Here is a 110,951-nt window from a genome sequence, read left to right as displayed (position 1 = left end):
GAACGACCACAGAGCAGACGAGCCGCGGGCCGGCGGCTCCTTGTATCGGATCCGGTTCGACGCCGAGCTTCTGGCCATCGCCGCCGCCTCGCTCTTCGTCGGCGCGGCCGTGGGTCTCGTCAGCGCCTCGTTCAAATTCCTGCTGATCAATGCCGACCGTTTCCGCGACGCCTTCTTCCTCTGGGCGCATGCGCACGCCGTCGTCGGCTTCGCACTGGCGGTCGTCATCTGCGCCGCCGCCGCCGCTTCGGCGGCCTTTCTGGTGCGGCGCTTTTCGCCTTATGCCTCGGGCAGCGGCATTCCCCATGTCGAAAACGTGCTGCATGGCAATGCGCCGCCGTCTCCGCCGGGGCTGATATTGGTGAAATTCTTCGGCGGTCTGCTGGCGATCGGCTCGGGCCTCGCGCTCGGGCGGGAAGGGCCCAGCGTGCAGATGGGCGCTTCCATAGCCAATATTTCCGGCGAATATTTCGGTCTGCGGTGGAAACTGCGCCGCGTCCTGATCGCTTCCGGCGCCGGCGCCGGACTCGCCGCGGCCTTCAATGCGCCCGTGGCGGGCGCGATCTTCGTGCTCGAAGAGCTGGTGCGCGAGTTCGAGCTTCATATCGCCATCGCCGCGCTCGGGGCTTCCGCCACCGCCATCTGGGTATCGCAAGCGATTCTCGGCCCGGCGGCGGAGTTTCACGTCGAGGAGCTGGCCTTCGCCGATCCGCTGACGAGCCCGCTCTACTTCCTTTTCGGGGCCTTCGCGGGCGTCGCCGCGGTGATCTATTGCAGGGCGATTCTCGGGGCCTTGTCCTTCGCCCGGAAGATCGACCGCTTTGCGCCGGGGCTGACTGCGGCGCTGGTCGGCGCCGCCATCGGGGCGATAGGCTGGTTCGCGCCCCAGCTCGTCGGCGGCGGCGACGCGATCACCCAGAAACTCCTGTGGGGGGCGCAGTCTCTTCCCGCTCTCGGTCTGGTTTTCTGCCTGCGTTTCGCTCTCGGCCCGGCGTCCTACGCCACCGGGACTCCGGGGGGCATATTTGCGCCGATGATGGTTCTTGGTGCGCAGCTCGGAATGATCTTCGGCGAGGCGAGCAAATTTGCGTTTTCCGGCCTCTTTATCCAGCCGGTCGCGTTCGCCGTCGTCGGCATGGCGGCTTTCTTCACCGCGGTCGTGCGGGCGCCGCTCACCGGGATCGCGCTCGTCACCGAGATGACCTCGGACGCTACTCTGCTTCTGCCGATGCTGGCTTCCTGCTTCTGCGCCATGATCGCGCCGACTCTCGCCGGCGAGGCGCCGATCTATGATTCGCTGCGCAGCCTCGCCGTGGGCGTTCGGCGACCGGTGTCGGAGCCTGCAATCGATGCGGCGCCTGCGCGGACCGAGCGCTGCGAGACGTGAGCCTTTTAAAAGGCGAAGCTTTCGATTTTCGTCAGCTGGCCATAGGAGGCGAGAGCGCCGATAAAGCCCGGCGCGGGCTCGAACTCATTCAGCATCCAGGCGCCGCCGAGCTCGGCGAGGCGGGTTGAGAGCAGTCGCGCATCGCCGGCCGCAATCGAAACATCGAAAGATTCGAAAGGCAGCGACAGCCCGAGCCCCGCCGCCTTGGCGAGAGCCTCCTTGCGCGTCCACCAGCGAAAAAAAGCGGGCCGCCGCGCCTCCGCCGGCAGAGCGGCGAAGGCCTCGCGCTCGAGCTTCGATGCAAAACCGGAGACGACAGTGTCGACCTCCGCTTCGCGGTCCAGCCGTTCGACGTCCACGCCGAGTTCGGCGTCGCTGGCGAAGGCGGCCACGGCGAGATCGTCCGAGTGGGAAAAGCTGAACCGCGGCCCCGAGCCGGCGACCGAAGGCTTGCCGTGCGGGCCATAGGCCAAGGCGACCTCATGGGCCGGAGTGGAGAGATAGCCTCCGAGAATCGTCCGCAGCGCGGCGCGGCCGACGGCGTAGCGGCGCATGTCGCTCTCTTGCCGAAAGCGCAGGGCGCGCTCGCGCTCCTCGACGCTGAGAACGGCGAGGCTCTGCTCGCGCCAGTCTCCGCGGCTGAGATCGACCGTCCAAAGATGGGCGACGCCGAATGCGAGAGGAATGGCGGGCCTCCTGCTGTGCGGGCGCATGCGCGCGTGCGGCGCAGCATAACGTCTTCGGGGCGCGTGCGTCAAAATGGGGGGCGGTTTGGCTGCGGTTACGGCCGCCCGAGGACGAAGGCGAGCAGCCCGGCGAGATCCTGCGAGGTCTTGTCCGGTTGAAGCCCCAGTTCCTCGGCCGGCAGGTTGAACCGGTTCACCCAATAGGTCGGATATCCGAAGCTCTTGGCTCCATAGGCGTCCCAGCCGCCGAAGGCCGCGAACAGGATTTCGTCTTTCCGGAGATCGAGCCTCTTCACGCCGAGTTCATAGGCGCGCGGCTCGGGCTTGAAGCTGGCGTTGGTCTCGGTGCTGAGCAGCTCGTCGAAGAGATCGGAGAGCCCCGCGGCTTTCGCATTAGCCTGCAGCATTTTCGGGCTGAAATTCGCGATGGTGATGATCCGCACGCCCGCGGCTTTCAGCTTTTGCAAGGCGTCGAGCGCATCGGGCCAGGGTTTTAGGGCGAGATAAGCGTTCATGAGGCGCGTTCGCGTCTCCGGCTGCAGGTCGAGCTTCATGGCTTTGGCCGCATAGACCAGAGCGTCCTCCGTCACCTTGAAGAAATCTTCGTGCCGACCAGTTAGCGAGCGCAGGAAGCAATATTCGAATTGCTTGGAGCGCCACAGCTTGACGAAATCCGCCCCCTTGCCGGGAAAAGCCTTCTCGACCTCGGGCAGGATGGAGTTGGCGTCGAACAGGACGAAATAATCGAAAGCGACGGCTTTGAAGCGGGGGTTTTGCGCCTCCTGGGCCTGGAGCGGCGTCATGGGGGCGACGAGGCCGGCGAGAATCAAAAAAGTCGCAAGGAAAAGGGATCGCATGTTTATTCGCCGTTCTGTTTGCAGCGGGGGAGACGCCGGACCGCAGCCTACAGTCGAGCTCCCGTATGGCAGGATTTTGACCGACTTTCGGCTCGAAGGCGCACAGCCTCTTGACGAAACCGCCCCCGGCCACGTAAACGAAACGGACTTCGCCGCATGGCGATGGGCGGCTAGCTCAGCGGGAGAGCACTCCCTTCACACGGGAGGGGTCACAGGTTCAATCCCTGTGCCGCCCACCATTTAAATTAAAGATTCCGTTTAACGCGCTGCAGATCGCGCAGTTGGCGCGCTGCGTCAGCACGCCGCCCCTGGCTCGAAAGGCGCAATCCTCTCCAGCTCCTCGGCGGCGTCGCGCTCGACCGTTTGCAAATCGTAGCGCGTCTGCAAATTCATCCAGAACTCGGCGCTGGTTCCAAAGAAACGGGCGAGCCTCGCGGCGCTGTCGCCGGTTATCCCGGTTTCTTCGTTGGCGATGCGCTCGATGCGCGTGCGCGGAACGCCGCAGGCCTTGGCCACGCGGCCGGCGGCGAGGCCGAGCGGCTCCAGGAATTCTTCCCGCAGCACCTCGCCGGGATGCATGGGCGGGAGCGTCTCCACGACTTCCATCTTTTTACCCATTGGAGCCCCCTCCCTGGAACGGCTCAGTGGTAATCGACGAACTCTACATTTTCGGCGCCCGCGTCCGACCAGACAAAGCAGATGCGCCAGCGGTCGTTCACGCGGATCGAATATTGCCCGGCCCGATCGCCGGACAAGGCTTCAAGGCGGTTGCCGGGCGGAATGCGCAAGTCATCCAGGCGGGCCGCCGCGTGGACCATCGCCAGCTTGCGACGGGCGACCTTCAGCACATCCGCGGGGAAGCCTTTTGGAAGCCGCCCGTTGAAGAGAGCCTCTGTCGCATCGTCCCTGAATGACCGGATCATTCCCCGCGCGCTCCGCAGGGCTATGTATCACATGGCGATACATCTCCGCAATGACCCTGCATCACGGGGTGATACAGCAAAGCGGTTTTAGGAGCTTTCCCTTCACACGGGAGGCGTCACCGCTTCAATTCCTGCTGAGGTCTCATATTCAGGCGGCCTCTCCCGCCGCGAAACTATCCGCGGCATACTTGCGAGCGTTCTGGAGAAGACCGTGACGACTGTGCATGCCCAGGCAAAGGCGGTCGCCGAAGCCTTCGCTGAGGCGACCGGGCAAGAGCTTGTGACGAAAAGCGATCTGAAAGAGGCCGTGGCCGATCTCAAACTCGACATCCTCCGCGGGCTCGCGGTGGCGCAGCTCGCGCTGGCAGGTCTTATCCTCGCCGCCATCAAATTCATCAGGTAGGGCTCCGGCCACAGCCGAAGATTTTCTTAGCCCGTTTTAATTCCTGATTTCCTCTACTGCCGCCCCCCTTTTCCGATCATCGCCTTCAACTCGGCGACCATGTCCTTGATTGACCGATCCTCCGGCTCCAGTTCGGCGAGGCGTTCGGCATGGGGCAGGGCGCCGGCGTAATTTCCGGCCTCCATTTCATAGGAGGCGAGCGCCGCGAGAATATCGCGGTCGAACGGATGGCCGGCGAGAGCCCGCGAAAGCATCTCGATGGCCTGATCCGCCGCGCCGGTTTCATGAAGCGCTACGCCATAGACATAGACCATGCGGGGGTCTTCCGGGGCGAGGCGCGCCGCCAGCTCCAGGCTCGTCATTGCTTCCCCGAGCCGCTTCTGCCGTATCAGGCTCAAGCCCAAGGCATGAGCCAGCGCGCCCGATCCGGGATTTTGCGCGATGCTTTTGCGCAACGCGACCTCTGCGCCGGCCTCGTCGCCGGCGCCGCGCATGATCTCGGCCAAAGATATTGCGGCGGGCGCGAATGTCGGATCGAGCGCCAGCGCTTTTTCATAGGCGGCGCGCGCCGCATCAGTGTTTCCCCGCGCAAGGGCGAGCGCGCCGAGATTGGCCTGCGTTTCCGGCCGCTCGGCGTTGAAGCGCTGCCCGGCTTCATATTCGGCGAGCGCCTTGTCGAAAGCGGCGTGTTCGGAGTCTGAAAGCCCCGCCTCGGGCGCGCCGGCGAGGGCGCGGGCGGCGTCCATGCGCACGAGTCGCGTTTGATCGGTGAGGAGCGGCGCGAGCGCCTCGCGCCTCGTCGCCGGCTCGGCCTCTGCGAGAACGGCGACGGCGGCCGCGCGCACCATCGGCTCCTTGTCGGACAGCGCGCCACGCGCGGTTTCCAGCGCCGCTGCGGTCGGCGCCTGGCCGAGGCGCTGCAAGGCGCTGGCCCGCGCGATTCCCGATTGGCCGGGGTCGGCGACAATCCCCGCAAGGGCGCCTTGCGCGCCGGGCCCATTGGCGTCGGCGAGGCGAAAGCCTTCCGCGAAGCGCTGCGCGCCCGGCTTTGATCCCGCGCCCCAGGATTTCAGCGCCTCGACCGCCCAGCCTGGGCTTTTGTCGGCATGGCATTGGTTGCAGGCGTTGGGCGTTCCGAGGGAAGCGGTGCGATCGGGGCGCGGAATGCGCATGGAGTGATCATGCCGCGCATCCACGATCATATAGTTGGTCGTGGGCATGTGGCAGCTTGCGCATTGAGCCCCGGCGGAGCCCTGGGTGTGATGGTGATGCGCGGGCGCATCGAAAGTCTTTTCCGCGTGGCACTGTCCGCAGACCGCATTGCCGGAAAGACGCAATTTACCCGAATGCGGGTTGTGACAATCCGAGCATGTGACGCCGGCCTCATGCATGCGGCTCTGCATGAAGGAGCCGAAATTATAGACCTCGTCCCTTTGCTGGCCGTCGGTGTGATAGAGCCCCGAGTCCAGCGTCGACGGGCGGAAGGCGTCGAAAAAGCGCGTAACGGCCAAAGGATCGTCGGAAAACTGCTGGCGTCGGGCATGACAGCCGGCGCATGCCAGCGCCTCCTTGTCGCTCGCCGGCGGCCCGTTCCGCGTCGCAGTCTCGTGGCCTTCCTCGGCGCGCCAGCTCGCGCCCCCGCGCGCGAGGCTGATGGCGAAGCCGTGATTTGGCGCAGACGTCGAAGGGGAGGCGGCCCAGGCGATGTGCTTGGCTGCGGGCCCGTGACAGGCCTCGCAGCCGACGCTGATTTCCGAAAAGGTCGTCGCGAAGGCGCCGGAGCCGGGATCGTAATTCTTACGCAGATTGGTGGAGTGGCACCAGGCGCATTGATAATTCCAGTTCTGGTCGATCCCGGTCCAATGCAGGGGATCGCCGGCGGCGAGCTTTCGGTCGGGATAGAGATCGAACCAGCGCTGGCCGCCTTGCTCGGGCGGACGCGAATCCCAGGCGATTCCGAAGGCCTGCAGCCGCCCGCCGGGAAGCTCGATCAGATATTGCTGGAGCGGATGAACGCCGAAGACATATTTGACCCAGAAATCGGCCGGCTTTCCGTCGGGACCTTCCGTGCGGATGACGAACTTGCCGTCCTTCTTGGAAAACAGCGTTTCGCCGCCGTCCTTTTTGAATGTCGCGCCGTCGAAGCGGCCGAGCGTGGTCGCGTCGGTCGGCTCCTGCATGGCGGCTTTGTGCTGCGACTGCAGCCAAAAGTCGTGCTCGGCCTTGTGACATTGGGCGCAGGCGGCGGAGCCGACGAAGTCTTTCTCCTGCGATTTCGCGACGACGGCGATCAACATGAAAACAGAGGCGATCGCCAATCGGAAAACAATCGACATGAAGAGTCCTTCGCGGCTCCGGAGTCCCGTTACTGTGGCTTCTTCCGCCCGGCCGCACAAGCCTGCGCCTCGCCGCCCGCCTGCCTGACGGGCCTCCCACGACCAAGCGTTTAATTGACAGATATCGCGGGGTCGGCGGAGAATAGCGCCATTACCAGATTCGGAGGCGAGGATGCGCGTATTTGGCCTGGTTATATTGATAGCCTTTAATCTCGGATCGACGGCCGCCTCGGCTCAGCAGATTCATGGGACGCCCGGGGCGCCCGACGCCACCGTCACCCTCGACGGAAAACAGCTGCCCCCGCCGCCCTTCAAATTCGGCGGCAAGATCGGCGAGACGCTCAAAGACTCAAAGCCCTATTGGCCGCCGCGCGTCGTGCCGCCCCAGGGCGCGCCCAATGTCCTGCTGATCATGACCGACGACGCCGGCTATGGCGTCGCGGGCACATTCGGCGGCGTGATCCCGACGCCTTCGCTGGATCGCATCGCCAACAGCGGCCTGCGCTACACCAATTTCAATTCCACTGCGCTGTGCTCGCCGACGCGCGCCGCGCTCATCACCGGGCGCAACCATCATTCCGCCGGCTTCGGCGTCGTCGCCGAGCAGGCCACGGGCTACCCCGGCTATGACTCCATCATCACCCGCGACAAGGCGACGATCGGGCGAATCCTGAAGGACAACGGCTACCATACCTCCTGGTTCGGTAAGGATCACAACACGCCTGAGTTTCAGGCGAGCCAAGCCGGCCCCTTCGACCAATGGCCCACCGGCATGGGCTTCGAATATTTCTACGGCTTCGTTGGCGGCGACACCAATCAGTGGCAGCCCAATCTCTTCCGCAACACAACCCAGATCTATCCCTTCATGGGCAAGCCGGGTTGGAACCTGACCACGGCCATGGCGGACGACGCCATCGACTACATCAAGCGCATGAACGCGCTGACGCCCGATCAGCCCTTCTTCGTCTATTACGTGCCGGGCGGCACGCACGCCCCGCACCATCCGACGCCGGAATGGGTAAAGAAGATCAGCGATATGCATCTCTTCGACAAGGGCTGGAACGCCCTGCGCGAGGAGATCTTCGAGAACCAGAAGAAGCTTGGGGTCATCCCCCAGAACGCCAAGCTCACCGATTGGCCGGACAGACTGCTGAAGCGCTGGGAAGCCCTGAACGAGGACGAGAAGAAACTCTTCCTCAAGCAGGTCGAAGTCTTCGCCGCCTACGCCGCCTATACCGACCATGAGATCGGCCGGGTGATCCAGGCCGTCGAAGATATCGGCAAGCTCGAAAATACGCTGATCATCTATATCGAAGGCGACAACGGCACCAGCGCCGAAGGCACGATGATCGGCACGCCCAATGAAATCGCCATGTTCAACGGCGTCAATCCGCCGGTCGAAGCACAGCTGAAAAATTTCTACGATGTCTGGGGCACCGATCAGACCTATAACCACATGGCGGTGCCGTGGGCCTGGGCGCTGGATACGCCCTTCTCCTGGACCAAGCAGATCGCCTCGCATTTCGGCGGCGTGCGTCAGGGCATGGCGATCTCATGGCCGGCGGTCATCAAGGACAAGGGCGGCGTCCGTAACCAGTTTCATCACATGATCGACATTGCGCCGACCATTCTGGAGGCGACACATATAAGGGCGCCGGAGACCGTGGACGGCGTCAAGCAGGCTCCGATCGAAGGCGTCAGCCTGATGTACACCTTCGACGCCAACAACGCCGACGCGTCCAGCCGGCACAAGACCCAATATTTCGAAATGATGGGCGACCGCGCCATCTACAGCGACGGCTGGATCGCCAGCACCAAAGTCTCCCGCTACCCATGGGAAAATCTGGCCCCGCCAGTGGATCTCATGGCGCTGCCCTGGGAGCTGTACGACCTCCGCAACGACTGGACCCAGACCGAGGACCTCGCCGCGAAGAACCCCAAGAAGCTGAAGGAGCTTCAAAAGCTGTTCACGCAGGAGGCCAAGAAATATCAGGTCTTCCCGCTGGATAATTCGCTCGTCGCCCGCGCCATCACGCCCAAGCCCAGCATCACCGCCGGCCGAAACGAGTTCGCCTGGACCGAGCCGATGACGGGCATTCCCAACGGCGACGCCCCGTCGATCCTGAACGCATCCTACAACTTCAAGGCCGACATAGAAGTTCCCAAGGGCGGCGGCGACGGCATGCTCATCACCCAGGGCGGGCGCTTCGGCGGTTATGGCTTCTACATCCTCAAAGGCAAGCCGGTTTTCCTTTGGAATCTCGTGGATCTGAAGCGCGAGCGCTGGGAGGGCCCGCAGCTTTCGCCTGGACATCACGAGATCGAATTCGATTTCAAATACGACGGTTTGGGCATAGGCACGCTCCAGTTCGGCAGTGTCAGCGGCATCGGGCGCGGAGGGACCGGCGTGCTGAAGATCGACGGCAAGGAAGTCGCGAGCCAGAAGATGGAGCGCTCGATCCCCTTCATCCTGCAATTCGACGAAAGCCTCGACATCGGCTCGGATACGCTGACCGGCGTCAACGACGTCGATTACCAGCCGCCCTTCGCTTTCAACGGCAAAATCAACAAGATCGCGCTGACGATCGATCGCCCCAAGCTGACGCCCGAGGACGAGAAGCGGCTGATGGATGCGGCGAAAGACAAGAAGACCAGCGAGTGACGGCGGGGTTCCAGGCGGACCGGCGGATCCTTTCCTCGCCGGTTCGAAGCCGGTCTGCCGGAACATAAAAACGGCATGGAACATTACCGAGCAAGGCTGGTTATCTCCTGCGGCTGGGATTGCAGGAGAAAGCCGATGCGTAAACATGTCCTGGCGTTCGCCCTCGCGGCCTGCGTGGCGGCGCCGGCCCTGGCCTTTGCGCAGGTGGTCGTGGAGCCGCCGCGCCGCGACAGAACTGATCCAGAAGAAGGCGCATATGGATCGGCGCGTTGCGAGGAGCTGAGAAAAGCCTGCATGCACAAGCATGAGCTCGGCGAAGAAGGCGAGGGCAATTGCCGCTGGTACCGGGAGAATTGCCAGTAGCGGCACGCCCGGACTGCAGACGCGGGGGCGGCGCCCGGCGTTTGCCTCGCCGACCCCGGCAGGGTTCAATCTCCCTTCGCCGCTTCCATTCGGGACCCGGCGCGTTATGCTGACCCCCTTCGATTTCTTCGTCGCAGGGGCGCGAGATGACCGATTCAGGAAAGCAGTCCGACGCAATGACGGTGTCGCGGCCGAATTTCTGGATGACCTTTCTGGCGTTGGCCATTGCGCTCGGGATCGCCTTCGCCTTCTATGACAGGGCCGGCGACAAACATGTCTGGCTTTTCGGTCTCGTATTGCTTTTCTTTTTGCTGATGCCTGCGCGCTTCGTCGAAATCGACGCCGGCGCGCGCGAATTCGTTTTCCGCCGACGCTTCGTTTTCGATGCGCTCTTCGGCCGCTTCGAACGCCGGGAAACGCTTCCTTTCGCTGAAATCGACGGTTTGGCTCCCGATTACGACAGCGAGTCCGGCCACGTTCTGCGGATCGTCCTAAAATCGGGCGAGAGCCGCAGGGTCGAGGGCGTATCGCCCGCGCGCATCGAGGAAATCAAGGGGATCGTCTTCTCCCATCCGCCGCGAGGATGAGTCTCGAGGGGCTGCGGCGCGGCTTTCCGAAACGGGTTTACGCGGCTTTAAGGTTTCGCCCGGACTCGTGATCGAGGCGGCCGGCAAATCCGATGCAGCCCGCCGATATCCGTTACACCTCGAAGGCGCTTCCCGTGAATCCCGTCGCAACCGGCCTTGTCGCCTTACTGTGTTTCATCGGAGCCGCGCTCGCCGGCTTCATAATCGCGCGCCTTCTGCCTCAAAGCGCGATCGCCGGCCGAAACCGCGAGCTGATCGAGGAGGCGAGGGAGATGCTGGTCGCTCTCTCCACCTTGACGCTGGGCCTCATCATCGCCTCGGCCAATTCGAGCTTCGAGAAAAGAGCCAACGAACTCGAGAACAGCGCGGGAAAAATAATGGCGCTCGACGCCATGCTGGCCAAATACGGTCCGCCGGCGAAAGAGAGCCGGGAACTGCTGCGCTACCTCGTCGCCAGAGGCATTGAAAGGATCGATCACGCCGCTGCGGAGGGATTCAAGCCCAACGACGCCCGCAAAGGCATGGGCATAAACCGGCTTCAGGTCTCTCTTCTCGATCTGCATCCCGCAACCGACCGCGAAACCTGGTTGCGTTCTTCCGCGCTTGCCCTTTCCAACGAGCTCGCCTCGTTCCGGTGGCTGAGATATTCGGGCGACGCCGGCGGCGTGCAGTGGCTTTTCGTGGCGACGATGGTGTTCTGGCTTTCGGTCGTATTCCTGAGCTACGGATTTTCCGGCCCGCGAAACCGGGTTGCATCCGCAACCATTGTCGTTCTCGCTTTCGCGATGGCGACCGCGATAGAGATCACGCTGGATCTCGAATCGGAGGGCGAAGGGCTGATACGGATTTCCGATGCGCCGTTGCGCCTCGCTCTCGATCAGATCGGCCCCGTCGAATTTGCGTCCCCGCTCGCAACGCCCGCAGACGCCGCCGCGCCCGCGGCTCAGGCGTCATCCGCGCCTCCCCGGCCTCCGCAAAACCGGCCTGCCGCCAAGGCGTCGTCCCGGCGGTGAATGCGCCGCGCTGCGAACCGATGTCCCCGCCCTGAAACAAAGCCCGGTTTGGCCGTCGCGTAAGGTCTCGCGTCCGGCGCAGAGGCGGTTGCACGAGCGAGGACGGGTCGGTTTTAGCTTTAAAGGCGTCTGCCGCAATTGCAGCTTGTTTAAAATTAGCATGATATAGCTCTGTAATATCGAAATCTATTTGAATAAATATAATAATTATACAATTGTAGAAAACATGAGCCAAAATGACCAATTGACAACCCGAATTGATAGTCTAACGTCTTGAGTAATGTTGTAGCATTTACATTACGCGCAGCATCATACGCACGCGGAGAAGTAATCATGCAAAACATGTCGCGAATTGTTTTTTCATTTGCTTTCAGTTTTATATCTGGGGTCTCGGTCGCGCAGACGCCGGCGTCTTTGCCAAAGCTGACGATCCAGAACCAGAACTTTATCGATCCAAGCGGGAAGCAGGTGCGTTTCTGGGGTGTGGATCTGGTCGAATTCTACCCCGATCACGCCACTGCCGCCGCCTTCGCTAAGAATCTTGCGGCGCGCGGCGTCAATCTGGTGCGCTGGCACAAGATGCTGATGTCTGAAGACAACAACAATTATTTGAATACTCAGGGCGGTAAGACGCCGATCGAATCTCTCGCGACGTATGGTTACGACAGCAATGGATTTCCCCAGGGCACGAGCCGCGCCTATCCATCCGGCGCCGACGCGAGAGCATGGGATCGGTTCGATTTTCTAAACGCCGAACTGCAGCGCAACGGCATTTACCTGATGATGAGCATTGAGTTCGGCAGAACCTTCACGCCCGCCGATCAGGCGATCTACAGCGTCAACTCCTCCGATGACGCCAATTGGCGCAACGCCATTTCTGCGATGAACAATTGGGGCAATTACCTGTTCAACATTGATACCGGCGGCTATGCCGGCACAGGCTCCACCTATGGCAACGGCTATTGGCAAAATACGTTCGACAAATGGAAATTCCTGCCGGCCATCGACGAGCGCAGCGCGCGTCTCTACGAGGAGTTCGTCGGAACGCTGCTGACGCACGTCAACCCCTATTCCGCATTGGCCTACGGCCAGAATACGCAAGTCGCGACGATGGAGGTCGTCAACGAGTCTTCATCCTATTATCTTTTTGCAAACGCACATCATTTCGACGGGCTCGTCAATTCGGACGGCGGGGTCGTCCCGTTCCCGCCCAGCCTCGGCGCCATCATCTATTTCAACAACGAAATCCAGTCGGCATGGTACGCGTTCAGCGGGCAGAGCAGAACCAACTTGTATCAGGCAGTCAACGGATCCAGCACGCGACAGCAGCAGGCTATCGCCTTTCTGACCGGCCTCGATCAGAAATTCATCCAACGAATGAAACAGAAGATCGCTTCGCTCGGTTATGCGATCAATCTGAGCTTTTCCAATCTGTGGCGCAGCGAGGATGACGCCAGGCTCGATCACGACCTGTCGTCGCATAGCGACAACCACACCTATATGGACCCGTTCGTGGTCGAAGGATTCACGCGGTCCGACAGCCAACGCCACAGATATGCTTCCGAAGGCGTTTCGGAAGGGGTGTTGAACGACTTCGTATATGAGGTTTCGTCGCAAAAGGCTTTCGTCGATCGGCCGCAGATGATCGGCGAAGTCAATATGCTCGACTGGTACGACCCTGCCAACACGGCCAATGACACCATGCATCGCAGCATGATGATGGTGGCCACCGCCGCATATGGCAGCCTGCACAATTGGTCGTCTTTCGCCTGGTATTCGGCGACCCAGGGCGGAAACCTCTATATCGACGACAGCAATGTCGTCCTGGGCATGGGCGCGGATGGCTGGGGCGTGAAGGAAGCCGAGGAGTTTCCGCTCACCCGGGACCCCGATTCCGCCTCGGACAATTACAACAATTATCTCGGCTGGTTGTGGCAGGACGGGCAAAAGCTCGATCATATGCGGACCGCCGGCCTGATCTTCCGCAACGGCATGATCGCCCCGTCCACATCGCCGATCACGATCTATGTCGACGCGCCTTACTCGCCCGACGGGACCAACGACGCCGGGCAATGGCCGCCCAAGGCGAAATATCTGCCCAAGCCGGGCTGGGCGGATATCTCCGCCATCCGCAAAGCCTATGGAACCGTGCCCGGGACCCAGGCGAGCGCAAAGTATATGACGACTTTGCCGACCAATCCTCTGGTCTCGGACACCGGGCAGATCATCAAGGATGTCGCGCGCCAGCAACTGACCGTTTCGTCGCCCCAAGCCGAAGCCTTCAGCGGCAATTTCGACAGGAATGCGCCGGCCGGACTCAAGGTCTTGCGCTTCCCGACGACCAATACGAATAAATTCGCCACGGTCATTCTGGCCAGCAACGACGGCGCCCCCTTGGCGAGCTCCCGCAATGTCCTCGTAAGCCGCACTTACATCGACATTGCTACGAAAGCGGATCAGGCAGGGCCCAAAATGACGCTTGCCGGCCTGCAAAAGGCCGGGGCAAATCAGCAATGGCAGGTGCGTTACACCCGGCCCAGGGCGAATTATGCCAACCCTGCCTTCGCGCCGGCGCCGCTGGACAGCACTGGGGCGCCGACATTCACGGGGACAGCGGTGTGGACGGAGGCGGAGCTTCAACTGGTCACGACGAGCGCCGGGGCGGCCGTGCAGGTCTCCTCATCGCCGACCGAATAGTCATCGCTCCATCAAAAAATTGACAAAAAGACGCGACTTGAGCTTAGATGGGTGCAAGGCGATGGAGTTCGCCTTTAACCGCCCTCGGGGCTGATGACTCCTGGTTGATTCTCGCGCCAGGAGTCCGTTTTTGTGCCTCGAAACCAGCGCCCCAAAAACTCAATCGTCTTCGACGCGCCTTCAAAGAAGGCGCGAGAGCGCCGTCGGCGCGGAGGCTTCGCTTCCGATCGCGCCGGCCCTTGCGCGCGTCTCTTCGCCGAGGGCGATCGGCGCTCATCCTTTTCAATAAATAGCGACGTCCGCTGAACAAATAGGGAGAAAACCAACATGGCCGGGATTTGGGCGCAGGTTGCGCTGGTGTTCGGGCTGGCCCTCGTGGCCAGCATCATCGCTCATAGATATCGTCTTTCTTCGGCGCTCGTCGAAATTCTCGTCGGCATGGTCGTGGGGTCGATCCTCGCCGCCTTCGGAGCCTATTCCGCCTTCTCCGTTCAGGATTACTGGGTGAAGACCCTGGCGGGCATAGGCGCGATCATGCTCACCTTCCTCGCCGGCGCCGAGCTCGACCCCGACGTCTTCCGGCTGAAATGGAAGGAATCCGCCGCTATCGGCGTCGCAGCTTTCGTGCTTCCGTCGGTCGGCTGCTGGGCCACGGCGCATTATCTTCTCGGCTGGGAGAACTCGCCCGCGCTGTTGGCGGGCATCGCCCTTGCGGCCACTTCGGTCGCCGTCGTCTATACGGTGATGATGGAGTTCGGCTTCAACCGCGTCGAATATGGAAAAACCATTCTCGCCGCCTGTTTCATCACCGACCTCGGCACGGTGGTGACGCTCGGCCTCGTCTTTGCGCCCTTCACCTGGAAGACACTTCTCTTCGCCGCCGTGCTGGCGGGCGCCTTCGTCGGCCTGCCGAGGATCACGCCTCGCGCCTATGCGATGTTCGGCGGCAAGCCTTCCGAGTTCGAGGCCAAGTTCCTGTTCTTCTGCCTCATGGCGCTGGGCTCGCTGGCGGTCTGGGCCGGAAGCGAAGCGGTTCTGCCCGCCTATCTGGTCGGCATGGCGCTGGCGGGGAGCGTCGGGCGCGACGCTGCGCTGGTCAAGCGCCTGCGCGCGATCACCATGGGCCTGCTGACGCCTTTCTATTTTATCCGCGCGGGATATTTCGTCTCGATCCCGACGGTGATCATGGCGCCTTTCGGGGTCATCGCTTTGGTCGCGGTGGAAATGGCGACCAAGGTGGTCAGCGTCTATCCGGTCGCGCGCGCTTTCAAGGCTCCTCACAAGGACGCCATGTACACGACCCTGCTGATGGCCTCGGGCCTCACCTTCGGCACCATTTCGGCGCTGTTCGGCCTGTCCAACAAGATCATCGACGAAGGCCAATATTCCGCGTTGGTCGCGGCCATCATCGGCACGGCGGTGATTCCGACCCTGATCGCCAACAGATTCTATCTCCCGCGGCATCTGCTGCCCAAGGACGAGACCGAATTGCATACGCCCGTGCATGAGGCCGAGGTGGTGGAAGCGCTGGAAGACACCGAAGTGCGTTCTTAAGTTTTCGACGGCGGCCGCGCGGAAAATTGCCCGCGCGGCCGTGTCGAAAAAACCAGGTCCCTCACCCTGAGACCCGCGCAGCGGGCGTCTCGAAGGGTGGGCCACAACGCCTCTTGGAGAATTACCGGTTCGGATTGAATCGGTGTTAGGAGGCCCGGTAGTGGGTCAGTTCGAATTTCGCCAATGCGCCAAAGGCGGACCTTCCGCGACGCTGCCTTGCCTCTGAGCCAAAGAGGCAGGCCGCGGCCTCATTCATCGGTGGGTGGTTGGATAAGATCCATATAGCTGGTCTCGTTTACGGACGATAGGAAGCCGATCAACTCGTGCACTCTGCTGATGGTCTCCTGCGTGCCGTGCGCAAGGCCCTCGGCGAGGATGGTGCGGATGGGTACTTGTTGGGTCATGTAGGCCCACTGATCGATGCGCGGATTCCTGAGCAAAGCGGACAAAATCTTAACCGCGCGGTCGACATCTCGCGGCACGATCTCCGCGAGCCAGTCCACGACGCTGAAGGCATCGGTGGGCACAAAGCCGGCGTGCAACATCTCGAATAGCTGATTGGCGAGCCAATGATCATCGATGCGATTGCGGAACGTCCATTGGCCGATGGCGCCTAACTCGGCGCGAAAAGGATCGGGATTATCGGAGCGCCGAGCGGCATCAAGACGGCGCTCCCAATAAGCAAAACCACGCGTACGCATCGCGTCAGGCATACTAGGAGCGTCCAACTGCGTACCCAAATACCACATGCAGTGTTGACGGACCGCGGATGAGGCCTGCTCCCAGAAGCTTTCCAGCAAATCGTCAGGAAGACCGCCCCAAAGATACAGGACCATCATGTAATCGGCGAACCGTTCCCGGCGGAATTCTCGGTCAAGCTGATCGCCGGTATCGGCAAGGCGCGCGATCTCTTCGGTGAGGCAAAGACGGAGTTCCGGCACTAGATCGAGGATTGGCTGCTGATCGTGCGCTAGATGTCCGTGCCAAGCCGCGCCGCGCAAAGCTTCATTTTCTTGCGGAAACAGTGAGCCCAGGTGGGCCCTGAGCCAGTCCTCGCCGAAATAAAACAGATAGAACAGGTAGCGGCCCATGACCGCGCGCGGGATACGGCCGGACGCCTTGCGATCCGCCAGCTGACCCACGAAGAAATCGCGGACGTTGGGCGAATTGCTCAACGCATTTCCCGGCTCTGCCCCCAACGGTGACGACCGGTCTTTGCTGAGCCAGAACATCATGAGGATGCACAGCTCGACAGCCAAACCACGCAGCGTCGCTTGGGCCGCGAAGAACGGGTCGCGCCGATATCGTTCCTCAAAGTCCTCGATCTCGGGCTCATTGGGAGCAATCCGAATGAGCTTTTCAACGATCGAACGAACCTGAGTGGCATGCTCGAACGCGATGCCCTCGGCCCCCTGACGCAAGCCGGCGGCCAGTAATTCGGCTGTCTTTACGCTTGCCCAACCCCAATCTCGGTCGTCACCATCGAAAAGCGTTGTTGGATCGATCGGCTCGTCGTGCCGCTCAATGGCAGCCGCAATCAATCTTAGCACGCCACCCCAGCCAAACCTTCGGCGGTTGTTTGCCGCCATCGCGAGGCCTTCTAGCATGTGGCGAACATAGACCGGCTTGAGCCCCACGAATTGCACGGCCTCGGCGGCATAGGCTTCCGGATTGTTAAAGGTAGCAATCAGTAATTCCTGCGCGAGCGCAGTGACGGTTTGGCTTGAACCCTCGACTTGCGGAGTCCAGGTCTGCAGAAATTTTGCGATCTCAGGAATCGGCCGCGACAAAAAATCGGTTCCGTGAAGCGGGCTCTCCAGCTGTGCAAAGAGCTGCTCCTTCCGCGCGTCTGGATCGCCGAGTTCTTGTACGATCCGGTCGAGCGCCTGTTGGCGTTCGACTGGCAAGGCGGCTCGCCATTTCCAGACTAGATCCTGAAACGTAGCAGCACGAAACTTCCTTTCATCGTCAGCAACCGGCACTTTCTTCGTATCCTCTTCAAATCGCGCTTTCCAAGCCTCCAAATACTTATCCGGCAGCGCGTCGATGACGCCAAGCACTTTCGCTTGGTCCTCGGCAGCAAGGGATGGAAACCAAGCCAAGGCGAGCCCCGAGTATTCATCGCGGCACCAACCGGCTTGGATCAACGAATTATTGGTCAAGTATGCTGTAGCCAGATCTGGCGCCCCCGCCGGATTTGATGCCAGAACATGCAGATAAAGGCGGACGAAAATCTTCGGCTCGTAACCGGCCAAGAGTTCGACAGCGCGTCGCGTGCGCACTGCATCTTCTTGGATGAGCATTTCCGCGGATCGCCTCACCGCAGTGATAAGCGCCTCGTAAACGTCGTGCCGCGCCATCTCGTCGTCGCCAATCGGCCGCATCGAGTAATGGCTGGAGTCGATCCTTCCGGTGATTCGGGCGGCTTTGTGCAGGAGATCAGCGAAAAGGCGGAGCGCATCTTCGCCGCCGCATGCCGTGAGCGGGCTGACAAGAGACGGAAGATGATATTCGTACATGTGGTGGGCATAGTGCGTCACCAAATGTCCATTCTGTTCCCAAATCTGCAGCAGGGCGCTAGCGACCTTCAGAGCCGCTTCGCGATGTCCGCCTTGGGCCAATTGATTGATTAGCGCTTCCGGCTTCTGCATCGGCCAGTTCCTCGTGCCAGGGCTAAGCCACGACACCGCGAGGTCAGCCAATGGCGCCGAATCCTCGGGCGGTAATGTCGCCAGGATTTCAAGGCCGTCGTATTGGACGTCAGGGTGTTTGGAAGAACCGACCTTGCGCAGGGCTTCCGCGACCGCCCGCCGTGTTACGGCGTCCGAGGATTTCGCCATGCGCAGGAGGTAATTTCCGGCAGGCCATTGGCGAAAGCGCATTCCGCCACTTGCGCCTTCGTCGGGTCCGGCTAGCGGCTCACCAAACAAGCCCTGCTTCGCGAGATGCGGCAGCCAGTCGCCGGTCTGCAGCTTATCGAAGAAGTGCCGTTGGAGCGACAATGCTCCGGGAATTTCGCTCGCAAACAACTTGGCCGCTTGCTCGCGGTCTGACATCGTGGCCAACTCTTCCACGCGGCGCATGAGGACGACATAGCGGCCTTGGAGGGCGAAAGCGATGCCACGAATAACAGTATCGAACGGCCGTTGATATTTTTCACGGAAATCGTCATCGACTTGTAGCGAACGGTGGAAAGATCGTTGGTGGGCTACACCGAAGTTCTCGGTCAGAGAAGTCCAAAGATTCGCAATGTCGCCATCCGGCGCGCGACCCAGGCGAGATACGATCTGCTGGATTTGCTGCCTGTGGTTCAGACGAGGCTTTAGTTCTCTCGCGGCACGGTCGATTATCGGAGCCTCAAATCCGAGCGCCCGCAATTGCTTGCGCGCTTCAGCAATTTTCTTGACGTCCTCGACAGTCTCCAGCGCCCTCGCTTCCATCGGCACTTCGAGGGCGCGGCGAAGCATGGATTCGAGTTCACGCAGTGCGTGAGCGGCCATCGGCCTCGAAACATTGAGGGCAAAGGCACCTGCGGCCAAGCGGCAAAAATCGACGTAGCGGTTTGCGATCGCGCTGCCGAACAAGCGTTGCAGCAGAGACGCTGTCTGTCCTTGCTCGGGCGAAAGATCAAAAGCGTTGAGGGATTTGTCCATGGAAACCTCATCGACGCGTCGCTCGGGAATGCGAGATTGGAGCCCATCTTATGCTCAACTCAGACTGACATCGCCAGCTCCTATGGGCCGTAACATTCGCAGAAAGCTGCCAAATCCTAGGTTGCGACGTGAAGACGGGAATGGCATGGGCGATGAAGGGCGCTTTTGGGTCAGGAGCAGCCCTTGCCACACGGCCGCTTCGCGCCAGAAGCGGACATAACGGCGACAACTGAAAAATTAGATCTGTCCTACTTTAGGGTTTGAAATTCATCAAAATCGCTTTCTAATGCTCAAGGGGCCATTGCGGTCCGCTTCTCAGAATGCGTATGAGTTATGGAAGGAAAACCGCTGCGTGCGCCTTGCGATCGTCTGTGTAGAATGCGCGAAGCGCTTGGCAGGATGGGTTGCTCCTCTCAACTTTCAACGCGTTGAGGTCCGAGATGATAGTTGCTATGAGGTAACCTGTGTTCAGGGGCATAAATCCACTATTTTACTACAAGAACAAAAGTTTGAGGTTCTTTTTGATATAGGTGCAAACGCGATAATAGATGGTTATTATCGAGACGCAGTGTCGTCATTTACGTCAAGCATGGAGCGATTTTTCGAATTTGCTACACATGTATTTATATTAAGAGATACGAAATCAGAGGAGGTATTTACTGAGTGCTGGAAGCTTGTCTCCTCCCAATCTGAACGCCAACTTGGGTCTTTTATTTTTCAATGGGCTTCCCACTACGGCGAGAAACCGCAGTTGCTTGACCGCGGTTCCACGGAATTTCGTAACGAGGTAATTCACAAAGGTAAAATACCCTTGAAAGAGGAGGCTGAGAAGTATGGACAGTCCGTCTTAGATGTTGTGCGGCCAAAACTTCTTCGTATAAGGAACGATTTTTCTGAGGAAATCATCAATCTGACCCTCGATCATCTTTCCCGCGTTAAGTCTAAGACGAGCGCATCACTTGTGACGACAATGTCAATTCCTACAATCATTAGCATAAACATTGAAGAGCCGAGCTTCCAGCAGAGGTCGCTTGCAGAACACCTTTCCGAACTCCGCGAGCAGAGGAAGAGGTTGGGCGAGGGGAATGCGTGATGGCACGCCGACGGTGGTTGCCGCTTCGAGATGATCGATCCAAGAGTTTCGCGCGTTCCGACAACCGATGCGCGCACATTTTCTGAAATGGGCACGGCATCGGACAGCGAACGACCGCTTCGGGTCACAAGCGGAAATTCAAACTGAACCGCTGCGGGGGGCTTTACCCGCTTTAATATTTCCATTATATTGGAAATATGGAAAAGATACCCGCCATTGCAGCTCTGAGCGCGCTCGCGCATGAGGCCCGGCTCGATATTTTTCGCCTGCTGATGCAGGCGGGGCCGGAAGGGCTGCCCGCCGGCCAGATCGGCGAACGGCTCGAGCTGCCGGCGGCTACGCTGTCGTTCCACCTCAACCAGCTCAAGCACGCCGATCTCGTGACCTTCCGGCGCGAAGGCCGCTCGCTGATCTATTGCGCGGCCTATCCCGTCATGAACGCGCTGCTTGCTTTTCTGACCGAAAACTGTTGCCGGGGCGACGCCGCCGCCTGCGGCGCTGAGCCCTCAAACTGCCAGCCCGAGAAGAGCCATGAAACGCCTGCATGTTCATGTGTCCGTTGACGACCTAGCCGAATCCATCCGCTTCTACAGCACGCTGTTCGACGCCGAACCTGCGGTCGCCAAGCCCGATTACGCCAAATGGATGCTCGACGACCCGCGGGTGAATTTCGCCATTTCCGCGCGCGGCCGGGAGGGAGGACTCGACCATCTCGGCATTCAGGTCGAGACCGCCGACGAACTGACCGAGGTTTATTCGAGGTTGCAGCGCGCCGGCCGGCCCGTCCTGGAGGAGGGCGAAACCGCCTGTTGCTACGCCAAGTCGCAAAAATCCTGGACCAGCGATCCGCAGGGGCTGTTGTGGGAGGCTTTCCTCACCACCGGCGAAAGCGTCGTCTATGGCGACGACTCTGTTCTCGACGCCGCAAGGAGCAACCAAAGCGCCTGCTGCGCGCCGGCGACGCCGCAAGGCGGCTGCTGCACGCCCAAGCCTGAACGCGCCGCAAATGCTTCCTGCTGCGGCCCGAAGGAGCCTGCATGATGTCCGAGCCCGTCTATAACGTCCTGTTTCTCTGCACCGGCAACACCGCTCGTTCGATCCTGGCCGAAGGCATTCTGCGCAAGGACGGAGCCGGCCGCTTCAACGTCTTTTCGGCCGGTAGTCAGCCCAAGGGCGTCGTGAATCCCTATGCGCTCCAGACTCTCGCCGCATTTGGCTATCCGACCGAGGGACTCCGCTCGAAGAGCTGGGACGAGTTTGCGACCCCCGACGCGCCGAAAATGGATTTCGTGTTCACGGTCTGCGACAACGCCGCCGGCGAAGCCTGCCCCTTTTGGCCGGGACAGCCGGTAACCGCCCATTGGGGCATCGAAGACCCCGCCGCGGTCGAAGGTAGCGATATCGAGAAACAGCGCGCCTTCAATCTCGCCTTCCGCTATCTGAAAAACCGCATCTCTTTGCTGCTCGCGGTCCCGTTCGCGCGGCTAGATAAAATGGCGCTTCAGAAGCATTTGCGGGAGATCGGCGGGGCGGAAGGCGCGACGCTCGCGGCAGCAGGCGAACCGAGATGAGCGACGCGGCGACGACCCCTGCTGCCGTGAGGACGAGCGCTCCCGCCATGGGCCTGTTCGAGCGCTATCTCACCCTCTGGGTGGCGCTCTGCATCATTGCCGGCATCCTCCTCGGCCAGACGGCCCCCGGCCTGTTTCGCGCCATCGGCTCGGCCACGGTCGCGGAGGTGAACCTGCCGGTCGCGGTTCTGGTGTGGCTCATGATCATCCCGATGCTGCTCAAGATCGATCTCGGCGCGCTGGGGCAGGTCAAGGAGCATTGGCGCGGCATTGCGGTGACGGTGGGCGTCAACTGGCTGGTGAAGCCTTTCTCCATGGCGCTGCTCGGCTGGCTTTTCGTCGCGCATTTCTTCCGGCCGTTTCTTCCGGCGGATCAGATCGACAGCTATATCGCCGGGCTGATCCTGCTCGCCGCCGCGCCCTGCACGGCGATGGTGTTCGTCTGGTCCAATCTCGTCGAAGGCGAGCCGCATTTCACGCTGTCGCAGGTGGCGCTCAACGACAGCATCATGATCGTCGCTTTCGCCCCGATCGTTGCGCTGCTGCTCGGCCTCTCCTCCATCACCGTGCCATGGAACACGCTGCTGCTTTCGGTCGCGCTCTATATCGTCGCGCCTGTCGTCGCCGCGCAGCTCTGGCGCAAGGCGTTGCTGGGGCGGGGCGGGCAGGACGCGCTGAAGAAGACGCTGGGCGCGCTCGGCCCGCTGTCGCTTGCGGCCCTGCTGCTGACGCTCGTCATTCTCTTTGGCCTGCAGGGCGAACAGATCGTGCGCCAGCCGCTGGTCATCGGGCTGCTCGCGGTTCCGATCCTGATCCAGGTCTATCTGAATGCGGGCCTCGCCTATCTCGCCAACCGCGCCCTGGGAGTATCATGGTGCGTCGCTGGACCTTCCGCGCTGATCGGCGCCAGCAACTTCTTCGAGCTCGCGGTTGCAACCGCCATCGCGCTGTTCGGCTTTCAATCCGGCGCGGCGCTCGCGACGGTCGTCGGCGTGCTGGTCGAAGTGCCGGTCATGCTCTCCGTGGTCCATATCGTCCGCCGCTCGCGCGCATGGTATGAACGCGCCGGAAGCGCATGATGGGAAAGACGCCCTATTCCGACCAGAACGTCGCGCTGACGGGGATCGCCGTCCTGCTGCTCGGGGCCATCCTCTATGTCGTCCTCGGCCTCGCCCCGGACATCCCGTGACCGCAATCGAGAATTTTTCCATGAACGAACTCGAGGCCGCCAAAGCGAGGGCCACCGCCGCCTATAACGCCGCGGCGGATTATTTCGATCATCCCGTCAGCTCCTTTTGGCATCGCTTCGGGCGACGCACGGTCGAGCGCCTCGAACTGCGCCGGGGCGAGACCGTGCTCGATGTGTGCTGCGGGAGCGGCGGCTCGGCTTTGCCTGCCGGCGAGGCCGTTGGACCCGAAGGAAAAGTGATCGCCGTCGATCTCGCCGAGCGGCTGGTCGCTCTCGGCGAGGCCAAGGCCCGGGAAAGGCGCCTCTCCAATATCGAATTCAAGACCGGCGACATGCTGGCCCTCGGTTATCCCGACGCCAGTTTCGACCTCGTGGTCTGCGTGTTCGGGATTTTCTTCGTGCCCGACATGGTCGCGGCCACGCGGGAGCTTTGGCGCATGGTGCGCCCCGGCGGGCGGCTCGCCATCACCACATGGGGACCGGAGCTGTTCGAGCCCGCCAACGGCGCCTTTTGGGAAGCCGTCCGTGCGGAGCGTCCCGACCTCCTGAAAACCTTCAACCCCTGGGAACGCATTTCAACGCCGGAAGGCCTTCGCGACATGCTGAATCAAGCCGGCGTCGGGAATCCGCAGATCGTCGCGGAAGATGGAGAACATCCTTTGAGCAGTCCCGCCGATTGGTGGCTGATCGCCATGGGCAGCGGCTATCGCGGCACGCTGGCGCAACTCGATCCGCCGACGCTGGATCGCGTTCGCGAGCGCAACCTCGCGGGCCTGGGCCAAAGCGAGGCCATCGCCGTCAATGTGGTCTATAGCGTGGCGAGGAAATAGGCCGCCGCGCGCGCCGCCCATTTTCCAATGCAAGCGCGCAAGACTCGAAGCCCAACGCTGCTCAGCCCTTGGTTGGGGCCAGTTTGTAAATCCAATAGCCCTTGTGTTGATAGACCAGCTCGAGACCTTCGAGCTTGAGTGGGTTGGAGGTGGAGAAGGGCAGCAGGCGCGCGAGCAATCGCGTCGAGTCCGCCTTGCGCGGCAAATAATGCAGGCGCACGGCGCCGCCTCTCGGCTCGACCGCATAGCCCCCCTCGATTGCGTTCTCGCGCATCCATTCGCGCGCCTCTTTCATCACCCCATGCATGCCGTCGCCGCCGGGGAAGTCCCGGTAGGCGATCGGCAGGAGATCAGGCCGAGAAGCCGCCGCCTTCCATATATCCGAGAAGTGCACCGCAATGAACGCCTCTCTGCCGCCGGCGATTGCGGCCAAAGCCTCTACGCCTCTTGCTTCGTCCATCAACAGCGCGTCGATGAATTTGTCGAAGGCCGCGCCTTCTCCGATGGAGACGCCCTTACCCCAATAGGCGCGCTGATCCTCGTCGACGGCGGCGGCGCTGATCGCCCAGGGGCGCGGGCTCAGCAATCCGCGCGCGAGCGGATCGTCGAGCGGGGCTCGCCGTCCCGCAAGGGAACGAATGCGGCGGGACATGTCCCACCAGGCCAAAACCACGGCCTCGGCAGGCGCATGTTGGCGGATCGCCTCCAAGACTTTGGCCGTGTCCGCCGAATCCATATCGGTGAAGAAGACCGGCTCCGTCACTGCATTGCGCCAGCCGAGCGGCGTCGGACGCTGATCGGCGCCGCGCGTTACGGCGCCGGTCGCGATCGGGCTCTTCGCCTCCGGCGCGCGGATTTCGATATTCTCCATCGTCATCGTCGTGGAATCGAGGCCCGCTTCGACGAACTCGCCGAGGGAAGCAGAAAGCGCCGGTGTGGTCGTCTGCTCGTAAGGCAAGGGTTGCGGCCGCAGGTCCGACCAACCCGCCCAACCGAGGAGCGCGAAGCCGATTATGATCAGACTGGCGGGCGCAAACATCCCGGTCCGCCACGTTCGCCGAGACGAGCTACCCGGCGCGGGATAAATGATCGCAGGTTTCCTCACGTGATCTTACGCCGATTCCGAGCCGCCAGCAGACCGAGGCCGGCGAGCAGAGCGATAAAGCCGAAGGCCCCCGCAATGGCCCGTTTCTCCGGCGTATTCAGCTCCAGCAGGCCGCCTAGCCTGGTCGATGAGATGCGCTTCAGCTCAGCCCGGATTTCCGCCGCCTCTCTCAGCCGGGCGTCCTCGTCATTTATGCGCGCAGCGCTTTTGACGAGTTGCGACCAGCCGTCGGAATAGGTGTAGCCGCCGGGATTCGCATGGGCGAGCGCCTTATAGTGCTTGATTTTGTGGTGCTCCCACATTTCCGCGAATTCATATTCGACCGCCGAGGGATTGTTGCCCTTCTGCCAGAACAATTGGAAGAAGGCGCCGGGGCCGTCCTTTTCCGGAGCCGGCGGCGCGGGACGGTTGCTGTTCTGGCGGGGCAGCAGCCCATCCTCATATAGCTTCAACAGCACCGAACGAGATCTTTCCGTGATTGCGATGCCCGACATGACCCCCTTATCCATGTTCTCGAGATAGGCGCGCGAGAAGCTGTTCGAATGACAATTGGAGCAGGTGCCGACCCAGGCTTCCTTGCGGTCTTCGAACCAGGGATGGTGCAGATTGTCGGCGATCTTGGGCGTCGGCTCGAATGCCCAGCGCACCTTGCGCACCATGTTGTGGCTGAATTGGCCCTGATACTCCATGTGGCAAAACTGGCAGGTCGGGGCGTTCATGCCGCCCTTTTCCATCGCGTCGGAAAGCCTTGCGTTCCAGTCCCACTTATCGCCGCGGGTCTGGAACACCGTCCCGTGCTTGGAGAGCAGGTAGTTTTCGAATTCGTTGTGATCGACGCCGTTGTGGCATGTGGCGCAGGCCTGCGGCTTGCGCGCCTCGACCGCCGAGAATTCATGCCGCGTATGGCAGCTGTTGCAGGTGTTCTGCGGCGTGTGGCAGAAACTGCAGCCTTCCGCTACCTCCCGCTCGCTCATCGCCGCCCATACGGCGTTCTCCACATTAGCCTTGAACGAGAGCGCATGTGAGGGATGCCCCTTGTCCCATTGCCCTTGCGGCCAGACGGCGGTGTCCCGCTCGGATTCACGCTCCGAAAATTCCTTGAGGTGACACTGGCCACAGGCTGCGGCATCCGGCATTTTGAGCTCGGTTTTGTGCTGGCCATGCTCCTTGTTGACGCTCATATGGCAATCTATGCAGCCGACTTCCTTGAGCGGTTCGTCGGCTTTCAGAACTCCCATCGAGCGCAGATTGGATTCGATCTCGGTCAGCAGCCCCTTTTTATATGAGCGTGGGTCCGAGTCCGACAATTTACGAATCTCGTCGAGATTGCCGTGCACGCTTTTTTGCCAGCTATGAGTCCAGCCGGGCGTCGATTGGGCATGACACTCGACGCACTGAGCGCGCGTAGCGTCCGCTTCCACCGATTGTGGCGGCTGGTAGAAGTCACGCGGATCGAGATATTTGGAAATCGGGATCGGCTCCCAAAACTTCGACAACGATCCCTTGCCTGCGCCCTGGCTTGGATCATTGTAGCGCTTTACCAGCGCGTCATAGAGCTTGTCTGGCGGAGCGCTCTTGTCGAGCCCGAGCGCCTTGTAGGTTTCGTCAGGCGTCTGTGCGGCTACGCGATTTGCCGCGAAGCTCAGCGCCAAGGCGATCAGGACAGCGAATGCCATTCGAGCGAACATGCGCAATGCCGTGCTTTCCAATTTCGGGTTTTCTTTTCGGGAGCCGCCGATCCGGGCGGGCGCTTGACCGTAATCCGGCTTCGACAAGGAGAGATCCTCCAACTTGCGAAAACCGCAGGGTCCAGTGGAGATCGCCAGAGGCAAAAACGGCGGCGGCGTCGCAGATCATGCGGGCGCCGCCGCCGTGTTCGCCATGACAACATCAGGGGCGTCGTTGTCATCGACGAGATGCGTCGGCATCATGACGGGATATTCTAGCTGCGCGTCCTGGACGAAAGACTATCGGAAATACTGCGAAGCCTGATGCATGATCACCAGAAAGAACGCGAGCCCTCCCAAAACGCCGAAGAGCGTCTTGTACACCGCGCGACTGTCGTGCTGAATCATGTTTCGTCTCCTCCCGGTTGTGATGTTGACATTTCTCAGCGCGCCAATGGTATTGTCGCGGAGGAGACATGAAACAGCCAACTTCGAAAAATGGATGGGTCCAATGCTGAGGCCCTGGGACTTCAGTCTCAGCCGAGAAATCGACCCGCGGAGCGAAACGCCCATCTACCTGCAGGTCGTCCATGCTCTCATCCAGGACATCAGGCGCGGCCGTCTGCTTCCGGGCACTATCCTGCCGAGCACGCGCGCGATGGCCGAGGCGCTCGGCGTAAATCGCAAGACGATCGTGCTCGCCTATGACGATCTGATCGCGCAAGGTTGGCTCGAAACGAGCGGTACGCGGGGAACGTTCGTTTCCGATCGTCTCCCGGAGCCAGTATCCTTGAAGGCGCGCGGCGAGGCCGACGCCGGACCGTCCCGTTCGCCGGATTTTTCGTTTCGGGCCGTTCCACCGCCCCAAATCGTATATCGAGAAAGCTCCTGCGTCACATTTGACGACGGCGTTCCAGATCATCGCTTGCTGGTGACAAGCTCCTTGGCCAGCGCCTATCGCACGGCGCTTCAAAGCGCGACGCGCATCGGGGGCATGACCTACGGCGATCCTATGGGGTCGAACGAATTGCGGCAGCTGATCGCGGAGATGCTTTCGACGCATCGTGGAATGGTCACGACGCCGGAAAACATTTGCATCACACGCGGGAGCCAAATGGGGATTTTTCTGGCCAGCAGGGTTTTATTGTCTCCCGGAGACGTCGTGCTGGTCGAGGGTCTGAGCTATGCTCCAGCGCGCGAAGCGTTCAAGGCGGCCGGCGCCGATGTGATCGGGGTAAGAATAGATAAGGACGGTCTCGATGTGGAGGAGGTGGAGCAGCTATGTCTGCGACGCCGGGTGCGCGTGGTTTACGTAACGCCTCATCACCAGTTCCCGACCACGGTTTCGCTCAAGGGAGATCGTCGCTCGCGACTGCTCGATCTTGCCGGCCGGTTCGGTTTTGCGGTTCTGGAGGACGACTACGATCACGAATTCCATTACCAGAGCCAGCCGCTGCTTCCCATGGCGAGTTATGCGCCGCACCGAACGATTTACATCGGCTCGACTTCGAAACTGCTGCTGCCCGGGCTTCGCGTTGGATATCTGGCGGGTCCGAGAGACTTCGTTCGCTCGATCGCCAACGAGGCGGCTGTCGTCGACAGGCAGGGCAACACCGTAACCGAGCTCGCCGTGGCGGATCTGATCAAATCGGGCGAATTACGACGCCACGCCCGCAAGGCTCTACAAATATATCGTACGCGTCGAGAGGCGTTCGCATCATCGCTGCAAAATGCATTTGGCGACGCCATCGAATTCGAGGCGCCCGACGGCGGCTTGGCGTTTTGGGTAAAATTTAGAGATCAGGCCGTTCTCGACGAGATCGAAGAAAAAGGCGCTTCCTGTGGCGTCAAATTCCTCCCCTCCCGGTGCTTTGCAACGCCGCCTCACTGCGACAGGGGATTACGCTTGGGGTTTGGGAGCTTTGGACAGGGCGAGGCTGAAGAGGCAATTCGCAAACTGCGGGCTCTGGCGGATCGCTGATCCGGCGTGGCGAAAAATAGCCGCCAGCTAATTTGGTGGAAAGCCGGGCCGGGTTGGAACGCCTATTCTGCCCGGCAGGCATTCCAGCGCCTTTCGATCCCAGTTCCCGCAAGCTGCGGCGGCGTCATAGCTGCTTTGCAAAAAAGCGAGCAGCGTCTCTTCTGGCGACGTCGCGGCGCGAACGGCATCATAGGGCAGAACGAACTCGCGCAGCTCTTCGCTGTAGAAGGCTGCGTCGGGGCGGATGACGGTCTCGCGGAACCCCGCGGGCTCGGGATAGGCGTAGGAATAAAACGCCGGGAACTCCAGCGGCGCGCCGCCCGGCCAAAAGCCGGCGCTGCTCACTTCATGAGAATAGGCTTCGCGCGCGACCTCGTCGGGGAGATTTGGAACGCCGCCGGGATGGAGCGGCGCACGACGGCCCGAAAACCGCGTCACCGCCAGATCGAAGCTGCCCCAGAAGAAATGGACCGGGCTGCATTTGCCGGTGAAGCCGGTGCGGAACAGTTTCAACACGCGATCAGCCTGCAGCAGGATCCTCCAGAAGCGATGCGCATATTCGGGATCATAGGCGATATGCGTCTTGTCCGCGCTGAAGCGAATTCGCTGCGGAACTTCATTGGGCCACTGGTTGATTCTTACGTCTATCCCGAGCTCCGCCAGTCCCTCGAGCACAGCAAAATAGAACTCCGACACCGATTGAGGCCGCAGCGGATGCTCCGATTGCTGCCCGTCGCTCGTTTCCATGCGCAGCTTGTGATCGATGAAATCGAATGAGATCTCGAAGCTGCGGCAATCGAACGGAATGGGGGAGGTGCCGAGGCCGCGGGAGGTCACATAAAGCGTCACATGCCATGAGTGGTTGAGCCAGGGAGTGAGGGAAAGCCGGATCTTGCCGACGATCTGGGTCCAGAGCTGAAGCGTCGCGCAAGCGTCACGCCATTGCGCGTAAGGAAGATCGGGCCAGATTTCAGCCTCGGTCGCCGAATTCATCGCTCCCTCCTCGCGGCGCGCTTGACGTCGCCCGATGATCCGCCGGGCGCGCTAATGATGTTCGCGGCCTGCTTCGTCCCGTTCCATTCCTTTGTATTTGCTTTCCATCGCGCGGAATTCCTCAGGAGACATCTGCGGCAGCCGACGGATGAAGCCGACGATGTTCCAGATCCGCTCGTCGCTGTGAGTGACGCCGAAGGAGGGCATGCCCGTCATCCGCACGCCATTTCTGACGATCCAGAAGAGTTGCGAATTGGTCCAGGTCCTGGCGGCTTCGGCGAGGAGCGGCGGCTGGGGAAGCATGCCCTTGCTTATGGAGCTGCGTTCCTTTCCCGGCGCGGCGTGGCAGATCACGCACATCTCGTTATATTCGCCGAATCCCTTGCCGATTTCCTCTTCGGTCCATGTTCGTTGGATATCGTCGCCTGCGCGCATCTCGACCGAGTTGCGCATGATCGCGTGGAGGATGTTGTATTCCAGAGGCGTGTCCGGCGACGATGCGGCCACGTTGTAGGCGGCGCCGACAAGGGCCGCGGCTGCGGCGACGATGAAAAGCGCGGCTAAAAATCCGCCCAGAAATCTCATTCGACTGTCCTCTATCGCGGCGGGCGATTCACCTGCGCGCAACGGCTGGTCCTCGGGCGATTCATGAGGCCGTCGACCGGAAATTAGCGCTCTATTGGGAGACATCAATCCGAGGATCTGTTTGCCTGGGCTGAAGCGCTTGCAGCGCTAAAATTGAAAACGCCGCCATAGCGTCGGGCCCTGCAAATGATGATCGGGCGTCGGCGCCTCTTGCCTTTGGCCGGGTGGAAGTTGGTTGAAATTTAGCGCCGGCTGCTGCAGGGTCGGCATCGGAAAGCGATAATCATGAGCCGGCCGCTGCAGGACCGGCATGGGCAGACGGTAACGCTGCGTGACATGCGGCGCCGTCGGGATCGGAATCGAATAACTCGGGTTGCGCAGCGCCGGCGCATTGAAACCATAGCCGCGTTGCGCTTGCGCCCTCGGAGGGTTCGGAATCGATGGCGGCCCGTAGTCGAAGCTCTCGCGGCTCCCGGACCCGTCGAGCGGCCTGACGGAGGTCTGGGCCAAAGCGCCGCTTCCCATCCCAGCAATCAGCATAGTCGCCGCCACGACCGCGCGGGGCGTCGTCAGGGCGGTTTTCATTAAACCATTTCCTCCGGCGCGAGGATATGGTTTGGAGAACGCGGGGCGACGCGGCGCGTTCCTGATTTTCTGGGCGTTTCATTTTCAGCCCGAGGCGGCGAGCCCTATGCGACGCGTCGCCGTCGCGTCACTTCAGCCTCGCCGAATAGTTCGAGGCGTTGAGTTTTCCGGCGCAGGCTTTGCGCGCGTAGGTGATCAGATGTTTGGCGAGTATGCCGACGCTGATGACGTCGGCGATCTGGCCCCGCTTGATGCGCGGCTTGGCGTAGGCCCAGAATATGCGCCGATAATCGGCGATGACCCCCAGCTTCCAGCAGATCTTGAACAACATCATGAAGCCATTGCGGATGTTCTTCGGCGTCACCTGACCCGGTGGGCGGGGGCGTGGGCGCCGGTTGGGAAATACATGCTGGGTCAGAAGCTCGTAGCGCGCGAACAGACGCGCTGGGTCATAGGCGTAGCGCAGGCATTCGCGCCAGCACTCGACAGTTTGCTCATAAGACCGCTTGAAGACCACGTTCGATTCTCTGGTCTCGTCGTCGCAAAGGCGGTTCTCGCCGGCGAGGCGGTCCCATAGCGGCGTTTTGGGGAGGGCCTGCAACAGATTTATGGTGAGCATCGGAATATGCGAGCGGTCGATGAAGTCGATGATGCGCTGCGCGGTGTCGGGACCGTCGGTGTCGAGGCCGACGATGATGCCGGCGACGACCTCCAGTCCATGGGCGTTGAGCCGCTGCACCGCTTCCACGATCGGCATCGCCAGGTTCTGTTCTTTGTCGATAGCGGCGAGCGCATCTTCCTCCGGCGTCTCGACGCCGACGAAGATGGTGGTGAAGCAGGCGAGGCGGAGCTGCTGCAGGAGGTCTTCATATTTGGCGATATTCAGCGTCGCCTCGAAGGCGAAGGAGAGCGGAAAGGAGTTTTTCTCCTGCCATTCGATCAACGGCGGCAACAGCTCGCGCAAAGCGCGGCGATTGGCGATGAGATTGTCGTCGACGAAATAAACCGAAGTCGTGAGGCCGCAGGCGCGCAGCTTGTCGAGTTCGGTCAGGATGCGCTGCGGCGATTTCAATCGCGGCACTCGGCCGTAGAGGCCGGGAATGTCGCAGAACTCGCAGCGATAGGGGCAGCCGCTGGAGAACTGGATCGAGCCGATGAAATAATTGTCGAAGCTCACGAGCTCGTAAGCGGGAATCGGAAATTCATCGAGCGGAGTGCGTTCTCCGGTGACGAAGGCGATCTGTTGTTTCGGCCGTGAGCAATCGCGCGCAAGGCGCTCGAAAAGCTGCTGCGTCGCATCGCCGAGCTCCCCGATATGAAGATAGTCGAAGAGCGGATAATGTTCGGGGCAGGCGGAAACCGAAGGTCCGCCCAGAACTGCGGGCTTGCCGTGTTTATGCGCGCGGCGACGGATGTCGTCGATCCGGCGCCGCTGGACATGCATGCCGGAGACGAAGACGGCGTCGGCCCATTTGAAATCGCTGCGCCGCGCGGGCCTGATGTTTTCGTCGACGAAGCGCACCTCCCAGCCTGCAGGCAGGGCGGCGGCGATGACCAGCAAACCCTGTGGAGGCATGAAGGCGCGCAAGGCGCCGGTGATGTCATAGGCGTATTCGAGAGAGCCGAGCGAAGGTTCATAGCGTGGGAAAACGCAAAGTATGCGCCTCGGCAAGGCGTGGGCTTCGGGCGGCCGCGAAAGAGCGTCGGAGTTCAGGGGGTGGTTGCTCGAGAGTTCCTGGACCGACATGCCGCCCGCTCGCAGTTGAGCGGCTCCGGCCGCTTCGGTTTCATAGCTTGAATGCCGCTCCAGAATGCGGCGCCGGCCTTGGTCCTGACAAGAGAAAAGCCCTCCTTTTTTGTTGAGCGCCACAGTTTTTACGCCGGAGCCGGCTGCAACCAATCAGCCGCACGGGCGTTGGGTTTGGGCAAGAGGCTTCGCCAAGACCCGCAATGTTCGCCTGTTTGCGCGTCCGCGCCCGGGGGCTTGAAAAGGGAGATGAGAATGCCGCCAAGAATCATTTCGGTCCTCGCCGGCGCCGTCCTCGCCGCGAGCGCGACTTCCGCTTTCGCTTTCGAGGCGATGACGCCACAAGCCAGAGCGATGCGCACCCACCCCTCGCCGCGCGCGGCGGTCGTTGGGGTCATTCCACCCAACGCGACCTTCGACATGGAGCGTTGCGTTCGGGGCTGGTGCGAGGCTGCCTACGCCGGGCGCGTAGGCTTTGTTTATACGCCAGTTATCGTCAGCGGCGGCCCGGGCGCCGCGACGGGCTTCGGTCCGTTCGACCTGCTGACGGCGCCGTTCACTGCGGTCGGATCGGCGTTCGGCTCTGCGGCCGAAGCCGCTCCTCCGCCAGAGGGACCGCCGGTGGTCGCGACCTACTGACGCGATCGGCGTAGTCGGGAATCGATTTTTAATTGCGCCCTCGGCGAGCGCCGCCGGGGGCGCTTCAGCTTTGTCGCCGGCGGCGGCGAGTCGCAAGCTCATCATCGGCTCGAGCGCGAATGGAACCGGGTCCTCCCGCGCCCAGATGCCGCAGGCGAATCTGCGTCTTGTCATTGCAACCAAATCGCCAGCCGGACGTTGGCTATTTGCAACGGGCTCCACCACGGCCGACGCGCTATCCGTTGAAGGGAATGCGTGTTTGTTTCCGGCGCGCTTACCGCGGAGCATAATGCGAAGTTCATGTTTGGCAGGAGATTAAAATGTCGTCGAAAATGCTTTCCATCCTCGCCGGGATCGCTTTCGTCGCAAGCGCAACTTCGGCTTTCGCATTCGACGCCCAGGTGACGCGGGCCACGCCTCTGCGCACGCACGCCTCGCCACATGCCGGCGTCATCGAAGTGGTTCCGGCCAATTCGATCATCGACATGCAGCGCTGCGCGCGCGGCTGGTGCGAGGCCTCCTATGACGGGCGCATGGGCTATGTCTATACGCCCGTTCTCATGAACGGCGAGCCTTCGACGCCTGGCCCGACCCCGTTCGAGGTGATCACGGCGCCCGTCACTGTGCCGGTAACCGTGGTAGGCGCGGCGGTCGGCGCCGCAGCCAATGTGATCGCGCCGCCGGCTCACTCCTATTGATATCATCCGAGCGCCTTCCGCCCTCGGGCGGGAGGCGCATCTCACCGCGTCAGCAGCCGGTCGATTTTGCGCAGCTCGGTATGGCGCAGGAGCAGAACGTCGTTGGAAGCCGCGAGCCGCTGCGCAGCCGGCGTATAGTCGCAGGTGGCGACGACCACGCCGCGCTCGGCGTCTACATGCGCTATGGCGGCGACGATCTCCTGCACCGCCCTGTTGCCGACGGGCTTCGAGTATTTCTTGCATTGCACCACAATGCGCCGCCCCCGCTTGTCCGCGATGATGTCGACGCCCTGGTCGCCGCTCGCCTGGGTGACGCGCGCATCCCATTTCATTTCGCGCAGCACTTGCGCGCAATAATGCTCGAACTCTATCGGACTCATATCTTCGTCGAATTTCGCCTGCGTGACCTCTTCATATGACAGCACCGCAAGATGAAGCAGCCCCGCGAAAGAAAGACCCATGCAGGCGAGGCCCGGCGCGCGCGGCCAAAAAAAGCCGGCGGCGACGAGGAAGAACAGGATCCATGCGACGCAGGCCGCAATTGCGCTGCTTGGCTCCGGGCGGCGCGGCATGTCTCCCTTTCGCGTGAAAGCAGGCCGACGGGGATCCGGCCATGCAAGGGCATAATGGTTAGCATTTGGTTGAAAGTGCGGCGGTCAAGGCTGTGGCGCGTCAGATCGAGGGCGGCTCCGGGGTCTCCGGGGCTTCGGCGTCGCCTGCAATCGCACTCAGGCTCGCCTGATATTCGGGGTCCAGTTCGAGCCACATGGCGTTCAAAATCGCAAAGGAACAGGCGAGGCCGAGGCCCAATATCCAGGCGAAATACCACATGTGGTCGTCCTCCTTGGTCTGTCGCGGCACAGCGCCTCAGTAGGCGTGCCCGCCTTTTTCGAGAAAGCGCGCGTCGATCCGGCCCCTGAGCACGCGATAGACCCAGGCCGTGTAGGCGAGCACGATCGGCAGCAGGACCAGCACGGCGATGAGCATGATGAGCAAAGTCGTCCGGCTGGAGGAGGCGTCCCAGACGGTGAGGCTATGGGCCGGCTCCAGAGAAGACGGCATGATGAAGGGAAACATGGCGAAGCCCGCTGTTGCGACGACGCCGGAGACCGACAGCGCGCTGGCCAGAAAGGCGACACGCTCGCGCTGCAGTCGCAGCAGCCTCGCCGCCGCCAGAGGCCCGATGAGGCCGAGGATCGGCGCGGCCAGCATCCACGGCCGGGCGCGGTAGTTCTCCATCCACAAGCCGACGCCGGTCGTCACCGTCTTATGCAAAGGGTTGGACGGTGCATTGGGAGCGATTTCGCTCGTTATGGCGTAGCCGCTCAGGAAGAACCAGGCGCAGACGCCGCCGACGGCGAAAAGCGCGAATGTCGCCAGCGCGGCGTAATAGCCGGCGACTCCGGCGCGGTGGGCGACTTTCTCGCCCGCCTTCATATAGAGGAATGCTGCGCCGTGCATCGCGATCATGGCCAGGCTGAGGAGGCCGCAAAGCAGGGCGAAGGGATTGAGCAATTCAAAGAAGCCGCCCTTGTAGACCGCGCGCATGTCGGGTTCGATGATGAAGGGAACGCCCTGCAGCAGATTTCCGAAGGCGACGCCGAAAATCAATGTCGGGACGAATCCGCCGACGAACAGCGCATAATCCCAGAACGAGCGCCACAGCGGGCGGTCGATCTTGCCCCGGAACTTGAACGCCACCGGCCGCAGGATCAGCGCGACCAGCGTGAGGAACATGGCGACGTAAAAGCCGGAGAAGGACGCGGCGTAGACCGGCGGCCAGGCGGCGAAGGACGCCCCTCCGCCGAGGATGAACCAGACCTGGTTTCCTTCCCATACAGGGCCGACCGAATTGATGAGAATGCGCCGCTCTTCGTCGTTGCGGCCGAGGACGGGGAGCAGCATCGCCGTTCCGAGGTCGAAACCGTCGAAAACCGCAAAGCCGATCAGCAGGACGCCCAGCAGCGCCCACCAGATGACGCGCAGCGTGTCATATTCCAGAGGGACCTGCACCTTTCGGCTCCATTCTCTCGAGACTCGGGTGATGTAGCGTCCTCGGCTCCATCTCGACTCCGCCGGGCGGCGCCAGCCGCGTTGCAAGATCGGGAACGAGCCAGCTCTCGCTCGGCCCCAGGCGGACGTATTTTGCGAGCAGATAGAGATCGACGACGAGCAGCGCGGTGTAGAAAACGACGAAGCCGGCGAGGCTCAGCCATATGTTGGAGGCCGCTATCGGCGACGCCGCGAGAAACGTCGGCAGCACGCCTTCGATGATCCATGGCTGACGGCCATATTCGGCGACGATCCAGCCGAGTTCCGCAGCGATCCAGGGGAGGGGCAGGGACCAGAGCGCGAGGCGCAGCAGTCCCTTGCGCCGATCGAGCCGCCGCCGCGCGGCCACAACGAAGGCGTAAGCGAAAAGCGCGATGAAATAAAAGCCGATGGCGACCATGATGCGGAAGGACCAGAACAGCGCCGGCACATTGGGAATGGTGTCCCACGCCGCGCGGTTTATGTCGTCGGCGTTCGCGCGGGTCGGATCGTCGACGTAGCGGCGCAGCAGCATGGCGTATCCGAGATCGCGCTGGCGCATGGCGATCGTTCTGCGCGCGGCCTGGTTCGCGGGATCGCTCTGCAGAGACAGCATCGCCCGGTAGGCCTCGACGCCGCGGCCGATCCGGAGCTTGGCGTCGTCGACGAGGTCGAAGATGCCGGGAATGGCCTGTGTCAGGGAGCGTGTCGCGATGAGGCCGAGCGCCCAGGGCGCCTCCAGCGCATAGCGCGTCTCATGCTTGTCCTGATCGGGAATTCCGAAGATGGTGAAAGCCGCTGGCGCCGGCTCCGTGCGCCACATGGCCTCGATAGCGGCGAGCTTCGCTTTCTGGTTCTGAGTCGTCACATAGCCGCTTTCGTCGCCCAGAACGACGACCGAAAGGGCCGACGCGAGGCCGAACGAAGCGGCTACCGTGATGGATCTTCTGGCGAGTTCGACATGGCGGCCGCGCAGTAGATAATAGGCGCCGATCGAGAGCACGAACATCGCTCCGGTGACATAGCCCGCGGCGACGGTGTGAACGAATTTCGACTGGGCCACCGGATTGAAGATGACGGCGAGAAAATCCGTGACCTCCATCCGCACCGTGTCGGGATTGAAGCGGCTGCCGACGGGATTCTGCATCCATGCGTTGGCCACCAGTATCCACAGCGCCGAAAAGTTGGAGCCAAGGGCGACGCACCAGGTGACGGCGAGATGTCCGGGCTTGCTGAGGCGGTCCCAGCCGAAAAAGAACAGTCCGATGAAAGTGGCTTCGAGAAAAAAGGCCATCAAGCCTTCTATGGCCAGGGGCGCGCCGAAGACATCGCCGACATATTGGGAATAATAGGACCAGTTCATGCCGAACTGGAACTCCATGGTGATGCCCGTAGCGACGCCCATGGCGAAATTGATGCCGAAGAGAATGCCCCAGAAAACCGTCATGTCGCGCCAGATGCGCCGGCCGGTCATGACATAGACGCTTTCCATTATGCCGAGGAGCACCGAAAGACCCAGCGTCAGCGGCACAAAGAGAAAATGATAAAGCGCGGTGAGGGCGAATTGCAGGCGAGAGAGATCGACGACGCTCATCGTACGCCTCCAAAGAGCCAGCTCGCCGCGGAGGGGATGGCCGGGGAGCCGGAAAAGAAAGCCAGATAGATCGCCGCGAGCGCGCAAGCCTTCGCCATAAGTGCGGCTGCGACCTCCAACTCGAGCGCGTGACCCCGGCGGCTGCCTTTCATCGTGCCACTCCAACGCGCGATTGCCCGGCAGGTTCCGGCTCTCGCCCCGCGCCGGGCGAATCCAGGTTCGGCCCGCGATCGGCGAAAAGCTGGGCGACCCTTTGCAAAGGCGCTGTCGCACTGGTTAAATGCAGTGCAATCTCGCCGCCGCGACTATCCCTCGGACGGGTTCGTTTGAGCGGGAAAGACGCGAAAAAACATAATGATGCAGCGCATTCTCGTGGCGAAGGCCTGGCGCCTTTTGCGGAATGCGCGCGAGATCGAGGGAGGAAGAAAAGTGAAAAGAAATGCTGCAGCGGCTTTGTCCGCCTTTTTGCTGTGCGCCGGCCCGGCTCACGCCGACGTCCAGATGTGGAATGTCACCGAGGTGGGGCCGGACGGCGCGCAGGGCCAATGGATGGTTACTGTCGACGCTTCCGCCAACATCACCGCCCGGACCAATATGCAGTTCGATACCGGGGCGCCGCTGTCCTACACCGTAGAGGGTTCGGTGAAGGACGATGCTTTCCACGCCACATTCAACGACAGGAGCGACGGAAAGAAGAACTGCGTCGCGACCGGCAAGGTGTATCTCAATGACAACAAATCCCATAAGGTGATCGGCGAGGTGCAATGCGCAGACGAAAAATTCTTTTTTCGCGCCGGCTACTGACGCTTGCCGGGCGTCTCGCGCACGCCAGATAAGGGCGCAGGCGTCCAATTTCCAGGGATATCTCGCCCGGCCCGCCAGCCGGGCCTTTTTATGTGCGCCGCGGGGGACGCGCGGCGCGGTTCGCAATTTACATCAGGTTGCCGGCGACCTCGTTGAAGGCAAGCGCCAGTCCGCTGCCGATTGCGCTCATTATGGATATCGCGACAATCGACATCAGCGCAGCGAACAGACCATATTCAATCGCGGCCGCTCCGGAATCCTCATCCGGCAGAAAATGCGGAAGGATCATGGAAACCGTCTCCGGGTTTGGGGACAGCGCGTTCAGGTTACGGCGCGCGACCCTGACGAAAGCTTGCGACGCTCGGATAAAACACAAAGGCCGCGATGGAAATCAGTCTCCGCTTCGATTCTGAGGCGAGGAGGGGAGCGCAGGCGCGACTGACTTGCGTCGCAGCAAGGCGCTCTGGCCGGCTCCATATTGCGCAATGCAGCGGGCGAGTTCGGGGAGGGTGACGTCGAGAAACACGACGCGATCCGCCGAAACGACATGCACTATTCCGGAGAATGGCGCAGGAGAGGACGGGAGGAACACGGTGAAATTGCCGTCGTGGCAGTCCTCGATGACATAGGCGGGGCGCTGAATTCCCTCCGCAAAGACGATCATCGCCGGGCGAAACCCGCCGAACGACTCCGGCCGCGCCGCCTCGGAAAGGAGATTTTTCAGCACGGAGTATCCCGGCAGAAGCTCGAGCGAACGATGTTCGATCCAGGCGAAGAGCCGTTTGAACAATGCGGCGCGAAGCAGCGCGCCGAGCAGGAAAGACAAAAGGATAAGAAGAAGAACCGCAAGAATGCTTCTGTGCTCGGGGGTGTCGGAGATCAGCGCTTTGGGAGCCAAGCGCAGGATCGGCGCGGCGAGCCTGCCGACGGTCGCGATCGACTGGGCGAACACCCCCCAAACCAGCAGCAGCGGGACGATCACGAGCAGTCCGCCCAGGATGGCGTTTTTGAAAAATTCGGCGATTGCCCTCATTGCCGCAGCTCTCCGGAAGTTCCCCCGACTATTACCATTTTGCTCCGAACATCCAATAAAAAAGCCCCGCCGGGCGCGGGGCCGGCGGGGCGGGGAGGCTATTGAAGGGAACGCCTGAGCCATTGCGGGACGCCATTGGTCGCGGCGTAGATCGCAATCGCGACGAGGCTGCCGAACAGGACGCGGACAGCCCAGATCACCCCGATGAGCCTTTGACGCTCGTCGTTGATCGAGTCCATTTTTTCATTGATCACAGCCAGAGCGGCGTCGATCTGCTCATCGCGCTCTATGCGCGCCCTTTCGATCGTTGCTTCTCTCTCGATTCGCGCTTTTTCGATTTCGTCGAGGCGCGCGCCGATGGCGCCGATATCGCGATAGCATTCCGGAGTCGGCATGGCGTCATTCTCCGAATTCGCGCAGCACCTCGGCGTAGAATGCGGCGTCATTGGAGAGACGCCGATTGGCCATGGCGGCAGCCTTGCGGTTTTCGAGCGCGAAGACTTTCAGATCGTCGCCGGCTTTCGCCTTCGGCAGCGGGGCCGGGCGGCCAAAATCATTTGGAGCGGCTGGGAGATGCGGCTTTTGAACGAGCTGCGGAGTCGAACTCGCGCAGGAAGCGAGCAAAGCCGTCGTCGACAAGACAAGGGCGAGGCGCATGAATGGCGCCAGAGTCGCGGGCGGTCGGGAGATAGGAGGCGGGCGGAACATCGAGATTGTCCTTTGCTCTGAGGTCGTCGATTTTGGCTTGCAGGGCGCGCTGCTCCAGCGCATCGGCCGCGGCGCGATCGGTGGCGTCGCGCGCGATCGTGCGGGTGGCGTCCTGTTCGCGGGCGAGTTCCCTGGCTTGTGCGGCCGCCAGCGCGGCGCGCTCGGCGGCGATGCGGGCCTCATAGGCGCTGCTGGCGGAATGGCAGCCCCACGTATAGGCGAGGCCGGCGAGGAGAAGAGCGCGGCCGAGCGTGGAATTGGCGGCGCCCCAGGCGAGTTTGGCGATGGCTTGAAGGATGGCGAAGAGGGGGATGGGCATGGTTCAAATGCTCCCGTTGATTCCGGTTCGCGCGTCGTCCACCCGCGCGGCGGTGACGGCGTGCGCCCCGCTCCAGATGCGCCAGAAGAAGGCGAGAAGCGCCGCGGCGGCGATGAGAAGCGCGAGGGCCTGCCAATGCGCCTGCGCCCAATCCAGCGCATGGGCGCTGCTCTGGGCCGCGCTGGCGGCTGTGTTCACGGCGTCATTGGCCTGAGAGACGACATCCTGCGCCTGGGCGACCACGGCGCCGGCGGCCGAGACCGCGGCGAGCGCTCCGGTCAGGCCGGTCTTGACCTGATCCGCGCCTTTCACCGTGCGCGAGCCGACGCGGCGAAGATCCTTGGCGGCGAGTTTTTCACGCGGCTTGTCGAGAGGTTGCCACCGCGCATAGGCCTTGGCCAGCAGCGCATCATAATGGTTGCGCTTTTCGCCCGGGCCGTTGTAGCCGAGCGCGAAGGCGCGCCAGTCCTTTTTGCGCAAATGCTCGGCGAGGTCGCTCGCTTCGATAAAGCTCGCCATCTGCTCGAGCTGCGCGCCCTCGCTTTCGCAGGCGGCCTGGAACATGGCGACGGCGGATTCATGGCCGGCGGCTTTGAAGTTCTCGCCGAGGATCTGCCCGAGCCCGATCGAGACCGCGCGGAACGCGCATTCTTCGTCGATTTTGCTGGCGGCTTCGAGCCGGGCGTAATTGGCGTCGCTGGTCTTAGGGTAAGGCTTTTGGCCCCAGCGCGGATAGGCGAGGCCGGCGCGGGTCGCGAGCAAGCGCTTGCCCTGCGGCAGCACGCGATAGAACACATGGGGCTCGAACAATATGATCGGACGGCGCCTGGCGTCATAGCCCGAGTTGCGGCTTTCGACCGCCATGACGGCGCGCAGCGCGGCGGTTTCGCAGCTGAGCTTTGCTGCCGCGCGCGCGACGTCTTCGGCCGTGATGCGCCTTGCGGCGCCGGCGAATGGGATCATTTCGATTTCCTTGGGTTGGATCAGGTAAGAGAAATCGCGCCGAGGATCAGTGCGGCGCAGAGGAGAAATCCGGCGAGATGCGAGGCGTAGGATTCGAGCGCCTGCGGCCGGCGGCCAGGTGCGGAGATCATCGAGCCGCACCGACGGGGGCTCGGGCTCATGCTCGGTCGCCCAGGCGAGGATGAGGACGGACGCGAGGAAGGCCGCAGCGCCGAGGCACGACACGGCGGCATTGCGCACTTTACATTACACCAATGTTCCGCTAGTGTTCTCATCGTTATAGTTAAGGCAATGACGAACCTGACAGACAGGATTTTCACCGACGAAACCGCCGCCCGCGCGCATTTTGCGCGCCATTGCGGCACCGTCGATCTGGCTAAGGGTCCTGAAGGCAAAGGCCATCGCTCTGATCTCTGCGTGTGCCGCGCTTGCTGCGAGCATTTCACGGTGACGGTTAGAAGAGTCATGGAGTCGAGCCATGTCCTGCAGCATAAGTGAGCGGCAGGTTTTCACCTTATGGCGTCCGGCAAGAAAGGCATTTCGGCGCATCAGTTCATGCGCAACCTCGGCCCCGGCTCCTACCGCACGACATGGTTCATGGCGTACAAATCGCGAGGCCATGGTCGATCGCGACCCGGAGCCGCTTGACGGCAAGGACAAGACTGTTGAAGTCGACGAAACCTATATCGGCAAACCGAAACTGTCTTCGCCAATGGCAAGGGCTGGGTTGGGAAGCGCGGCGCTGCGACCGGGCAAAAGGCCTTGAGGATGGTTGAGCGCGGCGGACACGCCGTTTCTATCAAAGCCACGCCATTTCTATCAAAGTCGACAATCTCACGATCCCAACGATCAAGAAAACCCTAGGGGCGCATATCGTTCTGGATTCGACGCTGCACACGGGTGAGGTGCAGTTCCAAAAGAAGCCGGGTAAGGCCTTCTCTGCGCATGAACGGGAACCCTGGTGACGGCGAATATGTTCGTGGCAAGATTACAACGAACACCGTTGAGGGCTTCTTCAGCATCTTCAAGCGCGGTATGCGCGGGGCGTATCAACCTTCCCACTTTTCGAACCGCGTTGGCCACGGAGTTGATGACACAGAACGCGCTGAGCGTGCCATTAAAGGAGTTTCAGGTGAGAGGCTTGCCTATCAAAGTTCTAATTCAACTCAAGCGAAACAAGCGCAGGCTATAAGGAGCTTCGCTTTTCGGCTAGGCTTGAGGTGATCGAATCTCTTTAGCCCCTCGCGGGGGCCTTGGCGCGATGCGACGCCCCGATAATAATTTTTGTCGGGGTAGGAGGCATGTGCAAGGCTCGACGAATACCAGCCATCATTCGCTGCTCGATCTCCTCATTGGTGAACACTTCTATATCTTTCATGGTGCTAGCTTGCTCTCGAAGACAGATGACGTCGCTTATGGCGCAAAACTAAAGATTGAACGCGCCAAGCAGCACGTCAACGATCTTAACAGGGAAATGGAGGCTTTCATGGCCCAAAAGCCCTTTCGATTGATTGCGAGACAAGATCCAAAGTCCGCAACACGCACCATCAGCATCAAAACCTATTGCCCCATCCCCGAACAGATTTCCCTTATCCTAGGCGATGCGATCCATAACATGAGATCGGCCTTGGATCTTTTGATTTTCAGTATGATTGGACATTTGGTTACCAACCCAGATGGGCTCTACTTCCCTATTGCCAAGAGCTATGACCGACTTAAAGGAACGCTTGAAAGTAGACAGATAAAGTTGGCCGGAGAAAATGTTGTCGCTGAGATAGAGGCGCTTGAGCCTTATCCTGGGGGATGCGAAGAACTTTGGGAGCTTCAATGGCTTGACGTTAACGACAAGCATAAGATCATCATCCCGGTGGGAATGGTTCCGCATCTTGCAGCCAGCGACATCAATAAGATAGATTCTAGTATCCGAATTTTCGGAACCAAGGAAACATTTATAGTTCCTATTCAGCCGGAAATATTTATAATCCAACTCGGCGGCAACCGAGCTGCCAGACGCGCGATTGTCCCTTTCGCAAAGGAGACAGAGTTCCAACCGACTTTTATTCTCTGCTTCGGCGAGTCCCAACCTTTCCAGTTTCAGCCCATTCTGCCTACCCTCCATCGACTCATCAGAAGGGTCGAGCGAGCAATAGAAAAAATAGTCGGCGCGTACAACCATTGAGGTGGCTTTGCAGGTCTTTTTGTCGGGATCCGACATCTTTTTTGCCTTGGTTTGCAAAGTGCATTATTTGGGCGCCCGGTCTGCGCTAGGTCGATCTGTCTTCGAGTCGCATCGGCGGTAGCTCGCGCTCGTCCTCGATCGCCCATGCGAGGATGAGGATGGACGCGAGGAAAGCCGCAGCGCCGAGACAGGACACGGCTATAGACAAGCGCTCGGTCATAATCGCCTCGCCGGCCCTTCGATGATGATGCGCGGCAGGATCGCCGCCACGGCGAAAACCATGGCGGCGCGAAACATCAATAATTCAGCGACGTGTTCCAGGTCGCGATCCACGAACCGGAAGCCGTTCCGTGACCCGTAACCAGCCCCGCGGAACCGAGAGTTCCGAGCGCGGCGTTGGTGTTTTTGATGAACACGCTGTCGGAGCGCAGCACATAGGCCGCCGACAGATCGACCGAGAAATCCGCACAGTTCCCGACGAAGGTGAAGTCGCTGGTTCCCTGCGTGGAATAGACCTGATTTCCGGCAGGGAAAATATTGCCACCGCCGCTCGAAACCGTGACGTGAACATTCCCGGCCAGGATATAGAGGCCGGCGCCGCTCATGCCGACGACATCATTTCCGGCCATATGAACCTTCGCCGAGGTATAGAACTCGATCACGCTTTTCGCGTTGACATAATTGTTGTTCACCACGATCTGCGGGACATTCCCCATTGTCGATACGAACCGGGCCAGGGCGCGGCCCTGATCCATTTTGTTGTTGTTGAAGTTGATTTTGTCGATGCTGCTGGTGGTGTTGTAGAACAGCGTGCCGTAGCTCGAAGACGGGCAGGTGATGTAGCAGTCGTCGAAGCTGATCTCGCCGAACACCTGCCCGGCGCCGACGTAAATGCCGTAGTCGGCCGTCGCTGGCATGTAGAACCTGCAACGGCGGAAATTCAGCAGCTTTACGGTCGATCCAGTATGGCCCTGGATCACGACCGGGGCCTGATCCAGACCGATCGTAGCGTTCCGGTCGGTCGATAAGTCCTCGACGGTGATGAGGTCGAAATTATTGGTCCCGCCGGCATCGTCGATGAGGAAAGCCTGAGCCGCGAAACGATCATGAGTTTGCACGTCGCGTATAAGCAGCGATCCGTTATAAGCGGCGCCGCTGTTCGGCCCGAGCAGACGGATCATCGTTTTTGGCGAATCGGCCGCGTTGGCCGGGTGATAGGACACGCCGTCGAAAATATTGTCGTCGGTGTACCATGCCGGATCGGTCGAATAGAGCGCGACGCTGTAGCCGCGATAGGATTTGACGTTTTTGACCGTGCAGCCGAGCACGTCGCCGCCGGAGATGTCGTAAGACGCGTAAGTCGCCGACTCTTCGGTGTGCAGCGACACCACGTCGTCGCCGTTGTCTGAATGCACGCCCTCGATCCAGGCGTCGAACGTCGGGCCGTAGACCTTCACCGCATCTGATGCGCCGTTATGATCGAACTCGCGGCCGACGAAGTAGTTCGACGCCGCGATGCAGGTTCCGAATTTGCCCGAGTTGCGGGTGCGGACGTGATCCATGTTGGAGTTGGCGACGCCGAACAGAACAATGGCGTGCAGATCCGCCGAAGCCGCATATGGCCCACTATTGTTGGCGAGATCATAATCGATCGTGCCGCCGTAAATGCCGAGGTCGTGATCGCCGAGCTTGGCCTTGATGGTCCCGGTCGGGGCCGCCGCGGGCATGCGGCGCAGGATCACCACCGGGTTTGCGGGATCGGTCGCGTCGACGACGCGGAAATTGCCGGTGAAAGCGCCGTCCGTCGTGCCTTTCTGGCCGAATACGACAATGAAATCACCGTGCGCCGCGGTGAAGCCGCCGCCGATATTGATGGTGGCGAGCATCGGCGTCGACGACGACCAGGTAATCCCGGTGATCGTGCTCCATGCTCTGGTGTAGCAGGCCGATTGGATGACGTTTTTGTTGGTCCCCGGCGCCTGCCGGATCGTCAGGCGCGGGTCGATATGCAGCCTTGTGTTGGAGCCGAGGACGAGCGGCGCAGAATGGTAGGCGACGCCGGAGCCGAGCAGATAGATATCGCCGCCGGCGTTGACCGCAGCCTGGGCGCGCGCGAGGTTCGTCGCAGCGTCGGAGAGGTTGAGGCTCGGCGCCAGCGTTGTGGTCACTGTCGCGGGAGCGGCGGGAGGGATTGCGGGTGCAGTCATTATCGTCAGTTCCCCGTGTAGTAGTAGACGTCGCCGGCCGTGCCGTTGACATAGATGGAAGAGGCGTTGAGCACCGCGCCGGACCAGGCTTCGCCGGGCAGGAGGCGATAGCCGGCGCCGGTGCCGTCGTCCGTCGTCGTGACGCCTGCGGCGCCGACGAAGCCGTTGCCGGCGTTGCTGATCTTCGCCTTGACGACGACGCCGTTGAGAAGAGCCTGCGAGGGCAGCGCAACGGCGGCCCCGGTCGTCGCGATCTTGATCTGTCCGACGAAGAGAGACGCAGGAGTGGGAGAATATGCGGCGTAGGCGGGCGCATATCCGCCGGGATCTAGGACAGGAGTCGCAACGCCGTTGATGTTGAGCTGATCAGTCATTCGATTTCTCCGTTGGTGGGATGGCTCGCATCAAGCGATTGCAGGGCTCGGCGCGAGATAATGGACGGTCATCCGAAGCTGACCGCCGGTGAAGCTGCCGCCCGCCGCCGTGTAGACGATCGGCGTCGCCGAATAGTACGGATCGGGACCGATGATTCCGGCATTCCCGGAGCCGGCCGCCACGCTGAGCGAGGAGCCGAATTGAGTGGGATTGCCGGTCGTGCCGCAGCTATAGGAAGTCGCGCCGGAAATTGCGGTCACGACATGATTGGAAACGGCGAGCAGGATGCAGTTCGCCGGAATTTGCAGAGACGGCGTGGTGGTCGCGCCGGAGAGCGTGACAAGCTGTTCAAGGCAGTTGGCCGCGACGGCGCCGCCATGCGACCCCTGGGCGAGAAGACCTGGAAGTCCGCACGCGAGGAACCACCCGTTGACGCCATTGCTGCGCAGGCGCAACGCGGCGTAGGGCATGGCGAGCGCAATCGATGCGACCCCGGCTATCGTGTCGCCACCCGCCGCTGCTACGATGATTTGAGTCGAGGAAGAAACTGCGCCGGATTCATCCTGGATGGTGAGTTCGCGTCCCGCTGGATAGCCCGCGGCTGACGGTAGAACGAAATTGCGCGTCGTGCTGATGGAGGTCATCGCCACGATAGCGTCGCTCGCGAGCAATAGAGCATCCGCATCGGCGATCGCGCGTCGGGAGACTGTCTGAGCTTCCGATAGTTTGGCCGCGGCGAAGCCGCCAGCGGTCGCGCCGTCCTGAACGACGATGCGGTTGTTGGTGGTGTCGACGACGCATTCACCCTGCGCGCCGACAAAAGCGGCTACATTCGCGGCGCTGTCGCGCCGCAACTGGACTTTCACGCTCATGGTGGGAGTCTTCCTGATGGGTTAGAGCATGTTCCCAAAAAGTGCGACGCGGTTTTTGGACAAGAACATGCTCGGTCGATGCAGATGTTCCCAAAAAGTGCGACGCGGTTTTTGGACAAGAACATGCTCGGTCGATCACGCCCGGAGCGCGTGCAACCTGTTAAAACTCCAGGGCGTCGCTTATGCGCTGAGACCGCCGAGGTCGGCGGCCACATAACAGGGACTGCCGATCGTTCCCCATTCGTCGCTTTGTGTTGCGGCGGCGCTGACTAAGCCCCAGTCCTGTGCTACGCCCTGCTGGATGTTGAGCACGATCTGGCTGATGCGGCCGTTTCCGTTCGGCTGGCAGACGTAGGTTGAGCAGGTGGAAATGTCCTGCGTTCCCGCGCCGAAGATATTGAAGCTCTGGAACTTCAGGTACACTGTCTTGCCGATGAAATCGGCGGGCAGCGAATATCTCGCTAATGCGCCGTCGAGGCGAGCGAAGGGCGCACCGATGGCATGTGTTGCGGGGGCTGAACCATACATGCCGCGGGGCAGTCCCGAGAGGTCGTATCTGTGCGCCGCCGTGGGCGTCGCATTGGCGAAGGCGATCAATTCGTCGTCGACGAGGCACAGGGTCTGGCCCGCCTCGGCCGTCGCTCGGGTTGCGGTGGTGAGCGTTCCGCCGCTCTCCGAAAGATCGATTGCGAGAGTGTCGCCCGTATCATAGCCGGAAGCGGACGACAGCGCGGCGGTCAGCGAACCCTGGCGCAGCGGGTTCGCAATGCTCGCGATCTTCTGATACGACACGTCGTCCAGTGAGGCCCAAACCGTACAGCCGCCCCAGTTAGGATCGGCTCCGGAACCCGAAGCGCCCAACCAGATTTCTGCGTTGTTGCCTGTGAGGGCGGGCGGTGGTTCGAATATCAAAGGCGCATTCACGGGAGCCGCAGAGACGCCGCGGTTGATCGAGCCGCCACCGGAGGGGCCGATGGGGTTGGAGGCCGGCATGGATACGCCGATCGTGAGCTCCTCAGCCGTGATGGTCAGCATTCCGCTGTCGTCTTCTTCGATATCGACGATGCGCGCCAATTCTCCCGAGAGCCCGAGATTGGCGTCGGTCAGCGCCACAATGTCCATCGGATCGAGAAGACAGAACTCCCACGACAGCGCAAATTTATAGCTTGCGCGGACATAGCAGGTCCTCTGCAGGATGGTTTGCGCCGCGACCGCAGCCGCATTGAGATCGCAGAACTCATGCGCGGTGATGGCGGAGCCGACGCGCAGCCCGAATTGCTCGATCATCGACTGATCGCGCGCTGCGATCGGAGTCGCCTGATATTCGGGTTCGCCCTGAGGCTCCAAAATTCCCGTGGTCGAGGGCGTGAGGCCGGTGCGGTTAAAGGCTTCGAGCCATTGGAAGTTCGGCAGGGTGAATGGATCGAGCCTGGAGGCCTTGATGGGATCTTCGCCACACACATAGACCAAATCGTCTTCGGTCAGAGCGTACACGGGCGAGAGGTTGGGAACATATTCGACGCCGTTGGCGGCCACGGTCTCGTCGCAATATGGAATGAAACGGAGCCTGTCGCCGGACCATACGGCCGCGACGCTGAGGAGCTGGAGCCAGCGCGACAGCACGCTGGATGCGCTTTCGATCTGGTTGAGCAGCGGGCTGAAGCACAGGCCCATGGCTCGGCAATAGCTCTGCACCGAGGAGTCTCCGCCGGGTCCGAACAGGCTCGTCGCATCGACGCTGGAGCCGGGAAAGCCGACGCCATATTGCGGGTTGAGCAGAAAATCGGCGATCACCTGCGCCGGATCGGCGTCCAGCCCATTGGCTCCGGTGCCGAAAAGCGGCCCCTGAACCTCGAAATTCAGCGAGCCTATGCTGGCGCTGGAGCCGAGACCGAAATTGGCGGCGCAGACATAGGCCGCGCCAGGATAGGCCAGCGCCTTGTCGGAATAATTGGCCGAAAGATATCCCCAGGTCGCCTGCGGCGAGGCGCCTTCGAACAGGGTAAGGCCGAGCGCGGCGAGCCCAGAAGACCCGCTCGTGACAGTAAAGCCTCCCGATCCCAATGCGCCGCCATAGGCGCCTCCAGAAACAGAGGACGCCGAACCATATATTGCCTGGCCCTGCCAGACCTGGCCTATCCCGGAGATGGGTCCTTCGCACAAGACCATCATGAGATCGGCGGTATAGGTCCAGCCGCTGAGCTGCCAGCCGACGCCGCCGGCTCCCTTGCCGCCGCCTTTACCGGTCTGCTGCTGTGGCGTGTAGACCGGATGGGCCTGGAAATTTTCATAGAAGATGATGTTCACGGCCAGCTTCGTCATGCCCCACATCAGCGGAATAGGCATGGCGTTGGCCGAAGTCTGAAGTTGCAGCCCGGTATAGGTAGGCCAGATCATCGCACTTTGAGGCGAGGCTTTTTTTGCGGCAAGAAAGCTCATGCGTTTTTCCCGATGATGCTGGCGAAGATCGCTTCGGCGGCGCGCTCGCGCATCTGCGCGTTCCGCATGACTGCTTCCTCCAGCACGATTTTGGCTGGAAAGGAGGCGTGGATGATGGTCAGCGGATCGCTCTGCGCGACGATTCCGCCATGCGAGTAGCAGCGCCCGACGCGGAACAGCATGACGTCGCCGGGCAGCGGGCTGTCGATGCGCCTTGCGTGGGCGAGCAGAGATTGGAGATAACGCTCTTCGCCGCGGTGCAAGTGCCAGTCGTGGGTGTAGGGACGGGGATCGAAGGGCGCGACCAGTTGAAGATCGACGAAGACGCGCACGAGCAGCATGCCGCAATCCACGCCCACGCCTTTTATGTCGGCGCAATTGTGATAGGGCGTGCCGATCCACGACCGCGCCTCCGCGACGATGAGGTTGCGCATTGGGGGCCTCCGCTTCGCTTTCTCGATAGGACGTAGCCCGGCGCGTTGGGCCGGCTCTCACATGGCCATCTGCGGCGGCGGAACGAATGGAAAGCCACGAAAATTCGGGAGATTTGAGAAGCGGGCCTGACAGGTCGCCATAGTGTGGTCGCAGCCCCAGAAGGCGACGAGCGCATCGCCTGCCGCTGGGGCGGTCGGGAGCGGATAAATCAGGGAGACGGAGACGCCGGGAACAACCGATTTGACGGCGCAGCGCCGGCCCGAATTCGCTCCCGAGCTGAACAAGAGCGTTCCCTGCGCGTGAGCCGCCTGCGCGCCGGCGAAATTGATCAGCGCTCTGGTCGAGCCGGAGCCGACGACATCATTCGTCGAGAAGGCCCCTGACGGAATCTTGCAGCCTTGATCGTAAAGCGTGTGTATGCATGTCGGCGCGAAAATATTGCGCGGCATGTTCACGTCGAGCAGCACGAGTTCATTCGCCACAGTGATGCGCGCTCTGGTGCGGCCTACTTCGTCCACTGTCGACAATCGCCCGTGAAACAGCGTCACGCCGTCGACCAGGGTTCCGCCGACGAAATCGGAAAAGAAGACCCGATCCCTCTGGATGACGCAGCCGTCGAAGAAACCTTCCCGGAGCGCTGCGAGTAAAGGCGTCCAGCCGGCGAGATCCTCCGGCCTTGCCGCGATGACGATCTCCTGCCTGTCGACATTGAGGCCCGTGGAGGCGCGGTATTTTAGCCCGGAAACGAGAGGCCCGTTGGCGAGGAAGACCTTGCCGCGGTAGATCACGGGAACGTCGGCGTTGGTGTAGCTGAATACGGCGCCCGTCGCCTGCGTGAATGTGAAGCATTCGGCGAAGGCGATGGCGCAGTCCCGGGTTCCGCGCGCCTCGGCGAGAAAAGCGACCAACGCTGGAGAAGCTTGTTTCATGACGATCCGATCGATGCGAAGCGAGACGGGATAAAGGTGCGGCAAAGCGTACGAATGGATGTTCGAAAGGGATGCGCTACTGGCGCACGCTGCGGAATTTCACGGATTTCGCCGCCCACAGGTTCTGCATGAAATTTTCAAAATCGAGTTCGTCGTCGACGAAGCGACAAACAAAGGCGAAGGTAAAACTCGTCGCTATGCTGGCGCCGACCGGCGGCGGGGTGGCAAATTGCAGCAGGTTTGGAGCATCCAGCGCCCAGCCGGATGGTTGGGGGACGGCGTTGAGGGAAACCTCGGCGACGCCAGTAACGAATCCGACCGGCTCGAGAGCTACTCCAATGCGACGCATGAAGGGAAATCGCATCGTCGAGCCGTCGCCGATGGCGATGAGTTGATCGACGGCGGCGTTGTCGTTGGGGTCGGCATAGAGAAAATTACCAAGGCCGCCGGCGCATTGCAGATAAAGACCCATGATCTCCTGCAGCGAGGTCGCCCCGAGGCCTGGATTTGTCCCGCTGTCCGAGGCAAGACCATCGAGAGAGACCTCGAATTCATAGAGCCCGCCAAAAAGCGCGGCGCGGACCTCGCGGCCGCAATCATGCGGAGCGATCAGGCTCTCGGCGATCGGGTTTCGCGCAGCGAACCCCTGTCCAGCGAGGGTCGGAAAAATCGGAAGAGTCACAGGCATTGGATTCCGTTGTCGTGGGCTGCGCTATAGCGGCGGGCGTCACAGCTTGACGGTGACGAGTTTCACGCTTTTGGAGCGGAACAGCTTGTATGCGAATTGCTCGAGGCTGAGCGTTTCGTCCTTGAAGCGGCACAGCCACAAGGCCGAAGCGTCCATGCTGATGACGGAGCCCGGGGACGGCGCGCTCGCCAGCGTCACGACCGGCTGATATCCGCTGGAGAGGCTCCAGGTGGAAGAGGGCGTCGCCACGCCGTCGATATAGAGCGCGCTCACGCTGGAGACGCCCGCGAGCGGCTCGCTGAAGCCGCCGGTCGTGCGGGTGAGAGCGAAGGCGGTAGTGACGCCGTCGCCGACGCCGATCGCTTGACCCGCGATCTCGGAGAGCCCGGGCGGCGCGAGCCAGAAGGGTTGGGCCTGTCCCTGCTGCGCCGCAAAGAACCCCGAGATTTGCTGCATCTCCTGGGTGCCGTCGCCGCGCAGAAAGTCGTAACTGAGCTCGATCTCATAGATCGGCCATCGCATTTTTGCGCGGCGCGAGGATTTGCCGGATGCGCGGTCATGTCCTTGCGTGGCGAATTTCGGCTTCAGCACGATCGACCAGCCGAGCCCGATAAGCTCAGGGAAGGTCGGAAAAGGGCCGTAGCTCGGCGGCGCCGTCGCGGCAGGCGCGGGCAGTGCGGGGAACTTTCCGTTGAGCCAATGGCCGTTGGGCCAATTGGCGCCGTCGCTCCATATGTCTTGCCGCAAGGGAAAATCTGGCAGCGGCCGCGCATCCCAGCACCAGGCGAACATGAGATCGGTTGCGATCATCGGCAGGTTCGTGGCGGAGGTCTCGTTCCTGCCGTCAACGGTCCAATATTCCCATATGGCCTGCAGGGCGATGAGGGTCAGGGAGTCGTCGACGAGAGGCGCGGTTTTGGCGGCGTTCCAAACCGACCAGAACGGCGTTCCCCCCGAAACGGATCGCGGATTGAAGAATATATTGGGTTGATTGGCGCTGCGGTCGCTGGTGGGAAAGCCGTATTCGAGAAAGCCGATGCTCTTCGATTGCGGAACCCATTGCGTCTGGGGGCCGTGCGGCGCGACTCCCGCGCCGTCCCCGGAGTCATACACCGCCCGGTGCGGGTTGTTCCACCACCAGCGCAATTGCTTGAAGGCGAGCAATTGCTGTCCGGCGTAATAGGGGTTGCGCGCCTGCGCGCGCCTGTCGCCTTGCGGAGAGGTGACCTGCTGCAGGGTTCCGTTGGGGTCGAGCCCGGGAGCTGCGGAATAATCGCCGTACCAGAAATGGTATTTCTCGCCGCCCTCGATATTGGCCTTCAGATAGTCTTTGTCGTGCATGTCGGGCGCGCTCTTCAGGCCTAGGCCGATGGCGCCGGGAGCGCTGACGGGCCAGGTCGTGGGCGCGGGAGCCCGCCAGTTCAAGGCGTCGAGCCCGCCCGCTCCCGTGGTCCAGTCGGAAAGCGGCATGTAGTTGTCTATGGAGACGAAGTCGATGTCCGCCGATGCGTAGAGAGCGTCGAGATGCGGGAAAATTCCTGAGACGCCTGCGTGCTGAACGCCGGTCCATTGCGACCAGTCTGCGCTGTAGGCGACGAGGTTCTGGCGCGCGGCCAGATTCTTGGTCAATCCTGCCGCATCGAAAACGGCGCGGCAATCGCTTGCAAGGGTTATGAGGCCGGCGACAAAAGGATAATCCCATTTTGCGCAGCCGCTCGCGTCGATCGAGCCACCAGGGGTCCAGGCCGGTCCTCTTATCGCCTCCAGCCCACGCAGTTCCGAGCCTATCGCAAAGACGGAGACGCCGCCTGCGATAGCCGCCAGATTAGCGTAATGCAGCACGAAGCGGCGATAGGTGAAGTCCAGGACGCTTCCAGAATAATGGACGGTGAGATCGGCGGTGTCGCGGCTGAACTGCGATATCGCGGCTGAGCCGAGGAAAGACGTCACCGCTGCGGAGGCTGCGCTTGATATGTCGCTCGCGTAAGTGACGAGCCCGCGCCAGGGCTGGCCCGCCGCGTCCATGTTCATCATCAGATAGAGCGAGGCCGCGAGGCCGCGTCGTTTGATCTCCTGAAGGCAGCGCACGACCGATTGATCCGACGGCGTGCCGCCATAGCTCGCATGCACGCCATCAGGGCGGCTGATGGGTATCAGGCCGCTGGTCTGCAGAGTGACGTCGGAAACGCGCCAGGAATCGCTCCCGCCCGCAGCGGGTTGGAACCCGCCGCCAATGAAAGTGGATGACGGATAGACATTGCACTGCGAGGCGTCGAGCGAATTGCCCATCCATTGCACGACCAGCGCCACCGACGTGCAATTGGGCAGGGCAGCCTGCAACTGATCGAGCGCGAACGTAACATCCGTGCGCGATCCGCCGGGGGCATGGTAGCTGTTGATCGGCGTCATTGCGCCGCCGGGCTGCCGCCCGGACCAGGCTACGGTGTCGTAGACGAACTCCCCGGAAGCGGGGATGAGGTTGATTCCGCCGATGTAGGGGAAGCTCATGCGAGGACCAATTCGATCATGCGCGCGGATTCCTTCTCCTCGGAGGAGGAGGGTAGTCTCGCTTCGCGGTGAGGAAGAAACGGATCGACCAGTGGAGAATAAGCGCGTTACGCCGGGTTCAGCCCGCGCAAGCCGAGATGCGCGCCGTCCTGCACATGTTTCGCCATGGCGCGCATGATCTCCTTGCCGTTGCTTTGGAAAAATCTCGCGACGTTCTCAGAGTCGACGGCGTGAATATGGAAATTCACGGGGGCATGGACCTGCAGGTCGGAACCCCTGCCGCTTCCGCCCGCGTTGTCGAGCACATTGCGGAAAGCCTCGCCCTGGCTCGCCGTCATCACGAGTTCGTTCTTGTGCACCATCGCCAGCTGGTCTTCTGGGATGCTCCAGGCGCCGATGTCGAAGCTCGCGACGCTGGCCATTCCGGCGACAGTCGCCTGGGCCGCGGCTGCGGGACCAGCCGCGGCAGGCCCCAGCAGCGGGGCCATGAAGCCGAAAACGCCGGCGAAAGCTTCCGCGGATGAGGCGATGATGCTTTTGAGCACGGCCGCAGCCTTGCTGGCGAGATCGGCGATCGAGCCCGCCGCGACGCTGGCCGAACGCTCCGCAACGCCGGCCTGAGTCGCCGCGGTCATCGTCTGCTCGCCCATCACATGGGTCGCAATGTTGCGCGCGATCGTCATGGCGTATTCGGAGACCCAATCGGCGCCCGACTTGACGAAATACTGCGTGATCTGGAGGGCGATCTGGCGCGCAGCTTCGCGGAAGGTAGTGGTGTGCTGCAGCAGACCCATGATGGACGACGACATGCTCTGGCCGATGCGACTGGAAAGATCCTGCCAGATTTGCGCCTGCTGCTGGGCGGATTCATTGGCGAATTGCTGCAGTTGCCTTTGATGGGTCGCCTCTAGATGGATCACCCGGTTTTGCGCCGCTTCCTTCTGGGCGAGGCTCTGCCCGGAAAGCTCGGCTTCCTTCTGCAAAAGCGCATGTTGAGCCTCATATTCCTCCTGGGTCGCCTTCTTCACCAGCTCGAGCTTTTCTTCCTCGGTGATGTTCTTGAGACTGACTTCGCCGTCGTAGATCGTCTTCTTGAGCGCCAGCGCATCCTGCTGGGCTTGGATTTTGCCCGCAATTTCGGTTTTTGCGAGTTTCAGCGCGTTTGTGAGATCGCCCGAGACGCTATCTGCGGCATTTTTGAAATGACCTGAAAGCGGGTCCGACTTTTGCGCGGCCTCGGCGAGGCCGTCCGCGACGCTTTTGATCTGCGGGGCGAGCACCCCCAACGCGCCCTGCACATTGGCGATTCCTTGTTCGAGTTCGGCGACGTCCGCGCCGAATTTGACCGTTACTTCGTCGATCATGGGAACTCCGCAAATTGAAGCGAAAGGCGCCTTGCTGAACTCGCCTTCTCCAGCCGGCGCGACATATGGGGTTGGGATTTTCGAACAGGGAGGCTGCGCAATGAGCCGTTATGAGATAGCCGTGCTCGTGGGGAGCCTTCGGCGCAATTCCTTCAACCGCAAGCTCGCCGACGGCGTCGCAAGGCTGGCGCCGGCGGAGTTCCTGTTTCGCCAGGCCGCCATCGGCGATCTGCCTCTCTACAATCAGGACGACGACGACAGGCAGGCTGAGGCCGTCAAGCGTCTGAAGCTGGAAATCTCGACGGCCCAGGGGCTTCTTTTTGTGACGCCGGAATATAATCGCTCCGTTTCCGGAGTGCTGAAGAACGCAATAGACCACGCTTCCAGGCCCTATGGTCGAAGCGCTTTCGCAGGCAAGCCGTCTGCGATCATGGGCGTTTCCATCGGCGCGATAGGGACGGCGATAGCTCAGCAGCATCTGCGCGTCATGCTCGCCTATCTCGATGCGCCGACTTTGGGCCAGCCCGAGGTTTTCATCCAGAACAAAGAAGGGCTGTTCGAGGAGAACGGGGAGATCGGACCAGGCAGCCGCGCATTCCTGCAAAAATGGATGGATCGTTACGTCGCCTTCATTCGGAGACATGCCGATCAGGGCTAAATCTTCCCGCCTGGGAAGAGCGCCCGCAGCGTCGCCATAGCGTCTTTCTTTTCGGTTGCCCGATCCTGCGGCCGGTAGGCGCCGAGGCCGACCGCGATAGCGCGAAGCAGCACATGGACCGGGGGAAAGTCGCGCCAATAATCCTGCCGTGCGAAATAGCGCGGGAAGGTGAGCGTCGCCTCCAGTTGGTCGGTCCACGCTTCGCCGCTGCTTTGGCAGTAATGCGTCATCAACCGATCGAAGAATTCAGGGGAGCCGGCGTCTCCCCACGAGCTTCCCCCACATTTTTCTCCCCGGGTTCCGCCGTCTTGAAGAATCCGGTCTGCCGCGTGACTATTCCCAGCGCCCCGATTAATTCCGGAGTCGAAATGGCGAAATCGAGGAAGGCGTCGCGCGTAAGATGTGGATAGGCGCGCGTCAGCGCCGCGTGGACTATATCGAGGATGACATCGAATTCCTCTTCTCCGAGCTTCGCCATCGCGCTCGACCGGCCGCTTTGCAACTCGGCCAACAAGGGCATCAGGCGCATCAGGCCAGGCACGACGATACGCGATTGGCGCATCGCAAGAACGGGAATAAACCATTCCCGCCCGGCAAGGACGACGATCGCTGCGCCGTCGCAATTGATTTTTGGATCGGGGGTCATTTTCTGGAAGATCCTCATGCTGGCCAGACCACGCCGACCTCGGCTTCGCCCGTTTGGGCGATTGCGTGGGGTGAGGATGGCCGGCTTCGTCGATCGTCGGTTTAGACGGCGGTGTTCAGCTCGCCGATGTTGTTCGTCGCGTTGGCGAAGGCCTCGAAATCCATTTCCGGTATGGTGAAGGCCTCGAGCTTCGACGCCATATTGAGCTTCGAGGAAATGCAATTGTAGAGACGCATGGACCATTGCGCGCCCGTCACATTGGGGTTGCACTGATAGAAATCGATCTGGAAGGAAGGGGCGATTCCCATCTGCCGGTTGGCGATCACCGCCTTCGAGCCGCCGGTGGTTTGAGTATAGCTGTAGCTGACGAGAAGCGCCTTGCCGGCGTCGGCGGCGTTGAATGTGTAGACGCCCGAGGCGACGCTGTATTGCCCGACGGCCGGCGAGCTGGCGACCTGAGTGAGCTGCAGTCCGGAAGAGGCGTAGACCACGCCGAGATTCTGATCGAAAGCGGCCGCGTTGGCGACGCTCACGGCATAGGGGGAGGAGGCGGCGACATTAGCCCCCTCATTGTAAGACCACAATTTCTGCCCGGCGCCGGCGCTGGCGCCGAAGAAAATCTGATTTAGGACCGGCCCGTCGATACTGGCGAATTTCGCCTTGCCGGAAATTTTTCCCGCGCCTCGCGCCACCGCGACGGGAAACTGAAATTGTCCCATCAACTGCTTCGTCGAGAAGCTGAAATCGATGGAAACATCCTGCAACGAACCGAACTGAATGGGTCCCGAGGCCGTGGTGCCGATCAGAACGCCGCTGCCGAAGGCGATCGAGCTGTTGGACATGATTCAGAGTTCCCCGATGAGCGCGACGAGACGCGGCTTGAGCTGGCCTACGGCCTCGCGGATGTGGTTGTAGATTTCGGTGGCTCGCGAGACCTGAGAATTGTGGATCGTCTCCACGAACCAGCGTTCGATTTCCTGTTCGATGGCATTCGAGAGCGCGCTCGTCTGCGGCGCCTTTTCTTCAGTCATAGATTTCTTTCCTGCTGGGATGATTGCGCCTAAAGCGCCAGGATCTTCAATGGCGCCCACAGCATTCCGTCGCCGTCGAGATCGCCGGGATCTTTGAGTATCTGGCCGTCGATGCGGCAATGAGAGACAAGTCCGCCGAGCGTCTGGCGATCGCCTTCGCCGGGGCCAGGCTTCAAGGCCGCCTCGATGGCGTCCATGATCGTATTGAGTGAAACGGCTGGCGTCGTGTTGAGGTCGCTCGCGTCGATATAGACGAAGAGATCGAAACAGAGCGTCGTCTTCGGCGGCAAGGCTTCGCTCTGCCAACTCTGTTGTTCGCGATGCTCGGTTACAAAGAGAGCCGGCCGCTGCGACTTCGGCGTGTCGCTCCATAATTTGAGCCGGCGCGAGACGGTCGCGAACCCCGTCTTGCCGTTGACGGGAGCGGCAAAGGCGACCGTCCCCAGTTTCGCCATGAGAGCCGACACGATTGCCTCACGCGGGATGTTCATGATTGCGTCACCTCTTCAAGCGCCTCCGAAAATCCTCGAAGAATATCTTGCTCGAATTCTCCGAGCGACGATCGCAGATAGCTTCGTTCGGGCAGGCGCATGCGCCGAGAGAACTCGGCCACGAATATCGACTTTGGATCGATGGCTTTGCCGAACGCTTCCCTGATGTCGCGACTATGGGCGGAGACGGTCTCTTCGCCGTCGAAGCCATATTCCTGCGCAGCTGCGTATTTGACGTCGCCCGCGGAGAATATCGCGGCGCCAAAATCTCCGATCGGGTTCGTCTGCAACGAGTCGTGCAGCCTTCCGCTGCGAAGGGACAATATCTCGCCAGATAGTTTCGCCTGCGCGCTGGCGAGCACGCTTTGCGCCAGCGCGTCGCGTTTTTGCGACAGCGCTGCGCGGATCGCCTGCGGCATGGCCGAGAAGCGCTGCGAGAGCCGATCGAGGCCATCACATTGGAGGTCGAGCATTTTTCTTGTCCGGCAAGGCGACGAGAGGGATGGATTGGTCCAACCCGGATGAGGTCCGCTTCAGTTGGCTATGATGCGGCGAAAATTGGTCAGAGACTGCGCCACGAAAGCCGGCACGGCTTCGAGCCGGAAAGAAGCGGTTTCCTGGCCGCCGAGACTTTTGCTGACCATGCCGATGCGGTCTTTGTAGCGGTAGCGCTCCGCGACCCATTCCAGAGCGCATTGGCTGAGGTCGGCGGGTATGTAACCGTAGGAGAGGGCGACGCCGGCGCCGGCGTCCGCGGCCGAGAAGCCATAGGTTCCGATCCCGTCGACCGTATATTGTCCGGCGACGGGATTCGACGCCACGCAGATCAGGCCGGCTCCGTTCGCGTAAAAAGCGCCGCTGTCGACAGCGAAAGCGCCATAGGGCGCAAATGCGGAGAGCGTGAACGGCGCGATGGGCGGAATGGTCCGCGTTTCGCCCAGGATCTCGTAGCCGGTCCGATAGGACACCACGACATTCTGCCGGCCCTTATGGAAGCGATAGCCGCCGCGCAGGAAAATCTGCTGCATCGCGCCGGTCGGCTCGTCGTCGGCGGCCTCGAGCACGAACCCGGCCGTCGGCGCGGGGCCGGGCGCCCGCGGCACGGCGAGGCCGCCGATCGTGAGGCCGGCTATCGAACCCACCGGCCAGTTGCGCAATTGCAGAGCGTCGCGCCCATGGCCGTCGTAGCTCTCCACCACATCCCGGGGCAGCACGAATGAGCGATTGATGCTGTTGTATATCGCGCGGCTGATTTGCGATATCAGCGAGGCGAGCAGCGCGTCGTCGTCGCTTGTGGCGACCCCGAGCCATGCCTTCGCCGCCGATAGCTGGACGAGGTCGCCATTCGCCATGGGATCAGTCCTTGCTTTTTTCGCCGGCCGGGCTTGATTCTCTGGCGAGAGCGCGAATGGCGTTGAAAACCCTTTCGCGCTTTTCCGGCGCCAGCGTGGTCAGCCCGCGCAGTTCGTCGTCGCCGAGCGCCTCTGCGAAACTGCGCGCATCTTCGGCAAAGCGGCGTAGCAGTTCGCTACGCGCATTCTGTCCGAGGGCGGCAGGCGAAGACAACGCAAAGCCATGGGCGCGCAGTTCTTCCACCAGTTCCGGAGACACTTCGATTCGGCCGCGGGTGATGGCGAGCGCGATGCCGCCATGAGAAAAGCCGGTGAGGCCCGGCGGGGCTTTCATGGAGATCATGGGAGTCCTGTTGGGAAGGGCGTTGCAGGGCAGGCGTTCCCGCGCTGGTCGCGCAAGGTTCGCAGCCACGACGACAGGCGTCAGCCGTTGGCGATGTTGGTGATGACGGCCATGCTCGGCGGGAAGTAATGCTGCAGCACCTCGTCGGCATAGACGCCATACTCGTAGCGGCGCGTGCGCAGCGGCCATTCGATCTGATAATAGTCCCGCCGCGTTCTGATCTGAAACACATTGCCGACGCCCGAGAGCGGATAGGGAATGCTCCGCGCCGTCATGAGAATCGTGCCGGCGGGCATATTGGGATGCACCCGGATATCCAGCACCTGGCCCCCATTCATCGAGAAGCGATTGAGATAGCTGCGCACCATCACGCCGCCGCCTATGGCGTTCTGCTGGGCGTCGAAGACGAAGCGCTGAGCGGCGCTGGAGCCGCCGGCGAGAATCTTGCGGGAAATATCGAGCGCTTCCTGGCTGTTGACCCAGATCGTGTCGGGAGACATGCGGATCGTGTCCCACATGCTTTTCAGCGCCGCGTCGATCTCCACCACGCCGCCGGCGCCGTCGGCGGTCAGCGGCGTGCCGACGCCTGCCGATCCGGTGGGCTGGGCCGACACATAGGCGCCGGAGCCCGATTTGAGCGCGATGGTCAGCAATCCGTCGAAGACCAGGGCGTTGTTGGACCAGTCTGCAGCGGGAAGAGAAGCGGCGGTCTGGGTTCCGGCCGCATTGGCGGTTATGGCGAGGGAATTGATCGAGGTGATTGCGCCGAGCGCCTCGGCGCCCGCTGCGCCCCAGAACCAGGCGTAGCCGAGAGCCCCGCGCACATTCGCGACCGTCGCGGTGACGGAGCCGGTCGGGCCGGTGACCGATACAGTCGCGCCGGCGGATTTCTGGGCCGCGCCGCCGCCGAAAATGTCGCTGGAGCCATCGACGTTGGTGCGGGTGATCTGCGACTGCACCCCATTGCCGACCGAGCCGTTGACGAAGCCGTCGAAGGACAGCGCGACGCAGATCACCGAAAGAGTTCCGGTGGCGAGCGCGCCCCCGTTGGCGCTCGCTGCGAGCGTAGGCGTCGGGGTGACGCCGAGCGGCATGGAGCCGTTGCCGCCGAGGATCAGCGCCTCCTCGCCGATCATCGCGGCCTGCAGGCCACGCAAGCCGGCCTGGGCGCGCACGTCGTCGAAGCCCAGGCCGGCGTATTCGGCCTCGAAATCTACGCTGGTTTCGAGGCCGATGCCCTTATAGGAGGCAAAGTAATCCGCGGTGCTGATCGCCTGCGCGCCGCCGCGGTTGCCGCCGGAGACGCCGAGGCGCAGGCCGGTGGCGTTGATGGCGGTGATGGCGCGCCAATTCGCCTGTATGCCGCCTTTGCCGGAAACGCGAGGCGTCTCGTTGCGCAGGGGAGTCAGCACCGGCGCGAGAAATTTCGCGCCCGGTTCGAGGTCGTAGGAAGTCAGCCCGGAGGTCGCGCTGGTCGATTGCGTGAAAGTGCTCTTTTCGAGTCCCAGCGCGGAGAGGCGTGGATCGGCGACGGCGGCGCTCTGGGACTTGCGAATGGCGTCCAATACGTCCTGCGTGGTTTGCTGTATGGTCATGAGGTTTTTCCTGGGAGAGATCGGCGCCGTATCAGGCGCGGATGGATGGGAGTTCGCCGGCGCCTGGCGTCGAGAGCTTCTCTCAACGCAGCGGCTGGGGGTCTTTTTGAGCCGCTTTGATGAGCAAGGCCGCGCGTTCTTCGGCAGTGAGCTTGGCCAGAGCGCCGGCGATGTCGTCGAGGCGGGAATCCCCGCCTTTTTCGACCCCTCGCGTGCCGGCGAGCATGGGGGGCGGAGAGGGCTGGCGGCCGATCTCCTCGATCCGCGCGCTCAGCTTTTCGAGGCGGGGCGTGAGCATATCGAGCAGGGCCTTTTGGCTGTAGAGCGGCTCGTCGTCCCGCTCGCCGATCTCGGAAACGACGAATTCCTTGAGCCGCGCTATGGACTCCCTGAGCGCGGCGATTTGTTCCCCGTCCTGCTCCCCCTCGGAGATTTCCTTTTCCAAGAGGGAGAAGATGATTTCGAGCGCGGCGATGGCGCTCGCCGAGTCGTAAGCCTCGGCGCCGAGCGCTTTCCTCAGCGGCGCGAATTTCGCCCGGCGCGAGAGATCATCCTCCATGCGCTCGACCAGCCTCATCATCGGCGCCGCGCCGGCATGAGCGAGAGCTTCGGCTTTCTTTCTGAAAGTCTTGCCGTCGACGGTCATCCAAACCTGCTCGACCTGCGGCGCGAAGTTTCTCTTTTCGGTCACGCCGTCGGCCTTGATCATCGAAAAGGTCGCGGCCGGCAGGCAGGGCATGTCGACGAGCGAAATTTCCACCGGATTCGCGGTGTAGCGCGTGACAGCTGGGTCATGGTCGTCGGGCCAGCGCTTCACATAGCCGCCGCCCTGCGAAAAGCCGGTATAGACACCGGCTTCGACCTTGGCCCATTCGGCGCCGTCTACGACCCGGGCGCAGATTTCGATCTGCTTGGTTTCGTCGTCGAATGTGATCTGCTCGATGCGTCCGGCGGCGATTTTGCCGTGCATCGCACGCAAATTGCCGAGAGACTTGCCCGCGCTCGCCTTTTGGAAGTCGGCCGACCATTTTTCGTAATAGGGTTTCGTGGTCGCATAGTCGCAGATCTCGCCGGCGCGGTCGGGCTTCTCCGCGGTGACGACGCCATAGACGAGACGACGCGCGGCGTCCGCCTTGACAAGGGGAACGAACATATCGAGTGGGGCCATTCTACTGTTTCCTTGCAGGGAGGATTCCGGGCGCTCATGCGCGATCTCGCGCCATTTGTTCAGGGCGCGGGATAGCGTTACGGGGAGAGGGGATTTCCCTCCGTCTTGGATGAAAGTCTTGGCGACGCCGCCGGGCACGAATTTGACGCGCCTGTGCGCGGCGAGATCGCCGGTGAAGTAAGCGTCCCAATAGTCCAGGAAATTTTTGATCTGATCGGGCGTCCAGCTTTCCGGCACGCCGATCAGCGATTTAAGGAATATTGCCTTCGGTGAAATGCGAGAGGGTGAAGGTTTGACGCTTGAGTGCGATGCTCGCGGTCATCACGATCTGTTCGACCGGAGAGAAGCTATAGACGCGGCCCGCTCGCGGATTGCGCGGGGCATCTTCTTACAGGTTACCTTCGTTCAAGATTTTCGCTAGGCGAGAGGTCCCATCACCGAGCGTGGCGCCTTCGATTAGCGGGACACCCCGGCGGCAGACAGCATTTCGCTTATTTCGAGGAGTTCCGCGTCGATTTTCGAGTCTGACAGGACCGAGGCGTCGTCGCCGAGCTTCAGCAGAACGCCTGCGCGATAGGGGGCGGCCTTTCCGGTTTTTCTGAAGACCTCTGCAACCTTGGGGTCTCTTGTATAGTTTAGCCATCCAATCGCATAGATGTTTTTTTCTAAGGAAATTCTACGATTCTGCTGTCTTCCGTACACGACGCATTTTTCAGAATTGCAGCTGTCGATGAAATAGTCGAGCAATCGTCTGACGACGGCTGGATCGGACCATTCGCGGTTAACCTGATCTTCCTGGTAAAAGGGGACTTTAAGAACATAGACTGAGTCGTTGCTCGCTACCAGATTCTTGACGCTTGCAAAGTAGAGGTGGAGGCAAATGCTGTCCCAGTAGCCCTTTCCAGAGTGAATATCGGAAAATGTTTCTGCGAATCCAAGGGGAGAATAGGAGTCTGGAGTAAGCTCCCAATTATCCGGATCGTTCTCGTTGTAATAGCGAGGAGCCGTGTAACTCTGCAGCGCGCGCATCACCACTTCGTCGAAGTCGGAAAGATCTGCCGCGATAGGCATGCGGTTGGTTTCCTCGGTGCGTCCGCTCACCTTGAATGGACGTTGCCATGGCGAGATTGCTTCGAGATCCAGCATGATCTGCTTCGCGCGCTGGATCGACAGCCGTGCCGTTAACGCCTCGCCAAAACCCGAGGCTTGAATGACCATGGCGTCGGGATCTGAAGTGCTCATTTTCTGCTCCTAGGGGGGAAGGAATTCAACAGTGACGTCTACGACGCGACCATCAGCAAGAATATCGCTGACTTTCTGGGCACGTTCCGGAGAGGCGACTTTCCAGACGATCTTCGTTCCCTTCGCCGCATTGATTTGTCTGCGCGCCTGCTCAAGGACATCATCGTAGGAGAATTTCTTATCTATCGGCCATTTGTTGAAATTTTTGGCGTCGATCAGACTATTCGTTGCCGGGTCGTAGCCATCGAAACGCGTGAAACCGGTTTTAACGTCGGGATCTTTGACACTGTAAACCAATCCATCGGGAGCGCCAGTCACCTTCTTTTGATAGGCTGCTTCTTCTGGCGAGAGGCCTTCGTTGAACTCCTTCCACTCGCCCGGACCGCCATCCGAGGCGCCGACTTTGTAGCTAGGCTTTTGCTGCGTTGGGGCTCCGTCGTCATCTTGACGCCTGGAGTTCTTTGGCTCTTCCGGCGGAGTCGCGGGCGTGGATATGGGGGTAGCCGATTTCTTAGGCGGTCGCTTGCGTTTGGGAGGATCCCCGCTCGCTGAACTTCGCCAACCATTGAGAGCGGCGGCTAGCGCCGCGGCTGCTGCGCCCGCCGGGCCGAGTATTGGGATCGCCTGCGCATATTGATCGCCTTTGGCGCGAGGAGCCGTTTTGTCTTCGCCGCTCGCGCTTGCGCCGCTCGCATCACAGGTCCATCTCCCGCATTCATCGCGCGGCTGCTGGGGATTTTAGGCCTTGCCGAAATCATCCGCGTCGGCGCTCGCATCGTCGCGCGCTTCATCACGCTCCAGCGGCGCGAGGCCGAGTTTTTGCCGCGCTTCGTCGCGGGTCAAAATGCCGGAGCCGACATAAGCCACCAGAATGCGCTGCTGCTGCTCGGCGTCGATCTGAGCGTCGGAACCCCATGCGAATTCGATTTCGCTTTCGCCAAAATCCTCGATCAGCACGCGCTCGATCAGGCGCTTGACCCACATCAGCACCGGCCACAGGCCTTCCTCCTCGGCCATCTCCTTTTGGGTTTCGCCGGTGGCGCGATTGACATGGGCGACGAAAGCCTGGGGCGAGACCGAAAAGGCGTAGCAGACGATGCGCGCCAGCCATTCGTCGAACAGATTCTTGAGCTCCGGCTCCTTGGTCTGAATGAATGTCTTGGCGACGCCGCCGGGCACAAATTTGGCCCGCCTGCGGGCGGCGAGATCGCCGGTAAAGTAAGCGTCCCAATAGTCCTGGAAATTTTTGATCTGATCGGGCGTCCAGCTTTCGGGCACGCCGATCAGCGATTCCGGAATATTGCCTTCGGTGAAATGCGAGAGGGTGAAGGTTTGACGCTTGAGCGCGATGCTCGCGGTCATCACGATCTGTTCGACCGGCGAGAAGCCATAGATGCGGCCCGCGCGCGGATTGCGCGGCGCGTAAAAAATGTCGCGCGCGGTGTAATCGACGGCGGGATAGCCTTTCAGGATTTGCTGATAGGCGACGGGATAGACCCATTGGGCGCCGTCGAAATAGGACTGCGGCGTGCGGCCCCAATCGTCGATGACGCGTTTGATCGTGCCGCCGTCGAGCGGATGCAGCGCGACCAGCGCGCCGTTGCGCGCGCGCTGGCGCCACAGCGTCGGCGCATCGATGACGAAGAGATCTTCGAGCAGCATGCGCAGCCAATCGGAGAAGCAATGTTCGCCGTCGGGCCGCTCGAAAAATCTGGTCAGCTCCGCAATACGCGCGGGCCCCGGGCCGCGTGTTCCCGCTCGTGGGCGCAGCGACCAGGCCATGCGCTCGATCTGATCCTTGCGCGTCTCGATGACGAGGCGCAGCAGATCATAGGTTTCGGCGAGCGCGCGCAGATCGGAAAAGCCGATCGGCTCGAAGGCGCGGGCGCCGACGGCGATATTATAGCCCGAGGGAAAATCGAAGCCGCGGCCGGCGACGGCGGGCGGCGCTATGGGAGCGAGCGGCGCGAGCGGTCCGAACCAGCCCGAGTCGCTGGGGGCTCCGGTCGAGGACATGAATTGCGCCTGGCCATAGGCGACGGCAAGATTTTCCGGCGAGAGCGACCATGACGGCCGCCCGGATTGGGTGTCGCGCGTCTCCATGCGTTTCGCCTCAAACCAGGGCGCCGGTCGCGGGGTCGCGCCAGTGCTTGCCGTCATGGACGATGTTCCTGGCCAGGGTCTGATCGTGAAACATCGCGCCGGCCGGCGGATTGCGCGGGCGTTGCGCGCTCGTTCCGGCCCCGCCGGTCGCGACCTTGATCCAGCCGGCGGCTTCGAGGGAGTCGCCGTCGAAATCCGGCGCGACGATCACCATTCCCGGCTGGGCGGAATAAAGCCGTCCATTCACTTTGGTCATTGCGCCGCCTGCGGGCGGCATGAGTTGATGCATCGGCATATGCAGGCCTCGTCATGATTGAAGGGATGTGCAATGGAGCGAAGATGCGCGCGCGGCGTCACAGCCCGGAACATGGCGGTTCGCGGGCTTTGCTCGGTGCTGCAATGGCGGTTTTAGTTGTTCGCGGGCTTCGTCAGACGGCGATAGAAATCGATGATCGCCGTGCCGTCAGGCGCGGAGAGGCATAATTCGGTGACGGCCCAGACCAGCGCGTCGACGCGGTCGGGCGAAAGGCCCGCGGCGCGACGGTCGAAATCAGGCGTCATCAGGCACATCTGATCTTCGAGCTTTGCGAACACGCCGACATGTTTCACCCGGCCTTGCTCATAAAGCGCCGCCACGGGTTCGGCGCGGGCGTATTTGCCCCGGCTGGCCCGCACCGCCTTCACGCGGATATTGGCGTCGATCTGGCGGATGATGGTCTCGACCATGTCGCCGCCGTTGTTCACCTCGGCGACGATCGCGTCGGCGCCGAATTTGCGCGCGGCTTCGACCGCGCGGGTCGCCCAGCCGAGCGGGGTTTCACCCTGGCTGGCGAGATCGGCGAGAATGCAGGGACAGCCGTCTTCGGACAGTCCCGCGACGATGACGCCGCATTCGTCGGCGTTGTCGCCGCTGGTCGCGGGCGGGTCTATCGCGACGACGATGCGCGTCAGTTGCGGCGCTTCTTCGCGCCCGAGATATGCAGCCTCGATCAGCGCGCGGGTCCACAGCGCACCCGGCGTGTCGAGCAGCAGCTCCGCATCGAGCTCCTGCCGTCCGAGCCGTGAGCCCTCATATTTGCGGATGATTTTCTTGACGAAACCCGGCGCGAGATTGGCGATGTTGTCATAGGTCGAGCCGCGCGTCGTCACGGTAAGCGGGTTGGCGAGCAGTTCGCGCATGATCTTCGTCGGTCGCGGCGTGGTGGTGACGACGGCTTGGGGCTGGCGCCCGAGGCGCAGGCCGAGAACGGCCTGATCGAACGCCTCCGGATAACGCCAGGCGGCGAGTTCGTCGCACCAGAGCTTCATATGCTGCTTGCCGCGCAGCCGCTCCGGGGCCTCGGCCGAGAGCAGCAGCGAACGCGCGCCATTGGGCCATTCAAGACAGTTGCGCGCGGCGACGTAGCGCGGACGCTCATGCGGCGGACAGACGGCGAGGAGCCCGGATTCGCCCTCGATCATGGCGTCGCGCATATCGTCCATCGTCGCGCCGATGATATTGACATAGGCGTTGGTTTTGACCCAGCGCCGCACGGCCTCCGCGCCCGTGCGGGTCTTGCCGAAGCCGCGCCCGCCCAGCGGCAGCCAGTAAACCCAATCGCCCGGCGGCAAGAGCTGCTCCGGCCGCGCCCAGAACTCCCACAGATAGGGGAGCGCAACCGCCTCGTCGCCGTCGAGTTCGGCGACGAAGTCTTCGCGCTCGCTCGCCGTCGCGCTAGCGAGAGAGGAGGCGTGGAGCATGGGGCGGAGGGCGTTTCTGTCGTTGCGATGCGGATGGATGGGTCGCGGGCGTCAGGCCCGGCGGCGTCATTTCTTCTTCTCTTCGCCCTTTGTGCGCTCCGCCATGGTATGAAGTTTCTCCAGCAGACGGCGTTTCGCCTCTTCCGGATCGGGGGCGTCGCTTTCCGGGCGGGGAGAATAAAGCCCCAGCAATTTTGCCCTGCGATCCATGATCGCGAGCACGCGGTCGGCCGCGGGCCCTTCGCCGGCCAAGGCTTTATCCATGAGCGCCGCTTGCAGCTCGCGCAGCGTCCTGAGTTCGGCGGCGAGCCGGTCGTCGGTTGGAGACTGGTCGTCAGCGGGTTTAATCACGGAAGCGAAAAGCTCCTGGTGGGGCGGCTGCGCCAGCGCATAAAAAAGCCCGTCGGCCACTTCTGGCGTCCGGGCGCAACTTTTGACGATGTCAAATCTATATCAAAGCAGCCCGCGCCCGTCAAGCGGCTTTTTGTCGGGGAAAAAGTTTTTCTCGAGAAACTTTGCCGCAGGCGTTCCGCAAGGGCGCGAAATTTAACCAGAATCTTTTGTTCGGAAATTTTAGTTCCGCGAAGTTGACGGGCCTCTGCAGGAGCGGCTCAAAGCAGCGCGCTCGCGGAAAAGCTCTGCAGCTCCTTGATTATTTTGGTCGTCCAGCCCCGCGCCGACTCGGGGCGCGCGCCCTCTCAGGCGAAATTCTCCGGGTGGAGGAAGGACTTGCGGGCGCCGGGCGTCAAGAAAAAATTATCAAATCCTGTTTCACAGTCGGGCTGTTGGTCTCGAGGGAAATCATGTCTTTCGATTTGCAGCTCATCGAACCTGCAATCAGCCCGCATGACGAAGCGGTTGCCGCCTTGCAGAGCAAGTCGCTGGTCAATCCGGTTTCGGGGCTCGCGAACGACTATCTCAATTTGTTCAACGAACTGGTGATGATGCTGGAGCAATTGCCCCAGATGCCTGAACTGCTCGACGATCTCCTCGCCTGGCGGCCCATGACCTACCAGGAATATTTCTCGAACTCCAAGCTCTCGGGTCGGCACTCCGCGCTCGAGGCTTATGAACAGCTCGACGCCTCCTTTCGCCGGAGATTTGAGACCTTTATCGCGGAACTGGACGTCATAGCCCTGGCCAGCGTCGCGCAGGTGCGCCGCCAGTTCAGATACGGCGCTCCCCACGACATGAACCTCGTCAATTCGATCTGCCACCGCGCCGGCGAAAAAATGCGGATCATATTGATCCGCGCCTCCCGCCTCGTGAATTATGCGAATCTGGGCGTCTATCAGGAGCCGCAGGAGGCGTGGGACTGACGCCTTTCCGCGGGAACTCCCGTCAAGGTTGGGCCTCGGTGTAGCCGGCGATCGTAACGATGATGCTCAGGCTGGACGGAGCGCTTCCCGAATAGACCCTCGCGGTGGGTGCCACGCCGGGCCCGAAATAATCCAGAACATTCGCTGTCAGAAAATTGGAATAAGGGCTCGACTTGGTTGCAAACACTTCGAACCCGTTCCCTTCCAGGAGGACGACGTCGCTGATGGCGGCGCTGAGCTGGGCGGTCACGCTGGTGACGACGAGCCGCTTTCCCGCGGGCGCCGCGGGGAATGTGACGATGCACTGCGAATTATAGCAGGGCGTATTCGTGCCTTGGGTCGAGATATAGGGAACCTGGGGTGCGGGAAGCGTCGCCCATTCCGGCGTGGCCCGCGCCGTTTGAGCGGCTGCGGGGGACGTCGAGAGCGCCATGAGAGCGAGAGCTATCGAAAGATCTGTCTTCAGCGTGTGCATAGGATTTCCCAATCGGACGACTAAAATAGGGTGAAGTCAGCGTGCTCTCCGATCGGACGGAATCGCCCGATCGGTAAAAATTCGCGCAAGTTTGACGGACGTCACTCGCCGCCGTCGATTCTCTTCCCGATGATGGCGATGGCCCGTTCATAGACCTCAGCGGCGTTCCAGGCCTGGATCGCGGCGAAATTGGGCTCGCCGGGCTGATATCCCGCCCCGGCGCGCCAGCCGTGCGCTTTCAGGAAATTCGCCGTGGCCATCAATGCGTCGCCGGCGTTGTCGAGATTTCCGCCATTGCCGTAATGCAGGATGTTCTTGGGCAGAAACTGGGTCTGGCCGATTTCCCCATGCATGGAGCCGCGGGCGTTGGCCGAGAGCGTCCCACGATCGATGAGCGTCAGCGCGGCGTAGAGTTGATCGGTGAAATATTCGGGCCGGCGGCAGTCGTAGGCGAGGGTCGCGACGGCGGAGAGCGCATGCTGATTGCCATGCGCGGCGCCGAAACCCGTCTCCATGCCCCAGATCGCTATCAGCGGTCCCGGAGGCACTCCGTAGCGCTGCTCGATGGAATTGAACAGCGCGGCATGAGACTGCTTCATGGCGCGCCCGCGGGAAACGATGATCGAGCCGCCGCGCTTGGCCATGAAGGCGTCCAGCGACAGATGAAAGCTCTTCTGGCCGCGGTCGGCGGAAATCGTCGGGGCGTTGTAATGGGTGTTCATCAGGGCCGCTATGCCCGCGCCGCCGACGCCCTGCGCCCGCGCCTCATTGGCGAACTGCTGCTTCCAGGACTCGAAGCCCCCGGGACCATTGCCGCATTGCGCCGCCATGGCCTCTCCGGCGCCGAGTAGCGCGACCAAAGCCGCAGCGGCTATCGAGTTTATTTGCACGGCCCTGGTCATTCAGAACTCCTTCAGCGTCAAAATCCCGATTCGCGGCATCTTCGTCTGGGCGCCCGAGCGCATTTGCGCAAAAGCCGAGCGGGCTCCTGTGGTCAGAATGCGCTTCAAGTTTCTAATCTGACGCGATCTTTACGTTGCGGTCCGAGCTAAAACGCCATCGCGCGCCTTTCGCTGGCGGAATTCCCGCGCGCCAGAGCCGGAATCGGCGCGCGCATGTCAACAAAATGCAGCGTCCGTGTCCAGCCGGAAGGGGCAGATTTTCTGGAGCAAAGGGATTTTTGTGGGGCAGGGCGCCGGGCCGCCGGAGAAGCGAGGCTTGCGCTTCTCCGGGAACGAGGGGGAGGCGGCGTTATCATCCCCTGCGCGCAGCAAAGAAGGCAGCGAGCCGGGCCTTCAGTTCCGGCGTTTTGAGCGCCGCTTCAAAAATTCGGGCTTCTTCGAACATACGGGCGCGCAGTTCCTGGGGATCGCCGCGCATCAGGCGTCTTGCCGCCGCGATCGCCGCCGCCGGCTTGCGCGACAGGCGTTGCGCCGCCTCCATCGCCGTCCGAAGCAACTCGCTTTCCGGCGTCACGGCGTTGACCAGATTGAGGCGCGCGGCTTCTTCGGCCCCGAAGCTTTCGCACAGCAGGAGGTATTGAGCCGCTTTGGCGGGACCGAAGAGGCGCGGCGCGAGCAGGCTGACGCCCGCCTCAGGCGGCAGGCCGAGATCGACGAAGGGCATTTTGAAGCGCGCACCGGGCGCAGCGTAGACGAAATCGCAGTGAAACAGCATCGTCGTTCCGACGCCCACTGCGTCGCCCGCGACGGCGGCAACCATGGGCTTGGCGAAGGCCGCGATCGCCAGCACGAAGCGAAACGCCGGAAACTCTTCCAGCCGGGCCTCGTCGCCCAGAAAATCGGAAAGATCGTTGCCCGCGGTGAAATTGCCGCCCGCGCCGCAAAACAGAACAGCCGAGACGTCGCCGTCCGCCTGCGCCTCGCCCAGGGCGGCGATCGCGGAAAGATACATCTCGCGGTCGAGCGCGTTCTTCTTGGCCGGCCGGTTGAAGGTGATGCGCATTACGGCGCCTTCGCGGGCGACGGCGAGTTTCTCCCCCATTAATTGCTCCGGTCGGACGCTGTGGCCGCATAGCGCGACAATAGGAACGATTTTCGCGGATTGCAGGACAATGTCCAGTCGCTCGGCTGACCTGCTAGCCGAATGGTCCGCTCCTCCGCCCGGCTTTTTCGTCTTCGGAGGGGCAGGGGCGCGGACGCCGGCTCTCGGTCATCTCCAGAGCGCCAGCAGGATGATGATGGGAATCGGCACACCGAGCAGCCACAGCAGAATCGAGCGCATCATATTCGCCTCCCGGGGTGAGTTTGGGCGCCTTAAAGCCTCCAGCTCAGAACACGGCGCAAATGAAGCCCGTCGTCGCGGTGGCGACCGCCGAGCGCCGCCCCGCCGAAAGCCGCGCCCGCGCCGATGAGCATGGCGGCCGCAGAGATGAAGCTGAGCAACACCCCGATCTTGCGCGCCTTCTCCTCCAGCTGCTTCGTCTTGTCGTGATCGCTTTTCAGCTCCTGGGTCGCGGCGTCGACGCGCCGGGCCGCCTCCTGCGCGCCGATTCCTGTTTGCGCGGATATGACATTGACGACGTAGGAGCGGTCGGCCGGGGTCATTTCACCGGTGGCGAAGGCCTTCCGGAATGCGTCTCTGACCGTCTCTCTCGAAGCCGCATCCAAACCGACGGCGGTCTGACCCGATGCGAACCCTCCGGGGCCCTGCGCGGGGGCGGCGCCGCCCCTGTGCGCAGGCGCCTGAATGGCGGCGGTGGAAGCGGTTCCGTCCCCGCGCAACAGGCTGCTCGCCTGATAGTCGGCCGGATTGACCGCCTCGCCGCCGGAGCCGGCCTGCGAGACCAGATCCGCGCCGATTTTCCCGATGTGGTAGAGAGAAGAGGCGGAGGCGAAGGCGAGAATGACCATCGCCGCGCCCCAGGCGGAGAGGCCATGCATGCCGTCGCGCATTTCGGCTTCTTCCGGGTCGGCGACGAGGGAGCGCGCCCGCAGCCGGCCGCTGACATAGCCCCCGAGCGCGAAACTCGAAACGCTGACCCACAACAGCCAAAGCGCAAGCGCGAGATAATGTTGCAGCGGGTTCTCCCCCGAATAGGCGGAGGAGAGCGAGAGTCCGATGCCGGCGCTGAAAAAGGCCATTACGAAAACGACCGCGCAGGACACCGCCGTTCCGGCGGCTATGGCTCCCCAATCAGCGGGCGGCGTCGCCGCCGCGGGCTGGACCTGAGCCTGGGCCGGGATCTCGCGCGCGGCCGCGTCGGTCCTGACCGGACCGGTGGAAGTCTGAACCGCTTCGATCATGGCGTTGTCCTTCCGCTGGCGCGCCTTCCGATCGGACGGAATGGTCCGGCGGACCAAAAAAAGTGCGCCAGGTCAAAGAGTTGGAGCGGAATTTCGGGAAAATGCGCTCTAGCGCAGGCCCAGGAACGACAGAATGGCGAGAACCACCACCACGAGCCCAACCAGATAGATCACCGAGTCCATGAAGGCCTCCCGCGGACGCATGCCCACAGCGCTTTCATGAATAACGGCCGGAAATCTCGCTTGTTCCGTCGCTGGCGACTGATTTTCGGCCATCCGGTCATGCCCACGGCCGACGCCAAAGGGGCGAAGCCGGCGCAGGAAAAGCGGCGCTTACCGGCGCGGACGGCGCGAGGGCGAGCCAAACGCGCGACTATGCCGGCGACGGCGCCCGCTCAGGGCGGCGCCATGAACTCGGGGCCTACGGGAGATGTAACCGTTTCTTCGATTATCCGATCGATTTCCGCCATGGCGCCGGCGTCCAGTCGCCAACCCATCACGCCGTCGATAGGGGCGAGTTGGCCTCGCTTGCGCGCTCCCCAGAGCGCGACGATGTTGTCGCCGCGATCGAGAGCCCAGCGCAGCGCGAGGTGGATGACCTCCTTGCCGTAGGCCTCGCGGGCGAAGCGCGCGAGTCTTTCCACCGCGGCGATATATTGCGGCCGGCGATCGGGCTGGAACTTCGGGTCTCGGTTGCGCAGATCGTCGCCCGAAAACTGCGTGTCCCGGGTTATTTGTCCCGAGAGGAGCCCGCGGCAGATTGCGCCATATGCGAAGGCCGTCAGTCCTTTTCTCTTGGCGTAGGGCAGAATGTCGCGCTCGGCTCCGCGCTCGAAGAGATTGTAGGGCGGCTGAACCGTATGAAGCGGCGCGACGGCGGAAAATTCCTCCATTTGCTCCGGGCTGAAATTGCTCACCCCGACCGCTCTGATTTTGCCGGCGCGATAAAGCTCCGCCATGACGCCCGCGGTTTCGGCGGTAGGCGTTTCAGGGTCGGGCCAATGCACCTGATAAATGTCGATGACGTCGGTCTGCAGGCGTCGCAGCGAATCGTCGATTTCCTTCAAGATTCGTTCTCGCCTCGCGTTGCGGAACGGCCTGCCGTCTTTCCATTCCAGACCCGCCTTGGTCGCGATAACCGCCCGCTCGCGCCTTCCGCCCTGTTTCAGCGCCTTTCCGACGATCTCCTCGGCATGGCCGAAGCCGTAGACGGGCGCCGTGTCTATGAGGTTGACGCCGCGGTCCATCGCTTCGTGAATCGCGCCGATCGCTTCCGCCTCGTCGCTTCCTCCCCACATCCAGCCGCCGATCGACCATGTGCCGAGCCCGATCCGCGAAACCGCAAGCGAGGCTCCGGCAATGTCGACGAATTCCATTTCGGCTTTTGGCATTTCGATCCCTCGTCCCACCCGCGGAGCGGGTTCTCGTGCGGCAGTCCTTCCGACTGTCGCAGACTGTGCGTAGAGAGTTCGCTGCCGGAATATTTCAATCGGGTTGGACGCCCGAAAGACAGGCCCGGCTTTTCGACCCCGCCCAACCTGGAGCGCCTCCTGCCGGTTCATTGCGCATTCATTCGGCAGGTGTTTTTATGCTGGCGGCGAGCAACACGGTCCCGGGTTTCCCAGTCTGGCTCGCGACCGGACCCCAATCAATTCGCCGCGGTCCGCGGCGTGAACTTCGCCATAATTTGGAACCATGGCCAAGCTAAGGCGTTCTTCCTTACAGCCCGGCCCGCGATCGCCGCGCCGGGTTCACTTCGGAGGCAGGGCATGAACAGATTCAAAAAGATACTCACAACCGGCCTCGTTGCGGCGACGCTGGGCTCGACCGTCCTCGCCTCGACGCCGGCTGCAGCCTGGTGCAACGGCTGGGGCTGTGGCGGATGGGGCGGCGGCCCCAGCGCGGGCGCAGTCGCCGCGGGCGTCGTCGGAGGCATGGCGTTGGGCGCGATCGCTGCGGGCGCCGCTTCTTCGGCTTACCCCGGCTACTATGGCTATCCGGCCTACTCCGGTTATCCCGCTTATCCGGTCCGTCCCGCGCGCAGCTGTCGGGCTCGTTCCCCGGTTTATGACGCATGGGGCAACTTCGTCGGCTATCAGCGCGTCTACGTCGCCTGCTGATCAGCAGACAGGTCGATCGTTCCGCTTACCCGCCTGATGCGCTTTCGCTCTTTCGACGATGCGCCGCAGGCGGGAAAGCTTTTTATTGCCGGATAAACGCGGCGATCTCCTCGCCTCTCTCGTTCAGCAGCGCCAGCAGCGAATCTTCGAGCCGGAGGCTGCGAGCCGCTTCGAGGGCCGCAAAATATTTGAACTCCAGGCCGGCGAGTTCCGGCGGGCAGGCCATCCGCGTGGCGGCGAGGTGGCCGAAGCTTACTTTATCGCCTTCGATCCTGGCCTTGCCTGAGGCGCGGTTGCAGCCCACCGTCGTCGAAACCGCGCCGTCGGCGGCGATCTGCAAACGCGTCTTGGTTCGATCGAAATCCGCCGCGCCGCTCAGCCGTTCCAGGCGCCAGTTTCCCGCCAGATCGTGAAGGGTCTCGGCATGCGCGCACGAGAGGGCCAGAAACAGAGCGGCAAGTATCGGCGACACGCGCATCGGCGCTCCTGGTAATTTGGAATATCGATTGTCCACCCTAATTCTCCGATCAGGCAAGGCCTGGGCGCCGGCGCGCTACACCACGGTTGAGGAGCCGGCGTCCTCGCGGTCCGGCCGATCAATAGGTGGCCGAGACCGTGTTGTTTCCGTGGTGTTTGGCGTGATGCTTGCCGCTGTAGCCATAAGCGTTGCTCGGCGTCTTGCTCGCGCCGCGCGACTTCTGGGTGTCGCTGGAGCTGTTCATCTGGCTCTGATTGGGGCTGGCCCCGGTGTTGTCGTTGGCGGCCCCGCTCGAACCGGTGTTTGCGCTTTGGGCCAGCGCCGCGCTGATCAACAGGAAGGCCGCCGCCGCCGCCATCGCCGATGCCGGTAATCTCATTGCCTTGCTCCTTGCTGGGTGGGGCCTCACGCCCGTTTGGAGCAAATTCGCGCCCGGCGCTGCGCAAGCAAGCGCAGCATTGCAAAAGACCGTTGAAATTCCAAAACGACGGGCGGGGGCCCGTCTTTGGGAGGCGGCCCGGGAGCAGGCTGGGCTTCTCCGGCGCAGGACTGGAGAGAAGAGGCCCGGCCTGACCAGCGCCGCAGACGAGACAGTCTTATTAAAGCCGGGCGACCACGGCGAGGCGCTTTATCTCGCCGTTTTGATAGGCGCGCAGAAAGGCGCTGTAATCCCTGAAGGACACGCATCCGTTGGAGTCGCCGTTCGGCCCCAACATATAGGTGTGGGCCAGCAGGCCCGAGCGTCCATAGACCGTCTGCCCGCCGACGGGCGTGAGGCGCAACGCCTGCACGCCGTGGAACAGCGCTTCGCGCAGGGTCAGCTCATAGACGTTCGGCGGGGTCGCGCCATGCATTCTCTCATGCACGAAGCGTGGATCGTCGATCCTCTGGCCGAGGCCCGAATGCGCTTCCAGCCGCTGGCCGCTGGGTAGGTAGACGGTATGAGCCGAGATATCGTAGATGGCGGTATAGCGATCGTAGCGCTGGGCTGTGGGCAACGCTGCGCTACGCGCGATGCTGGTCACGCCGCCGCGCATTTCGCTCTCCGGCGCTGCATAGGCGAGCGAGCGGCCCGGCGCCTGTTGCTGCTGGGGCTGATTCTGCTCGCCGAACCCGCCGAAGATTTTCTCGATGAAAGAGCGGTTGTCCTCCGCCGGGGCAGGGCGGATGGCGGCCGCGGCCTGGCGCATTTGCCGGCCGGCAGAGCGCATCGGCGGCGCAGCGGCGGGGAGACTGGCCGCCTGCGGCAGGCCGTTGGGGCGGCGCGGCGGCTGCGGCGCCTCGGTCTGAACGGCTGGCGCTTCCAGCGCCTGATGTTCTTCGGACCTTTGCGGCGGCAGCGGAAACTCCGGCGCAGCCGGTTCAAGGCGCGCTATTATCGCCGGCGGTTCCTGTATCTCCGGCCTTTCCCGGCTCGAGCTCAGCCTCAGCTCGGATTTACCCGCCGCCCAGGGAGTCGGCAGAGTCTCGGACAGGGCGGCCGTCGTTTTGGTGCGCGCTGCGGCGCGCAGATTGACGAGAATGCCGCCGGACCATCCGGTGGTGGAAGCCGCTGCGGCGGACTCGGTGGCCGCCGCCGTGTCTCTTAACTTTTGAGCGTCGCCTCTTTCGTCCGGCTGAAGGCCCCAGGCGGCGGCGAGAACGCCGAAAGCGACGGCGCCGGCCGCAGGGATCGTGCGGGAAGAAATGTTCAGCGAAATGCGGCGGCTCTGGAACGCTACAAGACCACTAGGCACGCTAAGACCCTTTTTCATTCTCCCAACCCGAAATGATTTTCCCACGCAAGCCTTTCGACTTAGCTAACGAATGCTGAATCTCGCTTCGTCATTTTGAGCTTAATCGAACTGGCGCGCGGGCCACGCCGCAGCTTCCTTCAACCAGAGCATCGGGGCCGCGCTTGGGCTTTATCGCGGCCATTTCGCGAAATTTGTGGCCGAGAAGGGGCAAGGGGGCCGGCGGCCTACTCGAGGGGACGCAGGTTTTCACCGCGAGCGCCGCCGTGTGCAGGCGGGGGGAGTCAGGGGAATTTGGCCTCACGCCTTCGCTTCCGACGGCAGAGCATGCTCGGAGAAGGAGTTGCGCTGCGACTTCGACGACCGGAACTATCCCTCCCCGCGGGCGTTGGGGCGGCAGAGAGTCTCGCCTCGGCGAACACTCTGCCTTCGAAGGAGAACAGCAATGCAAAGACTGCGCGTAGTTCTTTCGAGCGCCACGGCAGCGCTGATTGTCGCGAGCACGATTTACGCCTCCACGCCCGCTGAAGCCCGCTGGAGCGGCGGCTGGGGTCACGCCGGCTGGGGCGGAGGCGGTTGGGGTCGAGGCGGCTGGGGTCACGCCGGTTGGGGCGGCGGCTGGGGCCGAGGCGGCTGGGGCCATGCCGGCTGGGGTCATGCCGGTTGGGGTCGCGGCTGGGGCTATGGCGGCTATGGCCGAGGTTGGGGCTATGGCGGCTACGGTCGCGGCTGGGGCTATGGCGGCTACGGCCGCGGCTATGGCGGCGGCTGGGGCTGGCCGTTTGCAGCCGGACTGCTCGGCGGGACCGTGCTCGGCGCCGCCGCTACCTATCCCTCCTATGACTACGGCTACGCCTATCCCGGTTACGGCGCCTATGGCTACGCCGGCTACCCCACTTATTCGACCGGTTACGGTTACTGCGGCTGCTATTAGAGCATGTTCCCAAAAAGTGCGAAGCGGTTTTTGGAAAAGAACATGCTCCTTCAATAAGTTTTGGAGCGCGTTCGAACGACCCGAAATCGCTTCAAGCGGAGACATAGCCTGGAGCCCGGCCACGCGCCGGGCTCTTCTTATCTTTCATCCAATTTGAGCGTCAGGCATTTGGCTGCGCCGCCCGCTTTGAAGAACTCCGACAGCGGCGTGAGAACCGGCGTAAATCCGGCTTCGTGCAACCGTCTCTGCAAGGCTTGGGTCGCGTCGTTCAGGAACACGGCTCCTCGAGCCTCCACCGCATTGCATGCGAAGAACATCGCATCCTCTTCGCTGACAGGGATGAGCTTTTCCTCTCCCGCGAGAGTCGCAATCTTTTGTTGCGAGTCGTGATCGAAGGCCTGCGGATAATAAAGCAGCCAACCGCCCGGCAGCGGGCAAAAGCAGGTGTCGAGATGATAGAAGCGCGGGTCGACGAGACGCAGCCCTACTGTCGATCGTCCGAGGATATTCTCGATCAGCGCCGGAGCTTCCTTGCTCGTTCGCCAGCCATGGCCGCACCAGATCAGGGGCTGCGCACGGTCGAACAATGCGTCGCCCGCGCCTTCGAACGCGATGTCCTCCGGCCAGGGAGCCTCCTTGAATCCTTCTTTTCGGAACCACTCGCGAAACCACCGTTCCTCGGGCCGGCGTTCCGGCGCGCGGAAGCGGCTGACGATAACCATGCCCGCGAAGGCGAGGCCGGCGTTGGCGGTGAAGACCATGTCCGGCGCGCCGGCCTGCGGGGCAATGAAGCGCAATCTCGCTCTGGCGGAAAGCTGCTCAGCGAGATACTTCCATTGCAATTCGGCCAGCTCCCGCTCGGCTTTGCCGATCTGGCGCTCCATCCAGGGATTGATGACGTAGTCCACGCCGAAGTGGTCCGGCGCGCACATCAGTATGCCCTCCGTGGCCAGAGCGGGAGCGGCGCCCTGCGGCGCCGGCTCGAGCAGGAGCGGAGCTGCGGCGCGTTTCATCGCTTGCGCGGTCATCGATGAGGTTCTCCTTTCAGGCGTAGCGCCGCTCGTTGTTTCGCAACTGCAGAAGGCCGAAAAGATTCTTGGGGTCGGCCAGTTCGGCCACGAGTTCGATAGTTTGTCCGACGCCGGTCTCCCGCGATAGATCCATCAGCAGGCGAAGCACCGAAAAATCCTCTACCGCGAAGCCGACGCCGTCGAACAAAGTGATCTCCCTCTCCGATCGGCGACCGGGCTTTGCGCCGGAGATCGTCTCCCAGATTTCCGTGACCGGGTGATCGGGCGCAAGCTGTTGGATCTCCCCTTCTAGCCGCGTCTGCGGCGCATATTCGACAAAAATATTGGAACGCAGCAGGAGGTCGCGCGAGATTTCGGTCTTTCCCGGACAATCGCCGCCCAAGGCGTTGATATGCGCGCCTGCGCCGATCATGTTGCCTGAGAGCACCGTCGCGCGCTTCTTATCGGCGGTAATCGTTGTGACGATATCTGCGTCGACAGTCGCCTCTTCCGCGCTGCTGCAGCGGATAATGGAAACATCGAAGCGCGCCATGTTGCGCGCGAATTTTTCCGCGGCTCGAGGGTCGATGTCGAAAATGCGCAAATTGTCGACGCCCATGATGACCCGAAAGGCGCATGCCTGAAATTCCGATTGCGCCCCAAGTCCGATGATCGCCATCGTCCGGCTATCCGGGCGCGCAAGACTGCGCGCTGCGAGCGCCGAGGCGGCCCCGGTGCGGAAAGCCGTCGCCAGAGTCATATCGGCGAGAAGAAGCGGATAGCCGGTTTCGACGTCTGCGAGCGCGCCGAAGGCCACGACCGTTTGCAATCCTCGCCGGGTGTTGCCGGGATGCCCGTTTACGAATTTGAACGCATAGGCCGCGTGATCGGAGGCGGGCATGAGTTCTATCACGCCGCTGGGGAAATGGCAGGCGCTGCGCGGCGATTTGTCGAACTCCTCCCAACGCAGAAAGTCGTGGCGCAGATAGTCATGGAGGCGCAGCCAGAAACTCTCCAGGCCTGTCTCGTTCACGATTGCAGCGACGTCGTGCGCGTCCAGAAAGACAGCCATTTCAGCCTTCCTCGCCTGAGAGCTCCGAGGATAGAAAGGCGGGCGATCAAGAAAAATGGCAATCCTTTATCAAATGCGATGTCCTTTTGCGCAATTCGCCATATCATTCGAGCATATCGCAAGAGAAAGCCATGGACGACCTCGATCGCCGACTTATAGCCGAGCTGAGGATCGACGGCCGCGCGCCGCTGTCGAAGCTCGCGCTCTTGCTTGGCGTCTCGCGCGGCACTGTGCAGAACAGGCTCGACCGGCTCTTGGCCTCAGGCGTCATCCTGGGCTTTACGGTTCGGGTAAAGCCGTTCGCCGAAAGCGAAAGGATTCGCGCCATCGCGCTGATCGAGGTTTCGGGCAAGAACACGCGCCGCGTCGCCAAGGCGTTGCGCGGATTGCCGCAGATCGGAGAGCTTTACAGCACCAACGGCGCCTTCGATCTCGTCGCCGAAATAGAGGTGCGGGACCTCGCCGAGTTCGATTCAGTGCTTTCCACGCTGCGCGCGATCGACGGCGTCGCCCGCAGCGAAACTAATTTGCTCCTCGCTCCGGCCTGACGCACTGACTAACGTCCTGGCTTCCAGGGCCAGGGATTCCGGAATGCTGACGCGGAAAGTCGCGCCGCGCCCAGGCGCAGACTCTGCCTTGATCGTCCAGCCGTGGCGGTCGCAAATGGATTTGACCGCGGCGAGGCCGATGCCGTTGCCTGGAAACTCTTTCCCGGGCTGGAGGCGCAGGAAGGGCTCGAAAATCGTCTCGGCGTATCTGGGTTCGAAGCCGATTCCGTTGTCGTTGACCGAAAGCCGGATCTCGCCGTCCTTTTGGCAGGCGCAGATCCTGATGATCGGATTCTCGCCCTCCTTGTGGAATTTAATGGAGTTCGAGAGCATGTTCGACATCATGCGCGTGAACTGCGCCCGGTCGGCGCGCACCTTCAAGCCATCCTGAATCCTGTTTTCGATCCGTGCGCCCGTGGCTTTGATAAGCTCGGAAAAATCTCCTTCCACCTGTTCGATCTCGGCGCCGACATTGATGAATTCAAGCTTGAGTATCGCGGAAATATCCGAGCAATATTCAAGCAGCCCCTCGACCAGGCCTCGCGCCCGCAGCGCCGAATTATGCACGACTTCGCATGCATATTTAGCGGTCGCGGGGTCGTCGTCGGCGACCGCGATCTTGAGAAGATCGGAGAACGAAGCGATCTTTCGCAGGGGCTCTTGCAGATCATGCGCCGCGACATAGGCGAAACGGGAGAGTCGGCTGTTGATTTCTTCGAGCTGGCGGGTGCGAAAGCGCAGCTCGCTTTCGATCTTCTTATATTGCGTTACGTCGAAAACAGTGACCGAGACGTAGTTTTCCGAAACGGTCTGAATCGGAGTGACCCCGACGCGCAGGATAAGGTCGGTTCCCTCCTTCCGGCGACCCCGGAGTTCGCGGTCGTCGCCGATCATGACGCGCATGGGCCGATCCAGGTTCGACCGCACCAACTCGTCGGCCTCGGGCGAGAAGAGGATGTCGATGGGCTTACCGGCGAACTCGCCATGTTCATAGCCGAAGAGGGCCTCGGCGGCGGCATTGGCGTGAACGATCGTTCCTTGTGCGTCGACCAGGAAGCGACTGGCGAAGGAAGTGTCGATAAGCGTGGTGAGCCACGCGTAGTTGTGGAAGGGCATGGCGGAAGCTTTGCTGGTGGACCGCGGCGTCGGATCGCGGCGTTCGCCTGTACGTAAAACCACATAGGGTCGCCCGGCGCCGTTTCCGGCTCGGGCGCAAGCGCAAGAACGCCGATTTTTTTCTAGCTGCATAGAGGCGGCCCGCGCGCAGGGGGCGGGCGTCGTCTCGGGCCGTTGGAAAAGGAACCCGGAGCGCGCGTGTGCGATCCAGAGAAAAAGTTTGTCGGCCTCCATTTCGACTGTTATCTTTTTTCAATGGCGGAGTCCGCGCTGAACACATTGCTCGCAAGCGTCCGCGCCGCCTGCGGAGGGCTGCTAGACGTCGCCTACCCTCCAGCCTGCCTCGTCTGCCGGGAGGCGGTCGGGTCGCAGGGCGGGCTCTGCGCCCGCTGCTGGCGAGAAATGTCTTTTATCGAGCGCCCCTTTTGCGAAAGACTAGGCGCGCCCTTCGAGCGCGAGGAAGGGGCCCGGGAAGGGATGATATCGGCCGAGGCAGCGGCCTATCCTCCGGTCTTTCGACGGGCGCGCGCCGTCGCGCTTTATGGCGGCGCGGCGCAAGTTCTGGTCTCGCGCCTCAAGTTCCATGACCGGCTGGAACTGGCGGAGCCCATGGGCCGGTGGATGGCGCGGGCTGGGGCGGAGCTGCTTGGCGACGCCGCGCTCATATTGCCCATGCCGCTGCATAGGCTGCGACTCGTCGAGCGACGCTACAATCAGGCCGCCGAACTCGCGCGGTTCGTCTCGCGGGAAAGCGGGACCCCGGTCGATGTGGCGGCGCTGGAGCGGGTGAAGCTTACGCAGCCTCAGGTCGGGCTCTCGCGTAGCCAGCGGGCCGCCAATCTCGCGGGCGCCTTTCGCGTCGCCCCTCTGGCGGCCGCGAGGATTTCCGGGCTCAATTTGGTCCTCGTCGACGACGTGCTCACCACGGGAGCCACGGCAAATGCGGCCGCGCGGGCGCTTCTGAAGGCAGGCGCCGCACGGGTCGACCTGCTTGTTTTCGCAAGGACCGTGACAGCGCCATAATTTGTTGTATTAGAGGCTTTTAACCTCGGATTCGACATGGCCCTCATCGTCATCTACACAACCTCTACCTGCCCCTACTGCTTGGCGGCTAAGGCCCTGCTAGAGAAGAAGAAAGTTGCCTTCGAGGAGATTCGAGTGGATGGCGACCGCGCGGGCCGGGCCCGGATGACGGAACTTGCCGGCGGGCGGACCAGCGTGCCCCAGATCTTCATCGACGGGCGGCATATCGGAGGGTGCGACGACCTCTATCAACTGGACAGCGAGGGTGGACTCGATCCGCTGCTTGCCGCTGGAGAGACGAAAAAGTGATCCATTATTCGCTGATTTGCGACAAAGGGCATGAGTTCGACGGCTGGTTCCGGGACAGTGCGGCTTTCGACGCCCAGGAAGCCGCCGGCTCAGTGCATTGTCCTTTTTGCCAGTCGAGCAAGATCGCCAAGGCTCCGATGGCTCCGAACATCCTGCGCGGCGCCGGCGCTCGGCAAGTCCAGAGCGGGGAAGACGAGCGCCAGGCCGAGGCGGCGCGCGAGGTTGCGCTGCTGGATGAACGCGACGCCCAGTTGCGCGGCGCCATTCGCGAACTTCGCGAGAAAATCGTTTCTGCGACGGAGGATGTCGGGGAGCGATTCCCGTCCGAGGTGCGCAAGATTCAGGACGGCGAGGCCAGCGCCCGCGCGATTCGTGGAAAGGCCACCTTCGCCGAGGCCAAGGCTCTGCTGGACGAAGGCATAGAAATCATGGCCCTGCCCGCGAGTTTCAGCGGCGAGGGGAATTGATCGGCCCGGGGCTGAGCCGCACAAGGAGAGCCCGCGCTCACTCCGGCGTGAAAATCAAAGCTACGCCGTTGATGCAATAGCGCAGGCCCGTCGGCGGCGGGCCGTCGTTGAAGACATGTCCGAGATGAGACCCGCACTGGCTGCATTGGACCTCGGTTCGAACCATGCCGTGGCTACGATCCTGAGTAGCCTCCAGCGAGCCGATCAATGGCTCGAAGAAACTCGGCCAGCCGGAGCCGCTTTCAAATTTGCGGGTCGAGACGAAGAGCGGCTGACCGCAGCCGGCGCATGAAAATGTCCCGGCGCGCTTCTCGTAAGTCAGGGCGCAGCTTCCAGGCCGCTCGGTGCCATGGCGGCGCATCACCTCATATTGCTCCGGCGTGAGGCGTTCCCGCCACTCCTGTTCCGTTCGGGTGACGGTAAAGGTCTTGCCTGACAAGCTCATCGCTGGCGCTCCGCAGTCCTGCATAGATCAAGTATCGAGCGAGGCGCTCTTCCTGGCAAGGGGCGTCACTGGGGCCGTCGCCGGTAATTGGCGTCGAGCCGGCGCATGAAGGCGTCGAAGGAGCATGTTGTATCGAAGGCGACCTGCGCCATCGCTGATTTGAAGCCTGCGAAATAGGTGTCGCCTTCGCGGTCGAGCTGGGAAAGCCGCTGCTCCAGCGCCCTGCGGCGTCGTTCCAGCTGTTCGATTTCCATGCGGTCGTCGACCCGTGCGACCCCGGTGTCTCTCTTCATCTTGCGTCTGAGATCCATGATGCGCGTGGATAAGAGATCTGCGCGCATCTCTAGTCCCGGATGAAGTCCCGTTCTTGGCATGTCTGGGCCTTTCTCAAGCTTTCATGCTGATGACTGAGATATTGGCGCGCAGGTCCATGCGATCAACGCCGGCGAACGCCATTTTCCAGCGCCTCGCGAAGCGCTGCGGCGTTGTTACGTTCCGCGTCCTTCGCGGCGAAGAGCAGGGTGAGTTTATCGCCCTGACTGCGCATGGCGCGCAGTTCCGCGAGCGCGACGCTGTCACGAAGCTCGGCGAGATAGCGCCTTCTGAACTCGGTCCATTTTTTCGGATCATGTTTATACCAGCGGCGCAGGCCGTCGCTCGGCGCGACATCCTTGAGCCAGGCGTCGATCGCCGCGTCTTCGCGTTTCAATCCGCGGGGCCAAAGGCGATCGACCAGCACACGCAGGCCGTCGCTCTTGCTCGGCGCCTCATAGGCGCGTTTGATTACGATAGCGGCTTGGCCCATTTCGCGAAGTCTCTTCAGGAGGAATTCGGGTCGTCGATGGCGCTCGCGACTCCCTTTCTCAACAGATAGTTCCGTCCGAATGCGTGAAAAGCGTCACAGGTTCACGGGCGCCCGTTCTTTTCCCAGGCGCGAGCCAGAGTTTCGAGCGTATCGCGAAAGGTTTGGGCGATCTTGCCGGCGGCGCGCTCGCAATCGCGCCCTTTTCGGGTCGGCGGCGCTTCCCGGTTCTTGCCGGCGGCGAAAGCGTCGCGTCTGGCGATCTCCCGAAAGCAGAGCCCCTCGCCGATGATCAGCGTCACGACCCTGGCCGCGCTGGCGCCGACTTCCTGCGCGATAGAGTCTTTGAGCGCCTGCGCCGATCGCGCGGCGTCGATGCGGCCCGCCAGGGCGTGTTGCAGCGAGAAAGAGGAGAAGGGCGCCGGGTTCCTCTGGCCGAAGTCGCGGGCGGTGCGCCGGCCGGAGGCGAGCTCCAGGACCGCGTCGATATAGCGTCCGGCCTCGAAGGCCGCGGGCGATATCCTCTTGCGCCGGGCTTCATATTCCAGAATGTCGATTTTGGCGTTGACCGCGACGCGCCGCCGCCGCCGGGGGTCCACCGGGTCGTCAACCTCGGCGTGAACGATATCGATCTTGCCGGCTGCGCGCAGTCCCTTGCGCGGCAACTCGCAGCCGTCGCTTCCCTGCGGCGCCGAATTGCGGGCGGCGCTCAGCCTTTGCGCTCTGCGGTTCATCTGGATTTTCCGGGTTTGAGTTGATCTGGCTGCTTGCGCGCTCGAGCGTCTCTCACAGGCGACCTCGCCAAGGCGTCGAGCGATCTCTCTCCGCCCGGCCGGGGAATGAGCCGAGCGCGCGGAGCCTTTGAGTTCCTTCAGTCCGTCGCGCCCTCGGGCTTTCCTGAAAATGACGGAACGAACGCCGTCTCGTCTTCGCAGGCGCGCTCCATGCGCAGGGTCAGCTCCCCATGTAGAATCGCAAGGTCAAAGGCGGAAAAGCGCGTGGGCGCGGGACAATTGCTTTCTCTCGCAGACCATTCGCTGAGCGCGCGCTCCGCGCGGTCGACGCGATGGCGTTCGTCATCGATGAGGCGGATGCGCTCTTGGGGATCCAGCGCGATGGATAGGCGCCCGTCGAGGCGGGCGAGAAAGTTCAGGATGGCGGGTTTCATGGCGCTCCCCGAATTGAGGGTGAGGACCAGCTTATGATGTTTTTAAATCGCGTCAAGGTGGAAGAGATATAAAAATCGCTCCAGGGTTGCGGTCGGGATTCGCCGGCCCAGCGTTTTTCGCCGTTCGGCCGTTGGGGGAACGAGAAACAGCAAACAAGCGGGACCGCGCCAATCGGCTTGGCGCGGTTTGGGCGGCGCAAAAATTGGAAGGCTGCAGCTTTTGCGCCGAGCTATCGGCGCATTTAGAGATCCATCATCACTTTGCGGACGCGCCCGATAACCGTGGGAGGCGCATCGAGGTAAATCGCCTCGTGGGCCGGATTGGTGGAATAAGGCTCGAGCCTGTCGGGTCGGCTCATCCAGCGCTTGAAGGTCGCTTCGGCATGGTCGGGCGTGGCGAAGACATAAAAGCGCCGCGGCTGCAATAAAGTGTCGGCGCGATCAACGATGATGACTGATCCTTCGGGCGCGACGAGATTCATCGAATCGCCGACGACCCGAAGCGCGAGATAATCTCCTGGCGGCAGCCCCGGCACGGGTAGATAAGGGTTTTCGCCGCGCTCCACCGCAGTGGGCTCGGAAAAGCCGGTGGCGGCGACCCAGGAGCCCATCGGCGCTTCGGCGACGTCCGCGCCGAAGTCCCTGTCGCCGATGAGCCGAGGGCCGAGGCCGGTAGTGACCCAGTAGGTGCGCAGCCCGAGCGCGTCGCAGATGCGCTGAAGATTGTCGACGCGCGGCCATCGTGTGGAGCTGCGTCGGATCTGGCTGAGAAAAGTGCGCTCGAGCCCCGCGCGGCTGGAGGCCTCGTTCTCGGTAATTTTGAGCTCGGCCAGACGCTCGGAGATGCGATCGAGGATTTTTTCGCGCGATATATCCATGGCGTGATTTTCAAATTTCCTGTGCCGAATAGACAGCGAGATAAAAACATTTGACAAGCGGTTTATAAACATCATAATCGCGCCATGTCAAAGTTTTCCCTTCCGCGCGCGTCCTCCTCCTGCCTCCCTGCGCGGAAACTGCGGCTGGTCTCCTGCGAGGCCAGCCGCCTTTTTCGGTGGGCGAGATCGGGCAAAGCCCGGCCAGCGAAGCTCAAGCGCTACATTGATTTTCAACTCTCGGGACGCCTTGGCGTCCATCAGACATAGCGGGGAAGCCATGCGGCTTGCAGGAGCGCTAAACCTTAGTTTTGACGGTCCGCCCCGGCTATCGCTATTTTCCAGCCGAAGACACGGAGGATTCCTCGCAATAGAAATTCGTGAGGATCAGGGCGATGAGGCCGATCCTAGCGCTGAAATCGCTATCTTCGTGCCGCCGGCCCTCATGGAGCGACTCGCTTGCGCGATCTCCGCTTTCAACCTGGCAATGGAAGCTGGGCCAGATTCGTGACAGAAAGGCCCTTATCCAGCGAAATTTTGCGTAATTTCCGCAGCCGGGGTGCGGGGGGTGCTAAGCCAAACGCCAGGGCGGCGGCCCCTCGGTCGATCACGTGAGCGAAATCGTTCTTATCCTCTTTTCGGGGCGTGGCAGTCGCGATACTAATTTTCTCATGATCCAGTCCGCTGAAGAGCTTAAACGCGCCGCCGCAGAGCTGGCGCTCGATTTCGTCGCCCCAGGCATGAGGCTCGGCCTCGGCACGGGCTCCACCGCCGCGCATTTTGTCGATCTTCTCGGCGCGAAGGTCCGCGCCGGCTTCAAGGTGGTTTGTGTTCCCACCTCAGAGCGCACCCGCTTGCAGGCGCAGAGCCTCGGCATAGCGCTCGCAACGCTCGATGAGTTGCCGCAGCTCGACCTTACGGTCGACGGCGCCGATGAGTTCGACGACTCGTTGCGGTTGATCAAGGGTGGCGGCGGCGCGCTTCTGCGCGAAAAAATCGTCGCGGCGGCCTCCACACGCATGGTGGTCATCGCGGATGAGAGCAAACATGTGGAAACGCTCGGGCGTTTCCCGCTGCCGGTCGAGATCGATCGCTTCGGCGCGCGCGCAACGCAACTGCAGGTGGAAGCGGCGGCGAGGGAACTGGGGCTTTCCGGTCCGGTAGATATGCGGCGTCGCGGCGAAGCGCCTTTTGTCAGCGATGGCGGCCATTTCATTCTGGATTGCGGCTTCGGCGCCCTGCCGGACCCCGAGGCGCTCGCTGCGCGGCTGGTCGCCATCCCGGGGGTGGTGGAGCATGGGCTTTTTCTCGGCATGGCCAGCGCCGTGGTGGTCGCCAGCGCGCATGGCGTACGCACGCTGGGCCAAGCGGGCGGTTAAAATTGAAAAAGCCGGACGATGGAGTTCCTGACTGAGGCTCGTCCATCCTCCCCCAAAGAAAAAAGCCCGGCTGGAGATGCCGGGCTTTTTTACTTCTTTTGCTGTCGATCGCCTCAGTAGGAGGCGATGACCGGCGCGGGCTGGCCAAAATTGAAGTGATAATTGAGGCCGGCGCGGACCGTGTTAAACTGCGGATGGTAGTGGTAGCCGAAGTTGAAGCCATAGCCGCCGGTAGCGTTGCCGCCCGAGAGGTCGGTGTAGAGATATTCGACCTTGGCGGACCAGTTCGGCATGAACATCCATTCGACGCCGCCGCCGGCCGTCCAGCCGGTGGGGTTGTTGGTCCAGGCCTGGGCGTCGACCTGGCCGTAGGCGAAGCCGCCCGTGCCGTAGACCAACAAGGTAGGCGTCACGAGATAGCCGGCGCGACCACGGATGGTGCCGAACCAGGGCAAGCCGATGCGGTTGAGCGCCGTGGCCAGATAGCCGAAGGTGTATGCGCCGCGCGTGCCGCCGCTGATGCTTGTGCCCTGGAAATCGGCTTCGACGCCGACGACAAACGAATTGAACTGGAAGTTATAGCCGCCCTCGATGCCCCCGGAGACGCCTCCCGAGTTGCCGGCCCTGGAACCCCAGCTGCCGCCGAGATTGGCGCCGCCGTACAAGCCAGCCCAGGTGAGAACCGGCGGCGGCGGAACATAGGCGGGAGCCTCTTTGCGCATCGGCAGATCGGCGGCGAGCGCGGCGCCCGCAGAACAGGCAAGCGCCAGCGCAATGAGGGATGCTTGTTTCTTCATAACCAACTCCTTCATGAAACTGCGGACGAAATGCGCAGAATCCATACCCCGATACTACTCCTTGAATTCCAGACTAAAACCCTTTTGCGGACTAGGAGTTGGTTCAGCCTTCGCTTTTGTTCCCAGCTGTTGCAAGACTGTCACATTATTGGGCTCTGGCGCCTAATATATATGCATTTCGTAGGGTGCCATTTTGATTGTCGTTTGCTTGCGCACTCGGCTATTCTGCGCCTTTTGTGCCTTGTCGCGAAAACTCCCGCAGAGTCGCCTTTTCTTTATTGATGCGAGGAGCGCGCGCAGCTAACCCAAACCGAGAACCGCAGATCGCCGCGAAAAGGACGCCGCCATGACCGGATACGACTATGACCTCTTCGTCATCGGGGCGGGATCCGGAGGCGTGCGGGCGGCGAGAATCGCCGCGAGCCATGGCGCGCGGGTCGCCGTAGCGGAGGCGTTCCGGGTTGGCGGCACCTGCGTCATCCGGGGCTGCGTGCCGAAAAAGCTCTATGTGCTGGCCAGCCGCTTCCGCGACGAATTCGAGGACGCGAAAGGTTTCGGCTGGAGCCTCGACGAGCCCTCTTTCGAATGGGGCGAACTCGTCGCAGCCAAGGAGAAGGAGATTACACGGCTCGAGAGGATTTACGCCGAAAATCTCGCCAGGGCAGGCGTTGCGATCATTGGCCAGCGAGCCGTGGTCGACGGACCCCACGCCGTTCGCCTTGCCGACGGGAGGCATATAAGCGCCGGGAAAATTCTGATCGCCACAGGCGGCGCGCCCACGAGCGTCGACATTCCAGGCATGGAGCTGGCGCTCACCTCCAACGAGATTTTCGACCTTCCCGAGTTTCCACGGCGGCTTCTCGTCATTGGCTCGGGCTACATAGCGGTGGAATTCGCCGCCATCTTCGCGCGGCTGGGAGCCAGCGTGGTGATGAGCTTCAGGGCCGATCTCCCGCTTCGCGGCTTCGATCATGATTTGCGCCGTCTGCTCGCCGAGGCCCTTGCACAAAGCGGGGTCGCTATGCTGCCCGGCGTTACGCCCAAAAGCCTGCGCCGTGCGCCCGGCGGCCTCACCGTCGAATTTGCGAACGGCCAATCGGGTGAGTTCGACGCGGCACTCGCGGCGACGGGTCGCGCCCCGGCCACAGCTGGGCTGGGCCTCGTCGCCGCCGGCGTGCGGCTGCAAAAGAATGGCGCGGTCTGCGTCGATTCGTTTTCGAGAACCAGCGTAGAGTCGATTTTCGCGGTCGGAGACGTCACAGACCGCATCAACCTCACGCCCGTCGCCATCCGTGAGGGGCACGCCTTCGCGGATACGCAATTCGGCGGGCGGGAAGTCAAGGTGGACTACGATCTCGTGCCCAGCGCCGTATTCACAACGCCGGAGATAGGGACCGTCGGCTGCTCGGAGGAAGAAGCCCTGCGCCGTTACGGAGAGCTTGCGGTCTATGAGACCTCGTTCCGCCCGATGAAGGCGACGCTGTCCGGGCGCGCGGAAAGGGTTTTCATGAAGCTTCTGGTCGACTGCGCCAGCGAACGGGTCGTGGGCGCGCACATTCTTGGCCCGGAGGCGGGGGAGATGGCGCAGCTCATTGCGATCTCCATGAAGATGCGCGCGAAGAAGAGCGATTTCGACGCGGCCATGGCCTTGCATCCGACAATGGCTGAAGAGCTGGTCACCATGCGTAATCCTTCTCGGCTCGTGAAAGCGCCGGGAGAACAAGGAAAATAATCATTTGCCGCCCTGCGTCCGAGCCCTAATTGAGGATCGCGAGACGCCCGGGGACGCCCGAGAAGGAGGTTGTAGTTTTTTAAACGTCTTACGTAGACGACACAATTACAGCGTCGCCGCCGACCTAGTATCTTCTTCAAACGCAAGGGAGTTGCGGGGGTTGCAGAGAGTGGAGCGCGGCTATGATTTCGCTTAACGAGTGCAAGGATTTCGCGGGTCTAGTCCTGGATGAGCTAATATTGGGCGCGGGTCCGACGGAAGCGCATCGTGCGAAGCTTTCTGCGTATGAGTTGAATTTGAAATGGGGCGCCGAAACCGTGCGCGAACTCATCATCAGCGATATTCGCGTTGCGCGCGACCTCGGCGCTGCGCGGCTCGCGGCGGACTTGCTCGTCGTTCTGCGCATGTTCCTGCATGAGCACCCTGAAGCGCGGCGTTCGATCGAATCTGCCGGCGAAACGCGCAGATCTCGCGCGCCGCGCGTCAATCACAATGCGAGAATGCCGTGCCGCAGGGCCGATCCGGAGCAATCTCTCATCGGGGATCCGCTGCTCTGAGTTAATTCCTGAATCAGCGACATCACGCCAGGGCCGCGCAATAGCGCGGCCTTGGCGCGAAGGCGCCGTTTAAAATTTCTCCTCGACGCTAGTAGGACTCCGACTTGTCCCTGCGGTCTTCGCGACTAACTGGCGCGAGGTGATGACGCTGATGCGTCAACCCAGGGAGAAGGCGCTATGACGTTAACATCGAGAAGAGAGGCCGTGTATCGCGAGAGCGCCGCCTATGGCGGGCTGGTCGACGCGGTAGGCGGGGTCGCCACGATCGTTCTGGCGGTGGTGGGACTCGTGGGCATTCATGCGCCTCTCATGACCGCGATCGCCACGATCGTATTTGGCATTGCGCTGCTCATCCAGGGCGGGACAATGTTGTCCGAATACGCTTCGATTATCTTTCCCGCGGGTGTCCGAGCCATTCCGATCGACCAGTTCGGCGGCAGCAGCCTCACCTCGGTGTTCCTCGTCGGCGCCACCGGGATCGTGCTCGGAGTGCTTGCCTTGCTGGGCATAAACGCCGGGGTGCTTCTGCCTGTCGCGGTCATCGCTTTTGGCACAGCGTTGGTGCTCAGCAGCAACGCGGTGTGGCATCTCTATGTGCTGCGTCGCGCCTCGGTTCGAGCGGATAGCACGATCCAGCAGTCGAGCGTGACGGCGAGTCCCGCGGAAGCGCGCGAAGCGGGCGGAGAATTGCTGGCGAGCGAGATGGCGTCCGGTTCTGCCGGCATTCAGGCGCTCGCAGGTCTTGCCGCAGTGGTGCTTGGAATCATTGCGGTTGCGGGAAGTCCCGCGGATCTCACGCTCAACCTGTGCGCACTCTTGGCGCTCGGCGCGACTCTCATCCTCACCGGCGGTAGCCTCAGCGCCACGGTGATGGGTCTGATGCGTCCGTGGCAGCAGCGTTGATTTCGAAAGGCGCGTAGCTTCCGCTGTCTTAGAGTGTGGCGTCCTCGCCCCGCAAGCGGGACGAGGACGCGGCGGCGATTCGAAAGGGCTCCTTCCCAACCCCGCCGGCGTTTGGCCTCTGGCGGATGACCTTGCCGAAAGAAATCTATGCGCGCGGAACCTCTCCGCGCATGGAGCGATAGATCATTGCGCCGAGGAGCCCGATCGTCAGAATCGCCCCTCCGCGAAGAAGGCGCGTAACAGCGAGCGTGTAACCGCCGGTCGAGGCGTCATATTCGTAACAAAGCAGATTGATCAGCGACTGTTTGCCAGCAATCACTTCCGCCGAAGCGCGCGCCAGGGCTCCGCGCACGCCGATTGGATCGTAGCCGACGCCGGTCAGATAATTCGACACGCGTCCGTCTCTGGTAATGAAAACGACGCCCACCGGGTGGACGAATCTGACCTTTTTTTCATCGAAACTCACCCGAAAGCCGACGCTGTCGGCTAAGGCCCGCAGGGATGCGGCGTCGCTCGTGAGAAACCGCCACCTTTCGGCGCCGGGCGCGGGCCAGCGCATGATGTCCGCATCCTTCGCCTCGCGCGCATCGGATGGGGTTTCCGAAGGATCTATGCTGACGAAAGCCAGGGAATAGTCGCGTCCCGCTTCAAGATCCGAGCGACGGAGCGTTTCGAGGAGATCCGCACGAAGCACGGGGCAAAAACTTTTGCAGCGAAAATAGCCGAGCGCAAGGATGAGCGGCTTTCCTTCGAAGAGGTCCGAAACGCGAAGCGAAACGTCGTTCTGGTCGCGCAACCTCGCTTCCAGTGGAAGTCGTGCGCCCGGCTTTTGCTCGAAAGCGATGGCCGCGGGGGCGCGAGGGGAGTCGGCCGACGCGCTGGACAGGGCCGCGCACATGGCCAGGATGAAAAGCAGCGCTTGCATGTCAGGGCCTCCGGCTTGCTGGAGCGTTTCCTTTTGGCGCGTGGCCCGGCGGCCTTGAGCCAGGCCCGGCCGAGACCCGCAACGCGGCGTAATCAGAGCGCGCGAGGCCTTAAACGGCTCGTTTTCCAGCGGGGCGCGATTCCAGTCGGGGCGTCCGGGAAGCGTGGGTTTGCATGGCGGCGTCAGGTGACCGCGGCGCCCCGGGCGGGCAGGGGAGATAACCTTCGCCGATTTCGACGTCCGGCGCCGGGCCGGAAAAATCGGTCTCCGGCTCCAATTTATATTCGCACTCGGGCGGGTCGCAGGGCGCGGATAGCGCGCCGTCGCAAGCGAAAACGGTCGAGCAATAGGGACAGACGGACTCGTCTTCCGTTCCCATGTCGACGAAGATGTGCGGATGGTCGAAGGGCGGCAGATCGACGACGCACATGAATTTCTTGACGCCGACCTTGATGCGGCGCAGGCCGGGCGTGTTGTGGAAGTGCGGTTTTGCTCTTGGTTCCATGAGCGGCGTCCGGGCCCGCCGAAAGGGGCTTTTCCCCTGTCTCAACGCCGCCGTGGCTTGGCGCGTTCCGGGCGGTCGAGAATCCTTCCGGAGTCCCGACCGGTTAAAGTTGCAGGACGACCCGAGGCAAGCCGGCGCCGGGGGCCAAGCAATTCACTTCGCCGGAGGCGTGCAGGCTACCGAAGTCTCGTTATAGACGAAGCAGATCGACATCGTTCCGGTGCGCATATCGACTCGGAACACTCCGCCTTCGCCGGTGTGACGCGAGGATACGAGCGCATATTCCCCCGGCGCCCCCGCCTTGGCGCCTTCGCCCGGCGGATAGCACAGGGTCACGCCGATGGTCTGGCCTTCCTTGAGGCCATATTGGCAAGCTCCGACCTCTCCCGTGGTCTTATCCAGTCGGAACACGCGGTTGAGATCCGTCTGCGGCGCCGCGAGGAACTCGTAATTCCCCGCGCGCGCCACGTTATTGGGTAGGGCGAGGACGAGGATCAGCGCCAAGGTCGACGGCATTCTCCCGGCGGCGAGGCGAAACGGATTCTGGATTGGCATTGGGCCCGCTCCTTACGAACGAATCAAGCGCGGGCTATTTTATACGCCATTACGGCGAGGGCAGGAGCGTCTGGGGCGATGCGCCGGGGTTGGCCGCGAAGACGCTCGGCACACGTTGATTTGTTTGTGTAATGCATTTTATATGCGTATTTATACGTATTGCTATACGTATTACTACCGATGTTGCGAATTTAGCACGGACGCCTGCAAAAGATATCGTAGCACAGCAAACTGTGACTTGGTATACATCAGCGCTATTGCGCATGGAAAGCTAATGAATAACCTTTGTGCATCGTTCGAAACGCTCCGGTTTGCGGGCGATTATACCTGTTACGAGGGAATTAACATGAAAAAGACGCTGTTAGGAGCAACGGTCGTCGCGCTGGCCCTAGCCGCCGCGCCGGCGCTCGCCGCCGACTTGCCCTTGCGCAAGGAGGCGCCGGCCTACGCCCCGCCACCCCCGGTGCTGACCTGGAACGGTTTCTACGCCGGCGTGAACATCGGCGGGGGGTGGAGCGCCAACAACAACAACAATAATTGGGGTTGGGCCAACAACAATACGGCGAGCGGCGTCGTGGGCGGCGGGCAGGTCGGCTACAACTTTCAGTGGAACTCATTCCTGCTCGGCGTCGAGACCGACTTCCAGGGCACGAGCATCAGCCGCGACAACAACAATGCGGCTCTGTTCCTCTTCGGCTCGGCGTCGCCTTTCGGCAGCCCGTTCATCCCGGGCGCGTCCTTCGGGGCCGGCGCAGGCTTCCTGCCGAGTTCCGAGTCGCTGCCCTGGTTCGGCACGGTGCGCGGCCGTCTCGGCTATCTCGTCACCCCGACCCTGCTGATCTACGGCACAGGCGGTTTCGCTTATGGCGAAGTGAACGCGGGCTGGATCAGCAATACGCGTACCGGTTGGTCCGCGGGCGGCGGCGTCGAATGGATGTTCATGCCAAACTGGTCGGCCAAGATCGAATATCTCTACACCGACCTCAGTTCGGGCGGGACCACCGGCGGCTGGGGCTGGAACTACGGCTACCATATCCACCCGCAGTTCAACACCGTTCGGCTGGGCGTCAACTGGCATTTCAATTTCGGCGGGAACCAACCCGTGCTGGCCAAGTTCTGAGTCGGGTCGAGGGCGGAAAGGGGACAGTCCGTCCGAACCCGAACAGAGGGGAGCCCGGCTTTGCGGCCGGGCTTTCTCTGTGATTTTAAATGCACAACGTTTGGGATTGTAAAGCCGACGCAGGCTTTGTCACGATTTTGTCTAATTTTTTCAACTGTGGCAAATAAGTCACGCGCTGGCCGAAAAGTCCCTAAATCACGAGAAACGGCTTAATAAACCCGCGCTCCGCCTTGCATCGGGGCGGTCCGCGCATATTCTCCCGCTATCGTTCGAAACGCTCCGTTGCGTGCGATGATGAACATATTGAAGGGGGTTATCATGAAGAAGTCGGTCCTGTTGGCGGCCGCGGGCGCTCTGGCGCTTTCCGCCGCCGGCGCTTTCGCTGCGGATTTGCCGTCCCGCAAGGCCGCTCCGGTTTACGTTCCGCCGCCGCCGCCGCCGCCGCTCTGGACGGGTTTCTACGGCGGTCTGAACATTGGCGGCGGTTGGAGCGCCGGTGGCGGCAACAACAGCTATCTGCCCTATTCCGATCCGGGCTACGGCCTCGGCTCGGTGGTCGCGGGCACCCCGAACCTGTTCTTCCTCCCGGGCGGCGGCACGACCGGCCGTAACACCGGCGGCGTGATCGGCGGCGGCCAGGTCGGCTACAACTATCAGTTCGGCCAGTTCCTGGCCGGCGTCGAAGCCGACATCCAGGGCACCAGCATCACCGGCGGCAACCAGGGCAACTACGCGGGCGTCTATAACAGCCCCTACGCTGGCCTGAGGGGCTCCGCTGGCGTCCTCACGCCTCTCGTCACCGGCAACGGCGGCAACGTCGGCCTGCCGTGGTTCGGCACCGTGCGTGGCCGCGTCGGCTACCTCGTCACCCCGACCCTGCTGCTCTACGGCACGGGCGGCTTCGCCTATGGCGGCGTTCAGGTGTTCAACCAGAGCAACACCCGCACCGGCTGGACCGCCGGCGGCGGCGCGGAATGGCTGTTCCTGCCGAACTGGTCGGCCAAGATCGAGTATCTCTACACCGATCTGTCGGCTGGCGGCGTTCAGGGCGGCTGGGGCTGGAACTACGGCTACAACAATCATCCGCAGTTCAACACGGTCCGCCTCGGCGTGAACTACCACTTCAATGCGGCTGCGCCGGCTCCGGTCCTCGCCAAATACTGAGAAAAGCCTCATGGCGGCGTTTCGCCGCCCGGGTTTGACAGGACCCGGCCGCGTCGTGCGGCCGGGTTTTTTGCGCCGGCCGTGTTGGATGCTCCGAGATGCATAGCGGTAGGATCAAGCGCTCGAAGCGCCGTTTTATCCAGGCGGCTCCCCGGATGTCGCGGTCGCCTATGTGGTAAAAATGCAACATAGGTCAAGAAAATGCTCTGTGATTAGCGCTAATTGTTTTTATCTCCTCGCCTTCTTAACCAAATGGTCGCCTTTCCGGAAATAAGTTGGCGCATCGTTCGAGACGCTCCGTTGCGGGCGATGAGTTGAGTTGAAGGGGGTTTGTGATGAAAAAGCTTCTCCTGGCGACAGCGGGAGCTCTGGCGCTCTCCGCCAGCGCCTTCGCTGCGGATCTGCCGTCCCGCAAAGCCGCTCCGGTTTACGTTCCGCCGCCGCCGCCGCCGCCGCTCTGGACCGGCTTCTACGCCGGTCTGAACATCGGCGGAGGCTGGGGCGCCGGCGGTGGCAACAACAGCTATCTGCCTTATTCCGATCCGGGCTACGGCCTCGGCTCGGTGGTCGCGGGCACCCCGAACCTGTTCTTCCTCCCGGGCGGCGGCACGACCGGCCGCAACACCGGCGGCGTGATCGGCGGCGGCCAGGTCGGCTACAACTATCAGTTCGGCCAGTTCCTGGCCGGCGTCGAAGCCGACATCCAGGGCACCAGCATCACCGGCGGCAACCAGGGCAACTACGCGGGCGTCTATAACAGCCCCTACGCTGGCCTGAGGGGCTCCGCTGGCGTCCTCACGCCTCTCGTCACCGGCAACGGCGGCAACATCGGCCTGCCGTGGTTCGGCACCGTGCGTGGCCGCGTCGGCTACCTCGTCACCCCGACCCTGCTGCTCTACGGCACGGGCGGCTTCGCCTATGGCGGCGTTCAGGTGTTCAACCAGAGCAACACCCGCACCGGCTGGACCGCCGGCGGCGGCGCGGAATGGCTGTTCCTGCCGAACTGGTCGGCCAAGATCGAGTATCTCTACACCGATCTGTCGGCTGGCGGCGTTCAGGGCGGCTGGGGCTGGAACTACGGCTACAACCGTCATCCGCAGTTCAACACGGTCCGCCTCGGCGTGAACTACCACTTCAATGTGGGCGCTCCGGCTCCGGTTCTCGCCAAATACTGAGTTGAATCGGCGTCGCTGCGCGCCGCCATCCCGGACGACCAAGCCCGGCTGCTACGTGCGGCCGGGTTTTTTATTCCCTGCAATGGCGCCGACAGGACCGAGCGCTTCATGCTTGCGCGCTCTTTTACGCCAGTGAGCGTCGCCATGGGGTGTCGCCGAGGGAGTTGCAAGTAAAAGCTGGATCATGGTCGCCTGTCACGGCAATCACGTCTTGAATGCATATGTATAAATACCTAAGATAGTTTCTGTACAAGTACTAAGTTGCCTTTATGTTGGCGATGTAATATTATATGTCTACTGATGGCGGATATTTTCTGGACTTTGGAAATAGAGTTGGAAGGGCCTGTCTGGCTCTTCTTGTAGGTTGGATCGGGCGCTCTGGCGCGGTCTGATCGTTTCGAGCGAAATCGGCGTCTTAGAGCATGTTCCCAAAAAGTGCGAAGCGGTTTTTGGAAAAGAACATGCTCCGTCAATGAGATTTGGAGTGCGTTCGACCGCGTTTAAACCGAACGCGCTCTAATGTTTGGTCGGGCGGTAGAGCGGCGCCCCCGGTTTTCCCGCCGTTCGAGCTTCGATCAAGGAAAGCCCGGCTGGGCCCCTGGCCGGGCTTTCTCATGGGTGCGCCGACGCGCAATCGCATCAGATGACCGAACGCGCGCATTTTTCTCAGTATTGGGGAACGCGCCTCGTCTAGATTCCGTCTTGGGGCTTGACGCGAGCCCGTGCCGGCCCATCCTCAGGACGGTGAGCAATCGCGCGAAAACCATATTCGAACAGTTCGTCGCCGAGCGCCTCCGGCGGGCGGAGCCGCTCGATCCGCCATCTGAAAGACTGCTCGCGGATCTTATGGATAAATGTCTCGCCGACGACATTCCCTTCGCCGAGATCGTGGAGGAGGTCGGCGACGTCGAACAGGCTATCGCCGAGGCGCTGAAGGCCGGCAGGCAGGAGATCAGATAAGGGGCTCAGATACCCAGTTTGTGCAGCTCTCGCAGCAGGCGCATGGAGTCGTCCACGAGCTCGCGGCTCTTACGAATGGTTTCGCGGTTTTCCCGTCGCTGCGATGAAATTGTCAGAGCTATCTCGCGCCTCAAAACGCGGGCCGCCTCCAGGCTGTCCTTCAGTTCGGCCCGGGCCTGTCGAATATTTGGATAAAAACCCATCTTCCTGTTCCAGAAGCTCGCGGCGGCGCCCGACAACGGATCGGAGCGGCTCGTTCAACCCAGTGAACGGGTTTGCTTATCAAGCAGATCCGCAAGTTATACGGGTATTCCTCGGCCATGCAAGCTGCGCCCGCCCGAACGCGCATTCATCGGGCGGCGATGTGGGCGAGTTGTGCGGTCGGATCTCGCCACGATTATGTAGCTCAAGGAAGCTACGCCATCGCTATGCCGGCGTTCTTCAAAGGCGCCGAGCGGATGCGCTTGCCCGTGGCGGCGAAATAGGCGTTCAGCACGGCCGGGGCCGCGACGCAGATGGTCGGCTCGCCGACGCCGCCCCAAAAGCCTCCGCTCGGCATGACGATGGTCTCGACCTGCGGCATTTCACGGATGCGCATCGAGGGATAATCGTCGAAATTGCGCTCGACCGCGCGCCCGTCCTTGATGGTTATGCCGCCATAGAACAGCCCCGAGAGGCCATAGACGAAAGAACCCGCGACCTGGCGCTCGATCTGCGCCGGATTGACGGCATAGCCCGGATCTGTCGCCGCGACGATGCGGCGGACCTTGACCGCGCCGTCGTCGCTCAGCGAAATTTCCGCGGCGCCGGCGACATAGCTGCCATAGCCCATGGCGACCGCTATCCCGCGATAGACGCCTTTCGGCGCCGGCCTCTCCCAGCCGATGCGCTCGGCCACGGCGTTCAAGACGGCGAGATGCTTCGGGCTCTTGCCCAGGAATTTGCGGCGGAACGCCACCGGGTCCTCTCCGACCTCATGGGCGAGTTCGTCCATGAAACATTCGAGGTAGATGACGTTTTGGTTGACGTTGACCCCGCGCCACCATCCTGGCGGCGTGGAAGGGTTGCGCATCGAGTGGTCGGCCAGAAAATTCGGGAAATCATAACCCAGCGCCGCGTCGCCGCTCGGCGCGAAGCCCTGGAATACGGCTGGATCGAGGCCGTTTTTCACTATTTCCGGCCGCACCACGGAGAAGATCGATTGGCCCGAGATGCGCAGGCGAAGGCCGGTCAGGTTTTTCTTGTCATCGAAGGAGGCGGTCAGCTTGCACTGGGTCACGGGATGGTATTTGCCGTGCGCCATGTCCTCTTCCCGCGACCATAGAAGCTTGATCGGCGCGCCGGGCATTTGCTTGGCGATCAGCACCGCCTGCTCGACATAATCGGTGAAGCCCCGGCGGCCGAAGCCGCCGCCCAGCATCAGCTTATGGACCTCGCATTTTTCCGCGGGCAGGCCCGAGGCGGACATTACGGCGGTGAACGCCGCCTCGCCGTTCTGGGTTCCGGTCCAGACCTCGCATTTCTCGTCCGTGTAGAGCGCGGTGGCGTTCAGCGGCTCCATAGCCGCATGATTCTGGTGCGGATAGGCGTAGACGGCTTCATAGGTCTTTGCGGCCTTGGCCAGCGCTCCCCGGGCGTCGCCTACGCTATTGCCGACGACGGCGGGCTGCGCGTAGTCCAACCCTTCTTTCAGCCAGGCGGCGACGCTCTCGCTGCTCGATCTGGCGTTGGGGCCTTCATCCCATTCGATCGGCAAGGCGTCGAGGGCGGTTTTGGCGCGCCACCAGCTGTCGGCGATGACGGCGACGGCGGTTTCCCCAACCCTCATGACCTTTTTCACGCCTTTGAAGCCGGCGATCTTGCTCTCGTCGAAGCTCTTGAGCCTGCCCCCGAAAACCGGGCAGTCCTTTATTGCGGCGTGGAGCATTCCCGGCAGCGAAAAATCTATGCCGTAGATCATTTTCCCGGTGGTCTTGTCGGCGGTGTCGAGCCGCTTCAAGCCCTTGCCGGCGATGGTCCATTTGCTCGGGTCCTTGAGGCTTACGCCGCTGGGGACGGGGATTTTCGCGGCGGCGTCCGCAACCTTGCCGTAGGTCGTGGAGCGCCCGGAGGCTTTATGCGCGATGACGCCATTGGAGACCGAGCATTCGTCGGCCGAAACTTTCCATTCCTGCGCGGCGGCCTCGATCAACATGGCCCGGGCGGCGGCGGCGCCCTTGCGCACATAATCCTGGGAGGCGCGAATGCCGCGGCTGCCGCCTGTCATGAACTCGCCCCAGGGGCGTCCCCGCGCCGCGCTTTCGCCGGGGGTCGGATATTCCGTCGTCACTTTCGACCAATCGCAGTCGAGCTCCTCGGCCACGAGCTGAGCGAGGCCGGTGAGCGTGCCTTGTCCCATCTCGGAGCGGACGACGCGCACCGCCACGGTCTCGTCGGGCTTGATGGCCACCCATGCGTTGACCTCGGGCGAGGTTGCGGCGTGCGCCGGGCTGAAAGGCAGACGAAGTCCGAGCGCCAGTCCGCCGCCGGCTGCGGCGGCGCCGATGATGAAAGAGCGCCGGTCGGGCGCAGGAACGAAGGAGCGTCGCTCAGTCATGGCTTTGGCCTTCAAGCTTTAGCGGCGGCGTGGATCGCCGCGCGGACCTGCTGGAACGTGCCGCAGCGGCAGATGTTGGTGATGGCGGCGTCGATGTCCGCGTCGGTCGGTTGCGGCTTTTCTTTCAGTAGCGCAACGACGGCCATGATCATGCCGCTTTGGCAGTAGCCGCATTGCGGGACGTCGTGCTCGATCCAGGCCTTTTGCACCCTGTGCAGCACGCCGCCTTCCGCGAGCCCCTCGATGGTCGCGATCTTTTTGCCCACGGCCTCGGAGAGCGGAACCGAGCAAGAGCGCACGGCTTCGCCGTCGATATGCACGGTGCAGGCGCCGCATTGCGCTATGCCGCAGCCGTATTTGGTTCCCGTCAGCCCGAGATTCTCGCGCAGAACCCACAAAAGCGGGGTGTCGTCTTCGGCCTCGACCTCGCGGGTCTGTCCGTTGACGGAAATGGTGGGCATGGTTTTTCTCCGCGCAGGATTTCTGGCGATTCTAGGCGCTCGAGGCCTCCGCGGCAACTCGCGACGGGCATATTCCTGAGGTGGCGGCGCAAGCTTTTGTTAAGCCGGATGCGGCTTCAGCGGGGCGTGGGATTGCGCGATCCCCGGCTAACAGCGTAGAATCTGCCGGTTGAGAAACCGCGCCGATCCGCGCGATTTCGTCACTGCTCGGCTTGCGTTGGAGACGTTTGCCGGCAAGCAATAATGACCCATTCGGGAGGTGTTTTGATGCTTGGTAAGATAAAGCTATTTTGCGGAACCTGTGCTGCGGCGATGATCGCGGCGTCGGGTCCGACGTTGGCCGAAACCGCGGCCGTAAGCGCGCCGTATTTGTCCGCGCCGCAGGCCGCGGCGCCCAAGTTCTTGAGCCCGCTCTCGAATACCCCCAAGCCTGGCCATTTTAGCACCCATTTGCGCGTCTCGGCGCAGGCAAATGTTCAGCCGGCCTCCGCTTCGGGCCCGCCCTATCCGAACTATCTGATCGAGACGCCGGCCTCGCTCGCCTGCATCTACCGGCTCGTCACCGTGGCCTCGGGTTGCAATCCCAATGTCGTGACCACCGTGACGACGGGCGGCTCGAAAGCGATCGCTCTCGTCGACGCCTTCGATTATCCCCAGGCCGCGAGCGACCTCAATAAATATATCGCTCAGTTCGGCCTTGCGGCGGCAGACTTCACCGTGATCTACGGCACCGGCAACCCCGCCAGCGGCTGCGCGAACGGGTCGAAGCCGGCGACGGACACGACCGGCTGGAGCGTCGAGGCCGCGCTCGATATCCAGATGGCCCATGCGATGGCGCCAAGCGCCAAGATCTACCTCGTCGAGGCCGCTTCCTCCTCTTTCGCAGATCTCAACAACGCCGTGGCCGTGGCGGCGAAATGCGTCCAGGCGGCCGGCGGCGGCGAGATTTCGATGAGCTATGGCGCGTTCGAATTCTCCGGCGAGAACACCTATGACTCGCTCTACACCGCCGCGAACGTGGCCTATTTCGCCTCTTCGGGCGATAGCCCCGGCGTCGAATATCCTTCCGCCTCGCCGAACGTCTTCGGCGTCGGCGGCACTTCGATCATCCGGGACCAGACCACCGGCGCTTTCGAAAGCGAAATCGCCTGGCACGATCCCTACGCTGTCTATGGCGCGAACATGCGCGACGGCACCGGCGGCGGGATCAGCGCCTATGAACCGAGGCCGAGCTATCAGGACGGCATCGCGGCGGTTGTGGGCTCAGGCCGCGGCGTGCCCGATCTCGCCGCCATCGCCGACCCGTATCTTGACGGGGTGTGGATTTACAATACGTCCCTCGTGGGCGGCTGGACCTCTGTCGGCGGCACCAGCGTGGCGAGCCCGCTGGTGGCGGGTATCGTCAATCGCGCCAGTTTCTTCTGGAGCAGCAGCCTCGCAGGCCTGACCAATATCTACAATCTCGCCTCGCAGAACACGCTGAACAAATATGTCACCGACGTCAACAGCGGCATCTGCGGTCCGACGAAGAACTTCAACGGCTTCGGCAGCGGCTACGATCCGGCCTGGATCGAAGCCAAAACCGGCATCTCCTGGGATCCTTGCACCGGCTGGGGCAGCCCCCACGGCAATCACTAAATTGAAAAGCGCCGCCGCCTGACCCCGGCGGCGTTTTTTTCGGAACCATCATGTCGCCGCGGAGTTTACGCTTCGCGGCGCTTTTTTATGGATGCTTTGCGATGAACAAGATTGCCGAAGGAACCGAGAAAGCAGACGACGCCAAGACGCCCGACTTTCGCATTTATGCTCGGGAGATCGGGGCCGAAGACGTCTCTTTCTATTTCATCGAGAGTTCCGCACCCCAGAATGTCGAAGAACGAGCCGCGAGGGAGGGGCCGGCGCCGCGGGGCTTCGAGCTTCGCCCCACCGACGAATCCGTGGCGGAAATCGCGCGCAAGCTGCTGTCCGATCCCGACCCCGGCGCCGAGACCAATCTCGTCGTGATGGTGCATGGCTTCAATAATTCCCGCGATGAAGCGCTCGATTTCTTCGGCGCGGCGCTGAAGGCCGTCGAAGAAGACGACGAGATCATGAAAAGCGGCCGCAAGATCGTTTGCGTCGGCTATCGCTGGCCCTCGGAAAAAATGATCGCGAGCGTCATCGCCAGCAGCTTCGAAGCCATGCCCCTGTTCGTCCGCGGCCTGCTCGTCTTCGCTACGGTCGTCCTGCTAGCGCATATAGCCGGCGCGCTCTTTCTGCTGCCGAATTTCCTGACTGCGTTTGCTCTGGCTTTGATCGGCGTGATCGTGACGCTCATAGCGCTGCGGGCGATCGTCTACTTCCGGGATGTTTACCGCGCGACCAACTATGCGGTTCCTGATCTTGTCGAGATCATTCGCCAGATCGACGCCGAAGCGACCAAACTCGTGGATGGGGAGGACGAAGAGAAGAGAGCCAGGCGCAAGCGCGTCGCTCTCTCCTTCATCGGCCACAGCATGGGCGGCTTCGTCGTCACCAGCGCGATACGCGTGCTTTCGGATGTATTCGACCCCGAAGTCATAACCACCACCCTTTCAGGGGCTCCGCGCGTCGGCGGGGCGGCGACCGGCCGCCGGGAGGCCGAGCCGACGGTATCGGGAAAGATCGGCAATGTTTTCACGCTGATGCGCTTTGTTCTCGCGTCGCCCGACATTCCGGGTGAAACCTTGTTGGCCGACCGCGCCAATTTCCTTTCTTCCTCGCTGCATCGTTTCCGCGAGGCCTATCTGTTCAGCAACGAAGGCGATGAAGTGCTGCGCATGATTTCCACCGCGGCGAATTACTTTTCCTTTCCGACCAAAAAGCGCACTTTCGGATATCGTCTGGGCAATGCCGAAATTTTATCGGAGGAATTCGGCCCGTTGGAACGCGGACCCCTCTTGGACCGCCTGCGTGTCGGAGATGAAACGCTGGCCTGGCTTGCGGGCCAGACGCGGCGCCGGAGCCGCGCCAATATGCGCAGAGGGTTCGATCCCGCCGAGGTCGCCGAAGCCTTCACCTATTTCGACTGCACCGATTATGTCGAGGGGACTCCGCCCAAAGGGCTTCTCACCACGGCGTTGAATTGCAAGGCCGGCGACGCCAGAGCGCGCATTTCATACCTCCAGCACATCTGGCTGCTGTTTCTGTGGTCTCCGCTGGCGCCGCCTTTCCTGCGCGTGGATGTGCATGGGGGCTATTTCAGAGGCGCGCTGACCCAGCAGCTGATCTATCGTCTGGCGTGCCTCGGCTACGACGAGGCCAGCCGCCGCCTGTTTGACGGAAGCGAAATGATGGAGCGTTGCAAGCAGCAGCAGATCAGGGTCCTGCTGTCGAAGCGGATGAAGCGCGCGCGCGAAGAAATGGATACGCCCGAGATCGGGCGCGAACTTCGTCGTAAGCTCGAGAAGCTGGAACTCGAGAAGACGGCGCTCGCGCAGGAAAACGCGAGGCTCCAAAGCATCGTGCTGAAACTGCCGACGCCATCGCCGGCCGTCGAGCTGCGTGAGGGCTCCGTGAATATCGGAGGCGTCGAGATTCCCCGGCGTAAAGACTGAAAGCAGTCCCGCAGGCGCAGCTCAAACGACTGCGGCTCCCGCAAGAACGATCGCGCGGCGGCCGCATATCCTCGTCGCTCGCCGCTTTTACCGAAGTTTCGGTTAACGCGGGTTGCGCCGCAGTCCACGATGCGCGACAATTACTACAGGGGGCGTGGCCTGCCTTTTTCTTCGCGCGGCGGAGAAGAGCGTAGGCGGACGCAAAGGCAACCGCTCTAATGCTCGCCCGATCAGCATCTCGCATTGCGCAGCGGCCTTCGCCCGGCGATCCGAACGAGGAAAACGGCGCATGAGAAGGCTTTCCCTGCTTATCGCGGGCGTGGCCGGTCTTGGGCTGCTCGTGGGCGTGGTGGTCTTGAGCGGCTTGCGCAGTTCTGCGGAAAGCGCGGAGGCCGATCGTTGGCGCGACCATACGCAAACGGTGTTGCTCGAGGCGCACAAGCTTCTCTCGCTTCTGCAGGACGCCGAGAGCAGTCAGCGGGGCTTTCTGCTCACTGAAAAACCCGAATTCCTGAAGCCTTTCGAGTCCGGCCGAAAGTCGATGGACGAGAGCCTGGCCCGGCTCGCCGAGCTTTCTACGGGAGACGATCTCGAACAATCGGGCGTCGCAGAATTGAACCGGCTCGCGGCGCAAAAAATGTCGGAGATGCAGATTACCGTCGCGTCGATGCGCAGCGGCCGCCGCGCCGATGCGATCGCCCGGGTCGAATCCGGCATAGGCAGGTCGCTGATGGACCAGCTGCGCGAAACGGTCCTGGCGTTCGACGCCGAGCAGACTCGTCGGCTGGACAGCCGCCGCGCTACGGCTGCGGAGGCCTCATGGCGGGAGACCTTGCACTTCTACGCGCTTTCCGCCTTGGGCCTGCTCGCGCTCATCGGCGCCGGCGCCGGCGCGATAGCTGCGGCCCGGACGGAGGCCCGGGCGGCGCTCGAAAAGGAGGCGATGCACAGGCAGGCTCTCACGCGGCTCGCCCATGCGCAACGCCTCGAAGCGCTGGGTCAGCTCGCTGGCGGGGTGGCGCATGATTTCAACAATGTGCTGCAAGTCGTGCAGAGTTCGGCCCGGCTGATCGAGCGGGCGCCCGACGACGCCGCCAAAGCCCGTCATCTTGCGGCCACCATGTCGGAGGCGGCTGGAAGGGGGGCCAACATCACCCGGCGGCTGCTTTCTTTCGCGCGGCGCACGGAATTGCGCAGCGAGGCGGTCGACGCCGGCGCGCTTTTCTCCGCCCTGGGGGAGATACTCGCGCATACGATCGGCCCGGGCGTGGATGTCAGGATGGAGGTCAATGCGCCTTTGCCCCGCCTTCTCGCGGACAGGCAGCAGCTCGAAACAGTGTTGATAAATCTTGCGACCAATGCGCGCGACGCGATGGAAGGACAGGGAACGCTCACCATCTTCGCCATGCGCGAGACGGTCGAGGAGGACGATGAATTCTTTCGGGGCTGGCTGCAGGCGGGCGCCTATGTTCGAATTTCGGTTTCGGACACCGGCAGGGGAATGAATCCCGAGGTGTTGGCCAGAGCCTGCGAGCCCTTCTTCACCACCAAGCCGGAAGGCGAGGGCACGGGCCTCGGCCTCGCCATCGCCCGGGGCTTTGCCGCCCAATCCGGCGGAGCGCTGAAGATAGACACGATGGATGGCGCGGGAGCGACGGTTCATCTGTGGTTGCCATGCGCGCGAAGCCTGCGCGAGGGACCGGCCCCCGCGCCCGGCGGGCTCGCGCAGGCGACGGAGAGATGAGCCGGCGATGGAGGCGCAGACCTGTCGGATTTTCAAAGAACCGCAGCGACGGAACGATGCGGTTCGGGGCGTGGCCTCCTGCGCTTTAAAAATGAGCGCCTTAGGTTCCCTTCATACATTGCTGAAATTAAAGAAAATCGTGCTTGCATTGCAGTCTCACCAAGCCCATGATCCGCCGATTTTCCGCCCGGGATGGAGCGTCGGTGGCGATGCAGGCCGAGCCGGATAGTTTCATACGCGGTTTGTTGAACGCGCTCCCTGAGCACGCCGCCATCATAGACGATGCGGGCGTGATCGTGTGCGTCAATGAAGCGTGGCGCGAATTCGCACGCCGCAACGGGGCCGCCGGCCTTGCCGGCGAAGGCTCCGCTTATCTCGAGGTTTGTCGCAAGGCCAGTCTCAATGGCGATCGTTACGCCAGGCAGGCCCTCGATGGGCTGGAGAGCGTGCTGGCCGGCGCGACCGAGGCCTTCACCATGGCCTATCCCTGCCACAGCCCCGGAGAGGAGCGTTGGTTTACGCTTCATGCGACGCGGATAAACGCTGTTCCGGGTGGCGCGCTGCTCCGCCACGCGAATGTGACCCATCGCAAGCTCGCAGAAGACAAGTTGCGCGAGAGGGAGGCGCGGCAAGCTTTTCTTCTCGAGCTCACCGATGCTCTGCGCGGTCTCGATGAGCCCCAGGAAATCACTCAGACAGCGTGTGAAATGCTTGCGCGCCACATCGACGCCGACCGCGCGGCCTATGTCCAGATCTCGGGCGAGGAATTCATTTTCAGGGAGAGCCACGCCCGAGGCAGCGCCCAGATGCAGGGCCGCGGCCCGGTCGCCATATTCGGCCGCACGATGATCGAGGCGTGCCGCCGCGGGGAAATGGTATGGAGCGACGACTGCGACCTCGACCCGCGTTTTTCTGAGCCCGAACGCGAGGCCTTCAGACATTTCGGCGCGCGAGCCTTCATCGGCGCCACGCTGATCCGTAACGGCGAGTGGGTTGGAGCCTTCGGGGTCGACAGCGTCGCGCCGCGCAGATGGAGCGAGTCGGAGCGCGAACTCGTGGGCGAGGCCGCTGCGCGCATCTGGGCCGCCGCCGAACGCGCCAGGGCGGAACGGGCGCAGCGAGAGTCCGAAGAAAAATACCGCGCCCTGTTCGAGTCCATCGATGAAGGGTACTGCATTCTCGAAGCGATCGTCGGCGAGGCCGATCGCGTGCAGGATTTCCGTTTCCTGGAGGCCAACCCGGCCTATCTCCGCATCGTCGACGTTGCGGGCGTCTCCATCGTCGGACGGCGCGGCCGGGAGCTTTTCTCCATCGAGGATGAATGGCTCTGCGCCGTGGGCGAGGCCGCGCTTCGGCGCGAGCGGGTGCATCACGAGGGCGAGTCGAAGGCTCTGAACCGATGGCTCGATGCTTTTTTCATGCCCTTCGGCGCGCCCGGCTCCTCGCTCTGCGCCGTGCGCGTGTCGGATACGACCGAACGCCGCCGCGCCGAGCAGAAGCAGCGGGAATACGCCGAGATGTTGCTCGAAGCCGATCGCCGCAAGGACGAGTTTCTCGCGACGCTCGCTCATGAGCTGCGCAATCCGCTGGCCCCGATCCGCAACGCCGTCTATCTGCAGGAGAGATATCTCGCGGAAGGGAGCGGCGCTGCGCGCCTGCCGGGGCTCTTGGAGATTATGCGCCGGCAGACCGATCATCTGGTGCGGCTCGTCGACGATCTTCTGGAGATTTCGCGCATCAACCGCGGCGTCATCGAATTGCACAAGGAGCCTGTCGAACTCGCGGCTGTGTTGCGGCAGGCGGCGGAGACGAGCGCGCCTGCGATGGAGGCCGGGGGCCATGAGTTCGTTCTCGATCTGCCGGATGAACCCATCTGTTTTCTGGCCGATCCCGTTCGTCTCACGCAGGTGTTCGCCAATCTGATCGACAACGCCGCCAAATACACGCCCCCCGGGGGCGCCATTGCGCTCCGCGCCCGGCGTGAGGACGGCCAGGCGATCGTGAGCGTGAAGGACGACGGCGTCGGCATCAGCGCGGAGATGCTGCCCCGGGTGTTCGATCTTTTCGCCCGTGGGGACGGACCTAGGCATCGGACGCAGGGAGGGCTAGGCATCGGGCTCTCGCTTGTGCGCAGCCTCGCCGAGCAGCACGGCGGCGCGGTCGAGGCGCGGAGCGCCGGCGAGGGCGCCGGCGCCGAGTTCATCGTGAGGCTGCCCCTGATGCAGGCTTCGTCCGAGGCCCTTAAAGAGCCGCGCCCGGCGACCCCTGCACCTTTGGCCTCGCTGCGGGTCGTGGTCGCGGACGACAATCGCGACGCGGCCGACTCGCTCGGGCTCATGCTGAAGGAGTTCGGCGCGGTGGCGCGGGTCGTATATGACGGGCGCGCCGCGCTCGAGGCGGTGAAGGAGCTTTCGCCGGATCTGGTGATCCTGGATCTCGGTATGAAGGACATGGACGGCATTGAAACCGCGCGACGCATCCGGGCCTTGCCGCAAGGCAAGAAAGCGATGATCGCGGCCCTCACCGGCTGGGGCCAGGCCGAGCAGCGCCAGCGCACGCACGAGGCGGGATTCGACCGCCATCTCGTCAAACCGGCGGCGATCGACGACCTCGGTCAGCTCCTGCGCGAAGCCGCGGAGTGATGGGAAATCCGCTCGAATGTAGCGGCATTTCGTATTCGTTCGCCGCAAAAATCGATGCCGATCGGTGATTTTTGCGGCGGTCGCTGGTGCGGATCGCGAAGCGATCTCGCGGAAGCCGTAGGAGGGACCTGGCGTGGCGGACTATTCCGCTTTGCTTGGAATCCGGCCTGGCTCGGGCTACTTCATAGCCGATGGACGACCAAATGCTTACGGACGAGTCTCGAATTCTGCTTCAGGCGGAAGGCTGGGCGCGGGAGGGTCGCGGGGCGGCGCTGGCGACGGTGGTCGAAACCTTCGGCTCGGCGCCGAGACCCCTCGGCTCCCATCTCGTCGTCGACGAAAGCGGCGCATTCTTCGGCTCCGTTTCGGGGGGCTGTGTCGAAGCCGACGTGGTGATTGCGGCGCTGGACGCCATCGAGAGCGGCGCGCCGCGTCTCCTCAAATTCGGCGTCGCCGACGAGACTGCCTGGCGCGCCGGATTGCCCTGCGGCGGAGTCATCAGCGTCCATATCGAAAAGCTCGGGCCCGCCCATGCCGATCTCTTAGCTGCGATGCGGGAGGAGCACGGCTCGCGCCGCGCTTGTCTCCTCGCCACGGCGCTCGACGGCGGCGCGCCCACTTTTCTGCGGCGAGACTCCGGCGGGCCGCCGGCTCTTCTCGAAAGCCTGGCTCGGGGGGGGAGCGGTATTGTCGAGATCGAGGGCGAGCGGATTTTCGCCTATGTGCATCGTCCGCCTACGCGGCTCGTCATCGTCGGCGCGGTGCATGTGGGGCAGGCGCTCGCGCCCATGGGCCGTCTGGCCGGATTCGATGTGGCGATAATCGATCCGCGCGCGGCCTTCGCCGCGCCTGAGCGCTTCCCGGGCATGACGTTGATCGCGAGCTGGCCGGAGGAGGCGTTGCCCATGCTGGGGCTGGACCGTTTCACTGCAGTGGCGGCGCTCAGCCACAATCCCCGCATCGACGACGCCGCGCTGCGTGTCGCGCTCGCTTCGGAATGTTTCTATGTCGGAGCGCTCGGCTCTGTCGCCAGTCACGCCCGACGGATGGAGCGTCTCGCGGCGCAAGGCGTCGACGCGCGAGCGCTGGGGCGCCTGCATGCGCCGATCGGGCTCGACATCGGCGCGCTGAGCCCGGCCGAGATCGCCGTCGCCATCATGGCGGAAATCGTAATGGCTCAGCAGCGCAAGCCGCTGCGCGCAGAAGCCCAAACGCGGGGGTGAGTTGAGCGTCGCCGGGATAGTGCTGGCCGCGGGACGCGGCGCCCGTTTCGGCGGAGCCGACGGCAAGCTCGTCGCGCCATTCAGGGGCGAGGCGCTGGTGCGCCACGCGGCGCGGACTCTGCTCGGCTCGCGGGCGCGCCCAATTGTCGTGGTCACC

The 110,951-nt window shown here is 62.3% G+C and carries 113 protein-coding genes, 1 tRNA gene, 1 pseudogene and 1 riboswitch (2 of these 116 running past the window's edge); of the genes and pseudogenes, 44 read left to right on the top strand and 71 right to left on the bottom strand.

Annotation, left to right across the window (positions count from 1 at the left end; genetic code table 11):
• Nucleotides 1-1,387, top strand: partial view of a ClC family H(+)/Cl(-) exchange transporter gene (locus tag H2LOC_RS09310; protein ID WP_136496153.1) — the 3' portion only. 2 nt of this gene lie to the left of the window's left edge; the window shows 1,387 of its 1,389 coding nt (coding positions 3-1,389); its start codon straddles the left edge of the window (only 1 of its three bases is visible, at nt 1); it ends in the stop codon at nt 1,385-1,387.
• 5 nt (nt 1,388-1,392) lie between these two features.
• On the opposite strand, the gene H2LOC_RS09305 is transcribed toward H2LOC_RS09310, so the two are convergent.
• Together H2LOC_RS09305 and H2LOC_RS09300 are read right to left on the bottom strand one after the other, a co-directional pair.
• Entirely contained in the window at nt 1,393-2,100 is a 708-nt protein-coding gene (locus H2LOC_RS09305; RefSeq protein ID WP_136496152.1) for a 4'-phosphopantetheinyl transferase family protein, read from the bottom strand.
• 68 nt (nt 2,101-2,168) lie between these two features.
• A complete protein-coding gene (locus H2LOC_RS09300; protein ID WP_136496151.1) occupies nt 2,169-2,930 on the bottom strand; it encodes a haloacid dehalogenase type II in 762 nt (253 codons plus the stop codon).
• A gap of 164 nt (nt 2,931-3,094) precedes the next feature.
• Here H2LOC_RS09300 and H2LOC_RS09295 point away from each other — a divergent pair.
• Nucleotides 3,095-3,169 (top strand) — tRNA-Val (locus H2LOC_RS09295).
• A gap of 55 nt (nt 3,170-3,224) precedes the next feature.
• Here H2LOC_RS09295 and H2LOC_RS09290 read toward each other — a convergent pair.
• Both H2LOC_RS09290 and H2LOC_RS09285 read right to left on the bottom strand, forming a co-directional pair.
• A complete protein-coding gene (locus tag H2LOC_RS09290; RefSeq protein WP_136496150.1) occupies nt 3,225-3,548 on the bottom strand; it encodes a HigA family addiction module antitoxin in 324 nt (107 codons plus the stop codon).
• A 23-nt stretch (nt 3,549-3,571) separates the two neighbouring features.
• Nucleotides 3,572-3,853, bottom strand: coding sequence for a type II toxin-antitoxin system RelE/ParE family toxin (locus tag H2LOC_RS09285; protein ID WP_136496149.1), 282 nt, complete (start codon nt 3,851-3,853; stop codon nt 3,572-3,574).
• Between the two features lie 211 nt (nt 3,854-4,064).
• Here H2LOC_RS09285 and H2LOC_RS09280 point away from each other — a divergent pair, with 211 nt between their 5' ends.
• Nucleotides 4,065-4,256 carry a hypothetical protein gene (locus H2LOC_RS09280; protein ID WP_246207093.1) on the top strand — a complete coding sequence of 64 codons (192 nt, stop codon included), beginning with the start codon at nt 4,065-4,067 and terminating at the stop codon, nt 4,254-4,256.
• Nucleotides 4,257-4,309: 53 nt separating this feature from the next.
• On the opposite strand, the gene H2LOC_RS09275 is transcribed toward H2LOC_RS09280, so the two are convergent.
• Complete coding sequence (locus tag H2LOC_RS09275; RefSeq protein WP_136496147.1) at nt 4,310-6,592, bottom strand: tetratricopeptide repeat protein; 2,283 nt, start codon at nt 6,590-6,592, stop codon at nt 4,310-4,312.
• A gap of 172 nt (nt 6,593-6,764) precedes the next feature.
• On the opposite strand from H2LOC_RS09275, the gene H2LOC_RS09270 reads away from it, so the two are divergent.
• The 6 genes from H2LOC_RS09270 (at nt 6,765) to H2LOC_RS09245 (ending at nt 15,468) form a co-directional block, all read left to right on the top strand.
• Nucleotides 6,765-9,254, top strand: coding sequence for an arylsulfatase (locus tag H2LOC_RS09270; RefSeq protein ID WP_136496146.1), 2,490 nt, complete (start codon nt 6,765-6,767; stop codon nt 9,252-9,254).
• Between the two features lie 135 nt (nt 9,255-9,389).
• A complete protein-coding gene (locus H2LOC_RS09265; RefSeq protein WP_136496145.1) occupies nt 9,390-9,617 on the top strand; it encodes a hypothetical protein in 228 nt (75 codons plus the stop codon).
• Between the two features lie 146 nt (nt 9,618-9,763).
• A complete protein-coding gene (locus H2LOC_RS09260) occupies nt 9,764-10,204 on the top strand; it encodes a hypothetical protein (RefSeq protein WP_136496144.1) in 441 nt (146 codons plus the stop codon).
• Between the two features lie 92 nt (nt 10,205-10,296).
• The gene (locus H2LOC_RS09255; protein ID WP_136496143.1) at nt 10,297-11,217 is read left to right on the top strand and encodes a bestrophin-like domain; all 921 of its coding nucleotides are present in this window, start codon (nt 10,297-10,299) and stop codon (nt 11,215-11,217) included.
• A gap of 414 nt (nt 11,218-11,631) precedes the next feature.
• Nucleotides 11,632-13,914 carry a hypothetical protein gene (locus H2LOC_RS09250; protein WP_136496142.1) on the top strand — a complete coding sequence of 761 codons (2,283 nt, stop codon included), beginning with the start codon at nt 11,632-11,634 and terminating at the stop codon, nt 13,912-13,914.
• A gap of 48 nt (nt 13,915-13,962) precedes the next feature.
• Nucleotides 13,963-14,024, top strand: a riboswitch (Fluoride riboswitch).
• A gap of 217 nt (nt 14,025-14,241) precedes the next feature.
• Nucleotides 14,242-15,468 carry a cation:proton antiporter gene (locus tag H2LOC_RS09245; RefSeq protein WP_136496141.1) on the top strand — a complete coding sequence of 409 codons (1,227 nt, stop codon included), beginning with the start codon at nt 14,242-14,244 and terminating at the stop codon, nt 15,466-15,468.
• Nucleotides 15,469-15,716: 248 nt separating this feature from the next.
• On the opposite strand, the gene H2LOC_RS09240 is transcribed toward H2LOC_RS09245, so the two are convergent.
• Nucleotides 15,717-19,121: a hypothetical protein gene (locus H2LOC_RS09240; RefSeq protein ID WP_136496140.1), complete on the bottom strand. Its 3,405-nt coding sequence runs from the start codon at nt 19,119-19,121 to the stop codon at nt 15,717-15,719.
• Nucleotides 19,122-19,473: 352 nt separating this feature from the next.
• Between H2LOC_RS09240 and H2LOC_RS09235 the strand changes: the two genes are divergently transcribed.
• The 6 genes from H2LOC_RS09235 (at nt 19,474) to H2LOC_RS09210 (ending at nt 23,804) form a co-directional block, all read left to right on the top strand.
• Nucleotides 19,474-20,214 carry a hypothetical protein gene (locus H2LOC_RS09235; RefSeq protein WP_202620556.1) on the top strand — a complete coding sequence of 247 codons (741 nt, stop codon included), beginning with the start codon at nt 19,474-19,476 and terminating at the stop codon, nt 20,212-20,214.
• A 197-nt stretch (nt 20,215-20,411) separates the two neighbouring features.
• Nucleotides 20,412-20,777, top strand: a complete 366-nt coding sequence (locus H2LOC_RS09230) for an ArsR/SmtB family transcription factor (RefSeq protein ID WP_136496139.1) — start codon at nt 20,412-20,414, stop codon at nt 20,775-20,777.
• Entirely contained in the window at nt 20,746-21,255 is a 510-nt protein-coding gene (locus tag H2LOC_RS09225) for an ArsI/CadI family heavy metal resistance metalloenzyme (protein ID WP_136496138.1), read from the top strand. Before H2LOC_RS09230 ends, H2LOC_RS09225 begins: the two co-directional genes overlap by 32 nt.
• Nucleotides 21,255-21,785 carry an arsenate reductase ArsC gene (locus H2LOC_RS09220; RefSeq protein WP_136497049.1) on the top strand — a complete coding sequence of 177 codons (531 nt, stop codon included), beginning with the start codon at nt 21,255-21,257 and terminating at the stop codon, nt 21,783-21,785. Before H2LOC_RS09225 ends, H2LOC_RS09220 begins: the two co-directional genes overlap by 1 nt.
• Before the next feature lie 47 nt (nt 21,786-21,832).
• Nucleotides 21,833-22,864 carry an ACR3 family arsenite efflux transporter gene (gene arsB / locus H2LOC_RS09215; RefSeq protein WP_136497048.1) on the top strand — a complete coding sequence of 344 codons (1,032 nt, stop codon included), beginning with the start codon at nt 21,833-21,835 and terminating at the stop codon, nt 22,862-22,864.
• A 130-nt stretch (nt 22,865-22,994) separates the two neighbouring features.
• A complete protein-coding gene (locus tag H2LOC_RS09210) occupies nt 22,995-23,804 on the top strand; it encodes a class I SAM-dependent methyltransferase (protein ID WP_136496137.1) in 810 nt (269 codons plus the stop codon).
• 61 nt (nt 23,805-23,865) lie between these two features.
• On the opposite strand, the gene haoB is transcribed toward H2LOC_RS09210, so the two are convergent.
• Nucleotides 23,866-24,843 carry a hydroxylamine oxidation protein HaoB gene (gene haoB / locus H2LOC_RS09205; protein WP_136496136.1) on the bottom strand — a complete coding sequence of 326 codons (978 nt, stop codon included), beginning with the start codon at nt 24,841-24,843 and terminating at the stop codon, nt 23,866-23,868.
• 62 nt (nt 24,844-24,905) lie between these two features.
• Nucleotides 24,906-26,597 (bottom strand): multiheme c-type cytochrome, encoded by a 1,692-nt coding sequence (locus H2LOC_RS09200; protein WP_136496135.1) that lies wholly within the window; start codon nt 26,595-26,597, stop codon nt 24,906-24,908.
• Between the two features lie 490 nt (nt 26,598-27,087).
• On the opposite strand from H2LOC_RS09200, the gene pdxR reads away from it, so the two are divergent.
• Nucleotides 27,088-28,557, top strand: coding sequence for a MocR-like pyridoxine biosynthesis transcription factor PdxR (gene pdxR, locus H2LOC_RS09195; RefSeq protein ID WP_136496134.1), 1,470 nt, complete (start codon nt 27,088-27,090; stop codon nt 28,555-28,557).
• A gap of 27 nt (nt 28,558-28,584) precedes the next feature.
• Here the strand turns inward: pdxR and H2LOC_RS09190 are convergent, their stop codons facing one another.
• The 4 genes from H2LOC_RS09190 to H2LOC_RS09175 all read right to left on the bottom strand — a co-directional run bounded on the left by H2LOC_RS09190 (nt 28,585) and on the right by H2LOC_RS09175 (nt 32,467).
• The gene (locus H2LOC_RS09190; protein ID WP_136496133.1) at nt 28,585-29,550 is read right to left on the bottom strand and encodes a DUF5996 family protein; all 966 of its coding nucleotides are present in this window, start codon (nt 29,548-29,550) and stop codon (nt 28,585-28,587) included.
• Between the two features lie 51 nt (nt 29,551-29,601).
• The gene (locus tag H2LOC_RS09185; protein ID WP_162009738.1) at nt 29,602-30,135 is read right to left on the bottom strand and encodes a c-type cytochrome; all 534 of its coding nucleotides are present in this window, start codon (nt 30,133-30,135) and stop codon (nt 29,602-29,604) included.
• A 147-nt stretch (nt 30,136-30,282) separates the two neighbouring features.
• Complete coding sequence (locus tag H2LOC_RS09180) at nt 30,283-30,720, bottom strand: hypothetical protein (RefSeq protein WP_136496131.1); 438 nt, start codon at nt 30,718-30,720, stop codon at nt 30,283-30,285.
• 127 nt (nt 30,721-30,847) lie between these two features.
• Nucleotides 30,848-32,467 carry a B12-binding domain-containing radical SAM protein gene (locus H2LOC_RS09175; protein WP_136496130.1) on the bottom strand — a complete coding sequence of 540 codons (1,620 nt, stop codon included), beginning with the start codon at nt 32,465-32,467 and terminating at the stop codon, nt 30,848-30,850.
• Between the two features lie 255 nt (nt 32,468-32,722).
• Between H2LOC_RS09175 and H2LOC_RS09170 the strand changes: the two genes are divergently transcribed.
• The gene (locus H2LOC_RS09170) at nt 32,723-33,106 is read left to right on the top strand and encodes an SH3 domain-containing protein (RefSeq protein ID WP_136496129.1); all 384 of its coding nucleotides are present in this window, start codon (nt 32,723-32,725) and stop codon (nt 33,104-33,106) included.
• A 320-nt stretch (nt 33,107-33,426) separates the two neighbouring features.
• Nucleotides 33,427-33,804: an SH3 domain-containing protein gene (locus H2LOC_RS09165; protein ID WP_136496128.1), complete on the top strand. Its 378-nt coding sequence runs from the start codon at nt 33,427-33,429 to the stop codon at nt 33,802-33,804.
• 41 nt (nt 33,805-33,845) lie between these two features.
• Here the strand turns inward: H2LOC_RS09165 and H2LOC_RS09160 are convergent, their stop codons facing one another.
• The 4 genes and pseudogenes from H2LOC_RS09160 to H2LOC_RS09145 form a co-directional block, all read right to left on the bottom strand.
• A complete protein-coding gene (locus tag H2LOC_RS09160) occupies nt 33,846-34,376 on the bottom strand; it encodes a restriction endonuclease (protein WP_136496127.1) in 531 nt (176 codons plus the stop codon).
• 172 nt (nt 34,377-34,548) lie between these two features.
• Nucleotides 34,549-34,635, bottom strand: a pseudogene (gene cydX, locus H2LOC_RS22000) (cytochrome bd-I oxidase subunit CydX); the annotation flags it as partial.
• A 36-nt stretch (nt 34,636-34,671) separates the two neighbouring features.
• Nucleotides 34,672-35,817 (bottom strand): cytochrome d ubiquinol oxidase subunit II, encoded by a 1,146-nt coding sequence (gene cydB, locus H2LOC_RS09150; RefSeq protein ID WP_136496125.1) that lies wholly within the window; start codon nt 35,815-35,817, stop codon nt 34,672-34,674.
• Nucleotides 35,795-37,429, bottom strand: a complete 1,635-nt coding sequence (locus H2LOC_RS09145; RefSeq protein WP_136496124.1) for a cytochrome ubiquinol oxidase subunit I — start codon at nt 37,427-37,429, stop codon at nt 35,795-35,797. The genes cydB and H2LOC_RS09145 overlap by 23 nt, the downstream gene beginning before the upstream one ends.
• 429 nt (nt 37,430-37,858) lie before the next feature.
• On the opposite strand from H2LOC_RS09145, the gene H2LOC_RS09140 reads away from it, so the two are divergent.
• Entirely contained in the window at nt 37,859-38,233 is a 375-nt protein-coding gene (locus H2LOC_RS09140; protein ID WP_136496123.1) for a hypothetical protein, read from the top strand.
• Nucleotides 38,234-38,360: 127 nt separating this feature from the next.
• On the opposite strand, the gene H2LOC_RS09135 is transcribed toward H2LOC_RS09140, so the two are convergent.
• The 5 genes from H2LOC_RS09135 to H2LOC_RS09115 form a co-directional block, all read right to left on the bottom strand.
• On the bottom strand, nt 38,361-38,522 hold the full coding sequence (locus H2LOC_RS09135) for a Flp family type IVb pilin (protein WP_136496122.1): 162 nt from the start codon (nt 38,520-38,522) through the stop codon (nt 38,361-38,363).
• A gap of 102 nt (nt 38,523-38,624) precedes the next feature.
• Nucleotides 38,625-39,266, bottom strand: a complete 642-nt coding sequence (locus tag H2LOC_RS09130; protein WP_136496121.1) for a DUF502 domain-containing protein — start codon at nt 39,264-39,266, stop codon at nt 38,625-38,627.
• A 98-nt stretch (nt 39,267-39,364) separates the two neighbouring features.
• A complete protein-coding gene (locus tag H2LOC_RS09125; RefSeq protein WP_136496120.1) occupies nt 39,365-39,661 on the bottom strand; it encodes a hypothetical protein in 297 nt (98 codons plus the stop codon).
• Between the two features lie 158 nt (nt 39,662-39,819).
• The gene (locus tag H2LOC_RS09120) at nt 39,820-40,293 is read right to left on the bottom strand and encodes a hypothetical protein (protein ID WP_136496119.1); all 474 of its coding nucleotides are present in this window, start codon (nt 40,291-40,293) and stop codon (nt 39,820-39,822) included.
• Between the two features lie 3 nt (nt 40,294-40,296).
• Nucleotides 40,297-41,256, bottom strand: coding sequence for an N-acetylmuramidase family protein (locus H2LOC_RS09115; RefSeq protein WP_136496118.1), 960 nt, complete (start codon nt 41,254-41,256; stop codon nt 40,297-40,299).
• Between the two features lie 291 nt (nt 41,257-41,547).
• Here H2LOC_RS09115 and H2LOC_RS09110 point away from each other — a divergent pair, with 291 nt between their 5' ends.
• From H2LOC_RS09110 to H2LOC_RS09100, 3 genes are all read left to right on the top strand, one after another.
• Nucleotides 41,548-41,754 carry a hypothetical protein gene (locus tag H2LOC_RS09110; protein WP_136496117.1) on the top strand — a complete coding sequence of 69 codons (207 nt, stop codon included), beginning with the start codon at nt 41,548-41,550 and terminating at the stop codon, nt 41,752-41,754.
• Nucleotides 41,755-41,875: 121 nt separating this feature from the next.
• On the top strand, nt 41,876-42,022 hold the full coding sequence (locus H2LOC_RS09105; RefSeq protein ID WP_154331608.1) for a hypothetical protein: 147 nt from the start codon (nt 41,876-41,878) through the stop codon (nt 42,020-42,022).
• Between the two features lie 537 nt (nt 42,023-42,559).
• Nucleotides 42,560-43,435 carry a hypothetical protein gene (locus H2LOC_RS09100; RefSeq protein WP_136496116.1) on the top strand — a complete coding sequence of 292 codons (876 nt, stop codon included), beginning with the start codon at nt 42,560-42,562 and terminating at the stop codon, nt 43,433-43,435.
• An 85-nt stretch (nt 43,436-43,520) separates the two neighbouring features.
• Here H2LOC_RS09100 and H2LOC_RS21920 read toward each other — a convergent pair whose 3' ends face one another.
• The 10 genes from H2LOC_RS21920 to H2LOC_RS09055 form a co-directional block, all read right to left on the bottom strand.
• On the bottom strand, nt 43,521-43,655 hold the full coding sequence (locus tag H2LOC_RS21920) for a hypothetical protein (protein ID WP_281350559.1): 135 nt from the start codon (nt 43,653-43,655) through the stop codon (nt 43,521-43,523).
• A gap of 76 nt (nt 43,656-43,731) precedes the next feature.
• Nucleotides 43,732-45,642, bottom strand: a complete 1,911-nt coding sequence (locus H2LOC_RS09095; protein WP_136496115.1) for a right-handed parallel beta-helix repeat-containing protein — start codon at nt 45,640-45,642, stop codon at nt 43,732-43,734.
• Between the two features lie 5 nt (nt 45,643-45,647).
• A complete protein-coding gene (locus H2LOC_RS09090; protein ID WP_136496114.1) occupies nt 45,648-46,016 on the bottom strand; it encodes a hypothetical protein in 369 nt (122 codons plus the stop codon).
• Between the two features lie 30 nt (nt 46,017-46,046).
• Nucleotides 46,047-46,889: a hyaluronate lyase N-terminal domain-containing protein gene (locus tag H2LOC_RS09085; RefSeq protein WP_136496113.1), complete on the bottom strand. Its 843-nt coding sequence runs from the start codon at nt 46,887-46,889 to the stop codon at nt 46,047-46,049.
• Between the two features lie 180 nt (nt 46,890-47,069).
• Complete coding sequence (locus H2LOC_RS09080; protein ID WP_136496112.1) at nt 47,070-49,328, bottom strand: phage tail protein; 2,259 nt, start codon at nt 49,326-49,328, stop codon at nt 47,070-47,072.
• The gene (locus H2LOC_RS09075; RefSeq protein ID WP_136496111.1) at nt 49,325-49,762 is read right to left on the bottom strand and encodes a C40 family peptidase; all 438 of its coding nucleotides are present in this window, start codon (nt 49,760-49,762) and stop codon (nt 49,325-49,327) included. The genes H2LOC_RS09080 and H2LOC_RS09075 overlap by 4 nt, the downstream gene beginning before the upstream one ends.
• Nucleotides 49,763-49,819: 57 nt before the next feature.
• Nucleotides 49,820-50,692, bottom strand: a complete 873-nt coding sequence (locus tag H2LOC_RS09070) for a DUF2163 domain-containing protein (RefSeq protein WP_136496110.1) — start codon at nt 50,690-50,692, stop codon at nt 49,820-49,822.
• A gap of 76 nt (nt 50,693-50,768) precedes the next feature.
• Nucleotides 50,769-51,380, bottom strand: coding sequence for a DUF2460 domain-containing protein (locus H2LOC_RS09065; RefSeq protein WP_246207091.1), 612 nt, complete (start codon nt 51,378-51,380; stop codon nt 50,769-50,771).
• A gap of 39 nt (nt 51,381-51,419) precedes the next feature.
• On the bottom strand, nt 51,420-53,888 hold the full coding sequence (locus tag H2LOC_RS09060) for a baseplate megatron protein TIM-barrel domain-containing protein (RefSeq protein ID WP_136496109.1): 2,469 nt from the start codon (nt 53,886-53,888) through the stop codon (nt 51,420-51,422).
• 107 nt (nt 53,889-53,995) lie between these two features.
• The gene (locus H2LOC_RS09055; protein ID WP_136496108.1) at nt 53,996-55,252 is read right to left on the bottom strand and encodes a hypothetical protein; all 1,257 of its coding nucleotides are present in this window, start codon (nt 55,250-55,252) and stop codon (nt 53,996-53,998) included.
• Between the two features lie 100 nt (nt 55,253-55,352).
• Here H2LOC_RS09055 and H2LOC_RS09050 point away from each other — a divergent pair, with 100 nt between their 5' ends.
• A complete protein-coding gene (locus tag H2LOC_RS09050) occupies nt 55,353-55,910 on the top strand; it encodes an NADPH-dependent FMN reductase (protein WP_136496107.1) in 558 nt (185 codons plus the stop codon).
• Here the strand turns inward: H2LOC_RS09050 and H2LOC_RS09045 are convergent.
• The 16 genes from H2LOC_RS09045 to H2LOC_RS08970 all read right to left on the bottom strand — a co-directional run bounded on the left by H2LOC_RS09045 (nt 55,907) and on the right by H2LOC_RS08970 (nt 67,972).
• Complete coding sequence (locus tag H2LOC_RS09045) at nt 55,907-56,140, bottom strand: hypothetical protein (RefSeq protein ID WP_136496106.1); 234 nt, start codon at nt 56,138-56,140, stop codon at nt 55,907-55,909. The genes H2LOC_RS09050 and H2LOC_RS09045 overlap by 4 nt on opposite strands.
• A complete protein-coding gene (locus tag H2LOC_RS09040) occupies nt 56,140-56,556 on the bottom strand; it encodes a hypothetical protein (RefSeq protein WP_136496105.1) in 417 nt (138 codons plus the stop codon). The genes H2LOC_RS09045 and H2LOC_RS09040 overlap by 1 nt, the downstream gene beginning before the upstream one ends.
• Nucleotides 56,557-56,657: 101 nt before the next feature.
• Nucleotides 56,658-57,398, bottom strand: coding sequence for a hypothetical protein (locus tag H2LOC_RS09035; RefSeq protein WP_136496104.1), 741 nt, complete (start codon nt 57,396-57,398; stop codon nt 56,658-56,660).
• 3 nt (nt 57,399-57,401) lie between these two features.
• The gene (locus H2LOC_RS09030; protein WP_136496103.1) at nt 57,402-57,587 is read right to left on the bottom strand and encodes a hypothetical protein; all 186 of its coding nucleotides are present in this window, start codon (nt 57,585-57,587) and stop codon (nt 57,402-57,404) included.
• A 29-nt stretch (nt 57,588-57,616) separates the two neighbouring features.
• Nucleotides 57,617-58,078: a hypothetical protein gene (locus tag H2LOC_RS09025; RefSeq protein ID WP_136496102.1), complete on the bottom strand. Its 462-nt coding sequence runs from the start codon at nt 58,076-58,078 to the stop codon at nt 57,617-57,619.
• Complete coding sequence (locus tag H2LOC_RS09020; RefSeq protein WP_136496101.1) at nt 58,075-58,551, bottom strand: hypothetical protein; 477 nt, start codon at nt 58,549-58,551, stop codon at nt 58,075-58,077. The genes H2LOC_RS09025 and H2LOC_RS09020 overlap by 4 nt, the downstream gene beginning before the upstream one ends.
• Before the next feature lie 60 nt (nt 58,552-58,611).
• Nucleotides 58,612-59,430 (bottom strand): head-tail connector protein, encoded by an 819-nt coding sequence (locus H2LOC_RS09015; RefSeq protein WP_136496100.1) that lies wholly within the window; start codon nt 59,428-59,430, stop codon nt 58,612-58,614.
• Nucleotides 59,431-59,434: 4 nt separating this feature from the next.
• Complete coding sequence (locus H2LOC_RS09010; protein ID WP_154331607.1) at nt 59,435-59,773, bottom strand: Rossmann-fold NAD(P)-binding domain-containing protein; 339 nt, start codon at nt 59,771-59,773, stop codon at nt 59,435-59,437.
• An 80-nt stretch (nt 59,774-59,853) separates the two neighbouring features.
• Nucleotides 59,854-61,368 (bottom strand): hypothetical protein, encoded by a 1,515-nt coding sequence (locus tag H2LOC_RS09005; RefSeq protein ID WP_136496098.1) that lies wholly within the window; start codon nt 61,366-61,368, stop codon nt 59,854-59,856.
• Nucleotides 61,369-61,450: 82 nt separating this feature from the next.
• On the bottom strand, nt 61,451-62,773 hold the full coding sequence (locus H2LOC_RS21550) for a hypothetical protein (RefSeq protein ID WP_202620555.1): 1,323 nt from the start codon (nt 62,771-62,773) through the stop codon (nt 61,451-61,453).
• 219 nt (nt 62,774-62,992) lie between these two features.
• On the bottom strand, nt 62,993-63,778 hold the full coding sequence (locus tag H2LOC_RS08995; protein WP_136496097.1) for a hypothetical protein: 786 nt from the start codon (nt 63,776-63,778) through the stop codon (nt 62,993-62,995).
• A gap of 9 nt (nt 63,779-63,787) precedes the next feature.
• Entirely contained in the window at nt 63,788-64,273 is a 486-nt protein-coding gene (locus H2LOC_RS21915) for a Tox-REase-5 domain-containing protein (protein ID WP_281350565.1), read from the bottom strand.
• Between the two features lie 243 nt (nt 64,274-64,516).
• The gene (locus H2LOC_RS08985) at nt 64,517-65,938 is read right to left on the bottom strand and encodes a phage portal protein (protein WP_246207090.1); all 1,422 of its coding nucleotides are present in this window, start codon (nt 65,936-65,938) and stop codon (nt 64,517-64,519) included.
• Nucleotides 65,892-66,137 (bottom strand): hypothetical protein, encoded by a 246-nt coding sequence (locus H2LOC_RS08980; RefSeq protein ID WP_136496095.1) that lies wholly within the window; start codon nt 66,135-66,137, stop codon nt 65,892-65,894. Before H2LOC_RS08980 ends, H2LOC_RS08985 begins: the two co-directional genes overlap by 47 nt.
• A gap of 152 nt (nt 66,138-66,289) precedes the next feature.
• Nucleotides 66,290-67,621, bottom strand: a complete 1,332-nt coding sequence (locus H2LOC_RS08975) for a DNA-packaging protein (protein ID WP_136496094.1) — start codon at nt 67,619-67,621, stop codon at nt 66,290-66,292.
• A gap of 66 nt (nt 67,622-67,687) precedes the next feature.
• Nucleotides 67,688-67,972 carry a hypothetical protein gene (locus H2LOC_RS08970; RefSeq protein ID WP_136496093.1) on the bottom strand — a complete coding sequence of 95 codons (285 nt, stop codon included), beginning with the start codon at nt 67,970-67,972 and terminating at the stop codon, nt 67,688-67,690.
• Nucleotides 67,973-68,424: 452 nt separating this feature from the next.
• Between H2LOC_RS08970 and H2LOC_RS08965 the strand changes: the two genes are divergently transcribed.
• A complete protein-coding gene (locus tag H2LOC_RS08965) occupies nt 68,425-68,940 on the top strand; it encodes a hypothetical protein (RefSeq protein WP_136496092.1) in 516 nt (171 codons plus the stop codon).
• 22 nt (nt 68,941-68,962) lie between these two features.
• Here the strand turns inward: H2LOC_RS08965 and H2LOC_RS08960 are convergent, their stop codons facing one another.
• The 5 genes from H2LOC_RS08960 to H2LOC_RS08940 all read right to left on the bottom strand — a co-directional run bounded on the left by H2LOC_RS08960 (nt 68,963) and on the right by H2LOC_RS08940 (nt 74,072).
• Nucleotides 68,963-69,415: a hypothetical protein gene (locus H2LOC_RS08960; RefSeq protein ID WP_136496091.1), complete on the bottom strand. Its 453-nt coding sequence runs from the start codon at nt 69,413-69,415 to the stop codon at nt 68,963-68,965.
• Between the two features lie 101 nt (nt 69,416-69,516).
• Nucleotides 69,517-70,317, bottom strand: a complete 801-nt coding sequence (locus H2LOC_RS08955) for a lytic murein transglycosylase (protein WP_154331606.1) — start codon at nt 70,315-70,317, stop codon at nt 69,517-69,519.
• 352 nt (nt 70,318-70,669) lie between these two features.
• Complete coding sequence (locus H2LOC_RS08950) at nt 70,670-71,419, bottom strand: enoyl-CoA hydratase-related protein (protein WP_136496090.1); 750 nt, start codon at nt 71,417-71,419, stop codon at nt 70,670-70,672.
• A gap of 272 nt (nt 71,420-71,691) precedes the next feature.
• Nucleotides 71,692-72,681 (bottom strand): hypothetical protein, encoded by a 990-nt coding sequence (locus H2LOC_RS08945; protein WP_136496089.1) that lies wholly within the window; start codon nt 72,679-72,681, stop codon nt 71,692-71,694.
• Nucleotides 72,682-73,076: 395 nt separating this feature from the next.
• The gene (locus H2LOC_RS08940) at nt 73,077-74,072 is read right to left on the bottom strand and encodes an aldo/keto reductase (RefSeq protein ID WP_281350558.1); all 996 of its coding nucleotides are present in this window, start codon (nt 74,070-74,072) and stop codon (nt 73,077-73,079) included.
• Nucleotides 74,073-74,450: 378 nt separating this feature from the next.
• On the opposite strand from H2LOC_RS08940, the gene H2LOC_RS08935 reads away from it, so the two are divergent.
• Nucleotides 74,451-74,801, top strand: a complete 351-nt coding sequence (locus H2LOC_RS08935; protein ID WP_136496088.1) for a hypothetical protein — start codon at nt 74,451-74,453, stop codon at nt 74,799-74,801.
• Between the two features lie 82 nt (nt 74,802-74,883).
• On the opposite strand, the gene H2LOC_RS08930 is transcribed toward H2LOC_RS08935, so the two are convergent.
• From H2LOC_RS08930 to H2LOC_RS21545, 3 genes are all read right to left on the bottom strand, one after another.
• Nucleotides 74,884-75,279, bottom strand: coding sequence for an META domain-containing protein (locus H2LOC_RS08930; RefSeq protein ID WP_136496087.1), 396 nt, complete (start codon nt 75,277-75,279; stop codon nt 74,884-74,886).
• Between the two features lie 118 nt (nt 75,280-75,397).
• Nucleotides 75,398-75,658 (bottom strand): hypothetical protein, encoded by a 261-nt coding sequence (locus H2LOC_RS08925; RefSeq protein WP_136496086.1) that lies wholly within the window; start codon nt 75,656-75,658, stop codon nt 75,398-75,400.
• Between the two features lie 220 nt (nt 75,659-75,878).
• Entirely contained in the window at nt 75,879-77,033 is a 1,155-nt protein-coding gene (locus H2LOC_RS21545; RefSeq protein ID WP_202620554.1) for a DUF2778 domain-containing protein, read from the bottom strand.
• Nucleotides 77,034-77,457: 424 nt separating this feature from the next.
• On the opposite strand from H2LOC_RS21545, the gene H2LOC_RS08915 reads away from it, so the two are divergent.
• Nucleotides 77,458-77,946 (top strand): hypothetical protein, encoded by a 489-nt coding sequence (locus tag H2LOC_RS08915; RefSeq protein WP_154331605.1) that lies wholly within the window; start codon nt 77,458-77,460, stop codon nt 77,944-77,946.
• A 137-nt stretch (nt 77,947-78,083) separates the two neighbouring features.
• Here the strand turns inward: H2LOC_RS08915 and H2LOC_RS08910 are convergent, their stop codons facing one another.
• Nucleotides 78,084-78,974: a dimethylarginine dimethylaminohydrolase family protein gene (locus H2LOC_RS08910; RefSeq protein ID WP_246207088.1), complete on the bottom strand. Its 891-nt coding sequence runs from the start codon at nt 78,972-78,974 to the stop codon at nt 78,084-78,086.
• A gap of 16 nt (nt 78,975-78,990) precedes the next feature.
• On the bottom strand, nt 78,991-80,028 hold the full coding sequence (locus H2LOC_RS08905) for an ornithine cyclodeaminase (RefSeq protein WP_136496084.1): 1,038 nt from the start codon (nt 80,026-80,028) through the stop codon (nt 78,991-78,993).
• A 131-nt stretch (nt 80,029-80,159) separates the two neighbouring features.
• On the opposite strand from H2LOC_RS08905, the gene H2LOC_RS08900 reads away from it, so the two are divergent.
• A complete protein-coding gene (locus tag H2LOC_RS08900) occupies nt 80,160-80,576 on the top strand; it encodes an Lrp/AsnC family transcriptional regulator (RefSeq protein WP_136496083.1) in 417 nt (138 codons plus the stop codon).
• Here the strand turns inward: H2LOC_RS08900 and H2LOC_RS08895 are convergent.
• On the bottom strand, nt 80,502-81,755 hold the full coding sequence (locus tag H2LOC_RS08895; RefSeq protein ID WP_162009736.1) for a sensor histidine kinase: 1,254 nt from the start codon (nt 81,753-81,755) through the stop codon (nt 80,502-80,504). The genes H2LOC_RS08900 and H2LOC_RS08895 overlap by 75 nt on opposite strands.
• Nucleotides 81,756-81,947: 192 nt before the next feature.
• Between H2LOC_RS08895 and H2LOC_RS08890 the strand changes: the two genes are divergently transcribed.
• From H2LOC_RS08890 to H2LOC_RS08880, 3 genes are read left to right on the top strand one after another with little or no spacing between them, the layout of a single operon-like run.
• A complete protein-coding gene (locus H2LOC_RS08890; protein ID WP_154331604.1) occupies nt 81,948-82,715 on the top strand; it encodes a ComF family protein in 768 nt (255 codons plus the stop codon).
• 36 nt (nt 82,716-82,751) lie between these two features.
• Nucleotides 82,752-83,024: a glutaredoxin 3 gene (gene grxC, locus H2LOC_RS08885; RefSeq protein ID WP_136496081.1), complete on the top strand. Its 273-nt coding sequence runs from the start codon at nt 82,752-82,754 to the stop codon at nt 83,022-83,024.
• Complete coding sequence (locus tag H2LOC_RS08880; RefSeq protein ID WP_136496080.1) at nt 83,021-83,491, top strand: DUF1178 family protein; 471 nt, start codon at nt 83,021-83,023, stop codon at nt 83,489-83,491. Before grxC ends, H2LOC_RS08880 begins: the two co-directional genes overlap by 4 nt.
• Before the next feature lie 37 nt (nt 83,492-83,528).
• Here H2LOC_RS08880 and msrB read toward each other — a convergent pair whose 3' ends face one another.
• The 6 genes from msrB to H2LOC_RS08850 form a co-directional block, all read right to left on the bottom strand.
• Nucleotides 83,529-83,936 carry a peptide-methionine (R)-S-oxide reductase MsrB gene (msrB, locus tag H2LOC_RS08875; protein WP_425487329.1) on the bottom strand — a complete coding sequence of 136 codons (408 nt, stop codon included), beginning with the start codon at nt 83,934-83,936 and terminating at the stop codon, nt 83,529-83,531.
• Nucleotides 83,937-84,001: 65 nt separating this feature from the next.
• Nucleotides 84,002-84,277, bottom strand: coding sequence for a hypothetical protein (locus H2LOC_RS08870; protein ID WP_136496079.1), 276 nt, complete (start codon nt 84,275-84,277; stop codon nt 84,002-84,004).
• A gap of 95 nt (nt 84,278-84,372) precedes the next feature.
• A complete protein-coding gene (locus tag H2LOC_RS08865; RefSeq protein ID WP_136496078.1) occupies nt 84,373-84,741 on the bottom strand; it encodes a DUF488 domain-containing protein in 369 nt (122 codons plus the stop codon).
• Between the two features lie 101 nt (nt 84,742-84,842).
• Complete coding sequence (locus H2LOC_RS08860) at nt 84,843-85,472, bottom strand: hypothetical protein (RefSeq protein WP_136496077.1); 630 nt, start codon at nt 85,470-85,472, stop codon at nt 84,843-84,845.
• A gap of 137 nt (nt 85,473-85,609) precedes the next feature.
• Nucleotides 85,610-85,906, bottom strand: coding sequence for a hypothetical protein (locus H2LOC_RS08855; protein WP_136496076.1), 297 nt, complete (start codon nt 85,904-85,906; stop codon nt 85,610-85,612).
• 242 nt (nt 85,907-86,148) lie between these two features.
• Nucleotides 86,149-86,784: a LexA family transcriptional regulator gene (locus H2LOC_RS08850; protein WP_162009735.1), complete on the bottom strand. Its 636-nt coding sequence runs from the start codon at nt 86,782-86,784 to the stop codon at nt 86,149-86,151.
• 668 nt (nt 86,785-87,452) lie between these two features.
• On the opposite strand from H2LOC_RS08850, the gene rpiA reads away from it, so the two are divergent.
• The gene (gene rpiA / locus H2LOC_RS08845) at nt 87,453-88,160 is read left to right on the top strand and encodes a ribose-5-phosphate isomerase RpiA (RefSeq protein WP_136496074.1); all 708 of its coding nucleotides are present in this window, start codon (nt 87,453-87,455) and stop codon (nt 88,158-88,160) included.
• A 113-nt stretch (nt 88,161-88,273) separates the two neighbouring features.
• Here rpiA and H2LOC_RS08840 read toward each other — a convergent pair whose 3' ends face one another.
• Complete coding sequence (locus H2LOC_RS08840) at nt 88,274-88,957, bottom strand: outer membrane protein (protein ID WP_136496073.1); 684 nt, start codon at nt 88,955-88,957, stop codon at nt 88,274-88,276.
• A 346-nt stretch (nt 88,958-89,303) separates the two neighbouring features.
• Between H2LOC_RS08840 and gor the strand changes: the two genes are divergently transcribed.
• The 3 genes from gor to H2LOC_RS08825 all read left to right on the top strand — a co-directional run bounded on the left by gor (nt 89,304) and on the right by H2LOC_RS08825 (nt 92,149).
• Nucleotides 89,304-90,689 (top strand): glutathione-disulfide reductase, encoded by a 1,386-nt coding sequence (gor, locus tag H2LOC_RS08835; protein ID WP_136496072.1) that lies wholly within the window; start codon nt 89,304-89,306, stop codon nt 90,687-90,689.
• Nucleotides 90,690-90,871: 182 nt separating this feature from the next.
• On the top strand, nt 90,872-91,246 hold the full coding sequence (locus H2LOC_RS08830; RefSeq protein WP_136496071.1) for a hypothetical protein: 375 nt from the start codon (nt 90,872-90,874) through the stop codon (nt 91,244-91,246).
• 177 nt (nt 91,247-91,423) lie between these two features.
• Complete coding sequence (locus H2LOC_RS08825; protein WP_136496070.1) at nt 91,424-92,149, top strand: hypothetical protein; 726 nt, start codon at nt 91,424-91,426, stop codon at nt 92,147-92,149.
• A 145-nt stretch (nt 92,150-92,294) separates the two neighbouring features.
• Here H2LOC_RS08825 and H2LOC_RS08820 read toward each other — a convergent pair whose 3' ends face one another.
• The 3 genes from H2LOC_RS08820 to H2LOC_RS08810 all read right to left on the bottom strand — a co-directional run bounded on the left by H2LOC_RS08820 (nt 92,295) and on the right by H2LOC_RS08810 (nt 94,095).
• Nucleotides 92,295-93,074 carry an SCO family protein gene (locus H2LOC_RS08820; RefSeq protein ID WP_136496069.1) on the bottom strand — a complete coding sequence of 260 codons (780 nt, stop codon included), beginning with the start codon at nt 93,072-93,074 and terminating at the stop codon, nt 92,295-92,297.
• Between the two features lie 109 nt (nt 93,075-93,183).
• Complete coding sequence (locus H2LOC_RS21995; protein WP_136496068.1) at nt 93,184-93,579, bottom strand: zinc-finger domain-containing protein; 396 nt, start codon at nt 93,577-93,579, stop codon at nt 93,184-93,186.
• Nucleotides 93,580-93,732: 153 nt separating this feature from the next.
• The gene (locus tag H2LOC_RS08810) at nt 93,733-94,095 is read right to left on the bottom strand and encodes a hypothetical protein (RefSeq protein WP_136497042.1); all 363 of its coding nucleotides are present in this window, start codon (nt 94,093-94,095) and stop codon (nt 93,733-93,735) included.
• A gap of 385 nt (nt 94,096-94,480) precedes the next feature.
• On the opposite strand from H2LOC_RS08810, the gene H2LOC_RS08805 reads away from it, so the two are divergent.
• The 4 genes from H2LOC_RS08805 to H2LOC_RS08790 all read left to right on the top strand — a co-directional run bounded on the left by H2LOC_RS08805 (nt 94,481) and on the right by H2LOC_RS08790 (nt 98,553).
• Nucleotides 94,481-95,254, top strand: a complete 774-nt coding sequence (locus tag H2LOC_RS08805; RefSeq protein ID WP_136496067.1) for an outer membrane protein — start codon at nt 94,481-94,483, stop codon at nt 95,252-95,254.
• 318 nt (nt 95,255-95,572) lie between these two features.
• Entirely contained in the window at nt 95,573-96,418 is an 846-nt protein-coding gene (locus H2LOC_RS08800; protein ID WP_136496066.1) for an outer membrane protein, read from the top strand.
• Nucleotides 96,419-96,753: 335 nt separating this feature from the next.
• Nucleotides 96,754-97,593, top strand: a complete 840-nt coding sequence (locus H2LOC_RS08795; RefSeq protein WP_136496065.1) for an outer membrane protein — start codon at nt 96,754-96,756, stop codon at nt 97,591-97,593.
• Nucleotides 97,594-98,337: 744 nt separating this feature from the next.
• On the top strand, nt 98,338-98,553 hold the full coding sequence (locus H2LOC_RS08790) for a hypothetical protein (protein WP_136496064.1): 216 nt from the start codon (nt 98,338-98,340) through the stop codon (nt 98,551-98,553).
• Between the two features lie 5 nt (nt 98,554-98,558).
• Here the strand turns inward: H2LOC_RS08790 and H2LOC_RS08785 are convergent, their stop codons facing one another.
• From H2LOC_RS08785 to H2LOC_RS08775, 3 genes are all read right to left on the bottom strand, one after another.
• Nucleotides 98,559-98,756, bottom strand: a complete 198-nt coding sequence (locus H2LOC_RS08785; protein ID WP_154331603.1) for a hypothetical protein — start codon at nt 98,754-98,756, stop codon at nt 98,559-98,561.
• Between the two features lie 212 nt (nt 98,757-98,968).
• Complete coding sequence (locus H2LOC_RS08780; RefSeq protein WP_136496062.1) at nt 98,969-101,149, bottom strand: xanthine dehydrogenase family protein molybdopterin-binding subunit; 2,181 nt, start codon at nt 101,147-101,149, stop codon at nt 98,969-98,971.
• Nucleotides 101,150-101,160: 11 nt separating this feature from the next.
• The gene (locus tag H2LOC_RS08775) at nt 101,161-101,610 is read right to left on the bottom strand and encodes a (2Fe-2S)-binding protein (RefSeq protein ID WP_136496061.1); all 450 of its coding nucleotides are present in this window, start codon (nt 101,608-101,610) and stop codon (nt 101,161-101,163) included.
• A 267-nt stretch (nt 101,611-101,877) separates the two neighbouring features.
• Here H2LOC_RS08775 and H2LOC_RS08770 point away from each other — a divergent pair, with 267 nt between their 5' ends.
• The 6 genes from H2LOC_RS08770 to H2LOC_RS08745 form a co-directional block, all read left to right on the top strand.
• A complete protein-coding gene (locus H2LOC_RS08770; RefSeq protein WP_136496060.1) occupies nt 101,878-103,248 on the top strand; it encodes a S53 family peptidase in 1,371 nt (456 codons plus the stop codon).
• A gap of 101 nt (nt 103,249-103,349) precedes the next feature.
• On the top strand, nt 103,350-105,185 hold the full coding sequence (locus H2LOC_RS08765) for an alpha/beta hydrolase (RefSeq protein ID WP_162009734.1): 1,836 nt from the start codon (nt 103,350-103,352) through the stop codon (nt 105,183-105,185).
• A 289-nt stretch (nt 105,186-105,474) separates the two neighbouring features.
• Nucleotides 105,475-106,929, top strand: a complete 1,455-nt coding sequence (locus H2LOC_RS08760) for a sensor histidine kinase (RefSeq protein WP_136496058.1) — start codon at nt 105,475-105,477, stop codon at nt 106,927-106,929.
• 143 nt (nt 106,930-107,072) lie between these two features.
• The gene (locus H2LOC_RS08755; RefSeq protein WP_136496057.1) at nt 107,073-109,571 is read left to right on the top strand and encodes a hybrid sensor histidine kinase/response regulator; all 2,499 of its coding nucleotides are present in this window, start codon (nt 107,073-107,075) and stop codon (nt 109,569-109,571) included.
• Between the two features lie 203 nt (nt 109,572-109,774).
• Nucleotides 109,775-110,794 (top strand): XdhC family protein, encoded by a 1,020-nt coding sequence (locus H2LOC_RS08750; protein ID WP_154331602.1) that lies wholly within the window; start codon nt 109,775-109,777, stop codon nt 110,792-110,794.
• Nucleotide 110,795: 1 nt separating this feature from the next.
• Nucleotides 110,796-110,951, top strand: the beginning of a protein-coding gene (locus H2LOC_RS08745) for a nucleotidyltransferase family protein (RefSeq protein ID WP_136496054.1). The gene runs 471 nt beyond the window's last position; 156 of the gene's 627 nt are visible here — the first part of the coding sequence; the start codon lies at nt 110,796-110,798; the stop codon falls past the right edge of the window.

Source organism: Methylocystis heyeri, from assembly GCF_004802635.2.
Lineage (GTDB): Bacteria > Pseudomonadota > Alphaproteobacteria > Rhizobiales > Beijerinckiaceae > Methylocystis > Methylocystis heyeri.
The sequence above is the reverse complement of the archived record's forward strand: the minus strand, read 5'-3'. Positions and strand labels throughout refer to the sequence as shown.

Coding starts and splice junctions, on each gene's coding strand:
- H2LOC_RS08780 (WP_136496062.1), bottom strand. CDS start 101,149: ATGACTGAGCGACGCTCCTTCGTTCCTGCGCCCGACCGGCGCTCTTTC.
- H2LOC_RS08960 (WP_136496091.1), bottom strand. CDS start 69,415: ATGCACACGCTGAAGACAGATCTTTCGATAGCTCTCGCTCTCATGGCG.
- H2LOC_RS21545 (WP_202620554.1), bottom strand. CDS start 77,033: ATGAAAAAGGGTCTTAGCGTGCCTAGTGGTCTTGTAGCGTTCCAGAGC.
- msrB (WP_425487329.1), bottom strand. CDS start 83,936: ATGAGCTTGTCAGGCAAGACCTTTACCGTCACCCGAACGGAACAGGAG.
- H2LOC_RS09025 (WP_136496102.1), bottom strand. CDS start 58,078: ATGAACATCCCGCGTGAGGCAATCGTGTCGGCTCTCATGGCGAAACTG.
- H2LOC_RS09070 (WP_136496110.1), bottom strand. CDS start 50,692: ATGAAACAAGCTTCTCCAGCGTTGGTCGCTTTTCTCGCCGAGGCGCGC.
- H2LOC_RS09080 (WP_136496112.1), bottom strand. CDS start 49,328: ATGAGCTTTCTTGCCGCAAAAAAAGCCTCGCCTCAAAGTGCGATGATC.
- H2LOC_RS08860 (WP_136496077.1), bottom strand. CDS start 85,472: ATGAACCGCAGAGCGCAAAGGCTGAGCGCCGCCCGCAATTCGGCGCCG.
- H2LOC_RS08775 (WP_136496061.1), bottom strand. CDS start 101,610: ATGCCCACCATTTCCGTCAACGGACAGACCCGCGAGGTCGAGGCCGAA.
- H2LOC_RS08870 (WP_136496079.1), bottom strand. CDS start 84,277: ATGCGCGCAGATCTCTTATCCACGCGCATCATGGATCTCAGACGCAAG.
- arsB (WP_136497048.1), top strand. CDS start 21,833: ATGGGCCTGTTCGAGCGCTATCTCACCCTCTGGGTGGCGCTCTGCATC.
- H2LOC_RS09275 (WP_136496147.1), bottom strand. CDS start 6,592: ATGTCGATTGTTTTCCGATTGGCGATCGCCTCTGTTTTCATGTTGATC.
- H2LOC_RS09005 (WP_136496098.1), bottom strand. CDS start 61,368: ATGACCATACAGCAAACCACGCAGGACGTATTGGACGCCATTCGCAAG.
- H2LOC_RS09245 (WP_136496141.1), top strand. CDS start 14,242: ATGGCCGGGATTTGGGCGCAGGTTGCGCTGGTGTTCGGGCTGGCCCTC.
- H2LOC_RS09125 (WP_136496120.1), bottom strand. CDS start 39,661: ATGCCGACTCCGGAATGCTATCGCGATATCGGCGCCATCGGCGCGCGC.
- H2LOC_RS09170 (WP_136496129.1), top strand. CDS start 32,723: ATGCCGCCAAGAATCATTTCGGTCCTCGCCGGCGCCGTCCTCGCCGCG.
- H2LOC_RS09210 (WP_136496137.1), top strand. CDS start 22,995: ATGAACGAACTCGAGGCCGCCAAAGCGAGGGCCACCGCCGCCTATAAC.
- H2LOC_RS08930 (WP_136496087.1), bottom strand. CDS start 75,279: ATGCGCGTGTCGCCGATACTTGCCGCTCTGTTTCTGGCCCTCTCGTGC.
- H2LOC_RS09265 (WP_136496145.1), top strand. CDS start 9,390: ATGCGTAAACATGTCCTGGCGTTCGCCCTCGCGGCCTGCGTGGCGGCG.
- H2LOC_RS08975 (WP_136496094.1), bottom strand. CDS start 67,621: ATGCTCCACGCCTCCTCTCTCGCTAGCGCGACGGCGAGCGAGCGCGAA.
- H2LOC_RS09020 (WP_136496101.1), bottom strand. CDS start 58,551: ATGCTCGACCTCCAATGTGATGGCCTCGATCGGCTCTCGCAGCGCTTC.
- H2LOC_RS09045 (WP_136496106.1), bottom strand. CDS start 56,140: ATGACGCATTACTGCCAAAGCAGCGGCGAAGCGTGGACCGACCAACTG.
- H2LOC_RS09090 (WP_136496114.1), bottom strand. CDS start 46,016: ATGACTGATCAGCTCAACATCAACGGCGTTGCGACTCCTGTCCTAGAT.
- H2LOC_RS08850 (WP_162009735.1), bottom strand. CDS start 86,784: ATGGATATATCGCGCGAAAAAATCCTCGATCGCATCTCCGAGCGTCTG.
- H2LOC_RS21920 (WP_281350559.1), bottom strand. CDS start 43,655: ATGACCGAGCGCTTGTCTATAGCCGTGTCCTGTCTCGGCGCTGCGGCT.
- H2LOC_RS09305 (WP_136496152.1), bottom strand. CDS start 2,100: ATGCGCCCGCACAGCAGGAGGCCCGCCATTCCTCTCGCATTCGGCGTC.
- H2LOC_RS21995 (WP_136496068.1), bottom strand. CDS start 93,579: ATGGAACCAAGAGCAAAACCGCACTTCCACAACACGCCCGGCCTGCGC.
- H2LOC_RS09120 (WP_136496119.1), bottom strand. CDS start 40,293: ATGCCCATCCCCCTCTTCGCCATCCTTCAAGCCATCGCCAAACTCGCC.
- H2LOC_RS08995 (WP_136496097.1), bottom strand. CDS start 63,778: ATGAGCACTTCAGATCCCGACGCCATGGTCATTCAAGCCTCGGGTTTT.
- H2LOC_RS09105 (WP_154331608.1), top strand. CDS start 41,876: ATGGTCGATCGCGACCCGGAGCCGCTTGACGGCAAGGACAAGACTGTT.
- gor (WP_136496072.1), top strand. CDS start 89,304: ATGACCGGATACGACTATGACCTCTTCGTCATCGGGGCGGGATCCGGA.
- H2LOC_RS09200 (WP_136496135.1), bottom strand. CDS start 26,597: ATGTTCGCTCGAATGGCATTCGCTGTCCTGATCGCCTTGGCGCTGAGC.
- H2LOC_RS09260 (WP_136496144.1), top strand. CDS start 9,764: ATGACCGATTCAGGAAAGCAGTCCGACGCAATGACGGTGTCGCGGCCG.
- H2LOC_RS08985 (WP_246207090.1), bottom strand. CDS start 65,938: ATGACGGCAAGCACTGGCGCGACCCCGCGACCGGCGCCCTGGTTTGAG.
- H2LOC_RS09145 (WP_136496124.1), bottom strand. CDS start 37,429: ATGAGCGTCGTCGATCTCTCTCGCCTGCAATTCGCCCTCACCGCGCTT.
- H2LOC_RS09290 (WP_136496150.1), bottom strand. CDS start 3,548: ATGGGTAAAAAGATGGAAGTCGTGGAGACGCTCCCGCCCATGCATCCC.
- pdxR (WP_136496134.1), top strand. CDS start 27,088: ATGCTGAGGCCCTGGGACTTCAGTCTCAGCCGAGAAATCGACCCGCGG.
- H2LOC_RS08765 (WP_162009734.1), top strand. CDS start 103,350: ATGAACAAGATTGCCGAAGGAACCGAGAAAGCAGACGACGCCAAGACG.
- H2LOC_RS09130 (WP_136496121.1), bottom strand. CDS start 39,266: ATGAGGGCAATCGCCGAATTTTTCAAAAACGCCATCCTGGGCGGACTG.
- H2LOC_RS08950 (WP_136496090.1), bottom strand. CDS start 71,419: ATGGGGGAGAAACTCGCCGTCGCCCGCGAAGGCGCCGTAATGCGCATC.
- H2LOC_RS09230 (WP_136496139.1), top strand. CDS start 20,412: ATGGAAAAGATACCCGCCATTGCAGCTCTGAGCGCGCTCGCGCATGAG.
- H2LOC_RS09010 (WP_154331607.1), bottom strand. CDS start 59,773: ATGATCTCCATGAAAGCCCCGCCGGGCCTCACCGGCTTTTCTCATGGC.
- H2LOC_RS09255 (WP_136496143.1), top strand. CDS start 10,297: ATGCAGCCCGCCGATATCCGTTACACCTCGAAGGCGCTTCCCGTGAAT.
- H2LOC_RS09030 (WP_136496103.1), bottom strand. CDS start 57,587: ATGACTGAAGAAAAGGCGCCGCAGACGAGCGCGCTCTCGAATGCCATC.
- H2LOC_RS08865 (WP_136496078.1), bottom strand. CDS start 84,741: ATGGGCCAAGCCGCTATCGTAATCAAACGCGCCTATGAGGCGCCGAGC.
- H2LOC_RS08795 (WP_136496065.1), top strand. CDS start 96,754: ATGAAAAAGCTTCTCCTGGCGACAGCGGGAGCTCTGGCGCTCTCCGCC.
- H2LOC_RS09270 (WP_136496146.1), top strand. CDS start 6,765: ATGCGCGTATTTGGCCTGGTTATATTGATAGCCTTTAATCTCGGATCG.
- H2LOC_RS08760 (WP_136496058.1), top strand. CDS start 105,475: ATGAGAAGGCTTTCCCTGCTTATCGCGGGCGTGGCCGGTCTTGGGCTG.
- H2LOC_RS09050 (WP_136496107.1), top strand. CDS start 55,353: ATGAGCCGTTATGAGATAGCCGTGCTCGTGGGGAGCCTTCGGCGCAAT.
- H2LOC_RS08925 (WP_136496086.1), bottom strand. CDS start 75,658: ATGAGATTACCGGCATCGGCGATGGCGGCGGCGGCGGCCTTCCTGTTG.
- H2LOC_RS08805 (WP_136496067.1), top strand. CDS start 94,481: ATGAAAAAGACGCTGTTAGGAGCAACGGTCGTCGCGCTGGCCCTAGCC.
- H2LOC_RS08965 (WP_136496092.1), top strand. CDS start 68,425: ATGTCTTTCGATTTGCAGCTCATCGAACCTGCAATCAGCCCGCATGAC.
- H2LOC_RS09160 (WP_136496127.1), bottom strand. CDS start 34,376: ATGCCGCGCCGCCCGGAGCCAAGCAGCGCAATTGCGGCCTGCGTCGCA.
- H2LOC_RS09220 (WP_136497049.1), top strand. CDS start 21,255: ATGTCCGAGCCCGTCTATAACGTCCTGTTTCTCTGCACCGGCAACACC.
- H2LOC_RS09015 (WP_136496100.1), bottom strand. CDS start 59,430: ATGGCGAATGGCGACCTCGTCCAGCTATCGGCGGCGAAGGCATGGCTC.
- H2LOC_RS08905 (WP_136496084.1), bottom strand. CDS start 80,028: ATGGCTGTCTTTCTGGACGCGCACGACGTCGCTGCAATCGTGAACGAG.
- H2LOC_RS08890 (WP_154331604.1), top strand. CDS start 81,948: ATGGCGGAGTCCGCGCTGAACACATTGCTCGCAAGCGTCCGCGCCGCC.
- H2LOC_RS08810 (WP_136497042.1), bottom strand. CDS start 94,095: ATGCCGTCGACCTTGGCGCTGATCCTCGTCCTCGCCCTACCCAATAAC.
- H2LOC_RS08820 (WP_136496069.1), bottom strand. CDS start 93,074: ATGCAAGCGCTGCTTTTCATCCTGGCCATGTGCGCGGCCCTGTCCAGC.
- rpiA (WP_136496074.1), top strand. CDS start 87,453: ATGATCCAGTCCGCTGAAGAGCTTAAACGCGCCGCCGCAGAGCTGGCG.
- H2LOC_RS09095 (WP_136496115.1), bottom strand. CDS start 45,642: ATGACTGCACCCGCAATCCCTCCCGCCGCTCCCGCGACAGTGACCACA.
- H2LOC_RS09075 (WP_136496111.1), bottom strand. CDS start 49,762: ATGCGCAACCTCATCGTCGCGGAGGCGCGGTCGTGGATCGGCACGCCC.
- H2LOC_RS08750 (WP_154331602.1), top strand. CDS start 109,775: ATGCTTACGGACGAGTCTCGAATTCTGCTTCAGGCGGAAGGCTGGGCG.
- H2LOC_RS09135 (WP_136496122.1), bottom strand. CDS start 38,522: ATGATCCTTCCGCATTTTCTGCCGGATGAGGATTCCGGAGCGGCCGCG.
- H2LOC_RS08800 (WP_136496066.1), top strand. CDS start 95,573: ATGAAGAAGTCGGTCCTGTTGGCGGCCGCGGGCGCTCTGGCGCTTTCC.
- H2LOC_RS09175 (WP_136496130.1), bottom strand. CDS start 32,467: ATGTCGGTCCAGGAACTCTCGAGCAACCACCCCCTGAACTCCGACGCT.
- H2LOC_RS09225 (WP_136496138.1), top strand. CDS start 20,746: ATGAAACGCCTGCATGTTCATGTGTCCGTTGACGACCTAGCCGAATCC.
- H2LOC_RS09180 (WP_136496131.1), bottom strand. CDS start 30,720: ATGAAAACCGCCCTGACGACGCCCCGCGCGGTCGTGGCGGCGACTATG.
- H2LOC_RS08825 (WP_136496070.1), top strand. CDS start 91,424: ATGACGTTAACATCGAGAAGAGAGGCCGTGTATCGCGAGAGCGCCGCC.
- H2LOC_RS09285 (WP_136496149.1), bottom strand. CDS start 3,853: ATGATCCGGTCATTCAGGGACGATGCGACAGAGGCTCTCTTCAACGGG.
- H2LOC_RS08915 (WP_154331605.1), top strand. CDS start 77,458: ATGCAAAGACTGCGCGTAGTTCTTTCGAGCGCCACGGCAGCGCTGATT.
- H2LOC_RS08935 (WP_136496088.1), top strand. CDS start 74,451: ATGAACAGATTCAAAAAGATACTCACAACCGGCCTCGTTGCGGCGACG.
- H2LOC_RS08945 (WP_136496089.1), bottom strand. CDS start 72,681: ATGATCGAAGCGGTTCAGACTTCCACCGGTCCGGTCAGGACCGACGCG.
- H2LOC_RS09085 (WP_136496113.1), bottom strand. CDS start 46,889: ATGAGCGTGAAAGTCCAGTTGCGGCGCGACAGCGCCGCGAATGTAGCC.
- H2LOC_RS08785 (WP_154331603.1), bottom strand. CDS start 98,756: ATGGGTTTTTATCCAAATATTCGACAGGCCCGGGCCGAACTGAAGGAC.
- grxC (WP_136496081.1), top strand. CDS start 82,752: ATGGCCCTCATCGTCATCTACACAACCTCTACCTGCCCCTACTGCTTG.
- H2LOC_RS08770 (WP_136496060.1), top strand. CDS start 101,878: ATGCTTGGTAAGATAAAGCTATTTTGCGGAACCTGTGCTGCGGCGATG.
- H2LOC_RS09185 (WP_162009738.1), bottom strand. CDS start 30,135: ATGAGATTTCTGGGCGGATTTTTAGCCGCGCTTTTCATCGTCGCCGCA.
- H2LOC_RS08910 (WP_246207088.1), bottom strand. CDS start 78,974: ATGACCGCGCAAGCGATGAAACGCGCCGCAGCTCCGCTCCTGCTCGAG.
- H2LOC_RS08900 (WP_136496083.1), top strand. CDS start 80,160: ATGGACGACCTCGATCGCCGACTTATAGCCGAGCTGAGGATCGACGGC.
- H2LOC_RS08855 (WP_136496076.1), bottom strand. CDS start 85,906: ATGAAACCCGCCATCCTGAACTTTCTCGCCCGCCTCGACGGGCGCCTA.
- H2LOC_RS08955 (WP_154331606.1), bottom strand. CDS start 70,317: ATGACCAGGGCCGTGCAAATAAACTCGATAGCCGCTGCGGCTTTGGTC.
- H2LOC_RS08840 (WP_136496073.1), bottom strand. CDS start 88,957: ATGAAGAAACAAGCATCCCTCATTGCGCTGGCGCTTGCCTGTTCTGCG.
- H2LOC_RS09110 (WP_136496117.1), top strand. CDS start 41,548: ATGACGAACCTGACAGACAGGATTTTCACCGACGAAACCGCCGCCCGC.
- H2LOC_RS09165 (WP_136496128.1), top strand. CDS start 33,427: ATGTCGTCGAAAATGCTTTCCATCCTCGCCGGGATCGCTTTCGTCGCA.
- H2LOC_RS09055 (WP_136496108.1), bottom strand. CDS start 55,252: ATGATCGACGAAGTAACGGTCAAATTCGGCGCGGACGTCGCCGAACTC.
- H2LOC_RS09300 (WP_136496151.1), bottom strand. CDS start 2,930: ATGCGATCCCTTTTCCTTGCGACTTTTTTGATTCTCGCCGGCCTCGTC.
- H2LOC_RS08830 (WP_136496071.1), top strand. CDS start 90,872: ATGATTTCGCTTAACGAGTGCAAGGATTTCGCGGGTCTAGTCCTGGAT.
- H2LOC_RS09040 (WP_136496105.1), bottom strand. CDS start 56,556: ATGACCCCCGATCCAAAAATCAATTGCGACGGCGCAGCGATCGTCGTC.
- H2LOC_RS09035 (WP_136496104.1), bottom strand. CDS start 57,398: ATGTCCAACAGCTCGATCGCCTTCGGCAGCGGCGTTCTGATCGGCACC.
- H2LOC_RS09240 (WP_136496140.1), bottom strand. CDS start 19,121: ATGGACAAATCCCTCAACGCTTTTGATCTTTCGCCCGAGCAAGGACAG.
- haoB (WP_136496136.1), bottom strand. CDS start 24,843: ATGTTTGCGCCCGCCAGTCTGATCATAATCGGCTTCGCGCTCCTCGGT.
- H2LOC_RS09115 (WP_136496118.1), bottom strand. CDS start 41,256: ATGATCCCATTCGCCGGCGCCGCAAGGCGCATCACGGCCGAAGACGTC.
- H2LOC_RS09060 (WP_136496109.1), bottom strand. CDS start 53,888: ATGAGCTTCCCCTACATCGGCGGAATCAACCTCATCCCCGCTTCCGGG.
- H2LOC_RS09065 (WP_246207091.1), bottom strand. CDS start 51,380: ATGCCTGTGACTCTTCCGATTTTTCCGACCCTCGCTGGACAGGGGTTC.
- H2LOC_RS08980 (WP_136496095.1), bottom strand. CDS start 66,137: ATGACCAAAGTGAATGGACGGCTTTATTCCGCCCAGCCGGGAATGGTG.
- H2LOC_RS08940 (WP_281350558.1), bottom strand. CDS start 74,072: ATGCCAAAAGCCGAAATGGAATTCGTCGACATTGCCGGAGCCTCGCTT.
- H2LOC_RS09190 (WP_136496133.1), bottom strand. CDS start 29,550: ATGAATTCGGCGACCGAGGCTGAAATCTGGCCCGATCTTCCTTACGCG.